The organism is Ancylobacter crimeensis, assembly GCF_023016805.1.
GTDB lineage: Bacteria > Pseudomonadota > Alphaproteobacteria > Rhizobiales > Xanthobacteraceae > Ancylobacter > Ancylobacter crimeensis.
This window is the reverse complement of the sequence record NZ_JALKCH010000010.1, coordinates 1-113,462: the sequence shown is the minus strand read 5'-3', so window position 1 is coordinate 113,462 and position 113,462 is coordinate 1. Positions and strand designations below refer to the sequence as shown.

Genomic DNA, 113,462 nt, shown 5'->3' with positions numbered 1-113,462 from the left:
GGCACCGACGCCTGCGCCGCAACGAGCTCCGGGTTCGACGGCGCGGCGCCGCCCGCGGGCACGTCGAGCGCCAGTTCGGCACGGGCCGGCTGGCAGATCTTCTCGCACACCGCGAAGTCCAGCGTCAGCTTCAGCGCCAGCTTCCGTGCCGGATCCTTCGGCGTGACGACGAGCGGCAGCACGAGGTCGCGCTTGTAGCCGATGGAATAGCTGCCCCCGCCATCGTCGAAGCGATGGGGCGCCGGCCATTTCACTGCGACGCTCGCGAGGTTTTCCGAGCCCGACCAGTCGAAGCGTGGCGGAACCCCGCTGTCGCCGGGATAGCGCCAATAGGTCTTCCAGCCCGGCTGCAACCGGATCTCGACCCCGGCATCGAGCGCGCCTCCAGCCGTGGCACCCGCCACCAGCCGCACCGCGCCGCCGCCGGAGGAGACCCAGTCCGATTCCGCCCCCGCAAGAGCCGCGGACGGCAGCAGAAGCAGCCCGACGAAGCCGGCAACGAGCCGCAGGGCCGGACCGGGCGAGCGGGTGCGCAAGAGGGAGGAACGCGAGCACATCATGCCAAGCCGCATAGCCTTTTCGACCCCCGCCGGAAAAGCGGCAAATCCGCACGTTCGTGTGAAGCCGAGGTCGCGTCGGGGCTCGCCAGCGCTCCCCGGCGCTTGAAAATGGGCGGCCACGCTTTACCCTTCTCAGGATGAAAATCGGTTCGATGACGGAAGACGACGGCGCCGACCAGTTCCTCGACGGGCAGATGCTGGTCGCGATGCCCGGCATGCGCGACGAGCGCTTCGCCCGCGCGGTGATCTATCTGTGCGCACACTCCTCGGAAGGCGCCATGGGCATCGTGGTCAACCAGCCGGCGAGCCACATCAATTTCTCGGATCTGCTGGTCCAGCTCGACGTCATCCCCGAAACCGAACTCATCCGCCTGCCCACGCAGGTCGGGCAAGTGAAGGTGCTCAAGGGCGGGCCGGTGGAAACCGGGCGCGGCTTCGTGCTGCACAGCGCGGATTATTTCGTCGAGAATTCGACCTTGCCGATCGACAGCGGCATCTGCCTCACCGCCACACTCGACATATTGAAGGCGATCGCGCGCGGGGATGGCCCGCATGACGCTGTGCTCGCGCTCGGCTATGCCGGCTGGGCGCCGGGGCAGCTGGAAAACGAGATCCAGCAGAATGGCTGGCTGCACTGCCCGGCCGATACCGGGCTGATCTTCGGTACCGATACCGGCACAAAATACGATCAGGCGCTGCGCAAGATCGGCATTCACCCTGGCATGCTGTCCAGCGAAGCCGGCCACGCCTGAAGGCAGCGTCCGCTCCTCGCCCGTTCCGCACCCGCTTCTCCTGTAGAACGTCAGCTCCGCGAACCGCCGCCCGGTGCGCTGCGGGCCGGGGTCTGCGCGTTCTCGCTGCCCGCGCCGGGCCCCGCACCGGATTGTGCGCCCGGTCCCGTCGTGGCCGGTGCGGCCGGACGGGGAGACGCGGCAGGCCGTGTCGGAACCGCGGGGCGGGCCGGGCTTGCCGGAGCGCCGGGCACGCTCGCCGAGGCCGGACGCGGCGCGACAGGCCGGGCCGGGGGTGAGCCAGGAGTTGCAGGAGCCGGCGGCGCAGACGATGCCGGCGCATGCGATGCCGGCGCATGCGATGCCGGCGCAGACGATGCCGGCACCTGCGGACGGGGCGCAACCGGGCGGGCCGCAAGGCCGGCACGCGATGCCGAAGCCGGACCGGCGCCAACCGGTGATGCCGATGCACGCTGGGGAATCGCCGTCGCGGCCTCACTCTGTGTCGCCGCCGCGCCCGCCAGCGCGGGCGCTGCTCCGGCATTCTTATCCGCCGAACCCGTCCGCGCCCGCACGCCGATTCGGCCGCGCTCCAGCAGCGAGGTGGGCGGCGCCTCTCCCTGGAACAGCCGGCGCGCATCGTCCGCCGACAGCGCGTCGCCGAACAGCGCACCTTCGGCATAGTCGCAGCCCAGCCGGGCCAGCGCGGTGGCGCCCGCCTCGCTGTCCGCGCCGTCGGCCAGAACCTCCATGCCGAGATCATGGGCCAGAGCGATCAGCGAGCGCAGGATCAGCGGACGCTGCGCCTTGCCGCCCGAGCGCCCGTCCAGGCCTGCGATCAGGCTGCGGTCCATGCGGATCATGTCGAAGGGCAGGCGCTGGAGATAAGCGAGCGAGGAATAGCCCGCGCCGAACGCGCCGAGCGAAAGCCCCGCACCCAGTTCGCGCAGCCGCGCCAGCATGCGGGCGGAATATTCCGGGTTCTCCATGACCAGCGATTCCGCCAGCTCCAGCTTCAACGAGCCGGGGGTGACGAGATTGCGGGCCAGCACCGCCTTGATGTCCTGGATCAGATCGTGGCGCAGGAGCTGGCGGGACGAGACATCGACGCAGACGAACACCTGCTCGCCCCGCGCGCTGCGCTGCCAGGAGCCGAGCTGCCGCGCCGCGGTGTCCAGCGTGAACAGGCCGATATCGACGATGATGCCGCTATCCTCGGCCAGGGCGCGGAAATCCTCCGGCGCCAGCATGCCGAGCCGCGGATGGTTCCAGCGCGGCACCGCTTCGAAGCCGGCGAGCTTGCGCCCCTCCAGCCGGAAGACCGGACGGAACAGCACGCTGATCTCGCCGCCCTGCACGGCATGCCGCAGGTCTTCCTCCAGCGCCACGCGGTCGATGGCATGGGCGCGCATGGTGGGGCGGAACACCTCGATCCGGTCGCCGCCCGCGCGCTTGGCGTGGAACATGGCGAGCTCGGCATCCTTCAGCATCTCGGCTGGGGTGCGGCGCTGGCCATCGGCCATCAGGAGGCCGATCGAGGCGGTGATGAAGATCTCGCGGTCACCGAAGCTCACCGGCGCGCGGAGCGTGCGGCGCAGCGTATCGGCAAAGGCGGTGATGCGCTCGGGATCGCGCTCGGAGGTCAGCACGAGGCCGAAATGGTCGCCGCCGAGCCGCGCCAGCGTGTCCTGCGGCTTCATCAGCCGCATCAGCCGACGGGCGACGGTGAGCAGCAGACTGTCGCCCGCCGCCATGCCGAGATTGGCGTTCACCAGCTTGAAGCGGTCGAGGTCGATCAGCAGAACGGTCGGCTTCGCCGCCTCGTCGCCGCGCGCGAAGCTGATGGCCGAGGCAAGACGGTCGAGGAACAGCTCGCGATTGGGCAGGCTGGTCAGATTGTCGTGCACCGCATCGTGCAGGATGCGCTCCTCGGCGGTGCGCAGCTTGGTGACGTCGGACAGCGTGCCGATGCAACGCACCACCTCGCCATCCGCGCCCACCACGGGCCGTGCCCGGAGATTGAACCAGAAATAATGGCCGTCGCGGGCGCGCAGGCGGAAATCCTGGTCCACCCGGCCGCGGCGCTGCTCCAGCACGCCGTCCAGCGTGGCGCGGAAGCGGTCGCGGTCGGAGGGATGGATGATGTCGAGCCACCCCGCCGCCTCGGTCTCCAGCGCGCCGCGCTTGAAGCCGAGCAGTTCCTCCGCTTCGTGGCTGACATGGATCCGGTCGGTGTCGACGTCCCAGTCCCACACCACGTCGCCGGAACCCGCCACCGCGAGCGCCCGCCGCTCCAGCTCCTGCGCACCGCCCGCCACCGCACCGAGGCCGGCAAAGGCGTGCTGCATTACCGTGAAGCCGATCAGCATGACGATGAGCACCAGCCCGCCCAGCAGTGCCGGCGCCACGAGGTCGTTGCCGATGCGCCCCGTTACCGCCAGGGCGGCGGTGACAACCCAGACCACCATGAGGAAGAGGGTGGGAATGATCAGCACCGCGCGGTCATAGCGATGCAGTGCCAGCCACACCACCACGCCGAACCCCATGAAGGCGACCGCCAGCAGCGAGATGCGCGCAATGCCCGCCGCCGCCGCCGGATCCAGCACCGCAAGCCCGACAAGGGCGACCAGGAACACCAGCCAGCCGGCCGCGATGTGGGCGTAGCGCACATGCCAGCGATTGAGGTTGAGATAGGCGAACAGGAATACGACCAGCGTGGCGGCGAGGATCGCCTCGCCGGCCGCGCGCCAGAACTGCTGGGCCAGCGGCGAGATGCCGAACACCTTGCTCCAGAAGCCGAAATCGAGCCCGATATAGCCGAGCACCGCCCAGGCCAGCGCCGCCGCCGCGGGGAACATCGCGCTGCCCTTCACCACGAAGAGAATGGTGAGGAAGAGCGCCAGCAGTCCGGCGATGCCGATGACGATGCCGTTATAGAGCGTGAAGCTGTTGACCTTGTCCTTGAACGCCTCCGGCTCCCACAGATAGAGCTGCGGCAGCTTGGGGCTGGTCAGTTCGGCCACCAGCGTCACGGTGGTGCCGGGGTCGAGCGTGATGAGGAACACGTCGGCGTCGGCCGCGCTCTGCCGCTCCGGACGGAAGCCCTGGCTGGCCGTGATGTTCACGATCCGCCGGTTGCCGAGGTCCGGCCAGAACACGCCGGAGCCGACCATGCGGTAATGCGGCGCGACGATCAGGCGGTCCACCTGCTCGTCGGTGTTGTTGGTCAGGGCGAACACGGCCCACTGGCTGCCGCTCGGGCTCGGCGCGACGGCGCGCACCTCGATGCGGCGGACGATTCCGTCCGAACCCGGCGAGGTCGAAACCTGGATGCGGTCGGTCTCGCTCGACTGCAGTTCGATGGCCGGAGCGAGGTCCACCACCAGCGCGTCGAGCCGGATCGCGATCGGATCGAAGGCGAGGGCCGGGACGGCATGGAGCGCCGCTGCGAAGAAGGCCACCATGACGGGCGCGAACAGCAGCCGCCGCGACCGCCCGGCGAAGCACAGCGCCAGATGCCGGACGAGACGGAGGATGAGCGGGTGGACGGCAGCCAAAAACGCGACCTCGGAGCTTGGAACGGAAGCGCCCCGCCGCGGCAGGGGCAACTCGCGGCGGATTGCCGGGCGGGAAGAAGCCCCCCACCGGCGCGGAGCGACACGATTGGTAGCCGCCAGCGAGGGCGGTAGCAAGGCGCGAGACCGTGCCATCGCGCGTTCGGGCGGCGGCGGCGCCAGCGTTTCCGCGACCTTCCCTTGCGGTCTTCCCGTTTGGCGTCGCCCGGGAAGACAGGCCTCTAGCCCCTGCCCTGCCACAGCCTGAGCTTCGCCTCGGCCATCGCGCGGTCGGCCGGCGTCATCTTGTCGATCATCTGGTCCAGCATGTCGTCCTTCAGGCCCTGCTGACGCGCCGCCATATGCCAGGCCGCCGCGCCGATCACATCCTGGGGAGCGCCGCGGCCGGCGGAGAGGATGCGGGCGAGCCGGTTCTGGGCGATCGGGTTGCCGGCCAGCGCGGCCTTGCGAAACAGCTTCGCCGCCTTGGCCTCGTCCTTCGGAACGCCAATGCCGTTGAAGGTCATGATGGCGTATTCCACGGTCGCGACCGTGTGGCCGAGGATCACCGCGCGGTCCAGCAGCTTGGCCGCGCGCGCCTGGTCCTGCGGCACGCCATTGCCCTCGCGATACATGATGGCGAGCGCATAGAGCGCATCCGGCTGGTCCTTGTCCGCGGCCTTCTGGAACCATTGCGCGGCGGCCTGCGGTTCGCGCGGCACCGCGCGGCCCTGCAGATAGAGCAGGCCGAGATTATACGCCGCCGCCGGATCGCCCTTCTGGGCCGATTTGACGAACAGGTCGGCGGCGCCGACCTCGTCCTTCGCGATGCCGGTGCCCTGCAGCTTCATCACGCCAAGGGCGAACTGGGCATCGGCATTGCCGAGTGCGGCCGCCTTTTCATACCAGTCCCGCGCCTTGGCCGAATCCTGCGGCACGCCATAGCCCTGATTGTAGAGCTCGGCGATCAGCGTCATCGCGACCGGATCATTCTGTCCGGCACGGGCAAGGCTCAGCTTGAGCGCGGTCACATATTGCCCGCGCTGATAGGCGGCATAGGCGGAATCGCCATGCGAGCCGGCAACCGGCACCGTTGGAGTCGCGGTGGCGGCGTTCGGCAGGACCTGGCGTACCGCCGGCTTCGGTGCGGGATCCTGCGCATGGCCGGCGCCGGGAAAGGCGAGCCCCGCCAGAAGCGCGAGCCCCGCCAGAGGCGCACGGCGCGCGGAACCACACAGCGATGTCGGAAACAGGGGGCGCATCATCCGATCTCCGCTGCGGCCAGAACGGCGGCAAGCGCGCTCACCCCCACAGCACCAACAAGACCGACCTCGACCGCGATGAAATCCGCGCCCGCCGCGACGAGGACCTTCGCCTCTTCGAGGCTGCGGGCGTAGCCGACGCAGGGCGGTTCGAAAAGCTGCGCCCACCACTCGACGCGCTCCAGCACCTGCTCGAAGGGCGTAAGGCGCCCGTCCTCGACATCGCCGAACATCACGTAATTTGCACCAAGCTCGCCCGCCGTCATCGCGTCGTGGCGCGAAGCGAGGCCCGCCGCGCCGGCGATGCGATCGGGATGCAGCTTCGGCAGCGCCGTCTGCAGCGCGGCGAGCCCGTCGAGCTGTGCGCCATCGGCCTCCAGCGCGGCAGCGAAGCCGGCGAGGCGGACGGGATTACCGTCGCCATCCTGCGCCACCAGGAAGGCCGTGCCGCCCTCCTGCACCGCGCGCACCAGCGGGCGGAAACGCGGCACGCCGGCCTCGCTCTCATCGGCCGCGAGGTGCAGCAGCACGCAGGCGAGATCGACATGGGCGGCGAGATCGCCCACCATCTGCGCGAGCGGACCCGGCCCCCCGGCCTCGATGACGGCCTGCGGGGGAAGCACGAGAAACAGCCGCGGCGCCGGCCGGGCGGTTTCCTTCGCGGCGCGGGAACTCTCGCGGGTGTGGGACGTGTCGGAGCGGGACTTATCGGAGCGGGACATGGAACCGAGACCTTCCGCAACATGTCGGCGAAAGCAGGGCACCACGCCGTGGCTTCGCGCTCAACCCCGGCCATTCCCGTGAATCGATGGGACGGAAAGGCCGGTCATTCCATAGACTTGGCACCGGCAGCAAGATCCGGCGGCGCCCTGCTGTACCTCGCATGCGCCACGCACGAAAGCCTTTTGCGCCGCGGGCATCCGCCGCGCGAAGCCCGGAATCGCCCCGCAGAACGAAAACGCCGCCCGAACGGGCGACGTTTCTACCGCCAACGAAGGGCTCAGGCCGCCTGCTTCTGCTCGATCGCCTCGCTCCATTGGCCAAGCGCGGCGAGGTGATTCATGCGGGCGCGATGGGTAAATGCGGCCTGCCCGGCAGCGACATTCTCGGCCTTCCCGCTCCACGCCTTCTGCGGGGCGGCCTGCAAGGCACGGCCATAGGAGAAGGTTAGGTTCCAGGGCAGCCCGCCATGGCGGATCATGGCGTCGAGATGGGCGGTCGCCTCCTCGTCCGACTGGCCGCCGGACAGGAACGCGATGCCCGGCACGGCGGACGGCACGCAGTTCTTCAGGAGGCGCACGGTCTTCTCGGCGACCTCGGCGACGGAGGCCTGCCTGGGGCACGTCATGCCGGACACGACCATGTTCGGCTTCAGCACCATGCCTTCCAGCCGGATGCGGGAATAATAAAGCTGCTGGAACACCTCCTTCAGCACCCATTCGGTGACGTGGTAGCAGGTGTCGATGTCATGGGCGCCATCCATCAGCACTTCGGGCTCGACGATCGGCACGATGTCATTGGCCTGGCAGAGCGCGGCATAGCGGGCCAGCGCCTGCGCATTGGCCAGGATGGAGCCGTAGCTCGGAATGCCCGCGCCGATGTCGATGACCGCCCGCCATTTGGCGAAGCGGGCGCCGAGCGCGTAATAGTCCTTCAGCCGCCCGTCGAGCCCGTCCAGGCCTTCGGTCACGGTCTCGCCGGGAAAGCCGGCCTGCGGCTTGGCGCCCTCGTCGACCTTGATGCCGGGAATGGAGCCGGCGGCCTCGATCAGCTTCACCAGCGGCGTGCCGTCCTGCGCGTTCTGCCGGATGGTTTCATCGAACAGGATGACGCCGGAAATATAGTCCTTCATCGCCTCGTCGGAGCGGAACAGCATCTCGCGGTAATCGCGACGATTCTCGAACGTCGATTCCACGCCGATCGCATCGAAGCGCTTCTTGATGGTGCTCGTGCTCTCATCCGCCGCGAGAAGCCCCTTTCCACCCGCACACATCCTGTAGGCAACAGCGTCCAGACCTTCCGTCATCCGTCTCTCCCGCGCGTAAACATGGAACAGCCGATCCGCCGCAGCCCGTTCTTCCGCAGCGGATCGGCTGCCTGCGAGTATAGCAGCGGCTGTGTGAAAGTCTGATCGGCGGGGGACAGCGCGTGTCTCACGCTGCCGGTGCGCGGGACGCCACATGGAAGAAGCGACCGGACGCACGAAAATGCCCGGGCCAAGACCCGGGCATCGTCACGGGACCCATGGGCCGATCCGTCGAAATCTCAGCGGCGCAGGGCCTCGACGCCCGGCAGCGCCTTGCCTTCCAACCATTCGAGGAAGGCGCCCCCCGCGGTGGAGACATAGCTGAACTCCTGCGCCGCGCCCGCATGGTTCAGAGCCGCCACCGTGTCGCCGCCGCCGGCAACCGACAGGATGTCGCCCTTCTGGGTCAGATCGGCCGCCGCCTTGGCCACCGCCACCGTGGCGATGTCGAAGGGCTCCAGCTCGAACGCGCCGAAGGGACCGTTCCAGACCACGGTCTTCACCCCCGCCAGCTTGGCGATGACGTGCTCGACAGAAGCGGGACCGGCGTCGAGGATCATCTCGTCCGCCGCGACACCGTCCACCGGCACCACGCGATGCTCGGCATGGGCCTTGAAGTCCTTTGCGACCACCGCATCGACCGGCAGCACGATCTCGCAGCCGGCGTCCTTCGCCTTCTGCACGATCTCGCGCGCCGTGCCGGTGAGGTCGTGCTCGCAGAGCGATTTGCCGACATCCTTGCCCTCGGCGGCGAGGAAGGTGTTGGCCATGCCGCCGCCGATGACGAGCAGGTCCACCTTCTTCACGAGATTGCCGAGCAGATCGAGCTTGGACGACACCTTTGCGCCGCCGACCACCGCCATGACCGGACGCTGGGGCGCTTCGAGCGCGCGGGCGAGCGCCTCGATCTCCTCCTGCATGCAGCGGCCCGCATAGGCCGGCAAATGGTGGGCGAGCCCCTCGGTGGAGGCATGGGCGCGGTGGGCGGTGGCGAAGGCGTCGTTCACATAGAGATCGCCGAGCTTCGCCAACGCCTCGACGAAGGCGGGGTCGTTCTTTTCCTCGCCGGCGTGAAAGCGGGTGTTCTCCAGGAGCACGATGTCGCCCGGCGCCATGGCGGCGACCGCCTCTTCCGCCACCGGACCGATGGTTGCAGGCACGAAGGTCACCGGGCGGCCCAGCCGGTCGGCGACCTCGCGCGCGATCGGAGCGAGCGTGAGCTTGGGATCCTCGCCCTTCGGCCGGCCGAAATGAGCGAGCAGGATGACCTTGCCGCCCTTCTCCGAAATCTCGCGAATGGTCGGCAGCACGGCGATGATGCGGGTGTCGTCGGTGACGCGGCCATTGTCCATCGGGACGTTGAGGTCGACGCGCACGAGCACGCGCTTGTCGGCCAGGTCGGCGTCGTCGAGGGTGCGGAAAGCGGATTGGGTCATCTCTGGTCCTATCGATTATTGTACGATGAGACCGCGTCATTCCATTCGCGAATTACACGCCTGTGCTCGTCGACCGCATCCGCCTGTTCGTTCTGGACGCACTCAACGTATTCTTTCATCCGGCGCGTATAGTGTTCGACGTCATCCTGGGCGCGCTCCATGCCGGAGCGATCCGTCGAGTAGGATGGAATGTAGGGTTTGCGAGGTCTATCGCAGAAAAAGCTCTGGGCCGGCGACGGAACCACCGTCGCGATCAGAATAAGACAACCGATCGCGACGGCGGGGAGGCTCATCTTCAGATCAGCTTCGCGAGGGCGACCGAGGTGTCGCACATGCGGTTCGAGAAGCCCCACTCATTGTCGTACCAGGTGAGGATCGACACGAACTTGCCTTCCATCACCTTGGTCTGGTCCATGTGGAAGGTCGAGGAGTGCGGGTCGTGGTTGAAGTCCACCGAGACGTTGGGCTGAGTGGTGTAGTTCAGCACGCCCTTCAGCGGGCCCTCGGCGGCCGCCTTGATGGCCTCGTTGATCTCTTCCTTGCTGGTCGCGCGCTTGGCGACGAACTTCAGGTCCACCACGGAGACGTTCGGGGTCGGCACGCGCAGGGCGAAGCCGTCCAGCTTGCCCTTCAGCTCCGGCAGCACGAGGCCGACGGCCTTGGCGGCGCCGGTCGAGGTCGGGATCATCGACAGCGCCGCGGCGCGGGCGCGGTAAAGATCCTTGTGCATCTGGTCAAGCGAGGGCTGGTCGTTGGTGTAGGAATGGATCGTCGTCATCATGCCGTGGTCGATGCCGATGACATCGTTCAGCACCTTGGCCACCGGCGCGAGGCAGTTGGTGGTGCAGGAGGCGTTGGAGATGACGAGGTGGTCCTTGGTCAGCTTGTCGTGGTTGACGCCATAGACCACGGTGAGGTCCGCGCCGTCGGAGGGGGCCGAAACCACGACGCGCTTGGCGCCTGCGGTGAGATGGGCGGCGGCCTTGTCGCGCGCGGTGAAGATGCCGGTGCATTCCAGCGCGATGTCGACGCCGAGTTCGCCATGCGGCAGCTCGGCCGGGTTGCGCACCGCGGTCACCTTGATCGGCTTGCCGCCATTGATGACGATGGCGTCACCCTGCACCTCGACAGTGGCGGGGAACTTGCCGTGCACCGAGTCGAAGCGCAGGAGATGGGCGTTGGTCTCGACCGGGCCGAGATCGTTGATGGCGACCACCTCGATGTCGGTGCGGCCGGATTCGACGATCGCGCGCAGCACGTTGCGGCCGATGCGCCCGAAGCCATTGATGGCGACTTTCACAGTCATGCGTCATTCCCCAGTAAACGAGACCAGTCCCGAGACCGTCGGTATGCCGCCTCATTAGCGTGGCGAGGCACGCGAGACCAGACGGCAACATATCCCTCGCGGCACAATTGCGCAGCTCTGGCGGCTATTCGTGCATTTTGTGCAGCGTATGCCAAGCCATTGACGCGCGTGGGAAAACCGGGATAGCGCAGTCCGGACGAAAATCGCGTGTCAGGTATCCGAAGACCGCTCCCTCCCGACGGTCGGAAAAGGTCTGGACATGCTTCCCGGACGCGGGCGGCACGGCATGTGTAAGTCGGATGTCCGGCGGCGCGGACGCCGCCGGAAAAAGCTGCCGGACCGGCGTCAGCCGACCTTGCCGAGCTTCGCCTCGGCGGCGGCAACCACCGCTTCCTTGGTGATGCCGAAATGGGCGAACACCTGCGGCGCCGGGCCGGAGGCGCCGAACCCGCTCATGCCGACGAAGCCGATATCCGAACCGATCAGCCCGTCCCAGCCCTGCCGGATGCCGGCCTCGATGGCGATCTTCACCGGCGCCGAGCCGATGACCTGCCGGCGGGTCTCCTCCGGCTGGTTCTCGAACAGCTCGAAGCACGGCACGGAGACGACGCGGGTGGGCACGCCCCTGGCTTCCAGCAGCTCGCGCGCCTCGGCCGCAAGGCTCACCTCGGAGCCGGAGGCGAACAGCGAGACCTTCGCCGTCCCCGAGGACGCGATGATCTCGTAGGCGCCACGGGCGGACAGGCACTTCTCGCTCGGCTCGGTGCGCAGCAGCGGCAGGTTCTGGCGGGTCAGGGCCAGCACGGTCGGGCTGGTCTTGTGCTCCAGCGCGATCTTCCAGGCCTCGGCCGTCTCCACCGTGTCGCAGGGCCGGAACACCAGCAGGTTCGGGATCGCACGCAGCGCGGCGAGATGCTCGACCGGCTGGTGCGTGGGCCCGTCCTCGCCGACGCCGATCGAATCATGGGTGAAGACATACACGACCCGGATGCCCATCAGCGCCGAGAGGCGGATCGAGGGGCGGCAATAATCGGAGAACACCAGAAAGGTGCCGCCATAGGGGATGAGGCCGCCATGCAGGGCCAGGCCGTTCATGCCCGCGGCCATGGCATGCTCGCGGATACCCCAGTTCACATAGCGGCCGGCATAGTCGCCGGCCTCGACTGCCTTGGAGACGGCCTTGGTCTTGGTGTTGTTGGAATGGGTGAGGTCGGCCGAGCCGCCCACCAGTTCCGGCACCGTCTGGGTGATGGTGTCGAGCACGATCTCCGAGGACTTGCGGGTAGCGACCGCACCGCCATCGGCGATCGCCTTGGCGATGACGCCGTTGATCGCCTCGGCGAACCTGGAGGGTAAGTCGCCGCGCAGCCGGCGCTCGAATTCGGAGCGCAGCTCGATCTCCGTGTCCGCCAGGCGCTGCGACCAGGCCTTGTGGGCCTGCCGGGAGCGCAGGCCGGCGAGACGCCAGGCGTCGAGCACGTCGGTCGGCACGACGAAGGGCTCAGCCTCCCAGTTGAGCGCCTGCCGGGTCGCGGCGATCTCGGCGGCGCCGAGCGGGGAACCGTGCACGCCATTGGAGCCGGCCTTGTTCGGCGAACCGAAGCCGATGGTGGTGCGGCAGGCGATCAGCGAGGGCTTGTCGGTGGTCTTGGCGCGCTCGAGCGCGGCGAGGATCGCCTCGGGATCGTGGCCGTCGATCCGGGTGGCGTCCCAGCCGGAGGCCTCGAAGCGGGCGAGCTGGTCGGTCGAGACCGACAGCGAGGTCGGGCCGTCGATGGTGATGTGGTTGTCGTCATAGAGGACGATCAGCTTGCCGAGCTTGAGGTGCCCGGCGAGCTCGATGGCCTCCTCGGAAATGCCTTCCATCAAACAGCCGTCGCCGACCAGCGCATAGGTATAGTGGTCGACGAGGTCGCCGCCGAACTGCGCGGCCATGATGCGCTCGCCCAGCGCGAAGCCGACCGAATTGGCGAGTCCCTGGCCGAGCGGGCCGGTGGTGGTCTCGACGCCGACGGTGTGGTGGTATTCGGGATGTCCCGGCGTCTTGGAACCGAGCTGGCGGAACTGCTTGATGTCCTCGATCGACACGCCCTCATAGCCCGTGAGGTAGAGAAGCGAATAGAGCAGCATCGAGCCGTGGCCGGCCGAGAGGATGAAACGGTCGCGGTCCGCCCAGTTCGGATCGGTGGCGTCGAACTTCAGCACCTTGGTGAACAGGACGGTCGCGATGTCCGCCGCGCCCATGGGCAGGCCCGGATGGCCGGAATTCGCAGCCTGGACGGCGTCCATGGCCAGGAACCGGATGGCATTGGCCATGCGGTCGTGCTTTTCGCGATTCGACATGAGGAACGCAATCTCCGATCGGCGGGAAGGACCGGGCGGACAGGCCGAAACTCGGCATGCGAGAACTCGACGGGCCGGTGCCGGGGCGAGGTTGGCGAGTGATAACATCGCGCGGCAACGTGTCAAATGGACCACGATGCCTGTGGGCGACCGTGAGGCCGGATCGTCGCCTTTGCCGCAGATCACCTTTGCCGCGGCCGCCCGGCCCCTGACGGTTGACGCTTCCCCCGCAGCTGGGCTCAATGACGCGGACGGGACCTGTTCTTCGACCGGGGAGTCGTTCGCACCATGTCTGAACCGGGTTCGCTCGACGCGGCCACGCGCCGCCTGAACGACGCCGTCGCGGCGTTGGAGGAGGCGCTCGCCCGCCGTCGCGAAATCGAGAGCGAGGAGGCGACCCTCGCCCAGCAGATCCATGTGCTCGGTCTCGACCGTTCCCGTCTCGCCGACGCACTCGACGGCGAGAAGGCGCGTGCCGAGCACCTTGCCACGGTGAACCAGGAGGTCTCGCGCCGCCTCGGCAGCGCCATGGAGACCATCCGTGCGGTGCTTACTGCGCATGAGCGCTGAAGGATCGCACGTGACAGCGGAAGGACCCGGACATATGGCGCATGTGACGGTGAGCATCGCCGGCCGCAATTACCGGATGGCCTGCGACGAGGGGCAGGAGGAACACCTCACCCGGCTCGCCGCCGAGGTCGACTCCCGCATCGACGGGCTGCGCCGCTCCTTCGGCGAGATCGGCGACCAGCGCCTCAGCGTCATGGCCGCCATCACCATCGCCGACGAACTGGCGGAAACCCGCCGCCGACTCGCCACGCTGGAACGTGACCTTGCCGACCAGCGCGCCGCCCGCGCCACCGCCCTCGCCCGACTGGAACAGACCGAGCGCAGCGTCGCCCAGGCCGTGAATGCCGCCGCCGCCCGTCTGGAGCAATTGTCGCTCGACCTCGGCCCCGCTCCGGAGCAGCGGATCGGCCTCGGCTGAACGACACGCCTCATCCTGTATGCACCGCAAGCCGTGACGCGGTTGCGTCCTGCGTGCTAGTCTCGACGGGAGACCAGTACGCGCCCGGCATGAGAGTGTCCGCGGCCATCCTCCGCAAGAGCCATGCCCAGCGCCAACCCCGCCCCGATCCCTGCGCCCTCCGCCCCGCCCGACCTCGGCTACAGCCCCGACTGTCCCATTCGCGGCATCCTCGACAGGCTGGGCGACAAATGGAGCTACCTGCTCGTCCTGCACCTCTCCACCGGACCCAAGCGTTTCGGTGCGTTGCGGCGCGGCATCGACGACATCTCCCAGCGCATGCTGACCGAAACGCTGCGCAACCTGCAGCGCGACGGCCTGATCGCGCGCACCGTGTTCCCCACCACGCCGCCGAGCGTGGAATACCGTCTGACGCTGCTTGGCATCTCGCTGCTGGAGCCGATGAACGGGCTGGTTGCCTGGGCGGCCCGCCACAGCCATGCCATCGCAGGCGCCCGTGCCACCTACGACGCCGCGGCGACGGGCTCGACGTCCGCGCGGGCCGTTCCGGTGCCGGCGCGGCGACGCGGCACGGCTGCCATGCGCTCCGGGGCGGGGTCCGGCCCTTGACGGCGGCCTGTCCCGCGGGGCACACGAGCCGGCAAAGCCTCGCCCGCGAAACCTCAGCGCCGGACCGGTGCCGTGCTATGCCGCGGCCCATCCTGCGCCATCACCGGAAAGTGCCATGATCCGCTCCCCGCTCATGACCGTCATGGTCCAGGCCGCGCGTAAGGCCGGCCGCTCGCTGGTTCGCGATTTCGGTGAGGTCGAGAACCTGCAGGTTTCGCTCAAGGGTCCGGCCAATTTCGTCTCCAATGCCGATCGCAAGGCCGAGCGCATCCTGAAGGAAGAGTTGCAGAAGGCCCGCCCGAATTTCGGCTTCCTGATGGAAGAGAGCGGCGAAGTCGCCGGCACCGACACCGCCAATCGCTGGATCATCGACCCGCTGGACGGCACCACGAACTTCCTTCACGGCATTCCGCTGTTTTCGATCTCGCTCGCCCTGGCGCGCGACGGCGTACCGGTGGCCGGCCTCATCTTCAATCCGGTCACCGACGAGATGTTCGTCGCCGAGAAGGGCGCCGGCGCCTTCATGAACGACCGGCGCATCCGCGTCGCAGCGCGGCGCAGCCTCGCCGACTGCGTCATCACCTGCGGCATGCCGCATATGGGCCGCGGCAATCTCGGCGCCTTCGCCAAGGAATATTTCGCCCTCGCCCCGAAGGTCGCTGGCCTGCGCCGCACCGGCTCGGCTGCGCTCGACCTCGCCTGGGTCGCCGCCGGCCGCTTCGACGGCTTCTGGGAGCGCAACCTCTCGGCCTGGGACATGGCGGCGGGCGTGATTCTCGTGCGCGAGGCCGGCGGCTACGTCTCGGACCTCGACGACGCCGACAAGATGCTCGACAAGGGCGACATCGTCGCCGGTAACGAGATCATCCGCCGCGATCTGCTGAGCGTTATCCGCAGCGCCTGAAGATCGCAGGCGATAAGGCCTCACGCCGCGTTCCATTTCAGCCCGCCTGTGGCATAGTCGCGGCGCCCGATTTGCGGCGGGCGCGCGGCGCGCATGGCGCCGCGCCGATGAGGAGACGGCGGCCCATGTCTGAAGCGGCAGATCCCTTCCAGAAGCTCTCCTCGCCGAGGATCTTCCTGGTCCGGATGCTGGTGTTCGTCCTGCTGTGCGGGGCGCTGGCCGCGGTGATGTACCGCCAGATCATAGCGGCGTTCCTCAACAATCCGGGACTCAACGGCGTCATCTTCGGCGTGCTGGCCATCGGCGTCATCTTCGCCTTCCGCCAGGTGTTCCGCCTGTTCCCCGAGGTCGAGTGGGTCAACAGCGTGCGCCTCGCCGATCCCGGCCTCGCGGTGCGCCATTCCCCGGTGCTGCTGGCGCCCATGGCGGTTCTGCTGCGCGACCGGATCGGACGCATGGCCATCTCGCAGACCACCATGCGCGGCGTGCTGGAATCCATCGGCACCCGGCTTGACGAGGCGCGCGACCTGTTGCGCTACCTTACCGGCCTGCTCATCTTCCTCGGCCTGCTCGGCACCTTCTGGGGCCTTCTGGAAACCGTCTCCTCCATCGCCAAGGTGATCGGCTCGCTGGATGTGGGTCCCGATTCCGGCTCGATCCTGGAGGCAATGAAGTCCGGCTTGGCCGCGCCGCTGGCGGGCATGGGCATCTCGTTCTCGTCTTCGCTCTTCGGCCTCGCCGGCTCGCTGGTCCTCGGCTTCCTCGATCTGCAGGCCGGTCAGGCGCAGAACCGGTTCTACACGGATCTCGAAGACTGGCTCTCCACCACGGTCGCCGACTATGGCCTTGAGCACCGCGTCGGCCCACCCGTTCCCGTCAGTGCCTATCCGTCCGCCACGCCGGCCCCCGTCGCCTCCGGCGGCGCGACGGTGGTGGTTCCGGCTCCTCTCGCGCTGCCCTCGCCCAGTCTTGCCCAGCTCACCCAGGCGGTGGAACGACTGGAACGCACGATGAACGAAGCCGGCTCCCAGCGCGTGACCGCCTCGATGGCGCATCTCGCCGAGAGCCTGCAGGGTCTCGTCCAGCACATGCGCAGCGAGCAGCAGATGGTGCGCGACTGGGTGGAAGCGCAGGCCGAGCAGCAGCAGGACATCAAGAAGCTGCTGGAACGCCTCGCCGAGCGCGAGCGCATCTGATGGCAGGCGCTGAAATGGCAGGACGCTGAAATGGCTCTTGGACGCTTCCGCGGCCGCGACCGGCAGATCGACTACTGGCCGGGCTTCGTCGACGCGTTGTCGACGCTGCTGCTCGTCTTCGTCTTCCTGCTCACCGTGTTCGTGCTGGCGCAGTTCTATCTGACGCAGGAAATGTCCGGCAAGGACACCGCGATGCAGCGCCTGCAGGCGCAGATACGCCAGCTCACCGAGCTGCTGGCGCTGGAGCGCAGCAACAACGACGATTCCGAGAGCGAGGTCGGCAAACTCCGGTCCTCCCTCGTCATGCTGGAGCAGGAGCGCGACAAGCTGCAGTCGCAGCTCGGGAGCGCTCCCGCCGACACCAGCGCCGAAGCCCAGCAGCGCAATGCCGACCTTGCCCGGCAGCTCGGCGACCAGAAGGACGCCGCCGCGCAGGCCCTCACCCAGATCGACCTGCTCAACCAGCAGATCGCCGCGCTGCGCCGCCAGATGGCGGCCCTTGAGGAGGCGCTGCAGGCCTCCGAGCAGAAGGACAAGGACAGCCAGGCCAAGCTCGCCGACATGGGGCGACGCCTCAATCTCGCCCTCGCCCAGCGGGTTCAGGAACTGACCCGATTCCGCTCCGAGTTCTTCGGCCGGCTGCGGCAGATCCTCGGCGACCGGCCGGATATCCGCGTGGTGGGCGACCGCTTCGTGTTCCAGTCGGAGATCTTCTTCGATCGCGGCGCCGCGTCGCTCCGCCCCGAATCGGATCCCGCCCTCGACAAACTGGCCGAGGCGATCAAAGCGCTGGAAACCGAGATCCCGTCCGACCTGTCCTGGGTGCTGCGGGTCGACGGCCACACCGACAACCGGCCGATTCAGACCCCGCAATTCCCGTCCAACTGGGAGCTTTCGGCCGCGCGCGCCATCGCGGTGGTGCAATATCTGATCAGCAAGGGCGTCAACCCGGTGCACCTCGTCGCCGCCGGGTTCGGCGAATACCAGCCTCTCGACACCGCCGACACCGAGGAAGCCCGCGCCCGCAACCGCCGCATCGAACTCAAGCTCACCGAACGCTAGATCGGTGCTTGAATCTGGAGCATTTCCTTTCCGATCAGATGTTCTACCGGATCGCAGAGGGCTTCAGGGCCCGGATGATCCGCGCCGGCACCACCGGCTTTGACGAACGGCGGAGAAGGTGCAGGTCTCCATGAACGCCCACCGCCCGGACCGCGCACCTTCACCCGCTGCGCTCCACCTCGCCTTCCGGGACGCGGGCCCGGACGATCGGCCGGCGATGCTGCCGCTCTGGGTCGCCGCGTGGCAGGCGACGCTTCCCGCCATCGACTTCGCCGCCCGGGTCGCATGGTTCGAAGGCCGGCTCGACGAACTGGCCGGCAGCGGTGCCATCACTCGCCTCGCTTTCGATCAACGGGAGACGGGAGCTCTGGCGGGCTTCGTCGTCGTCTCGCCCGCGACGCGCTATCTCGACCAGCTCGTCATCGGCCCGCGCTGGTTCGGCACCGGCATCGCCGACGCGCTGCTGGGCGAGGCCCGGCGGCTCTCCCCCGCGGGACTCGACCTGCACGTCAACCAGGACAATCCGCGAGCCGTGCGCTTCTATGAGCGGGAGGGGTTCGTGCGCCGCGAGGCCGGCATCAACCCACGCTCCGGCCTTGCCATCTGGCGCTATGAATGGCGCCCCGCATGAAGCGGCCTGGCAGCGTGCGCGCGCTGGAGGAATTGGGGCGGGTGCGGCTTTCGCGCTCCTTCTTCTTGCGCGATTTCCTCTATTCGGAGATCGCGAGCTTTAACGGCCTGCCCAATATCCCGGACGATCCGGACCTCGCCATCGCGGGCGGCAGAAAGCTTTGCGAAGATTTGCTGGAGCCGCTGCAGGCGCGATTCGGCCGCCTCTCGATCCGCTCCGCCTTCCGTGCCGCGGCGGTCAACCGGCTCGGCAATGAGCGGGGCTGGAACTGCGCTTCCAACGAAGCTAGTGCCGCCGGGCACATCTGGGACCGCCGCGATGGCGAGGGATTGATGGGCGCCACCGCCTGCGTGGTGGTGAACGCCTTCATCCCCTTCTACGAAGCCACCGGACGCTGGGAGGCGATGGCATGGTGGGTTCACGACCATCTCCCCTACAGCGAGATGGAGTTCTTCCCCCGCTATGCCGCCTTCAATCTGGCGTGGCACGAGAAGCCGAAGCGCCGGATTCTCTCCTACATACCGCCGCGGCGCGGCGTGCTCACCAAGCCCGGCATGGCGAACCACGAGGGTTCGCATGCAAGCGCCTATGCCGATGCCCTCGCCGCGCTCGGATGAGCGCCGTCAGGCCGCCCGTCCAAACTGGAGCGCCGCGAGGCGCGCATAAAGGCCGGCGCGGGCGACGAGGCTGGCATGGGTGCCCTCTTCCACGATGCGTCCATGATCCATCACCAGGATCCGGTCGGCCGAAAGCACGGTCGCAAGGCGATGGGCGATGACCAGCGTGGTGCGCCCCTGCATCGAACGATCGAGCGCCTGCTGCACCAGCGTCTCGCTCTCGGCATCGAGCGCCGAGGTCGCCTCGTCGAGCAGCAGGATCGGCGCGCGCCGCAGCACGGCGCGGGCGATCGCGATGCGCTGGCGCTGGCCGCCGGAGAGCGTCACGCCGCGCTCGCCGACACGGGTTTCCCAGCCGAGCGGCAGGCGGGCGACGAACTCGTCGGCAAGGGCAAGGCGGGCAGCTTCTTCCACATCCGCATCGCTTGCCTCGGGGCGACCGAGGCGGATGTTCTCGCGGATCGTGGTGGCGAAGATGGCGACATCCTGCGGCACCAGAGCGAGGCGGGAGCGCATGTCTTCCGGGTCGGCACGCACGGTGTCGACACCGTCCAACAGAACGCGGCCGCTCGCGGGGTCATAGAAGCGGAGCAGCAATTGAAACAGCGTGCTCTTGCCAGCTCCCGAGGGCCCGACGATGGCAACGCGCTCGCCCGGCCTCACCGTGAGCGACAAGCCGTCCAGCGCAAGAGTCTCGGGTCGGGTCGGGTAGGCGAAGGACACCTGCTCGAACCGCACCTCACCGCGGGGCGGAACGGGCAGCGGCACCGGGTTCGCCGGGGCGCGGACATCGGAGGTCGTCTCCAGCAATTCGGTGATCCGTTCGGTGGCGCCAGCGGCCTGCGAGATCTCGCCCCATACCTCGCCGAGCTGGCCGAGTCCGCTCGCCGCCAGCACCGCGTAGAGCACGAACTGGCCCAGCGTACCCGCGCTCATCGTGCCCGCCAGCACCGCATTGGCCCCGGCCCACAGGATGCCGACCACGCTGGCGAAGACGAGGAAGATGCCCACCGCGGTGAGCAGCGCCCGCGCCCGGATCGCCCGCTGCGCCGCCCCGTAGCTCTGCTCGATCTCGCCTGCGAACAGCCGGTCCGCGGCGCGCTCAGCGGTGTTGGCCTGCAGCGCGCGCACCGCGCCGATCGCCTCGGCGGCATAGGCGGAAGCCTCGGCCAGCGTATCCTGCGCCGCCCTCGAGCGCCGCCGCACTCCGCGGCCGGAACCGATCAGCACCACGACGATGGCGGGGATGAGCACCAGCAGCGCGCCCGACAGCCAGGCGCTGGTGACGACCATCATGATCGCCGCGCCGATGAAGAGCACGATGTTGCGCAGCGCCACCGAGGCGGAGGAGCCGACCGCGCTGCGGATCTGCGTCGTGTCGGCGGTGAGGCGCGAGATCAGCTCGCCCGAGCGCGCGGTGTCGTAGAAGCGCCCGTCCAGCGTCAGCAGGCGGGAGAACACCGCCGCGCGCAGGTCGGCGACGATCCGCTCGCCCAGCGTCATGACGAGGTAGTAGCGCAGGCCCGAGGCCGCAGCGAGCGCACCGACCACCAGCACCATCACCGCGAAATAGCGGTCGATGAAACCGGCATGGTTGGCGTCGAAGCCGAGGTCGATCATGCGGCGCACCGCGATCGGCACCGCCAGAGTCGCAACGGCCGCCACCACCAATGCGGCGAGCGCGGCCGCCGCCCGGCCGCGATACCGCATCAGGTGGGGCCGCAAGGCGGCAAGCGGGCGCAGGCTGCGCCGCACACGCGGACGGGACGCTTCGGAGGGCGCCTGATCGGCTCCGGGGGCGTTTGGCGACGACCTCAGGATGTCGGCTTGTGTCACGGCAAGCTCTCGGTTATAGACCCGCACGGATTTCCGGCAGGATCGTTTTGAAGATCGCCGCGCGGCTCCCTTTCGGGGCCCGGCCCCGCGGCGGCGAGGATGCAACCCATGAAGAGCAACATCCATCCCGACTACCACTTCGTGAAGGTGGTGATGACGGACGGCACCGAGTACACGACCCGCACGACCTGGGGCAAGGAGGGTGACACCCTTCAGCTCGACATCGATTCGACCTCTCACCCGGCCTGGACCGGTGGCTCGCAGCAGTTGCTGGACCGCGGCGGTCGCGTGTCGAAGTTCCAGAAGAAGTTCGCAGGCTTCCTCAAGGCCTGACGAATCCTTGGCGGCTGCGCCTCGCGCGCGGCTGCGGGATTCTTCGGAAGACGGCGTGAGCCTCCATGCGACGCATGGGGGCTTTTGTCGTTTGAGCCTTTCCCGCGACGCGACGCGTGTTGAGAGCCGAAGCGCCGCGCTGCCATGTCGCAAGATGTTGAAGACGTCGCACGCTGCTGAAGATGCCAGTGGCGTCAGCGGCGCTCGAAGGCCGCACGCAGCCGGCCGAGCTGGTCGTTCACAGGATTGGCCGGCTCGCGGGATGCCGTGTGAAGCGCGCCGTCAAGCCGCAGGATGCGCGTGCGCAGGTCGTGCGAGGTCTCGATCAGCGCCAGCAGCGTCTCCGGCAGAAGCGCCGCCTCGTCGTCCTCGATCGGGTGGGTCTTTTCGAGATCGATCTTGGCCTTCTGCCTCTCGGCCTCGGGCGGCGTCATTTCCCGCTCATTGACGGTGCGCTGCAGCAGCAGCCAGGACGCAATCTGCATCAGTCGCGTTGTGAGGCGCATGCTCTCGCGGGCATAGACCAGGGAGGCGGTGCGCCCCAGCATCCGGCTGTCGTCGCGGCCGGGTCCGTCAAGATAGGCCGCGCTCTGCTCGACCAGATCCATGCCCGCGGCGAAGAGCTGGTCGAAGCGCTGTGCGGCTAGCATGCGCGCGCGGAAATCGACGGGCCGGACCCGATCATCGTCATTCATGGAAGCAGTCTTGCCGCAACACACCGCGCCGGTCGAGGGCGGGCCTGCGCGAAGGCGCCCGCCGCGCACAAAAAAGAGCCGCCTCACACAGGCGGCCCCAGGGGTACTTTGACAGGGAGGCGTCAAGCAGAGTGGACAGGAGCCACTCGCGTCCGAAAGCGGACGCTCTCCTTTTACGCCCGGAAAGGTTACTCCGCCGTTAAGGATAACCGGCCGGGTCAGCGCTTGAAGAACAGGTCGGCCGCCGCACGCGAAGCCTTCTTGGCCGACAGCGCGGTCTTCAGCCGCTCGATCTCGGCGGCGAGCGCCGCGATGCGCTCCTCGATCTCGGTTTCCGAGAGCGTGGAGATGTCGGCGCCCACCTCGATGGCCGGGCGCACCCGGCGCGGCTCGTCTTCCATACTCATGGGGCAGCCTCCTTCAGACGTGGGCCGGACACGCTATTACCGGGCGGCGAAGGTTGCCAGCCCGGCAGGCATGACCTACCACATCCGCCCGACGAAACGTTGCCGCGCCGGCCGCCGGGCCGGCTGCCAGGAGGATCGCCGTGACCGCACTGCCGACCAGCATGACCGCCATCGCCATCCCAACCCCCGGTGGCCCCGAGGCCCTGGTCCCGGAGACGCGCCCGGTGCCCGCGCCCCGCGCGGGCGAAATCCTGGTGAAGGTGGCCGCCGCCGGCGTAAACCGGCCGGACGTGATGCAGCGCAAGGGCCTCTATCCGCCGCCGCCCGGCGCGCCGGACATTCCAGGCCTCGAAATCGCCGGCGAAGTGGTCGCTCTCGGCGAAGGCGTCACCCGTTGGAAGGTGGGCGATGCGGTCTGCGCTCTGGTTTCCGGCGGCGGTTATGCCGAATACTGCCTTGCCGAGGAGGGCTCCGCCCTACCGGTGCCGAAGCGGCTCTCCATGCGCGAGGCGGCGGCGCTGCCCGAGACCTTCTTCACCGTGTGGACCAATGTGTTCGACCTCGCCGGGCTGAAGGCGGGCGAGAGCTTCCTTGTCCACGGCGGCACCTCCGGTATCGGCACGACTGCAATCCAGCTCGCCAAGGCCTTCGGCGCCACCGTCTTCACGACGGCCGGGAGCGCCGAGAAATGCGAGGTCTGCCGTCAGCTCGGTGCCGATCTCGCCGTCGACTACAAGACGCAGGACTTCGTCGCCGAGCTGAAGCAGGCCACCGGCGGCAAGGGTGTGAACGTCATTCTCGACATGGTCGGCGGCTCCTACATCGCCCGCAATTACGAGGTCGCCGCCCCGCGCGGGCGGATCGTTCAGATCGCCTTCATGGAAGGCTCCAAGGTGCAGATCGACTATATGCGCCTGATGCTGAAGCGCCTGTCGCATATGGGCTCGACGCTGCGCTCACGCCCCGGAACGGAAAAGGCGGAGATCGCCGCCGCCCTCATCGCGAAGGCGTGGCCGCTGATCGAGGCCGGCAAGGTGAAGCCGGTGATGGACCAGTCCTTCCCGCTCAAGGACGCCGCACGCGCCCATGCCCGCATGGAAACCAGCGCCCATGTCGGCAAGATCGTGCTGGATATCGCCTGAGCGAAACAACGTGCCAGCGCGGCCCTGGCTGCGCTGGTCCTCCCCCTGTCACGAACAGGGGAGAAATATTCCAAAACTCTGGCATTCCGCCCCAGTGCATCCTAGATTTGTCATGCGGGGCTGCGGGGCGCGTCAGGAGAACATATTCCCCGGGGCCTTATCGATCTCAAAGGGAGCTGTCCCTGACCGGACCCGTGGGTCCGGACACACGGCGCCCACCTACGTTGTAGGTTCCCGGGATCGATTTCCAACGACCATCGCGGCTCCGCACTGACTGTTCCATTTCGTCCAACTGGCGCACGCTGTCGGCGGCGCCGGACGCTCCCGGAAGGCCCGGCCGCAGCGGCCCAGGGTCGAAACATCGCTTCCGAACGAACCAGCAGCCCTTTCGCTCCTTCATGCCGCACGCGAGCCAACTGACCACCGAGATCGAGCAGATCGCAGAAGCCAAGGCGGCGTTGCGGCGCGAAGCGCTGGAGCGGCGGGCTGCGCTTGCCGAGGTCGAGCGGGCCGCCCTCGCCGAGACGGCGGCGGACCACGCCATGCAGTGGCTCGGTGCCGTGGCGGGAGAGACCGTCTCGCTCTTCGTGCCGATCGGCCACGAGATTCCCACCGGCCCGCTCGCCCGGCGGCTGCGCGAAGCAGGCGCGATACTGGCGCTGCCCGTGGTGGTGGCGCCGCATCTGCCCCTCGTCTTCCGCCGTTGGGACCCCGGCTCCGTGCTGGAGCCGAGCGCCGGTCCCGGTCGCTTCTCCATTCCCGCACCGGCGGAAGGTGCGCCGGAGGTGGAGCCGGACATTCTCGTCGTCCCCCTCGCCGCCTTCGACCGTCACGGCAACCGGCTCGGCTATGGCGGCGGCTTTTATGACCGCACCCTGGCGCGGCTGCGCCGGGTAAAGCGAATCGAGGCGATCGGCTACGCCTTCGCGATTCAGCGCCTCGACGATCTTCCCGCCGCCGCGCATGACGAGCGGCTCGACGCCGTTATCACCGATACCGGCGTCATCCTCACCAACGAGGAGTAGACCCCTCATGCGCATCCTTTTTCTCGGCGACGTGGTTGGTCGTCCGGGCCGGCAGGTCGTGGTCGAGCACCTTCCGCGCCTGAGGCGGGACCATGCGCTGGATTTCGTGGTGGTGAATGGCGAGAACGCCGCCGGCGGCTTCGGCATCACCGAGGCGATCTATGACGACCTGCTCAACGCCGGTGCCGACGCCGTCACACTCGGCAACCATGCCTTCGACCAGCGCGAGGCGCTGGTGTTCATCGAGCGCGCGCCGCGTCTCGTGCGTCCGGCCAATTTTCCCGCCGGCACGCCGGGGCGTGGCGCGGCGCTGATCGAGGCGACGAACGGCGCGCAGGTGCTGGTGGTCAACATGATGGGCCGGTCCTTCATGGATCCGCTGGACGATCCCTTCGCGGCCATCGACCGCGAACTCGATGCCTGCCCGCTCGGGCTGGTGGCAGATGCCATCATCATTGATTTCCACGCCGAGGCGACCAGCGAGAAGCAGGCCTTCGGCCATTGGTGCGACGGGCGCGCCAGCCTCGTCGTCGGCACTCATACCCATGTGCCGACCGCCGATCATCGCATACTGCCCGGCGGCACCGCCTTCCAGACCGACACCGGCATGTGCGGCGCCTATGACGGCGTGATCGGCATGGACAAGGAAGAGCCCCTACGCCGCTTCACCCGCAAGATCGGCGCCTCCCGCTTCGAGCCCGCCGCAGGGCCCGGCACGCTGACCGGCCTCGCCATCGAGACGGACGGCTCCGGCAAAGCGGTGAAGGTGGCGCCGGTGCGGATCGGCGGCGACCTCTCGCCGGCGCTCCCCGATTTCTGGTAGAGCCGGCTGCAAGCTGTGCATTCCGACCGCTTCAAAATGTAGCCTGTAGCTACGGGCCTACTATTTGTAGTAGATTGCCGGGCGCAGAACGGGACGGGTGAGGCCCATGAGGCAATATCACGAACTGCTGGAACGTATCCTGCGCGAAGGCAGGCGCAAGGATGACCGCACCGGCACGGGCACGCTGTCGCTGTTCGGCCACCAGATGCGCTTCGACCTTGCCGAAGGCTTTCCGCTGGTCACCACCAAGCGGCTGCATCTGCGCTCCATCATCCATGAATTGCTGTGGTTTCTCGCGGGGGACACCAATGTCCGCTACCTGCGCGAGAACGGCGTCACCATCTGGGACGAGTGGGCGGATGACATGGGAGAGCTCGGCCCGGTCTATGGCCACCAGTGGCGGTCATGGCCGGACGGCAAGGGCGGCGAGATCGACCAGATCGCGCAGGTCATCGCCGAAATCCGCCGAAACCCCGATTCCCGTCGCCTGATCGTGAGCGCCTGGAATCCGGCGGACATATCGCAGATGGCGCTCCCGCCCTGCCACTGCCTGTTCCAGTTCTACGTGCTGGACGGCAAGCTCTCCTGCCAGCTCTACCAACGCTCGGCGGACGCATTCCTCGGCGTACCGTTCAACATCGCCAGCTATGCCCTGCTCACCCACATGGTGGCTCAGGTCACCGGGCTCGAGGTCGGCGACTTCGTGCACAGCTTCGGCGACCTGCACATCTATGCGAACCATCTCGAGCAGGTACACGAACAGCTCTCGCGCAGCCCGCGCGCCCTGCCCCGCCTCGTTCTCAACCCCGCGGTGACGGATCTTTTCGCTTTCCGCTTCGAGGACATCGCGGTCGAGGGCTACGACCCCCACCCCGCCATCAAGGCGTCCGTCGCCGTCTGAGATATCGCCCGATGAGCCTGACCATTCGTCCCGCGCACGCCGAGGACGCCGCGCTGATCCACGCCTTCGTCTGCGAACTGGCGGAATATGAGAACCTGCGCCACGAGGTGGAGGCGAGTGTGGATGATCTGAAGGCCGCGCTGTTCGGCGAAAACCCGCGCGCGTTCTGCGACATAGCGGAATGGGATGGCGAACCCGTCGGCTTCGCGCTGTGGTTCTACAATTTCTCCACCTTCGTCGGCCGGCACGGCATCTATCTGGAAGACCTGTTCGTGCGGCCCGCCTTTCGCGGGCGCGGCATTGCGCGCAACCTGATGCGCCATCTTGCCCGGCGCTGCGTGAGCGAGGGACTGGGACGCTTCGAATGGTGGGTGCTGAACTGGAACGAGCCTGCCATTCGCTTCTACCGTTCGATCGGCGCGGCGCCGATGTCGGCATGGACGGTGCAACGCGTCTCCGGCGAGGCGCTGAAGATACTGGCGGAGAGCTGAAATTGAGCAAAGAAACGCCGCCGGCCGAGGGTGGCGCGGCGGCGTGAGTTGTTTCGGGGGCCTTGCGGCACCCCGGGTCCAATTGAGAAATCAGTCTGCGAAGAGCTCCGGCGACCCGAGCCGCCGATTCTCATGGAGCGGGGAGCCCCATCGGCTGAACTTTGGCGGAACCAGCATTCATCCGCCGGCAGCTTGGCCTCCCCGCCCTTAACCACCTCCTAACGGATCGCGCTCGCCGGGTGTCGGCATGTGGACGACGATCCTCCGATGGTGGCGGGCTCCGGCTCAGGGGGTCGTGCCGGTCGCACCGTCATCCGAGCCCGCCTTGTCGCCCGCCTTGCGATCTCCCTTGCGGTGCTGCTCCGCACGCCGAAGAATACGCTCAAAGCTCTTTTTCTGGTCGTCATTGAACGTGGCGTAGAGCGGCTGCGCGGCGCTCGCGACCTGCTTCATCGCGGTGCCGGAAGTCACCATCGCCTCGCCGCGCATGTTGATGCGGGTGAGGATGTCGACATTCTTGTCTCCGCCCTGTCCTCGCATCTCCATGATGTGGGCACGGCGCTCGATGCGCTGCTTGATGAAGGCGTCCATGGCGCTCTCCACCGGCGGCCAGAGCTTTTCCTGGTCGGGCGTGAGCTTGAGGTCGGCTTTCAGCTTCGCGATCCGCGCCTCGCTACGCTCGAGCGCTTTGGCGGAATAGGCCGCCGGATCCGCCGCGGCCTTGGCATTGTCCGCAAAAGCGGTACCAAGGCCGGTGCCGAACAGAAGGGCGGCGGCTGTCAGGGCGACGATCGGGCGCTTCATGGCATGTCACTCCGTGAGAGGGTGGCATGATCCTGCGCCGCGGCCGCATTTCCTTCAAATGAAACTTCGGTAATGCGACCGCCACAAAGATGTCGTCTTTGTTAAAATCAAGTCTACATGCGTCAACCCGGAGAAATCATCTTCTCCGGTCGCACGATGGCATCGAACTCTTCATTTGTAACATACCCGCCGCCGACAGCTTCCTCACGCAACGTCGTTCCGTTCTTGTGAGCCGTCTTTGCGATCTTGGCGGCGTTGTCGTAGCCGATCTTCGGCGCGAGCGCCGTGACCAGCATCAGCGAGCGCTCCAGCGCGGCGGTGATGTTGTCCTCCCGGGCCTCGATGCCGACCACGCAATTGTCGGTGAAGCTGACCGAAGCATTAGCCATCAGGCGTACCGACTGCAGGAAATTGTAGGCCATCACCGGATTGTAGACATTCAGCTCGAAATGCCCCTGGCTGCCGGCAAAGGTAAGCGCGGCGTTGTTGCCGAAGATCTGCACGCAGACCTGGGTCAGCGCTTCGCACTGGGTGGGGTTGACCTTGCCCGGCATGATCGACGAGCCCGGCTCGTTCTCCGGCAGCGACAGCTCGCCGAGCCCGGAACGCGGGCCGGAGCCGAGCAGGCGGATGTCGTTGGCGATCTTGAAGAGCGAAGCCGCCACGGTGTTGATCGCGCCGTGGGAGAACACCATCGCGTCATGCGCGGCGAGCGCCTCGAATTTGTTCGGTGCCGAGGTGAAAGGCAGGCCCGTGATCCCGGCGATCTTCTCCGCGACCAGCTCGGCAAAGCCGATCGGCGCATTGAGGCCGGTGCCGACCGCGGTGCCGCCCTGGGCGAGCTGCATCAGCGCCGGCAGGGTCTGCTCGATCCGCGCGATGCCGTTGGCGATCTGCGTTGCGTAGCCGGAAAACTCCTGGCCGAGCGTCAGCGGGGTCGCGTCCTGCGTGTGGGTGCGGCCGATCTTGATGATACCGGACCATTGCACGACCTTGGCATCCAGCGCCGCCTGCAGATGACGCAGCGCGGGCAGCAGCCGGTTCACGATCTCTTCCGCGCAGGCGATGTGCATCGCCGTCGGATAGGTGTCGTTGGACGACTGGCTCATATTGACGTGATCGTTGGGGTGGACCGGCTTCTTCGAGCCGAGCACACCGCCGAGCATCTCGATGGCGCGGTTCGAGATGACCTCGTTGGCATTCATGTTGGACTGGGTGCCCGAGCCGGTCTGCCAGACCGCGAGCGGGAAATGGCTATCGAGCTTGCCTTCGATCACCTCGTCCGCAGCCCGGACGATCACGTCGGCCAGCGCGGGATCGAGACGACCGAGCTGCCTATTGGCTTCCGCCGCCGCCCTTTTCACGATCCCGAGAGCGCGCACGATCGGCAGCGGCTGCTTTTCCCAACCGATCTTGAAATTGCCGAGCGAACGCTGGGCCTGCGCGCCCCAATATTTGTTGTTGGCGACGTCGATGGGGCCGAAGGTGTCGGTCTCGATGCGGGTTCCGGTCATGCGTGCCTCGTGCGATATCGGGCGGGAAAGACAGCGGCGCGGTCCGAGCCGTCTGCTCGTGCGCGGATTTAGCATGCGCCGCAGGTCCGAGGAATGCGACCTAGGACGGCCCGCCGGCCCAGCCTCGCCTCACTGCTGCGCAACATCTTAAGGCAGGTCTGTTGCGCCGCACACAGTCGAGGCGCCACTGCAACGTCCTCCTTAACCGACAAAAAAGTCTTCATCCGCATCGAAACGAGCAACAATGGCGCATTTTCGGAACATTTTGACGGCATCGGAAGTCCTTCGCATGCAGGTCACTGCCGAATCCATAGTCGGATGTGGCAATTGACGCTGCGCGTGGAAGCAATGCATGACAACAGGGTTGAAAGGCACGTGCCCATGTCCGAGATCATCAACCTTCGTCGCCACCGTAAAAAAATCGAGAAGCAGGCGGCGGAACAAAGCGCGGCTGGCAACCGTTACCGTTTTGGCCGATCGAAGAAGGAACGCGAAGCCGAAGCGCTTCGGGAGGAGCAACGAATGCGTTTGCTCGAAGGACACAAGCGCATGCAAGGGGATGAAACATGAAGAGCCCGGTGGTGAAGCGATCAATCGTGATCGCAGGGCACAAGACCAGTGTCAGTCTGGAAGATCAGTTCTGGGACGCCCTGAAGGAAATCGCAAATAATCGCCGCAGCACATTGTCGGAGATTGTCGCGTCGATCGATTCCGGGCGCAATCAGGGCAATCTGTCTTCTGCGATACGCCTCTTCGTGCTCGCCCATTTTCGGAACGCGTCGAGCAGTCGCGATCAGGGCGATTATCAAGAAAAGGCGAGCCATACCCGGTCTACCGTTGCGTAATCTGGCCTGACGCCTCATATGTCCGCCCGCGGGGATGCGTTGTAAGCGGGTGTGTCGTCACCTATAAACGGACCCCGTCGCGCCTCATGCGAGGCACGGTTGCTTTGATTGCACCACACGGGCCGCCGTTGCGTTGCGCACCCGCGCGACAAGATTTTGGTTTCGGGTGCGTAAACGGGAGTTGCGACGGCATGTCGTGGAAGAACCAGAGCGGCGGTCCATGGGGTGGTGGGCCGCGCGGTCCCTGGGGTAACGGCCCGCAGTCCACGGGTCCCAATCCGCCGGATATTGAAGACCTCGTCCGCCGCGGTGTGGATCGGCTTCGGACCACGCTTCCCGGCGGCTTCGGCTCCGGCAAGGGAATCGTCCTCGTCATCGCGCTGGTTGTCGCCGCGTGGCTCCTCTCCGGCTTCTATCGTGTCCAGCCGGACGAGCAGGGGGTCGTGCTCCGGTTCGGCAAGTTCATCTCCACCACGAATCCCGGCCTGAACTACCATCTCCCCTATCCGGTCGAGACCGTTCTGACCCCCAAGGTCACACGCATCAACCGCATCGATATCGGCAGCCGCAGCGGCGACGATCCGCGCCGCGGCAATGCGATGCGCGACGTCCCGGAAGAGAGCCTGATGCTCACGGGCGACGAGAACATCGTCGATGTCGATTTCGCCGTGTTCTGGATGGTGAAGCCCGCCGCCGCCGGCAGCACCGAGGATGTCGGCGCCGCTAATTTCCTGTTCAACGTTCAGAACCCGGAAGGCACCATCAAGGCCGTCGCCGAAAGTGCGATGCGCGAGGTGGTGGGCCGCACCAACATCCAGCCGATCCTCACCGGCGCCCGCCAGGGCATAGAGCAGCAGGTGCAGGAACTGATGCAGCGCACACTGGACACCTATCGCTCCGGCATCCAGGTCACACAGGTTCAATTGCAGAAGGTCGACCCGCCGCAGCAGGTCATCGATGCGTTCCGTGACGTGCAGGCTGCCCGCGCGGATGCCGAGCGCCTCCAGAACGAGGCCCAGGCCTATGCCAACCGCGTGGTGCCGGAAGCGCGCGGCGAGGCCGCCCGTATCGGCCAGGGCGCACAGGCCTACAAGGAACGCACCATCATCGAGGCCCAGGGCCAGGCTGCACGCTTCCTCAGCGTGCTCACCGAATATGAGAAGGCTCCCGACGTGACGCGGCAGCGCATCTATCTCGAAACGCTGGAGCGCGTGTTCAGCGGCATCGACAAGATCATCATCGATCCTTCGGCGGAAGGCGGACAGGGCGTCATTCCCTATTTGCCCCTCGGCGCGCTCGAACGCCGACCGAACGCCGGCGCCAACGCGCAGGGAGCGGCCCGATGAAAGGCGCGCTCGGCATCCTCGGCGCGATCGTCGCCGCCCTCGTCCTCATCCTGATCTATTCCTCCCTGTTCGCCGTACATCAGACGCAACAGGCACTGGTGCTCCGCTTCGGCGAACCGGTCCGCGTCATCACGGATCCCGGCCTCAATGCCAAGGTCCCGCTGATTGACAGCGTGATCCTGATCGACAACCGCATCCTCGACCTCGAGAATCCCTCGCAGGAGGTGATCGCGGCCGACCAGAAGCGGCTCGTCGTCGACGCCTTCGCCCGTTACCGCATCGTAAATCCGCTGCGATTCTATCAGGCTGTCGGAACGGTGGATGCAGCCAATTCGCGGTTGGCTACGATCCTGAATTCGGCCCTGCGCCGCGTGCTCGGCGAATCCACCTTCATCCAGGTGGTCCGCGACGAGCGCGAGACGCTGATGACCCGCATCCAGGAGCAGGTGAACCGCGAGGCGCAGAGTTTCGGTATCAACGTGCTGGACGTGCGGATCCGCCGGGCCGATCTGCCGGAGGCGAACAGCCAGGCGGTGTTCGAGCGCATGCAGACCGAGCGCCAGCGTGAGGCGGCCGAGATCCGGGCCCAGGGTGGCCAAGCCTCCCAGACCATCCGTGCCAAGGCGGATCGCGAATCGACCGTCATCGTCGCCGAGGCCACCTCGGCCGCGGATCGTCTCCGGGGCGAGGGCGATGCGGAAAAGGCGCGCATCTTCGCGGATGCTTACAGCAAGGACAAAGCCTTCTTCGACTTCTACCGCAGCATGCAGGCTTACGAGACGGCGATGAAGCCGGAGGATACCCGCATGCTCCTGGCACCGAATTCGGAGTTCTTCCGGTTCTTCGGCACGCCGACCGCTGCCCAGCCCGGTGCGCCGGCACCTGGGGCAGCACCCGCGGCACCTGCCAACTGATCGCGGGCGGCGATGTCGGATCTCATCGTCGCGCTCGGTCTGGTGTTTGTCATGGAAGGCCTGATGCTTGCGGCATTTCCTGCCGCAACGCGTCAGGCCATGGCGACCCTGCACGCACTACCCGACCACACACTCCGTATCCTCGGCATCTGCGGGGGGATTGCGGGGCTCGTCGTCGTCTGGCTGGTGCGCGGCTGACCGGTTGCGCCAGCCGGTGCTGCCTCAGGGCCTCGCACGCTTTTGGCTTGCATCGCGTGACCGGCCGGTCCAGCGTTCCACCCTGCCCGGCCACCCTGGCGGCATGTGCTGGCGGCGCGCATTCCGCGGCGACACGAGCCGCAAGCCAGCCGAAGCTCGTCCCCGGCTCCAAGGAGGCATGATGTTCCTGACCCCGACCCAGAGGCCGCGCGGGCCGTTTTCTTCCTTGTCCCGCCGGCTCGCCACCCTCGCTCTCGGTGCAATGGTTCTCGCGGCTCCGCTCGCGGCCCATGCGGCAGCGACCAAGGGGCCGGACACGGTCGCCGACACCGCAGCGCAGGTGATGGACGCGGTCGTGAACATCTCGACCTCGCAGACCGTGGCCGCCCAGCGCAGCGTACCGACGCCGCAGTTGCCACCCGGCTCACCTTTCGAGGAATTCTTCGACGAGTTCTTCAAGCGCCGCCAGCAGCAGGACGAGAATGGTGGCGAACGGCCGCGCAAGGTGTCCTCGCTCGGCTCCGGCTTCGTCATCGACGCCTCCGGCCTGGTGGTTACCAACAACCACGTCATCGCCGACGCCGACGAGATCTATGTGAATTTCAATGACGGCTCAAAGCTCAAGGCTGAACTCGTCGGGCGCGACACCAAGGTCGACCTCGCGCTGCTTCGGGTAAAGCCAGATGCCAGTAAGCCGCTCAAGGCGGTGAAGTTCGGCAATTCCGACGCGCTGCGCGTCGGCGACTGGGTGATGGCGGTCGGCAATCCGTTCGGCCTCGGCGGCACGCTGACGGTGGGCGTCATCTCGGCGCGCAACCGCGACATCAATGCGGGCCCCTACGACAATTTCCTGCAGACCGACGCCGCCATCAACCGCGGCAATTCCGGCGGCCCGCTCTTCAACATGGATGGCGACGTCATCGGCATCAACACCGCGATCATCTCGCCCTCCGGCGGGTCGATCGGCATCGGCTTCGCGGTTCCCTCGAACACCGCGATCCCGGTGGTTCAGCAGTTGCGCGATTTCGGCGAGACGCGGCGGGGCTGGATCGGCGTGCGGATCCAACAGGTGACGGACGACATCGCCGAAAGCCTCTCGCTCGGCAAGGCCCGCGGCGCCCTCGTCGGCGGCCTCACCGATGACGGCCCCGCGGCAAAGGCGGGCATCAAGGCCGGCGACGTGATCGTGGCCTTCGACGGCAAGGAGGTGAAGGACATGCGCTCCCTGCCGATCGTCGTGGCCGACACGGCGGTGGACAAGGAGGTCGATGTCGTCGTCATCCGCAAGGGCAAGCAGGAGACGCTGCGCCTGAAGGTCGGCCGCCTTGAGGAAAGCGAGAAGGTCGAGCAGGCCGCGCTGGAAAAGAAGGCTCCCGAGGCCGCCAAGCCGGCCACCACCAAGCTGATGGGGCTGGATCTTTCCGAGATCACTGCCGACCTGCGCACCAAGTTCAAGCTGAAGGACGAGATCAAGGGCGTGATGATCACCGGCGTCGATTCCGGCTCGGCCGCGGCCGACAAGGGTATCAAGCCGGGCCTTGTCATCCTCGAGGTCAATCAGGAGGCGGTTTCAACCCCGCAGGACATCCAGAAGCGGCTCGAAGCCCTCAAGAAGGACGGCCGCAAGTCTGCCTTGCTGATGGTGTCCGATCCCAATGGACAGGTGCAGTTTACCGCCATGCCGATCGACTGACGGCCAGCGCCTTCCGCGCTTCAGAAAAAACGCCGCATCTGAATGCCGGATGCGGCGTTTTTTCTGTCTTATTTTAATATGTTAGCTCAGGGTCGCTCGGGTGCCTTGGGCGGGATCGGCACCTTGCCGGGCGTGGACGTGCCGGGCTGGCTCTGCTCGGTCAGCTGCACCGTCCAGCTGCGCTGCTCGTGGGTGTCGACCTCGAAGAAGCCTGTGCGGTCATAGCCGCGCGCCAGGCAGTCCTGGATGCCGCGAATGGTGAACTCTTTTTCCCGCGTGCACATATAGGCCTTGCCGGCCCATTCTCCGCCGAGATCGTAATCCACCGCATAGACGTAATAATACCGTGCCACGAGATCGCCGCGCAGCAGCGTCTCGCAGCTATTGGCGTTCACGTTCCACCAGCCTTCGGTCGCCCAGGCGTCACCGTCCTTGTAGCCGACGGCAATACCCACCCGGCTGTCGGTACGGTTGCACAGGCGAAAATCGGCCGCCGCGGGCGCGCAGGCGAGCAGGAGCAGCGTCCCCGCCCCGCCCAGCAAGGCGGCAAGGCGCGGGACGCCGCGGCGGCGCGGCAGCGGCAGCGTGTCAGACGTCGATGAATACGGCGCGGAAATCATTGACGTTGGTACAGGTGGGTCCCGGATTCAGCAGGTCGCCGATCCGCTCGAAGAAGGTGGTCGAATCGTTATTGGCCAGGAACGCGGCAGGGTCGAGGCCGGCCTCGCGTGCTCGCGCAAGCGTGTCCGGCAGCACGAAGGCGCCCGCAGGATCGGTCGCATCGCCGCCGCCCCCATCGGTGCCGTCCGTGTCGCCCGCGACCGCATAGATGTCGCTCGCTCCCCCCAGCGCCTCGGCCAGGGCGAGCGCGAATTCCTGATTCGGGCCACCACGGCCATTGCCGCGCATGGTTACCGTGAGTTCGCCGCCCGAAAGCAGGATGGCCCGCTTGCCGGCCGCCTTCAGCTCCAGCGCCTTAGCCGCCTGTGCCGCCGCAACGTCGCGAGCCTCGCCTTCGAGATTGTCGCCGAGCAGGATCGGCTCCACCCCGCGATCGCGCGCCAGTTTCTCGGTCGCGACGAAGGAATCCAGCGGGCGCGAGATGAGGTGATATTCGGCGTTGGCAAAGGCGGCGTCGCCGGGCTTCGGCGATTCGTTGGCCGGGTCGCGCAGGGCGACGGCGATCGAAGCCGGCGGGTCGATGCGATAGCGCGTCAGCACCTCGCGCGCCTCGGCCAGCGTCGAGGGATCGGGCACGGTCGGGCCGGAACCGATCACCGCCGGATCGTCGCCCGGCACGTCGGAAATGGCGAGGGTCACCACCTTCGCCGGCTGCGACAGCGCTGCCAGCCGCCCGCCCTTGATGCGCGAGAGATGTTTGCGCACCGTATTGATCTCGGTGATGTTTGCGCCGGAGCGTAGCAAGGCGCGCGTCAAGGCGCGCTTGTCGTCCAGTTCGACGCCGCTGGCCGGCGCGATCCAGTTCGCCGAGGCGCCGCCCGAGAGCAGCACCAGCACGAGGTCGTCCGCGGTTGCGCTCGCCGCGAGGTCGAGCGCCTTCTGCGCGCCGGCAAGGCCCGCGGCGTCCGGTACCGGATGACCGGCTTCCACCATTTCAAGCTGCCGGGTCGGCCGGCCATAGCCATGGCGGGCGACGCCGATACCCACGAGACGCGAGGGATCGACGCCGAGCGTATCGAGATAATGGTGCTCGGCGACTTCGAGCATGGAGCCGGCGGCCTTGCCCGCGGCGAGCAGGATCAGCCGGCCGCTGACGGGTGCCGGTGGCAGCACGGGCGGAAGACAGGTCGAGGGATGGGCCGCGGCCACGGCCGCATTGAACAGTTCATCCAGAAAGGCGCGCGGCGAATCCGTCATTCCTACTCCCCATACCCTGCTTGGCGCAGGCCCCTTATAGTGTGCGCCGCGTTCCAGGGGGTCTTGCCGCCCATCACGCCATGCGAAGCGGTGTATTCCTATGGCACCCCGCCGCGTTCGTCACTATGCCTCTGTCTATAGAGTGTTTTACGGAACGGATGATGCGTCGTCGCACCCCAGAGGATTCGAACGGAACTCCCCCGCAGAGCATGACCTCCGCCGCGCTGGACAGCGAGGCCGGATATGGTGCGTTCGAGCGCGTGGCCGGCGCTGCGGAAAGCGGGCTCCTGCTGCTCTGCGACCATGCGTCGAACGAGATGCCGGCGGAATACGGCACGCTCGGCCTGCCGCAGTCCGAGCTGGAGCGGCATATCGGCTATGATATCGGCGTTGCGGGCGTCACGCGCGGGCTGGCGCGCCGGCTCGGCTGCCCGGCCGTGCTCTCCCATTTTTCCCGCCTGCTGATCGACCCCAATCGCGGCGAGGACGACCCCACGCTCGTGATGCGCCTGTCGGATGGCGCGGTGGTGCCGGGCAACAGGCACGTCACACAGGAGGAAATCGCCCGGCGCATCGCCCGTTTCCATCGCCCCTATCACAGCGCCATAGAGGCCGAGATCGCGCGGATGCGCACGGCAGGTATAGTACCGGTGCTCCTCTCCATCCACAGCTTCACGCCGGTCTGGCGCGGCGTCCCGCGGCCTTGGCATGCGGCGATCCTGTGGGACCAGGACCCGCGCTTCAGCACGCTGCTGATCGACGGGCTGCGCGCCGAGGGCGATCTCGTGGTCGGAGACAACGAGCCCTATGACGGCGCGTTGCGCAACGACGTGATGTTCCGCCACGGCACGGCACGCGGCCTGCCCCATGCGCTCATCGAGATCCGGCAGGATCTGATCGGTGATGCCGCGGGCGAGGAAGCATGGGCGGAACGGCTCGCCCGCCTGTTGCCACCGATGTTGACAAGGCCCGAGATGCGTCAGGTGAGCGCCTTCGGCTCGCGAACCGGCCCGGTCGATCCCATCTTCGAGACCACGTGAACATCACAAGGAGGACGCCATGTCCGCCCCTGCCGCCCTCGACGAGACCACCCGCACCGAACTGGAGGCCGCCGCCTTCCGTCGCCTCGTGGCCCATCTGCGCGCGCGCACCGACGTGCAGAATATCGACCTGATGAATCTCGCCGGCTTCTGCCGCAACTGCCTGGCGAACTGGTATCTCGACGCAGCGCAGGAACGCGGGCTGCCGCTCTCGAAGGACCAGAGCCGCGAGGCGGTCTATGGCATGCCTTATGAGGAGTGGAAGGTGCGTCACCAGAGCGAGGCGAGCGACGCGCAAAAGCAGGCCTTCGACCGCGCCGCCGGCGAACCGCACTAACGGGCCGGCCGTCGTTTTCATCCGCATCATGGCACCGCAGCTTTCCACAGGCGGCGACATCGCCGGTGGATGTCGGCTCCGTCGCGCTTGACGCGGCGAGGCTGACGGGCGCTGATCCCCGACCTTATTTCATCGAAGGGCTGCCGGCCGCATCGCCTGTGCATCGGCCGGCCCGCCCCGCGGGAGACCTCATGTCCGACATTCCGAACGACCAGCCGCTGTCCGACGCCGCCGCCGGCTTTGCCAAGGAGCAGCTTAAATCCTTCATCGAACGTATCGAGCGGCTCGAAGAGGAAAAGAAGTCCATCGCCGACGACATCAAGGATGTCTTCGCCGAGGCGAAGGGCACCGGCTTTGACGTGAAGGCCCTGCGCGAGATCCTCAAGATCCGCAAGCAGGATGCCGACCAGCGCGCCGAGCACGAGGCCATTGTCGACCTCTATCTTCAGGCGCTCGGCATGGTCGGCTGACCGGGCCACGATCCATCAGGCAAAAGGACCGGCGCGGAAACATCCTCGCGCCGGTCCTTTTCTTTTTCCCTTGAGGGTGGAAGCCGCCTCAGTTCGCTGCCGTCCAGGTGCGGCGGGGCGGCAGCGGCGCCGCGCTGGCGAGGGTAACGACCCGGACCGCGACCACGGCGGCGCCGGAGAAGCGCTTCGTCTCAAGCCCGCTCGAGGCATCTCGACCGAAGCCGCCATCCACCACCTGCCGCGGGGCGGCCACGAAGGCGGCGAAGCGGCGAAGTTCCGGCGTACGCAGAGCGGTGTCGCGCGCCACGGTCGGGCTGGCGAAGAGCTTGCGAATTTCGGCCTGTGCCTCCGCGCTTGCCGGACGGGTGGCGGCGATGCGCGCGGGGCCGGGCACGGAAGACGGCACATGGCTCGGCGCGGCAGAAGCGACCTGCGTCGGCAGCATCGGAGCGCTGGCTGCGCGGCCGGGTTGCTGACGCGGCGGCACGAACGAGCCGGCCGAGGCGTAGGAGAGTTGATCTGCGCCGATATTCACCGTGCCGGCGTCGCCGCGAGTGAAGCCGTTGGTGATGAGCAAGGGCAACGGCGTGGCGGAGGCGAGTTGCGCGCCCGTGTCAGACGTCGTCACGTCAGGCGCGATCGTCGAAGGCTGTGCGGGAACGGATGCGGCGGCGAATTGCGGACGTGCCATCGGCACCGGCACATCCGTCGCAGGGGCGGCGGTCCCGACCTGCTCGTCCCCCGGAGCGGCAAGGCCCGGCCGGGCCATCGGCAGCGGCACGTCCGCACTCGCCATGGCGAGGGTGACCGGCGCGCTCGGCATCTCCGGCTTGCGTATCGGCAGCGGCACGTCGGCATTGGCGACCACGCTCGCCGCAGCCGCAACGCGGGACGGAGGCGGCACGGCAACGGAGGCAGGCGCCGCGGCGGTCGGGGCCGGGCTGTCGTCTTCGTCATCCGACGAAGCGCCCGCGCCATTGGCGGCCGCAACACGGGTCGGCGCCGCGGCACGGGCCGGAGCGGGAGCCGGCGCGGCGCCCTCCTCCTCGTCGTCATCCTTGCCGAACAGCGCAGCGAACAGGTTCTTCGACTTGCCGCCCGTCTTGCCGCCGGATTCGAAGGCGCCTGCGAAGGCCGCGCCCGCCCCGCCCGGACGGCTGCCACGTGCCTCGATCTCGGCAAGAGCCAGCGCGTAGCCGGGCATCGGCTTGCCGTCCACGGGAATGTGCACCGTCTTGCCGTTCGGGAAGACACGCGCGAGTTCCGGCCGGGTCATGCGCGGCCAGTGCCGCACGCCGCCGGTATCCATATGCACGAAGGGCGAGCCGGAGGTCGGATAGAAACCGACACCGCCGCGTTGCAGGCGGAGCCCCGCCTCACGCAGCTTGTAAAGCGGCACGCCGGGAATGAAGAAGTCCATCGCCTTGCCGAGCGTGTGCTGGCTCATCTGGGCGACGCCGCGCGAGCGGGCGCGGAGCATGGCATTGGTCGCCGGCGAACGATAACCGCCAATCACCTGCACCGGCTGGGTGGCGCCGCTTTCGCGGTAGACCTCCCAGATGATGTCGTACAGCGCCGGGTCCATCTTGGTCGGCTCTTTGCGGCGCCAATCCTGGAGGAACACGTTCAGCTTCTGCAGTGCGGCGGGGTCGTAGCGACCATCGCGCTTGAAGGTGATGTTGATGTCCTCGCCCGAATGGACGTGATGCATCGTCAGGCTGCGCGTATCGCCATTGGCGACGGCGTCCTGGAGCATGTCGGTGCCGCACACGAGGCCCAACGCCGCCAGGACGAAGGCGGAGGCGACGCGATGCTTGCGGAGCGTTTCGGTAATGCGCACGAACCTGAACCCGCGGCCAAACGTTTCCTGAGGCGGCACGGCCCGTTTTGGAGACACCCTCCACGGGTCGCGTCGGACATGGTCAACACAGTCTTGCCGGGTTTGGTTAAGGCCGCGTTAGCGAGCCAACCCCCACTTCCCATGACACTGGCTAAAAGTGGAGTGTGGCGAAATAGTGCCGATCCATAAAAAACAGGTGATCCACACATATCCCCAGCACTATGTCTTATCTTGTTGCACTGAAGCAACAAATACCATTCAGGATGTTCGCGCATCCCTCTCGGGAAGACGGCGCAAACGAAAAAGGCGAGCCATCGGCCCGCCTCCTTTTCGACTCAGATCTTGCCCGCGGCGATCTCTGCAGGCTTCGGTCGGCCATCACTGCTGGGCCGTCTTGCGCCCCCGATCGGCCACTCGCCGCGCGCCGTCGAGACCGAGCATCAGGCGGGTCTGAGCATCGATGCCGTAGAGATCCTCCCGCGAGACCAGAGTGCCGGAATCGTCGACGAAGACATTGAAATAGGCGAGGTGCACCGGGAAGCGCTGCTTCAGGTTCACGTATTTCTCCGAGCCGCCGATCAGCTTGCCGATGCGCTGCTGGCTCCAGCTATCGGCCGGCATACCCAGCCTGAAGATGACCTCGGCGAAGTCCATCGGCTCGAACACGCGCACGCAGCCATGGCTGAAGGCGCGGCGGTCCTGCGCGAACAGCGCACGGCTGGGGGTGTCGTGCAGGTAGACGGAGTGCTTGTTCGGGAAGATGAACTTGATGTGGCCGAGCGCGTTTCGCTCGCCCGGCGGCTGGCGGAACGAATAGCCCTGCGTACCGCGGCTCCAGTCCACGCTCGCCGGATCGACGACCCGGCCGTTGCGCACCACGTCGATGCCCTGCTTGGCGAGGAAATAGGGGTCGCCGGCCAGACGCGGCAGATATTCCTTGCGCGCGATGCCGGGCGGCACGTTCCAGGAAGGGTTGAAGACGAGATATTCCATATTGTGGCTGAGCAGCGGCGTCGGATTCTCCGGCTTGCCGACCACCACCTTGGTCTGGTGCGCGACCTCGCCTTCCTTGTAGATGCGCACCACGAATTCAGGAATGTTCACCAGCACATAGGCGGGCGCCACCTCATGGGGCAGCCAGCGCCAGCGCTCCATGTTCGACACGATCATGTCGATGCGCTTCTCGCCGGTGTCGTTCAGCGCGTCGATCAGCCCCTTGCCGACGATACCGTTCGCAGTCTGGCCATAGCGGCGCTGCGCGGCCTTCACCGCATCCACCAGATCAGCATCGTAGAGCGTATTGTCGGCCTCGCCGGGAACGCCGAACCGAGCCCGCAGCACCGGCACGCGCACGTCCTGCATGTTGGGCCGCAACACCTTGCCGCCGGGCACCTGGGGCGGAGGCGGGCCGTCGTTACGCACCTGCTTGCCGCGTAGCTCGGCCAGCTTGGCCTTGAGGCGGGCATATTGCGGATACTGCGGAGCATAAGCCGCCAGCACCGCCTTCACATCCGGGGCGGTTGCGACGCTGGCGAGCACGGCAGCCGGGTCGATGGGCGTCGGCGAGACGTCGACATCGTCAGAAATGCGCGCCGGGTTGAAACGCCCGGCCTGCAGGTGGCGGGCATAAAGCAGGGTCGCGGCGGCGAGCCGAAGCTCGGTTTCGGCAGCGGTCTGGGGGCTGGCGCCGGCCGTGGGAAGGGCGACGTCGTAATCGGCCGGGGACAGGCCGTCCTGCGCCGCGGTCGCTATCTGCGCGCGCACGTCCTTTCCGATCGAGGAGAGCCCATTCCCGTCCATGAGGAACGGGCGATCGGCACGGGCGGCGTAGAAGGCCACCAGCGCGTCCTGATCGATCTTGGCCGGCACGTAGCGCGACAGGTCCGGAGAAGCGAACAGCGCAGCAAGGGCCTGAGCAGCGGGATCGGCAGCCGGCTGGACAGCCTGCTGCACCGGCGCCTCGGGCACGGGCGCAGCCGCCGCGGGAGGCTGCGTCACCGGGGCCGGAACCGCGGCATTGTCGTGAGGCGCTTCGGGCGTCGATGGGGCCGGGCCGGTCGCGGCCGGCGGCGTCGGTTCGACGGGAGCCGTCGCGGCGGGCTCATCCGCAGGCGCGGCGATATCCGGGCTCTGCGAGGCACGGGCAGGATCGATCGGGGAAAGATCCTGCGTCAGCGGAGCCTCCAGCACATCCTCACTGGTGTCGGTGTGAGCGCCGATGCTGCCGGTCACCTCGTCAGCCGCCGGGGGAAGCGCCTCGCCAGTGCCCATCCCCGCCGGAAGGCTCGGGGTATCGGTCGAGACGGTGGCGACGCGCCCGGCCTGCGCCTCGGCGGGCACCACCGGCAGCACCATCAGCCCGACCGCCGGCAGCAGCAGGGCCACGCCCGCCATCAGCGCCGCACGACGGCGCGAGAAGCCGGCGCCGCTGCGCTCATCCTGGTGCCGTATCGTCATGGCCTCTCACGTCCCATTCCAGCGTCCGGGGTATGCCCGGCCTGCCCCACGCTTCCGTTTTGAACGAAGCTCCCGCAGGTGCAACTCAACACATGCAAGGTTCGTTCAAATTTCATCCCATGCGACGGCCGGGGCACAGCGCGCCCGATGCAAGGCAGGGGACAAATGGAGGAATGGGACGGCGAGCGATGCCACTGTTCCCGTGCACGCATTAATGCCCGATTAACGAAACGGCATTGTCGACGACATACATGACGCCAACCCGCTTGACGGTCATTCTCTCCCCTGCAAGATCTTCCGCGCGACCGCGCGCGAAATCATACTGCCACCATGCTTGGGCCCTTGCTCAACGTTAGGCGATTCCTATAATCCGCGCCTCTTTTTCGGATCGAAGGACGCGAGATGAACGCCTCGACGACCGCGAGCGGGCGGCCGGTCGCCATCATCATGGGCAGCCAGTCGGACTGGGACACCATGCGCCATGCCGCAGAGACGCTCGATGCACTCGGCGTCGGCCATGTGGTCCGCATCGTCTCGGCGCACCGCACCCCGGACCGGATGTATGCCTTCGCCAAAGGAGCGCGCGAGGAAGGGTTCAGGCTCATTATCGCGGGAGCCGGCGGGGCGGCCCACCTGCCGGGCATGGTCGCCGCGCTGACCCCGCTGCCGGTGTTCGGCGTGCCGGTGGAGAGCAAGGCGCTGTCGGGGCTCGACAGCCTCTATTCCATCGTCCAGATGCCCGCCGGCATCCCGGTCGGCACGCTCGCCATCGGCAAGGCCGGCGCGACCAACGCCGCGCTGCTCGCCGCCGCCGTCCTCGCCACCACGGACCCCGCCCTCGCCGAACGGCTCGACGCCTGGCGCGCCGAGCGTACCGCCGCCGTCACGGAGAGTCCCGTCTGATGTCCCATGCCGCCATGCTCCGCCCCGGTTCCACCATCGGCATTCTCGGCGGTGGCCAACTTGCACGGATGATCGCGCTCGCCGCCGCCCCGCTGGGGCTGAAGACCCATATCTACGCGCCCGAGGCCGGCAGCCCGGCCTTCGATGTCGCCACCGCCCACAGCCGGGCAGCCTATGACGACACGGACGCGCTGGACCGCTTCGCTGCCGCGGTCGATGTCGTGACCTACGAATTCGAGAACGTGCCGGTCGCGACCGCGGAGCATCTGGCGAAGACGATCGCCGTCCACCCCGGCACCCGCGCGCTCGGCATCACCCAGGAACGACTGCTGGAGAAGAGCTTCGTTGCCGGCCTCGGCATCGAGACGGCGCCTTTCGCCAAGGTCGATACGCTGGAGGAGCTGGAGGAGGCGTTGTCCGTCATCGGCCGCCCGGCGGTGCTGAAGACGCGCCGCTTCGGCTATGACGGCAAGGGCCAGACGATGATCCGCGAAGGCGACAGCGCGGCGAGCGCGTTCGACGCCATCGGCCGGCACCCGGCGATCCTTGAAGGGTTCGTTCCCTTCGTGCGCGAGGTCTCGGTGGTGGCCGCGCGCCGCGCCGACGGCGCCTTCGCCGCCTATGAGGTGACGGAGAACGAGCACCGCCACCACATTCTCCACCGTTCCACCGTGCCGGCCAACGTGACGTCCATGGGCGAGGCCGCTGCCGGGGAGATCGCCCGGCAGATTGCCGACGCGCTCGGCTATGTCGGCGTGTTCGCGGTGGAGCTGTTCGTGGTCGGCAGCGGTATCGACGAGCGGATCGTGGTCAACGAAATCGCCCCGCGGGTCCACAATTCCGGCCACTGGACGCTGGACGGCGCCGATACCAGCCAGTTCGAACAGCATGTGCGCGCCATTTCCGGCTGGCCGCTCGGCTCCACGGCACGCCGCGGGCCGCGGGTCGAAATGACCAACCTGATCGGCGACGAGGCCGGGGAATGGCACCACATCCTCGAAACGCCGGGGGCGCATCTGCATCTCTACGGCAAGGCCGAGGCGCGGGCCGGCCGCAAGATGGGGCACTGGACGCGGGTGCTGCCGGAATAAAGAGGGGGAATCGGCGGCGCGGCAGCTTTGTCACGCGAAGTTGCTCGCGCGCGACGTGACGACGTCCATCGCACAGCCAAGGATGCGCGCTATCAACCTGCCATCCCGGAGCCGTCATGCCCTTCCTGCGCGAACGATCCGGGCGCCTCAGCCCGGAGAAGGTCCTTGCCCTGCTGGTGGCGCTGCTGCCGGCCGCGCTGCTGGCGTGGCGCGCCTTCCACGGCGAATTTTCCGGCTTCAGCTTCGGCGGCGGGCTCGATGCGACATCGGGCGCGGCGCCGGGATTGGGTGGCCCCGGTTTGGGTGGGCCGGGATTGGGCGGATCCGCTCTCGGCGGTACGGGCCCGGATACGGGTCTCGGCAGTGGCGCGGCGGGGGGTGGACGGCCACTCGTCACCATTATCCGCTTCATCGGCGACTGGACCGTGCGGCTTCTGCTCATCACCCTCGCCATCACCCCGGCGCGACGGCTCTTCAACTGGCCGAAACTGCTGCTCGCCCGGCGCACGCTGGGCGTCGCTGCGCTGGCGTGGCTTCTTGTCCATTTCGGTTTCTACATCGCCGACATGGGCGGCAATCTCGGTATCGTCGCCCGAGAGATCGCCGTGCGCATCTATCTCACCATCGGCTTCGTCGCGCTGCTCGCATTCCTCGCGCTCGGCCTTACCTCGACCGATGCCGCCATTCGCCGGCTCGGTGCGGAGCGGTGGAACCGGCTGCACGCGCTCATCTATCCGGCGACCGCATTGGGCATCCTGCACTTCTTCATGCAGCAGAAGCTGGATGTCACCGAACCGACCCTGATGGCGGGGCTGTTCGTCTGGCTGATGGGGTGGCGGCTGCTGCAAGGACGCGACCTCGGCACCTCGACGGCGGCGCTGCTCGGGCTCGCGATTGCCGCCGGCCTCGCGACGGCGGGCCTGGAGGCAGCGTGGTACGGCCTCGCCACCGGCGTCGACCCGCACCGCGTGCTGGCTGCGAACCTCGCCTTCGAGGATTCGATCCGCCCGGCCTGGTGGGTGGCGAGCGCAGGCGTGGTTGCGGCTCTGGCAAGCGCCATTGCGCTCAGGCTGCGTCCGCTGCCCGCCCGTCGCACCGCGCGGGCATGACATGAGCGGCCGGGCACGCGCCCGGCCCTCGTCGTCACAGGAAGCTACTTCGGCTGCTTGGCGCGATAGGCCTCGAGCGCGGAGATCACTTCCTTGCCCGCCGCCTCGGCCGTGTCGTAACCCTTCACCTCGACCACCTTGCTCTTGGCCGGAAGCTGTTTGTAGACGCGGAAGAATGCCTCCAGCCGGTCGCGCTCGATCGCCGGCAGGTCGTCCATGCTGTGGATCTTCTCATAGGTCGGGTCGATTTTGCCGGCGGGCACCGCAACGATCTTGTCGTCGACCTCGCCGCCGTCGATCATCTTCAGGACGCCGATCGGGCGCACCTTGATGAAGGCACCGGGCACGATCGGTTCGCGCGTGTAGACCAGCACGTCCAGCGGATCGCCGTCGCCGCCAAGCGAGGACGGGATCGAGCCGTAGTTCGCCGGATAGGCTACCGGCATCGACATGTAGCGATCCACGAGAACGAAGCCGGTATCGGCGTCGATCTCGTATTTGGTCATGCTGCCGGCCGGGATTTCGATGAGCGCATAGAACTCCGACGTGTCCTTCGGCTGCGGAAAGGCGAAGGGCAGCGGGCGTTCCGCGGCAAGGAGGGGCGCGGCGAGAAGCGTGAGGGCCGCGGCGAGGCCGGTCATTCGGGAGATGCGCACGGGGCAATCCTTTGCGGGTTTCGGATAAGGTTCCGCTTAGGAAGCTTGCGTGACAGGCCGATTACACTGCACTTACGGATAGAGCGCGCGCAGCAATGCCTCGGCCTTCTCCACCGTCACCGCCTCGAAGCCGCCGAGCTGGTGGCGGAACCAGGTGTCCTGCCGCTTGGCATAATGCCGCGTGTCGAGAATGCCGCCCTCCGCCGCCTCCGCAAGCGATATCTCCCCGGCGAAGTGCCGGGCCAGCCACGGCACGCCATGGGCCTTGAGGATAGTGCGATCGGCAGGCAGGCCGCGCGCCAGCAGCGCCCGGACCTCGTCGGCGGCACCTGCCTCCAGCATGGCGAGGAAGCGCGTCGCGATGCGCGCGCGCAGCGCCGCCCGGTCCGTGGCGAGAAACAGCTTCACCGCCTCGACGCCCGCCAGAGGACCCGGCACGGCCGGCTCGCGCTGCCATTCGGCCAGTGGACGAGCCGTCGCCTCGAACACTTCGATCGCCCGCAGGATGCGCTGCGTGTCGGAAGGGCGCAGCCGTCCCGCGCTCTCCGGATCCATGGTCGCCAGCCGGGCATGAAGCGTGGCCGCATCGTCCGTCAGCCCGCGCACCCGCGCACGGATTTCGGCAGGGATGGCGGGAATCGCCGACAGCCCTTCGGTGAGCGCACGGAAATAGAGGCCGGTGCCCCCGATCACGATGGCAAGCCGGTCCTGCGCGCGCAGCTCCTGCAGCACCGTGGCGACATCCGCCAGCCACGCGGCGACGGAATAGTCCTGCGCACCGTCGACATGGCCATAGAGCCGGTGCGGCGCGCGGGCTTCCTCCTCCGCCGTCGGACGGGCGGTGATGAGGCGGAGGTCGCGATAGACCTGCATCGAATCGGCATTGACGACGACGCCACCCGAACGCTCGGCAAGAGCGAGCGCCAGTGCCGACTTGCCGCTCGCCGTCGGCCCTGCAATAAGCACCACGCGCGGGGCCAAGCGCCGTCTCCCTTGCGTTCCGGCGCCTGCGCGCCGGCTCTGCCACCTTTGTCTGCCGCCCTTCTTGCCTGCCACTGCATCGAGGGCAAGCCCTCTACGGCAGGCTGATCCTCCAACGGGCCCGGCCAGCCGGGTCGAAACACGATCCATGTCCGATATCGCGCCTGCTCACGTCGCCATCCTCATCAGCAATCCCTCACGCCCGGCGCTCGACGCCGCCCTCGTCGGCGGCATCGCCGCGCAACTGCCCGATGCAGGCCAACCCCGCTGGCTGGCCGAGGGCGTCGCGGCGGAAATTCCGTGCGGACCCGTGGCAGATGTCGCCGCCCTCAGGCGCACGATCGGCGAGGCGCCGGTCGATGTTGCCGTGCTGCCGGCGGCGGGGCGGCGCAAGCAGTTGTTCCTCGCCGACATGGATTCCACCATGATCGGGCAGGAGTGCATTGACGAGCTCGCCGATTTCGCCGGCATGAAGCCGATGGTGGCCACGATCACCGAGCGCGCCATGCGCGGCGAGATCGCCTTCGAGCCGGCCCTGCGCGAGCGCGTGGCCCTGCTGCGCGGCCTGCCGGTCGGGGTGGTGGACAGCGTGATCGCCGAACGCATCACCCTCACGCCCGGTGCGACGACGCTGGTGCGCACCATGCGGGCCAACGGCGCCCACACGATGCTGGTGTCGGGCGGCTTCACCGTCTTCACCAGCAAGGTTGCCGCAGCGATCGGCTTCCATGAGCAGCGCGCCAACGAACTCCTGATCGAGGACGAGCATTTCGCCGGCACCGTCGCCGAGCCCATTCTCGGTCGGGAGGCCAAGCTCGCCGCGCTGGAGCAACTCTGCGCCCGCCACGATCTGCCGGCAACGGCAACGATGGCGGTGGGCGACGGGGCGAATGACCTCGCCATGGTACAGGCCGCCGGCATCGGCGTCGCCTATCACGCCAAGCCGCAGGTTGCCGCCGCTGCGCAGGTGCGGATCGACCATGGTGACCTCACCGCGCTGCTTTACCTGCAGGGCTACAGCCGCGACGCTTTCATCGAGCGCTGACGCTCACGGCGACGGCGGCGCCACCGGAGCGGGCTGCATCAGGAAGGGCGGCACGTAAGGAGCGTCGCTCGAACCGGACGATGCGGCGGGCGGAGTCGGCGGGGGCAGAACCAGCGGCGGCGCAAGCTGGGGGGCCGGCACGGTACCCAGCGGGGCCGGCTGCATCACCTCCGGGCCCGGCGCCGGTGGTGCGGCCCCCCGTGGCGCGGCTGCCGGAGACGCGGGCGGAGCTTCCATCCCGGCCTGCGCGGCATTTGCGGGAACCGCACCTGTCGGCGCGGGCGGCCGCGGGTTGCGGCTGTATTCCTGTTCCAGCCGCTTGGTCTCGCGCTCCAGCGTGCGCATGTTGATCGCCGCGGTCAGCGGCATGATGTCCAACCGCCGCTCCGGGGCCGCAAGCGGGCCGCGCCAGCCCACCACCACACCGGGCGGCGCGGTGGCGGCGGGGTCGCTCGCATCGTCGATCTCCAGCGTGCCGTCGAAGCCCAGCCGGACGATGTCGAGGCTGGCATCGAGGGTGAGGCGCTGCCCGTTCTGGGTCAGCCGCGCCGTGCCGCTGCGCGCCAGTCCGTTCAGCACGGACACCGGCACGTCGAGTCGCCCGATCCTGAGCGTGCCCTTGCCGATCGCCTGCTGCAGGCTGGCAGCGATGGACGCGGCGTCGGAGGGCGGGAGCTTGTCATAGGCGAGCATGGTGGCCCGCACCGCCGAGGGGTCGATGCCCGCGATCTCGAAGCCGTCAATGCTGAGGCTCCCCTGCCCCGCCAGCGTCTGGGCCAGGGCGACCGGGGAACGGCCGCGGCCGGCAAGGTCGAGCCCGAGGCTGAGGCGGCCCTTCACCGCCGGTGTCGCGACCAGCGGGCCGAGGAGCTGGCCGAGATCGGCATTGGCGAGGTTCACATGACCCTCGACATCGACGAGGTCGCCACGCCGGCGCAGCTTGCCGCTCGCCGCCAACCGGCCACCCGCCAGCGCACCGGAGAGTTCCTCGACCGTCGCTTGCCCGTCCGCGAGCCGTGCCCGCACGCGTGCATCGCCAAGCGTGCGCCCGTCCGGCAGATCGAACGTCCCGATGGCGAGGGATACGGTGGCCGGCAACCCGACCAAGGCCGGCGCGCCGAAACGCGCCTCGGTCCAGGGCACGCCCGGCCCGGCGAGGGTGCGCCCCGCCACCAGCCCGAGCGCCCGGCCGAGGCTCCAGCGCTCCAGCCGGAGATCGGCTTCGACGCCGGGCCGATCCCCGCCATAGAGCGCGGAACCTTCCAGCCTTACCCCGGCGAGCAGCCCGGACAGCCGGGCGAGGCGGAAGGCCCCGCCGGCATCGCCGCTCCGGCTCACCGCGCCGGTCATGGCAAGCGCCACCGGCGCGGTGGAATCGGCGGCATCCGCGACCGCGGGGAACAGCCGGCCGAGATCGGACGCCTGCGCCTCGATCTGCAGGTTCGGCTGCACTGTGCCCTCGGCATCCAGCCCCGGATCGCCCCGCGCCGCCAGATGTGCGCCCGCCAGCATCAGTTCAGCATCGAGATCGGGCGTCAGGCGCACCAGAAGCCGCGCCGGGCCGAGGCCGGCCCTCAGCCCCGGTACTCCGAGCTGCTTCAGCACGGCGGAGCCATCGGCGATGTCGAGTTCCGTCGATCCGGTCGGCGAGGCGCCGCCGCCATATTGAAGCGCCGCCGTACCCGCGAGAGGCCCCGCGCTGCCGTGCAAGGTGAGGCTGGAGCGCGCCGGGCTGCTGTCGAGCGTCAGGGTCAGATCGAGCGGCGCCAGCGAGGGCGCGAGGCGCTGCACCCAGCTGTCGGCTCCCTCCGGCCGCAGCAGCCGCACCAGCGCCGCCACGCCCTCCGTGCCCCCGCCCGTGAGGCGTGCCTCGAAGTGCCCGTCGCTCGACGCGGAGGCGTCGGCGAGCCGGCCGGAGGCATTGATGTCGAGGCCGCCGAAGCCGTTCAGCACGAGGCGCTCGATGGTGAGTCCGTCGCGCGCGGTACCATCGCCCGGTCCGTGACGCAGCGCGACGTCGATGCGGTTCGCCGGCAGGCCGGAGAGGCGGACATCGCTGCCGGTCAGTGCCAGCACGACATCGGATGCCTGCCCGCCCATGGCGACGAGCCGGCGCATCGGCGCCAGCAGCGCATCGAGATCGGCGCCATCGGCGGAGAGGCGAGCGACAATGCGCGGCGACGCATCGGCCGGCGTGGTGAGGGAAAGGGCTCCGCCCAGAGCGAGCGGCGGTCCCGAGGTGGGTGTGAGGACGAGCTTCGCGCCCTCCAGCGCCAGCCGCTCGGACCCGGCGCTCACCGTGCCGGACAAGGTCGCCGCACCTGCCGGAAGGCTGGACACCAGCGCCACCGAACCCGGCAACGCCCAGCTTGCAAAGGCCGGCACATCTTCAGTCTCGAAGGCGAGCGTGCCGGAGAACACGTCCGGCGTTCCGCCCGGCGGGGTGCCGGATGCGTTGTTGACCGGCGCCGCCCCCATCCGCCCGGAGACCTTCATCGTGGAGCGGCCCGGCAGCTTGGCCTGCAACGCACGCACCTGCCAACTGCCGCCGCTCCAGCCGAGATCGGCGCGCAACTCCCGCATCTGCGCGCCCCCCAGCAGCACGGTGTCGCCGCTCAGCGCCACCGTGCCCGATGGCGCGAAATGGGCGAGAGGGTTCAGCGTGTTGCCCACCTCCAGCACAACGGCGAGGGGCGAACCGCCGGCGGCGACATTGTTGAGGTCGAGCTGGCGAGCGGCGAGTGCGAGATCCAGCCGAGCCGCACCACCCGGCCCGGCAAAGGCCAACCGGCCATTGCCGTTGAGTTCCACCGGCCGCTCGGCATTGCCGAGGGTCAGCGCAAGTTCGCTGGCCTCGACCCCGCTGCGCTGGGCGCGGATATTTGCAGCGAGATTCCACCCGGCACGCGCGAGCGGGGACGAGGCATCGGCGCCCGGCTTCATACCGAGCGTGGCACGTCCCTCGAAGGACGGCCTGCCGGCCGCCACCGCAAGCGCTCCTTCCGCACTCAGGGAAAGCGGGCTGGTGATGCCCTGAACCACCAGACGCGCCCTCGACACTCCACCGCTGAAGGCGCCGAGCGCGAGGCGCACGCTCTGCCGCTGGTTGCCGGTGGCAACCTCACCCTCGAACTTCATCGGTCCGGCGATGCTGGTGACTTCGCCATTGAGGTCGACATCGCCCAGCGACAGGACGACGCCGGCGGGCTCGACCACCACCAGCGTGCCATTTTCGACGCCGAGCTCGGAAATGCTGAACCCGGCCGGCTGCGCCGCCCCGCCGGGGCTCGTCACGGCGCCATCCGCGCCGAGCACCAGCCGCACACGCGGTTCGGCCAGCCGGATATGCTCGATATTGATCTCGCCCCGGATGAGCGCGCCGAGCGAGAGCGTGCCGCGCAGCTCGCCGATGGTCGCGGTGCTGCGGGCCGGGTCGCGGCCGATGACGACGTCGCGCAGCACCACCCGCGGGGTCGGCAGGATTTCCGCGTCGATGCGCCCGCGCAGCGCGACGGGAGCGCCCACCGCGCGGCTCATCTGCTCCTCGAAGCTGCTCCGCCACTGGCTCCAGTCGACATAGAGCGGCGCTGCGAAGGCTGCGGCGATCGCAAGGATGACGGCGGTGGCAAGGGTCAGCAGGAAGGTCTGCACGCATCCTCTCCGAAAGACGGAGCCTTGTCAGGCAAATGCCGGTCCAGCCTCGCGCCGGCCGGCCGAAGGGCGGGAGCCTCAGGGAAGGATCTTGCCCGGATTCATGATGTTCTGGGGGTCGAGCGCCGCCTTGATGGCGCGCATCGCGTCCAGCGTCTCCCGACCATGCTCGGCCTCCAGATATTTCTTCTTGCCCTGCCCGACACCATGCTCGCCGGTCGCGGTACCGCCCATGGCGAGCGAGCGATGCACCATCCGCTCGATGAAGATCTTCGCCTTGGCGACATCCTGCGGGTCGTCCATGTGGACGAGGGTGACGGTATGGAAGTTGCCGTCGCCGACATGGCCGACGATGGGAGCGACCATGCCCATCTCCTCGATGTCGCGCTTGGTCTCGTCCACGCAATCGGCGAGGCGCGAAAGCGGCACGCAGACATCCGTGGCGAGCGCCTTGGCCCCCGGCTTCATCGGCAGGCAGGCCCAATAGGCATCGTGCCGCGCCTGCCAGAGCTTGCTGCGCTCCTCCGGCCGCGCGGTCCAGGTGAAGGGGCCGCCGCCGAACTCGTCCGCGATCTCGGCGAAGCGTTCCGCCTGTTCGGCGACGCCGGCTTGCGTGCCGTGAAACTCCAGGAACAGCATGGGCTGCTCGGGCAGATCGAGCTTCGAATAGGCGTTGCAGGCCTTCACCTGCACCTCGTCCAGCAATTCGATGCGGGCCACCGGCAAGCCGGACTGGATGGTCATGATGACGGCATCGCAGGCGGCGCGGATGGTCGGGAACGGGCAGACGCCGCCGGAAATGGCTTCCGGCAGGCCGGAGAGCCGCAGCGTCAGGCTGGTGATGATGCCGAGCGTGCCCTCCGCGCCGACGAACAGCCGCGTCAGGTCGTAGCCGGCGGAGGATTTCTTTGCCCGCCGGGCCGTGGTGATGATCTCGCCATTGGCGAGCACGGCGGTCAGCGCGATGACGTTGTCCTTCATCGTGCCGTAGCGCACCGCATTGGTGCCCGAGGCGCGGGTGGAGGCCATGCCGCCCAGCGAGGCGTCGGCACCGGGATCGATCGGAAAGAACAGGCCGAGATCGCGCACATGTTCGTTGAGCTGCTTGCGGGTGACGCCCGGCTCCACCACCACGTCGAGATCTTCGGCATGGACCGCCAGCACCCGGTTCATCCGCGAGAGGTCGATGGAGATGCCGCCACGCGGAGCATTGATCTGCCCTTCCAGCGAAGAGCCGGTGCCGAAGGCGATGACCGGCACCCCATGAGCGGCACAGGCGCGCACCACGGCCTGAACCTCTTCGGCGCTCTCGACGAAGACCACGGCGTCCGGCGCCTCGTTCGGCAGCCAGGTCACGGTGTTGGCGTGCTGCTCGCGAATCGCCCGGCCGGTCGAGAGCCGATCCCCGAACTCCTTGGAAAGACGTGCGATAACGGCCGAAACAGCCTCCGGCGCCGGCGTTCCCACAGCCGCGTCGCGTTCGTCCAGATCCGTCATTTCGTCCTCCCCTGGCCAGCCCGCCGACATTTTCGCAGCCTGCCCCTGCGGCGCGGTATAGCCCATTCGGCGGCGCAGCGCTGCATCGGGCCTGCGGCGCGGTGGCGCAAATCTTTCAAGAATCTTAACTCCGTCAAGATTCAGCGCTTTTCTTTCTCGCCGGTTTGGGTGACGATTGCCTTGGAAATCGGCACGTTGCTGACCATTAAGGCAGCAGCGTTTCCATAAAATGAGAGCAGCGGGGTCGCGTCATGCTGGACGGGATCGATTTTGAACCCGTGTTCTTCGCACCCTTCGTCTCGTCCGCCATGACGGTCGAGCCGCATTGGGTCGATCATAACGGCGTGCTCAACGCCGCTTATCAGGGTCAGCTTTTCGACCGCGCGGTCGACGAGGCGGTGTTCCTCGTCGGCCTTACCAACAAGGCCGCCGAACAGCGCAGCGCCGGCTTCCAGCCCACGGAGACGCATCAGCGCTTTCTCCGCGAGCTGAGGACGGGCCATCAGGTGCGCATCACGGTGCGCCTCATCAATTACGACGAGCTCCGGGTCCATCTTTTCCAGGAGATGCATCACGCCCGCGAGGGCTGGACCGCCTCGACCCGGGAGCAGATGGCGCTTCATGTCGACGGCGCCAGCCGCCGCCCGGTACCTTTCCCCGACGACGTGCTGGAACGCCTCGCCCAAATGAGGGCGGTGCACAGCACGCTGCCCGTACCGGAGGGGCTCGGGAACAAGGTCGACCTGCCGCTGCATCTGTCCTGAGCGGCGGGCGCCGGGCGAAACGCTCGCCGTCCTCAGCGCCGGCGCACAGGCTTGCGTGCATCGGCGCGCGGCTTGCCGCTGTGCGGAGCCAGTTCCAGCGTGGTCCAGCCCTCGATGCTCCGCCGGCGCACGAGGTGGAGACCCTGCGCGCGATAGGCCGCGAGCGCGGCATTGGCATGCGAATCGAGCAATCCCGACAGCACCACCCGCCCGCCCGCCGCCAACAGCGGGCGCATCGGCTTCGCTATGCCCTTCAGCGGTGCCAGCAGGATATTGGCAAGGATCAGGTCGAAACGTCCGGCTGTGCGGAACGGCCGCGCGCCCAGCCCCGGCGCATGCAGGAAGGAGATGCCTTGGGCCCGGTTGGCCCGTGCATTGGCGCGCGCGGTGTTCACCGCCACCCGGTCGATGTCGCTGGCCAACACGGGCGTGTGGAACAGCCGAGCGGCTGCCATGGCGAGCACCCCGGTGCCGGTGCCGACATCCAGCGTGCGCCGCGGCCGGCCCCGCTTGCCATAGGCGGCGATCGCCTCGAGGCAGCCCTGCGTGGTGCCGTGATGGCCGGTGCCGAAGGCGAGAGCCGCCTCGATCTCGATGCCGATGCGGCTCGGCGGAACCCGTGCGCGGTCATGCGAGCCATGGACCACGAATGGCCCGATCGCGACCGGCGCCAGCCCTTCCAGCGAAGCCGCCACCCAGTCTTTTCGCTCAAGGAGCGAAAACACCGCCGCCGCAGCCGCTTCCGGCGAGACCAGCGCGATGAGTTCGCGCACATTCTCCTCGTCCGGCTCCTCGGCGAAATAGATCTCCACCGCCCAGCCCGAGCCTTCCGCGAGACGCTCGATCTCGAAAGCGGAGGTCGCGACCTCGGCGGGATCGAAGGTCTCGCCGATGAACTCGGCAATGGCGCGCGCTTCTTCCATCGGCGCATCGACGCGCATCACATGGGAGGCCCCGTTAGGCGGCAATCCTTCGAGCATGGCCGGCTTCCTACTGGACGGGCCGCCCCAAACGACCCCGCCAGCGCTTTAGAGGAGGGCGCGCGCGAATGCCAGCGCGGCGTAGCTCCGTTCCGCCTCAGGCCGGCTGCACGAAGCTGTCGACCACATGCTTTTCGCCGGCCTTGTCGAACTGCACGGTGAGCTTGTTGCCCTCCACGCCGACCACATCGCCATAGCCGAACTTCTGGTGGAACACCCGCTCGCCACGCTTGAAGGCGGACGCCGGGCCGGTGGATGTCGCGATGAGCTGGCCCTCGATCAGCCGCCCGCCGCTGCCCCGCCCCCCGCTGGCGCGGCCGGCCGCATGGCCGGACACGCCGCCGAAGCGGGACGCCGGCTCGGCAAAGCCGCCACTCCCGCCGGCGCCACCCGAACGGCCGCCGAAACTCCCGCCCTTCGCGGCCTGCGCACGCTGCCAGCCCGGTGTCGAATAGGTGGATCCGAAGGTCTCCGCCTGGTCGAACCGGCTCGGGCCATAGCCATAGCGGCGAGAGGCGCCATTTGCCTGACCGCCACCCCAGCCGGTGCCGCCCTTGGATTCGGTCACCTCGACATGGCCGTCCGGCAACTCGTCGAGGAAACGGCTCGGCACGCTGGACTGCCACAGCCCGTGGATGCGCCGGTTGGAGGCGAAATAGACCTTCGCCCGGTAGCGCGCGCGGGTGAGGCCGACATAAGCGAGGCGGCGCTCTTCCTCGAGACCGGCGCGGCCCTGCTCGTCCAGCGCGCGCTGGTTGGGGAACAATCCCTCCTCCCAGCCCGGCAGGAACACGGTGTCGAATTCCAGCCCCTTGGCGGAATGCAGCGTCATCAGGCTCACGGCGTCCTGCCCGGCTGCACCTTCCGTGTCCATCACCAGCGAGACGTGTTCGAGAAAGCCGGTGAGGTTCTCGAACGGCTCCATCGAGCGCACCAGCTCCTTGAGGTTGTCGAGCCGGCCGGCGGCATCGGCGGAACGGTCCTTCTGCCACATGCCGGTATAGCCGCTCTCGTCCAGCACGATCTCGGCGAGCTGGTTCTGAGGCATCTGCGCGGCCTGCTCGCGCCAGCGCTCGAAGGACTGCACGAGGTCCATGAGGCTGAGTCGGACCTTCGGCTTCAACGCGTCGCTGCCGACGAGCTGGCGCGCGGCTTCCTGCAGCGGCACCCCGGCGGCGCGGGCCTGTTCGTGGATCTGCCGCAGCGCCACGTCGCCGAGCCCGCGCTTGGGCACATTCACGATGCGTTCGAAGGCGAGGTCGTCCGCCGGCTGGGCGATGCAGCGCAGATAGGCCATGGCGTCGCGGATCTCGGCGCGCTCATAGAAGCGCGGGCCGCCGACCACCCGGTAATTGAGCCCGAGCGTGACGAAGCGCTCCTCGAATTCCCGCATCTGGAACGAGGCCCGCACGAGGATGGCGATGTCGGACAGGCTATGCCCCTGCCGCTGCAGGTCCTCGATCTCCTCGCCGATGGCACGGGCCTCCTCCTGGCTGTCCCAGGCGCCGGTCACCGTCACCTTCTCGCCATGAGCGCCCTCCGAGAACAGCGTCTTACCCAGCCGGCCTTCATTGTGGGCGATGAGGTGGCCGGCGGCACCGAGGATATGGCCCGTGGAGCGGTAGTTGCGCTCCAGCCGGATCACCTTGGCACCGGGAAAATCGCTCTCGAAGCGCAGGATGTTGTCGACCTCGGCGCCGCGCCAGCCATAGATCGACTGGTCGTCGTCGCCGACGCAGCAGACATTGCGCGAGCCCTGCGCCAGCAGCCGCAGCCAGAGATATTGCGCGACATTGGTGTCCTGATACTCGTCCACCAGAATGAACCGGAAGCGTCGGTGGTACTCCGCCAGCACGTCCGGATTCTCGCGCAGCAGGCGGATGCCTTCCAGCAGCAGATCGCCGAAATCGACCGCGTTCAGCGCCTTGAGCCGCGCCTGATAGGCGGCATAAAGCATCTTGCCGCGGCCATTGGCGAAGGTCGCGCCCTCCCCGGCCGGCACCTGCTCGGGCGTGAGGCCGCGATTCTTCCAGCCGTCGATGGTGCTCGCCAGCATCTTCGCCGGCCAGCGCTTGTCGTCGATGTCCTCGGCCTGGAGGATCTGTTTGAGCAGCCGGATCTGGTCGTCGGTATCGAGGATGGTGAAGCCGCTGCGCAGTCCCACCAGCTCGGCATGGCGGCGAAGCATCCTGACTCCGATGGAGTGGAAGGTGCCGAGCCATGGCATGCCCTCCACTTCCTCGCCGACGATACCGCCTATGCGCTCCTTCATCTCGCGCGCGGCCTTGTTCGTGAAGGTCACGGCGAGGATCTGCGAGGGCCAGGCGAGGCCAAGCGAGAGGATGTGGGCGATGCGCGTGGTCAGCACCCGGGTCTTGCCGGTGCCGGCGCCGGCCAGCACCAGAAGGGGGCCTTCCACCGTCTCGACCGCCTCCCGCTGCTCGGGATTGAGTCCGACGAGATAGGACGCACCCGCCGCCCGCCGCGGTGCCGCCATCGCCCGCGCGCGCTCGGCGATGCCGCCGGCCCGCGGCACATGCGCAGCGCCGGGCATATGAGGAACGGCACCTTCCTCGCCCGCCCCGTCAAAGGGAGCGGTGGGGTGCGACGGCTTCAGGGGTCCGGGCAACAGGGTCTCGCGTCTCAGGTGAAGATGGGTTTTCGTGATTCTGACAAGAACAAAATGGCACCGCCATGGTCGTTTGGCGAGGGTGAGGTTGGAGATGTGCTGGCCCGCTGCCGGTCCGCTCGGGCCGGGCCGGTCTTGTGCCGGCAGCGCATTCAGCCGCGCGAACGCACCTGCACGGTGGAAGAATGCCGGTCGGGCGCCATGCCGAACCATCGGGTGTGGATGCGGGCCATGGTGCCGTCCTGCTTCATCTGCGTGATGGCGTCATCGACCGGCACGGTCAAGGGCGCCCCTTTCGCAAACATCATGGCGTAGTGGTCGCCGGTGTCGATCCGTTCGATCACGGCGAGGTCGGAGCGGTGGAGCAATTCATGGAGCAGCGTCGGCAGGTCGCCGAAATAGGCAGAGACCTTGCCCGCGGTCAGAAGGTCGAGCACGGCGGAAACGCCCTGCGCCGGAACGAGCGGGCCGAGGCCGAGCCGCGGGCCGTTTTCCCGCAACCAAGCCTCGTTGCTGGTGCCCGGCGTGACCGCCACCGGGCGGGCGCCCAGGTCCTCGATGCGGCGGATCGGCCCCGCCTTCAGCACCACGACGCCCTGCGCGCTGTCGTAATAGGCTTGCGTGAAATCGAAGCGCTTCCGCCGCTCGGGGGTAATGGTGATGGAGCAGGCCACCAGATCGACCCTGCCCCTTTCGACCGCCTCAAACAGATCGGCGAAGGGCATCACCACCCATTCGATCCGGGCACCGAGCTCATGGCCGATCCGCTCCACCATGTCGGCTTCGAAACCGACGATCCGGTCGCCATCGCGATATTGCCAGGGGGCATTGTCGAGAAACGTGCCGACCCGAAGCACCCGGGTCTCGGCCCCGGCGCGCGTGCCAGGTGTGGCGGCAGCGAGCAACAGCAGACAGAAGCAGAGCGCCCTCAGCGCCTTACGCATAACGTTTCCTGCTCCGGCCACCCCGCCATGGCCCACCCGTTGACGAAAGGCACATGGCGACAGAAGGTGGGTCATTAAGGTCGCGCCGTCCAGCCATTCGCGGCCTGCTCCCGCGCTTTTCCCGGATCCTTCGATGACCAACGGCCTTTATCTGATGACTGCGCTCGCCGGAGCGCTCTATGTGCTCTCGCCGGGGCCGGCCTTCCTGGCGCTTTTCTCGCTCTCGGCCGCCCATGGCCGTCCTGCGGGAGCGCGCTTCGTCAGCGGGCATCTGGTGGGCGACCTGTTCTGGGGCACGCTGGCCTTCGCCGCCATCATCGGCGTCAACCAGCTCGGGCCGATGCTGTTCGATCTGCTCGGCCTGTTCTGCGGGCTTTACCTGGTGTGGCTGGGGGTGAAGGCGGTGCGCTCCAAGGGCGAGGTCACGGCCCCGGTCGGCGCCGGCCGCCCGCTTGCCACGGGCGTGCTGTTCGGCCTTACCAACCCGAAGGCCTATCCGGTTTCGGTCGCGATGTTCACCGCACTCACCGCCCATTATGCCTCGGGACTGTCCTGGGATTCGGCACCCTATCTGATGGCCGCCGCCTTCGCCGGCTTCGTCGCGGCCGACATCCTGCTGGTGTGGATGGCGGGCCTCGCCCCGGTGCGCCGCTTCTTCCTGAGGCACGGACGGATCGTCACACGCTGCGTCGGGCTGATGTTCATCGCCTTCGGCACCAAGTCGCTGTTCGACGCCACACGCGGCTTCGCCTCGCGGGCCTGAGCCGCCGGCATCAGTCCTGCTTCCGCCGCGCGGCATGTTCGCGCGAAGCGCTGCTCATCTGCGCCGAGAGTGCGCCAGGTTTCCCGCATGACCCAGAACCCGACCACACCATTCGAGGCGCATTACCAGTCCTTCGGTGATGCCGCCGCGCCGGAGGAAGGCACCCGCCACCTCGCGCTGCTGCGCGCGGAGCTGGCCCGCCGGCAGCTCGACGGCTTCCTCGTGCCGCGCGCCGATGCGCACCAGAACGAATACGTGCCGCCCTGCGACGAGCGCCTCGCCTGGCTCACCGGCTTCACCGGCTCGGCGGGCCTCGCCATCGTGCTCACGGACGAGGCGGCACTGCTGGTGGACGGACGCTACACGCTGCAGGCCGCGACCCAGGTCGACACCGCCTCCTTTACCGTGGTGCCCTCCTTCGAGGTCACCGCCGAGCAGTGGATCGAGGCTCATCTGCCGGCTGGCGCGCGTTTCGCCTATGACCCGTGGCTCACGACGATCGACGGCGTCGAGAAGCTGCGCCGCGCGGTGAGCGCGGTGGGCGGCACGTTGGTCGCGGTCGATTCCAACCCGCTCGACGCGGTGTGGATCGAGCGCCCCGCCGCCCCGACCGGCCGCATCAGCGTGCGCGACCCGGAGCTGGCCGGCGAAAGCGTGCCGGACAAGCTCGCCCGCATCCGCACCGCGCTCGCCGCCGACAAGCTCGACGCGCTGGTGCTCAGCGATCCGCATCAGGTGGCGTGGACGTTCAACATCCGCGGCGCCGACGTCGCCTTCACCCCGCTGCCGCTCTCCTGGGCCATCATCCCCGCCGAGGGACGGGCGAGCCTGCTGATCGACGGCCGCAAGCTGGAGCCCATGGTGCGGCGCGAGCTCGCCTTCCATGCGGAAATCCTCGAGCCGGTCTATTTCGACGACGCTCTTGCCCTTTTCGCCGGCTCGGGCGCCACGATACGGCTCGATCAGGCGACCTGCCCGGCCCATGTCGCGGCACGGATCGAGGCGTCTGGCGGCAAGGTCTCGAAGGGCGCCAGCCCCGTCGCGCTGATGCAGGCCGCGAAGAACGCCGCGGAGATCGCCGGCATGCAGGCCGCCCACCGGCGCGATGGCGCGGCCCTGACGCGCTTCCTCGCCTGGTTCGCCCGCGAGGCGCCCGCCGGCAACCTCACCGAGATCGACGCGGTCTGCGCGCTGGAAACCTTCCGCCGCGAGACCAATCTCATGCGCGACGTGTCCTTTCCCACCATCGCGGGGGCGGGGCCGAACGGGGCGATCGTGCATTACCGGGTGACCGGAGCCACCAACCGGCCGATCAACCCCGGCGAACTCTTCCTCATCGATTCCGGCGCGCAATATGAGGACGGCACCACCGACGTCACCCGCACCATGGCGGTCGGCGCGCCGACGGCCGAGATGCGCGACCGCTACACCCGCGTGCTGAAGGGCCATCTCGCCATCGCCCGCGCGGTGTTTCCGCGCGGCACCGCGGGCGCGCAGCTCGATCCTTTCGCCCGGCAATATCTCTGGGCCGCGGGGCTCGACTTCGAGCACGGCACCGGACACGGGGTCGGCGCCTATCTTTCGGTCCATGAAGGACCGGCCCGCATCTCCAAGCTGGGCGCGGTGCCGCTCGTGCCCGGCATGGTCCTCTCCAACGAACCGGGCTACTACAAGACCGGCGGCTTCGGCATCCGCATCGAGAACCTGCAGATCGTCGAGGAGAGGGAGATCGCCGGCGCGGAGAAGCCGACGCTCGCCTTCGGCACGCTCACCCTCGCGCCCTATGAGCGGGCGCTGATCGAACCGGCGCTGCTGTCGCCGGAGGAGCGCGCCCAGATCGACGCCTACCACGCCCGCGTGTTGGCCGAGATCGGCCCGCTGGTGGACGAGGCGACGCGCGCATGGCTGGAAAGCACGACCGCGCCGCTCTGAGCAGGCGAACGCCACACGCTGCAAAGTCGCAACGCACGGGAGGAACCATCCCGTGCGGTCCAACGTTACCACGCCGACACTACGGGTAATGGAGGGCTGCCGATGACCACAATTCTTCTCATCATCCTGATTCTGATCCTCGTCGGCGCCCTGCCGAGCTGGGGCTACAGTCGCAATTGGGGCTATGGCCCAAGCGGTATCGTGACCATTCTGCTGATCGTGCTGATTGTGATGATGCTGACCGGACGACTCTGACCGACCCCTGGTTTCCCCAACCGTCTTCACTCTGCCCGGGCTCCACGCCCGGGCTTTTCTTTTGGGGCTCGCCGAAGCCGGGAAGAAAATCCAGCCGCGGCTGGCGTCATTCCGCCGGGGCCTGCTTCACCCTTCGGACCGCGCGGATGCGGCGATCATATCTCCAGCGCAGCCCATCCACCGCCACGAAGCACAGCAGGCTGAGCCCCATCAGCGGCAGGGCAAGGCCGAAGGCGAGCGCGAGCCCGACAACCGCGATCCGCACCGGCCAGCCCAGATACAGGAAGGACTGCACCAGCGTGTGCGCCGGCGAGCCCGGCGCCGGGCGGCGGCGCCACCACATCGCGTAGCCATAAAGGATGGTGACCGAGAGGGCGCTGCCGATCGCGATCATGACGATCTGATTCGCCAGCCCGAACTTGATCCCCATGTGGATGTCGATGCCCCAGCGGATCAGCTTGGGAATAAGCCCGAAGGTCGCGAAATCCGCACGGCTGGTCACGCTCATGGTGCGCGGGTCGATGGCCAGCGTGTCCACCTGCGTCGGGGTCGAGCGGTCATATTCGCGCACCAGCCACGCCCTGTCGGCGCTTTTCGCCGGACGGATCTCGATCATCGGCGAATCGAGCCCGGCTTGCACTGCGGCGGCATGAACCGCATCGATCAGGCTCGCCGGGTCGGGCAGTGCCGGCATCGTCATGTCGGGCATCATCGCCATATGGTCGGCATGCTCGCCTTCCATGGCGGGCGCGGCCGCAGTGTCGAGCTTCAGCGAGACGGACGGCGTGGTCCAGCCCAGCGTTCCGCGCAGCAGGTCGATATTGTCGCCGGCATAGTGCGACCAGGTGAGGCCGGTGGCTGACAGGAACAGCACCCCTGCCGCGATCCACAGCCCGAGCGTGGTGTGCACCCGGCGCATCCGTGCCGTCGTCCCGCTTGCCGGCATCCCCCGCCGCCATGCCCACAGAAAGAGCCCGCCCAGCGCGGCGACCCAGAGCCAGGACGCGGCGAGCTCGCTGTAGTTCCGGCCGAGATCGCCCAGCAGCAGGTTGCGGTGGAACAGGTCGATGACGCGCTGGATCGGCAGAACGCCGCCGGTGCCGTAGACGACGAGGCTTCCCTTCACCTCCAGCGTCACCGGATCGACGAAGACGGCAAGGTTCTCCGACTCGCCCAGTGCCGGATCGGAGAACAGCACCCGGGTGGTCACGCCCGGCGCGATGGAGGGCCGCACCGCGAAAAGCGTTGCCTTGGTGCCGATCTGGTCAGTGCCGAGCCAGTCGCGGGCTGCATCGATCTGGTCCTTGAGGCTGCGGTTCTCCCCGGTCGGCGTGGCGCGAAGCTGCTCGCGGAAGACGAAGGCGTCGATCTGCGGGGTCAGCACATAGAGCGTGCCGGACAGCGCGGCGACGAGGATGAAGGGCCCCACGAAGAGCCCGACATAGAAGTGCAGCCGCGTGATGAAAGCCCTGAACGGGTTGTTCGCGGCGGGGACGGAAGCGCGGCTCATCGTCCCCTCCCCTGATATCCGGTGAGGGGACGAGAGAAGGTGTAGGCACGCGGGCACACGATGCCCGGCCCGCCAAGGCGGTCGTTGGTCATGAAGGATCTCCGGAAGGTGGGCGGCCCGTTCGCAGCGGGCGGCGGCTCAGCCGTTCAGGAGGGCTCGGGGAGGTCCGCGCGCGAGCGCGATGGTCGCCGCCCGGCCGGTCGCCGGGACGGGCGGCGCGAAGGCGAGCGTTGCGATGACGATGCGCCGCGGGACCAACGGAACGAGCCCGCCGTCGGGAGCTGGCGCCGTCGCGACCCCACCGGCCAGTCGGCACAGCGTGAGGCAGCATTTATGCGTGAGGTCGGAAGACGGAGCGTCCGGCTGGGGGCTGCCGCCATCGCCAAGGCCGGAGCAAAGAATGAGATGCGCCGGGTCGCCGACATCCGCCTTCAGAAGCGGGGCATCGACCAGAAGCTGGAACAGAAGCGCATAGGCCAGCACCACGGCGACGACATTGCCGCCGAGGGTACGCGTGAGAGCCCTGCGCAACCGGTTCATGGCGACAGGATGTGCCATAACGGAAGGAGCCCGTCATGCCGGAAAAACTGCGGCGAAACGCCCGGAAGACGTTTGCCGGTTTCCGTCAGACCGTAAGCACCACCGACCCCGTCGTCAGGCGCCCTTCCAGCCGCTCATGGGCCATGGCGGCATCCGTCAGGGCGTGGGTCTCGGGCGCACGCACCCTGATGGTGCCGTCCAGCAGACGGGCGAACAGGTCCTGCGCCCGCTCCACCAGCTCGGTACGCTCCTCTACATAATCGAACAGCACCGGCCGGTTGGCGGAAAGCGAGCCATGCGCGGCAAGGTCCGACAGGCGGAACTCGGCGATCATCCCGGAGGACTGGCCGAAATTCACGAACATGCCGCGGCGGCGCAAACATTTCAGCGAGCCCCGCCAGGTGTCCGCGCCGACGCTGTCATAAACCGCCGCGCAGCCCTGTCCGCCGGTCAGGGCGTCCACCGCCGCGACGAAATCCTCGTTGCGATAATCGACGACGTGGGCATAGCCATGGGCGCGGGCGACCGCGACCTTCTCGGGGCCGCCCGCCGTGCCGATGGCGGTGGCGCCCAGTGCGGCGAGCCACTGCCCGAGGATCAGCCCCACCCCACCGGCGGCGGCGTGCACCAGAACGGTGTCGCCGCGTTCGACCCTGTAGGACGAATTCACGAGATACTGGGCCGTCAGCCCCTTCAACAGCACGCTGGCCACGGTTTCGTCGGCGAGGCCGTCCGGCACCTTCACTAGCCGGCGGGCCGGCAGCACCCGCTCCTCGCAATAGGCGCCGAAACGAGTGACATAGGCCACGCGCTCGCCGACACGCAGCCCCTCGACGTCCGGCCCGAGCTCGGTTACCTCGCCCACCGCCTCGGCGCCGGGAATGAGGCTGGAGCCCGGCCAGGAATAGAGGCCGCTCCGGTAGTAGACGTCGATGAAATTGACGCCGACCGCCCGATGTCGGACCCGCACCTCGCCGGGGCCCGGCGCGACAGGGGCGACATCGATCCACTCCATCGCGGCCGGACCGCCCGGCGCGCGCACCACCATTGCTTTCACGGCACGGCTCCCACCTGTCAACGGACCTCGAATTCCGGGTCCGGCGGCACCTGCATCGCGATGGCGAGGTGATTGGTCTGGGCGGCGAGGCCGATGATGGAGAGCAGCTCGCCATGCTGCGCGTCGGTCATGCCCCGGGCACGCGCCGCCGCGGTGTGGGACTGGACACAGTACTGGCAGCTATTGGCGGTGGAAACGGCGATATAGATCATCTCGCGGGTGACGGGGTCGATCGAACCCTCGACCGCCATCACGGCCTTGAGCCCCTCCCACACCCGCTTCAGCGTCGCCGGGTCATTGGCCAGAGCGCGCCAGAAATTGTTGATGAAGTCGTTCTTGCGGGTGGCCCGGATGTCGTCGAACACCGCCTTCACGGCGGGAGAAGCTTCGGCCTCGGCATCGGTGAACAGCTTTACGGTCGCCATTGTTTCCTCCCTGACCTTTGCGTCAGCCCCGTGCCCAGTCGAGATAGAGGGCGCGCGCCTTCCGCGCCATCGGCCCGAATGGCAGGGCCTTGTCGTCGAAGCCGATCACCGGCACGACTTTCGAGATGTTGCCGGTCGAGAAGATCTCGTCGGCGCCGCGGAAATCCTCCACGGTGAGCGAAACCTCGTGCACGCCGACCCCGGCTTCCCGCAACAGCCCGATCACCCGCTGGCGGGTGATCCCGTTCAGGAAGGTACCGTTCGGCACGGGTGTGAAGACCTCGCCGCCGCGGGCCATGAACACATTGGCGGTGGCGAGCTCGGCAACATTGCCGAGCACGTCGGTCACCAGCGCGTTGTGGAAGCCCTTGGCCTTGGCCTCGCGCATCATCCGCGCATTGTTGGGATAGAGGCAGGCCGCCTTGGCATTGACCGGCATCACCTGCAGCGTCGGCCGGCAGAAGCGGGTGGTGGTGATGGTGAACCCGGTGGGCTCCACCATCGGCATCTCCTCGAGGCACAGGGCGAAGTCGGTGGAGGCGGCGAGCGGAGGCACCACGCCGGCATCGCTTTCCTCGGCCCAGTACATCGGGCGGATATAGACGTCGGTGCCGGGCGCGAATTTCGCCAGCCCGTCGCGGGTGATCGCCTCGATCTCGCCGCCGGTCAGCGTCGGCTCCAGCCCCAGTGCCCGCGCGGAGTCGTTCACCCGCGCGCAGTGCAAGGCGAGGTCGGGCGTGACGCCGGCGAAATGGCGGGCTCCGTCGAAGACGAGCGAACCGAGCCAGGTGGCGTGCGAGCTGGCGCCGAGGATGCGCACGTCGCCCTCGTGCCAAATGCCCTTGTAGTAGGTCCAGACGGCCTTGCTGTTCATGGTTGTGCTTTCCGCCGCGGCTCAGTGCACGGCCGCGTACATGATCTTTCCCTCGGTCGCCTCGGTGGGCGAGAACTCCTCGACGATCCGGCCCTGCCGGCAGACGAGGATGCGGTCCGAGAGATTGAGGATCTCAGGCAGGTAGGAGGAGATCACCACCACGGCGAGGCCTTCGTCGGCCAGCCGGTTGATGATCTGGTGAATCTCCGCGATGGCGCCGACATCGACACCGCGCGTCGGCTCGTCGAAGATGACGATGCGCGGCTTCTGCACCAGCCCCTTGCCGATCACGACCTTCTGCTGGTTGCCGCCCGAAAGCTCGACCACCCGCGCATTGTCGTTGATGGCGCGGATGTTCAGCTGCTTCGACCATTCGCGCGAGAGTTCGTGCATCTCGGCGTGGCTGATGATGCGGTGCTGCTCCCGGTCGGCAGCCAGGAGGCCGCCGAACAGGTTCTCGGCGATCGACATGGTCTCGAAGAAGCCCTCGGACTTGCGGTCCTCGGTCACATAGACGATGCCGTCCTTCACCGCCTCGCGCGGCACCACATAGCGCACCGGGCGGTCGTCGAGCTCGATGCTGCCGCCGCGCAGGAAGTCGCGCTTGTAGATGCCGGACACGATCTTGAAGGTCTCCGTCCGCCCCGAGCCGATCAGCCCGAACACGCCGGTGATCTGCCCCTCGAAGACCGAGAAGGAATTGTTGCGCACCGCCGCGCCCATCGAGATGTCCTGCACCGAGAGCACCTTGCGGCCGGCCTTGCGGATCTTCGCCTCGTCGCGCTGGCGGTAGAGTTCGGCCGACAGCGTGCGCCCCACCATCGCGGCGATGATCTTCTCGCGGTCGAAGCTCGCGGTCTCCCCGGTGGCGACCAGCTCGCCGTCGCGCAGGATGGTGATGCGGTCGGAGAGCAGCAACGCCTCTTCCAGCGCGTGGCTGATGAAGACGATGGAAACCCCGCGCGCCTTCAGCCGTCGCACCAGCGCGAAGAAATGGCGCTTTTCCTCCGGCGTCAGCGTCGCGGTCGGCTCGTCGAAGATGATGACCTCGGCATTGTGGTGGACCGCGCGGGCGATCTCGACCATCTGCTTCTTGGCCGCGCCCAGCGTCTCCACCATGGCGGTGGGATCGACCGAGAAATTGAGCGACTGCAGGAACTGCTGCGCCGAGATGTAGATGCCGCGCAGCCGGTTCAGGAACTTCTCCGAGCCGAGATAGAGATTTTGCGCCACCGTCATCGAGGGGACCAGCGAGGTCTCCTGGAACACCATGGCGATGCCGGCCTGCAGCGCCGCATTGGGGTTGGCATAGGCCGCCTCGACCCCGTTGTGGATCATCCGGCCCGAGGAGGCCTCCACCACCCCGGCAATGATCTTGGTGAGGGTCGACTTGCCGGCCCCGTTCTCGCCGAGCAGGGCGTGGATCTCGCCCCTGCGCAGCTCGAAGCTGACATTCTTCACCGCCGGCACGCCGCGATAGAGCTTCGAGACGTTCTCCAGGCGGATGACAGGCTCCGTCGCCCTCGCTTCTGCGGGTTCCATGTCCTGCTCCCGCTCAGGCGTCGAGGGCGAGGATTTCCCCGCCGCCCGCGCACGCCACATGAATGGCTCCACCGGCCGTCACCGCCGCGACGACGCCATGGCGACGCCCATCCGCCCGGCTGTGATAGCTCGCGACCGGCTGGAAGCCGCGATCAAGCCTGACCAGCAGGCCATAGGACCGGCTCGGCGACCACGGTTTGTGGATGCCCATGGTCTTGATGCCGCCGCACTGCAACGGTTCGAGGAAGGAATTTCCCGAGGCAAGGGCCGGGGCGATCCAGTAGTCCGGCGGGATCTCCGCCATCATCGCCCGCCGGTAATCGTCTTCCTGCAGCACGAATTCGATGAGCCGGTTGACCGGCGCGAAGACGGCGAGCAGCACCCCTTCTCCCGCCCGCGACATCCGGGCCGGATAGCCCGGCATGTTGGAGACCAGCACCTGCGACCGGCCGTCCGCGATGCGGACGAGACGCCGCTGCCACGCCTCGGCGACGACGACCCCCGCGCCATCGGCCAGCACGCCCGACGGCCACGCCAGCCCGTCGGCGAGACGGCGCGTCGTGCCATCCGGGTGGAGCGCCCAGACCGAGCCCGCCGCGTTCTTCTCCATCATGTCGCGCCGCCAGTCGGTGGGGCGGTGCAGGAATGAGCCGTTCGCGATCAGCAGGATGCCGTTGGCGGCATAGGACAGAGCGATCAGGCAGTTGATGCCGTCCGGCAGCTTCACCTCGGTGCCGTCCACGAACAGACGGCCGCTGTCGAGCGCCACGGCGAGCGCGCCCGTGGGCGAGACCGCGAGCGCGGTGACCGGAGCCGTGAAGCTCTCCACAACCTCCGTGCTGCCATCGGCCTTCAGCGCGTGGACCGCATTGCCGGAAGCGACGAGCGTGCGCCCGTCCTTCACCGCGAGGTCGGTCGGTTCGGAGATGCTCGTGAGCGCCGAAGCCTCGTCCAGCAGCCGGTTGGGGCGGAAGGCGCCGTCGAGCGGCGGCACGGTGACGGCCTTGCCGCGGAACAGGTCGAGCAGCGGATCGAGAATGGTCATGCCCGCTCCCCCCAATAGGAGGTCGGCCCGGTCCAGCGGGGATCGGCCCCGTCCAGCTTGAGCCGGCCGATGCGGTTGTTGAGGATGCCGCCGATGAACAGCCAGCCCTTGTGCTCACGCATCGAGGTTACCATCGGGTGCGAGCGGCCGGAGAGGTCGCCCAGCGTGCCGAGGACGCGCCCGCTCTCGTCGAACTTCACCACGCCGCCGGTATTGATGTTGGGGAACAGCCAGTCGTCCTGCGGCAGGCGGCGTGTCATGCGCTTGCGGAAGCCGGGATGGCGCAGCGACAGGTCGAAACTCGGCGTGCGCATGCCGAGCCACGCCATCCAGTAGGTGCCGTCGGAGGCGCGGTTGATGTTGTCGGGGTAGCCCGGCATGTCGCGGATCACGCATTCCGCGGTACCGGCCTTCGGGCCTTCCAGCCAGTAGCGGTGCACGCGGCAGGCCCAGCTCTCGGCGACGAACAGGCTGCGCCCGTCATGGGCCATGCAGACGCCGTTGAGGTAATGATAGCCGTCGAGCAAAGTGCGGGTGGCGCCGGTCTTCGGATCGTAGACCAGCAGGCGGCCGGTGGCGCGGTTCTCGATGGAATCGAGCGCCCAGTCATGGGCATCGAACCGCTTGGTGGAATCGGTGAAATAGACTTTTCCGTCGGGGGCGATGTCGAGGTCGTTCGGGTCGCGCAGCCGGGCGTCGTCCTGCACCGAGGTCAGCGAGCGGCGCGTTTCGGCGGAGAGCCGCGTTACCACCCGGTCGGGGGTGATCGAATAGAGCCCCATCGCCCCGACGCAGCTCAGGAGGTTCCCGTCGCGATCGAAGGCGAGGCCGAGCGGAAAGCCGCCGACATGGGCGAACACCTCCGAGCGGCGATAATCGGGCGCGAAGAAGCGCACGATCTCGCCGTGCCGCGTGCCGCAATAGAGATGGTCGTCGCGGTCGAGGATGACGTCCTCTGGACCTTCGAGCGCGCCGAGGCCGATATAGTCCGTCTGCGAGATCGCGTTGTTGAGTGCGAAAGGCGTGCCCGACCCCGGCAGGGCCGACTGCGCCGCGCCCATCTTCAGATAGATCGGCGCGACATAGACCTCGTTCAGCACCTTGTGCCGGTTCTTCAGCCAGCGGATGTCGATCGTCACCGCGATGGCCAGCATGATGCCGATGACCATCTGGTTGGTGCCGGTGCCGTAGCCGAGCCGGATCAGCCCGTTGTTCATCACCAGCACGATGACCGCGCCCATCAGCCCCTTGGCGACCGAGCCGCGCCCTCCGCCCAGCGAATTGCCGCCGACCACGGCCGCCGTGAGGGCGAGAATCTCCATGTTGAGCCCGGTGCCCGGCCCCGCGCCGGACAGCCGGCAGGCGATGAGGAAACCGGCGGTGGACGCGCAGAGCCCCGAGAACACATAGGTGAGGAAGATGGTGCGCTTCACCTTGATGCCGGCATTGTGGGCCGAGCGGCGCGAGCCGCCCACCGCGAGGATGTGCCAGCCGATGCGCGAGCGGGTCAGCGCGATGTGGGTGAAGATCGCGATCACCGCCGCGCCGATGACGGGGATGGAGAGCCCGCCCAGCGTGCCGTCGCCGATGAAGTCCCAGGTGTCGGAGGAGGCGGTCGAGGTCTGCACCGCCGCCCCGTAATTCACGATCAGGATGTCGAAGATCGCGCGGCCGATGATGAAGGTGACCAGCGTGGTCAGGAAGGCGCGCAGCCGCAGGAAGCCGACCAGATAGCCGTTGATCGCGCCGAACACGCAGCCCGTCGCCAGCGCGGCGAGAAAGGCCACCCAGACCGGCAGGTCGAAGATGAAGAAGGCCGCGACCGAGGAGAAGGTGGCGAGCGCGAAGATGGAGCCGACCGAGAGATCGATGCCGCCGCCGAGCATGACCACGGTGAGCCCGGTGACCACGATCGAGAACTCGCCGAGCTGGCGGGTGGAATCCTGCAGCGAGGCCGGCTTGAAGAAGCCCGGTATCACCGAGCCGAAGCCGGCGACCACCAGGATCAGCGCCAGGAAGGGAATGGCGTTGTCGGTCCAGCGCTTGGACAGGATCTCGCCGATCAGGTGATCGGGAACGAGATTGTAGCGCCAGGACTGCAGGCGTTCGCGAAAGCTCATCGGCGGGTTCGGGCTCGGCGGGTTCGGGCTCGGTGACAGCAGGCGCGCGAAACGCCCGGCCGTTCGGCCGGGTGTTCGCAGCAGCGGGGATGCAAGGGACGGCGGCGGACGGCGGCGGGACGCCGCCGCCGTCAGGCCGGAAGGCGCCAAGCTTACTTGATGCCGGCTTCCGCCTTCAGCGCATCGAGATCCCAGCAGCTATCGGCCCGCATGTTCTCCTTCGTCGTCGGCTTCATGAGCGTGTAGATGAAGGGCGAGGCGGTTCCGGGCGGCTGGCCGCTCTGCAGCAGGTATTTGATCATGGTCACCATGTTGTGGCTCTCCTGAGCCAGCTCGGTGGTGACCACGGCGCCATAGGTGCCGTCGGCGATCTTGTCGCAATCGGCCTTCTTCTCGCCGCCGCCGGTGGTGACGAGGAACACCTTGTCCTGGAGCCCGGCATCGCGGATCGCCGCCGCCGCGCCGCTGGCGTCGCCGTCCCAGAAGTCGATGATGCCGCAAATGTCCGGGTGCTGCTGCAGCATGGTCGCGGTCACGTTGCGCGAGGTGGTGGCGTCCCAGTTGGAATCCGGCTTGGCGACGACCTCGACGTCCTTCTCCTTGCCCAGCACCTCCATGATGCCGGCATACTGGTAAAGGCTGGTGGCGTTCACCTGATCGCCCTGCACGAGGCCGATCTTCTTCGGCGAAGCCGCCTTGCAGCCAGCGATCACCGCCTTGGCCTCGAGCCGGCCGAGCTCGGTCCAGTCGCTGCCGACATAGGCATCGGCCTTGAAGTTGGCGGGGTTGTCGATGAGGATCACATAGATCCCCTGCGACTGCGCCTTCTTCATCAGCTTGGCGTAGGAGTTGAGGTCCGGCGACATCACGATCAGCACGTCCGGCTTGTTGTCGGACGAGATCGCCTCGGTGATCGCCTGCGCGCCGGCTTCCACGCTCCAGTTCGGGTCGCGGGTCTCGAAGGTGCCCCCGAACGCGTCGATCTCGCGCTTGAGGATCGCCGCCCAGCCCTGGGCGAGGTCGAAGCCCATCGCCATCGGCACCAGCATCACCCGCTTGCCCTTGAGCGCGGAGGCATAGACCGCCGGGCTCGGATCGTCGGCCGCCAGCGCCGGCGCACTATAGGCGCCAGCCATGATCGCCGCCCCAGCGGCGAGGATGGACAGAAACTTCTTCATCGTTGCGATCCCCTAGCTAGCCCTGTCTCGTGTTTCGCGTGTCGTCCCGTCACCGTGGGCCCCTCCCCCGGAGCCCGGCGGCGTCAGATGTCGCCCTGCTGCGCCGTCTGCTCGTCGCGCGGGTTGATGAGCCCGTCGAAGATGATGGCGGCCAGCAGGATCGTCGACTTGATGAGATTCTGATAGATCAGCGGAATGTCGATGATGGTCATGGCATTCAGCAGCACGCCGGTCAGCGCCGCGCCGATCAGCACGTTGCGCACCCCGCCCTTGCCCCCCGACAGGCCGATGCCGCCGATCACCGCCACCAGCACGATGTCGTAGAGCAGCGTCGAGTTGACGACGCGGGTGTTCATCGAATGCAGGCTGGCCGCCGTCAGTATGCCGGCAATGAAGGCGAACATCGCCGAGATCACATAGCGCAACACCAGCATGGGCCGCGCCGGCATGCCGGCATTCCGGGCGGCAACCGGGTTGTCGCCGGCGTAATAGACGAAGCGCCCCCATTTGGTGAAGCGCAGGAACAGGAACATCGCCAGCGCGAGCGCGGCGAAGATGAAGACCTCGATGGGTATGTCGAGGAACTGCACCGAGCCCAGCGAGGCGACCCAATGGGCGCGCGGCACCGGCACCGCATCCGCCCCGATCACCTGCGAGCGCACATAGCCGAAGATGAAGGAGGCGGAGGCCAGCGTCACGAACAACGCCGGCACCTCGGCATAGGCGACGAGGAAGCCGTTCAGCAGGCCGATGCCGATGACGCCGGCGAGCACCAGCGCCAGTGCGGCGCCGTCGCTCATGCCGTTGGCCAGGAGTTGCAGATAGGCCGCTACCGACATCGCCATGATCGCGACCATCGACAGGTCGATGCCGCGACCGATGATCACCACCGCCATGCCGAGCGACAGGATGCCGAGCACCGAGACCGAACGCACGATGGTGACGATGTTTTCCGCCGTGAAGAAACCCGGCAGGGCGAAGGAGGCGACCGCGAAGATGGCGATCGCGGTGGCAAGCACGATCCGCTCCTGGTTGAACGCGCCGGGCCCGAACAACCTGCCTTTCGCCACCATCTGATCCCCAGTTCCCCCAATGCCATGCCGGCAACGACATGCCCGGAGGGCAGCTAAGGACAGCCGAAACGATACGTCCAATGAATTCTATTCGCCGCGACCCATGCGGGATCGGAATGGATCGTCACTCTGGACGGCGTGAAGGCCGCGCCGGAAGCTGGAGAGGGTCAGCACCTCCTGCTGCTCCTCGGCCGCGATATGGGCGGCGAGATCCTCGATGAAGCGCTGGGCATAGGCCGGCGGCGGCAGATGCGCGTTCCACATCGCGCAGATGTCGAAGGTGATGGTCTCGCCCTTGAGGGTGATCGGCCGCCGCACCAGCGCGCCCGCGGCGATCCGCACCGAGGAGGGCACCACCGCGATGCCGTTCCCGCCCTCTGCCAGGGCGAACAGGGTGTGGGGCGAATGGCTCTCGGCGATCACCTCCGGCCGGGCCCCGCTCACCCGCATCACTGCGTCGAACATTTCGCGCGAGGCGTGCTTGCCGTTGAGAAGCATCAGCGGCTTGTCCACGAGATCCGCCGCCTCGATCGGTCGCGGAGCGCCCAGAAACGCCGCTGTACCCACGGCGAGAAAGCCGAGACTGCCGATGCGGCGCATCTCGAACGCCTCGATGGGGTGCGAAGGCGCCGCGCTCACCGTGCAATGGACCTGTCCGCCTTTCAGCTTCTCGGCGAGTTCGGCTCCTCCGCCATCCTCCACACGGATGTCGACGCCGGGATTGGCCTCGCGCCAGCCGCGGAGGAAGGCGGGAAAATAGCGCTCGATCAGTTGCGAGCACGCGCCGATCCGCAGCAGCCCGGCCTCGCCGCGGCTCAGCCCGCTGGCGGTGCTGCGCAGATCGCGTTCGGCGGAGATGATGTGCTGAACCTTCCCCGCCAGCGTCTCGCCCTCGGCGGTGAGGCGGATGGTGCGGCCGGCCTTCTCGAACAGCTTGACCCCGAGGCTCGCCTCCAGCGTCATGAGCTGGCGCGAGAGCGCCGACTGGGTGAGGTTGAGCCGGCGCGCCGCCGCCGTGACGTTCAACATCTCGGCGGTGACGAGAAAGCTCGAATAGACCCGTATATCCACCCTCACCCCCTGACCGCCACCCGCGCACGCTAGGGCGGCGCAAAGCGCCGCGTCAATGCGCCTTGCTGTTGACGGGCGCCGGCATAATACTCCTTCTTCTGCGTCAGGTGATTTGGACGAGTGCCCGTTTCGCCGCTCCGTTCCGTCAATGCAGGTTCCCGAACCATGTCCGACACCGTCCGCCGCGACCAGCCCTTCCGGGCTGGCGAGACCGCGCTGCTGCTGGTCGATCTCCAGCGCATCTGGATCGAGCCGGGCCTCGATCCGCACCACCCGGAGCGTGGGCCGGACCATTATTTCCATCGCACCCTGCGCGAGACGACGATCCCGAACACCGAGCGCCTGCTGGCGGCGGCGCGGGCAAATGGGGTGGAGGTGCTGCACACCATCATCCAGTCGCTGACGAAGGACGGCCGCGACCGCTCGCTCGACCACAAGCTCACACCCATCCATGTGCCGCCCGACCTGCCGGAAGGGTTGCCGCCGGACAATCTCGGGCCGAAAGGGGACGAGATCCTGCTGCCGAAAACCTCCTCCGGGGTCTTCAACTCCACCAATCTCGATTATCTGCTGCGCAATCTCGGCGTCCGCTCGCTCATCGTGTGCGGGGTGCTGACCGACCAGTGCGTCGACATGGCGGTGCGCGACGGTGCCGATCGCGGCTTCCTCGTCACCTGCGTCACCGATGCCTGCGCGACCATCACGCCCGAGCGGCAGGACACCGCGTTCCGCGCGTTCGGCGGCTATTGCCACCTCGCCGACACCGCGAGCACCGTTGCCCGCATCGCAGCGATCGGCGACGCGCGATGAGCCACGCCCCGATCGAGCTCACCTCCATCGTCACCACCGATTTCGCCGCCATCACCCGCGGCCGCCCGGTACCGCACAAGCGGCTCGGCAGCTATGCCGCCGCCGGCGTCGGCTGGGTGCCGGCCAATGTGGCGCTGACGCCCTTCAACATCATCGCCGATCCCAACCCCTTCGGCTCGGCCGGCGATCTGCGCATCCGGCCCGATCTCGACGCCGTCTACCGCACCGCCGCGACCGGCGCGCCGACCCCGCTCGGCCTTGCGATGGGCACTCTCGTCGAACTCGACGGCGCGCCCTGGTGCTGCTGCTCGCGCACCATCCTCGCCGATGCGCTCGCCGCCCTCGAAGCCGCGACCGGCCTGCGGCTGCTCGCCACCTTCGAGCAGGAGTTCCAGATCGTCGGCGCCGGCCTGCCGCCCGCCCACGCCTTCTCGCCGGCCGCGCTGCGCCGGGCCGATCCGCTCGGCGGGCAGATCCTCGCGGCGCTGACCGAGGCGGGCGTCGAGCCGGAAATGGTCCTCGCCGAATATGGCGCCGATCAGTACGAGGTCACCCACGCGCCCACCCACGCGCTCGCCGCGGCCGACCGGGCGGTCGCGATCCGCGAGATCGTGCGCGAGATCATCGCCAATCGCGGCTGGCACGCCAGCTTCGCCCCCAAGACCAGCCCGACCGGGGTCGGCAACGGCGTGCACATCCATGTCTCGCTGGTGGACGATACCGGTGCGCCCGTCGGCTACGATCCCTCCGCGCCCGGCGGTCTTTCGGCGATCAATGCCTCCTTCCTCGCCGGAATCCTGCGGCACATGCGGGCGATCACCGTGCTCACCGCGGCAAGCCTGCCCTCCTATTACCGGCTGCAGCCCCATGGCTGGAGCGCCGCCTGGACCTGGCTCGGCGATCGCGACCGCGAGGCGAGCCTGCGCATCTGTCCGCTGGTGCGGCTCGCGGGCAAGGATCCTGCCCGGCAGTTCAATGTCGAATACCGGGCGGCCGATGCCACCGCCAACCCGTATCTCGCCCTCGCCGCACTGGTGCGCGCGGGACTGGAGGGGCTGAAGGCGAAGCTGCCGCCGCCGCCCATCTTCTCCGGCGATCCGGCGCTGCTGGAGGAGAGCGAGCGCGCCCGGCTCGGCCTCGCCCGCCTGCCCGGCTCTCTGGAGGAGGCGCTCGCCGTCTTCGAGGCGGATGAAACGGTTCGAAGCTGGTTCCACCCGCTCTTCGTCGAGACCTATGCGGCCGTGCGCCGGCAAGAGCTCGCCATCCTCGCCGGGAAAAGCCCGGAGGACGTCTGCGCGCTCTATCGGGACCTTTATTGATGGACCCGCACCCCTTCTCCGACGGACCGGACGCCGTGACCTGTCTCAATGCGGAAGGCGCCTCGCCCTTCGTGCTGACCTGCGAGCACGCCTCCCGCCACATCCCCGCCGCCTATGACAGCCTCGGCCTGCCGGAGAGCGAGCTTGGCCGCCACATCGCCTGGGACATCGGCGCCGCGAGCGTCACCCGGCATCTGAGCGCGCTCATCGACGCGCCGGCCTTCCTGTCCGGCTTCTCCCGCCTGCTGATCGACCTCAACCGCCCGCTCGAGGCACCGAGCAGCATTCCCATCCGCTCCGAAGACACCGACATTCCGGGCAATGTCGGCCTCGACCCGCAGGAGCGCGATCGCCGCGCGCGGGTGATGTTTGCGCCCTACCACGCCGCCATCGCGCGCCATCTCGACACGCGCCGCGCGGCCGACCGGCCGACCCGCATCCTCTCGGTGCATTCCTTCACGCCGGTGTTCCGCGGCGTCGCCCGCCCGTGGCACGCCGGAGTTCTCTATGCCCGCGACGCCGCCTATGGCGAGGCGCTGATCGCGGCGCTGGGCGGGGGGCCCTGGGTCGCCGCGAACGAACCCTACGTCATCGACCGGGCGGAGGACTACACGGTCCCCATCCACGGCGAGGACCGCGGCATTCCCGCAGTGCTGATCGCGCTGCGGCAGGACCTGATCGCACAGGAAACCGGCGCGCGGGCATGGGCGGAACGGCTGGCGGCAGCGATCGCGGCACTGCCGGCGGACACGTTCGACGCAAACGCCACCGCGACAGCCCGGACGGCGCGCGGCTGAAGGACACGGGACCGGCGCCGCCTCAGCCCGGCCTTCTCCCCATGGCCGTCGCCCCTTCCCCCCAACCCTCTTCCCGATGGGGAGAGGGAGCCGGTTGCATGGGAGGGATGGCTTCTTCCCTTCCTGCTCGTCCCTCTGCCCGAGGGGAAGAGGTAGCCCGCGCAGCGGGTCGAGGGAATGACGCCGGGCTTCGGCGCCGGCGATCACGTAGTCCATCTGCTTCGACACCTCCCCCCTTGGCGCCCAGCCCCTCGGCCGTCGCCTTGGCCCCGTCGCGCGTCAGTTCCTCCAGCGCTCCGCTGCGCTCCCACCCCCCAACCCTTTCCCCGACGGGAGAGGGAGCCGGTTGCGTAGGGTAGATGGCTTCTTTCCCTCCCTTCCTGCCCTTCCCTCCCCCCGAGGGGGAGAGGAGGCCCGCGCAGCGGGTCGGTGTGGGGGAATGACGCCGGGCATCGACGCGCGCGTGCGTGGAAACGGCACCGGCCCGCCGCCGGCACCCGCGCCGCTTCACCCGGTCTTGCCGGCCAGTTCCAGCCACTCATCCTCGGTGAGCACGCTCACCCCCAGCTCGCGCGCCTTGGCGAGCTTGGAGCCGGCATCGGCGCCGGCGACGACATAGTCGGTCTTCTTCGACACCGAACCGGCCACCTTGGCGCCGAGGCCCTCGGCCATGGCCTTGGCCTCGTCGCGCGTCAGCTTCTCCAGCGCGCCGGTGAAAACCACCGTCTTGCCGGCCAGGGCGGTGTTGGCCGCCGCCGGCGCCTCGGCCGCAATCACGCGCACCTCCTGCAGCAATTCGCCGAGCAGCGTGCGGTTGTGCGCCTCGGCGTAGAACTCGCAGAGCGAGGCCGCCGCCACCTCGCCGACCTCCGGCACCCCGACCAGCCTGAGGAAATCCGCCCCCGGCAGGGCCTCCCCAGCCGCCCGCAGCGCGGCGAGGATGGCCCCCTCCGCACCGGTTTCGTCTACGCCGGTTTCGTCCACGCCAGTCTCCTGCGCGCCGGCTTCCTGCGTCCCGTCTGCCGAAGCCGCCGCAGCCTGCCCGCCGAACGCCTCGCGCAGCGCCACGCGCTGGCGCGCATTCAGCGAGGCCCTGGCGAACACCTCACGCAGCGCAAGCGCGGGAGCTGCCTGTGCATCGCCCGCGCCGGCCGCCACCTCGCCGGCCGCCTTTGCCGCCGCCTCGGCCCGGCGCGCACCGACATGGGGGATCGCCAGCAACCGCAGCCACGCCTCGCCCGGCCGGCCGGGCGCCGCCGCCTCCAGCGCGGCGAGGAAAGCCTCGACCTCGTGGAAGGCTCGGGCCAGCGCCTTTGCCGTCACCTCGCCGATATGGCGGATGCCGAGCGCATAGATGAAGCGGGCGAGAGGCACCTCGCGGCGCTCGTCGATCGAATCGAACAGCTTGTCGACGCCGAGGAACTGCCGCTCCTCCTCCGCCAGCACCTTCTTGCGGGTCTGGCCCTTCTCCAGCTCGCGCTGGCGCGCACGTTCCTCGCGCGCTGCGAGGAAGGCCTGCCGCACCTTCTCGGCATGGGTGCGCAGGCGAAAAATGTCGCCCGGCGTGCGCAGCAGCCCGGCGTCGAACAGAAGCTGCACGTTCTCGTCGCCCAGCCCCTCGATGTCGAAGGCATCGCGGGCGACGAAGTGGCGGATGCGCTCCACCGCTTGCGCCGGGCAGATGAGCCCGCCGGTGCAGCGGCGTACCGATTCGCCCTCTTCGCGCACTGCGTGGGAGCCGCAGGCCGGGCAGAGATGGGGGAAGGCATAGGGCTTCGCCCCCGCCGGGCGGCGCTCGATCACCACATCCACCACCTGCGGGATCACGTCGCCGGCGCGCTGGATGGTGAGAACGTCGCCGATGCGGATGTCCGCCGCGCGGAAGCGCTCGCCCCGGCTGTCGAGGCCGGCGATGTAATCCTCATTGTGCAGCGAGGCATTGGAAACGACGACGCCGCCGACCGTGATCGGGGCGAGCTTCGCCACCGGCGTCAGCGCACCGGTGCGCCCCACCTGGATGTCGATGCCGACCAGTTCCGTCACCGCCTGCTCGGCCGGGAATTTGTGTGCGATCGCCCAGCGCGGCGAGCGCGAGACGAAGCCGAGCCGCCGCTGCAACGCGAGGCTGTCCACCTTGTAGACCACGCCGTCGATGTCGTAGCCGAGCCCGGCGCGCCGCTCGCCGATGGCGCGGTAATGGGCGAGAAGCTCCGCCGCCGAGCGGCACAGCACGGTGAGCGGGTTGGTCGGCAGCCCCCAGCGCGCGAAGGCCGCGATCACGCCGTGCTGGGTGTCGGCCGGCAAGCCGCCTTCGGAGACCTCGCCCCAAGCATAGGCGAAGAACCGCAGCGGACGGGCGGCGGTCATCGCCGGATCGAGCTGGCGCAGGCTCCCCGCCGCGGCATTGCGCGGATTCATGAAGAGCGCCTTGCCCGCCGCCTCCTGCCGCGCGTTCAGCGCCGCGAAATCGGCGTGGCTCATATAGACCTCGCCGCGCACCTCGAAGACCGGCGGCACGTCGTCGCCCTTCAGGCGCTCGGGAATCTCGGCGATGGTGCGCACATTGGCGGTCACGTCCTCGCCCTCGAAGCCGTCGCCCCGCGTAGCTGCGGTCACCAGGCGGCCATCCTCATAGCGGAGCGAGCAGGACAGGCCGTCGATCTTCGGCTCGGCGGTGAAGGCGATCTCAGCGTCCGGCGGCAGGTCGAGGAAGCGGCGCACACGGGCGACGAACTCCTCCACCTCATCCTCGGCAAAAGCGTTGCCGAGCGAGAGCATGGGAACCGCGTGGCGCACCTTGGCAAACTTGGAGGACGGCGCGGCGCCGACCTTCTCCGACAGGCTGTCGATGCCCTTCAGTTCCGGGAACTGCGCCTCGATCGCCTCATAGCGCCGGCGGAGCGCATCATAATCGCCATCGGAGATGCTGGGCGCGTCGTCCTGATAATAGCGTCGGTCATGGCCGGCGATCTCTTCCGTCAGCCGCGCATGCTCGCCCGCCGCCTCGTCGGCGGTGAGCGCGGCGACGTCTTTCGGCGATTCGGGCGGGGGCGATGAGGACGACATGGGCTCTCCCGGCGCGCAGCGGATGAGGATGCGCAGGCAATAGCGGGACATGGACGCAGGTTCCCGCCCGGCGCGCCCTGTGTCTACAAGCCCATCGCCGACGGCTCAAGGCGCAGCCTCAGGAGGCCGCGGCGCTCTTCAGCAGACGGTCCGCCGCGGCACGGGCCTCGCTCGTCACCTCGGCGCCGGAGAGCATGCGCGCGATTTCCTCGCGCCGGGTTTCCGGGGCCAGCGAGGCGACGCGGGTGGCCACCTGGTCGCGGTCGGCCACCGGCTCCTTGGCGATGCGGAAATGGTTCAGCGCCCGCGCCGCTACTTGCGGGGCATGGGTGACCGCCACTACCTGCACGTTCCGCCCCAGCCGGGCGAGCCGCGCCCCGATCGCATCCGCCACCGCCCCGCCGACTCCGGTGTCGATTTCGTCGAAGACGAGGGTCGGCGCCGAGCCCTTGTCGGCCAGCACCACCTTCAGGGCGAGCAGGAAGCGGGCGAGCTCGCCGCCGGAGGCGACCTTCATCATCGGGCCGGGGCGGGTGCCGGGGTTGGTGCGCACCCAGAACTCGATCCGATCATACCCATCGGACTGACCATCCACCTCATCGGACTGAATCTCCGTGATGAAACGGGCACGTTCCAGCTTCAGCGGACCAAGCTCGGCATTCACCGCCGCGTCCAGCGCCGTGGCCGCCTCGCGGCGGTGCTGCGAGAGCACGGCGGCCTCGGCGCGGAAGGCCCGCTCCGCTTCTCCCGCCTGCGCCTCCAGCACCTTCAGCCGCTCCGCACCATGGTCGAGCGCATCGAGCTGCTCGGCGAAGCGGGCGACGACATTGGGCAAGTAGTCGACGGAACAGGCATATTTCCGCCCGGCGGCACGCAGCGCGAACAGCCGCTCCTCGATCCGCTCCAGTTCGCGCGGGTCGTAATCGGCGTCGGCCAGCGCGGCATCGAGATGAATGCGCGCCTGCTCCAGCGCATTGAGCGCCTGGTCGATGGCCTCAACCGCCGGGCGTACCAGCGCTTCCGCCTCGCCCGCGCGCCGCTCCAGCCGGCGAACCGCCGCGGCAAGGCCGGGAATCGGCGAGGCGGAACCGCCGATCGCGTCCTGCGCCTCCGCCAGATCGGTGGCGATCTTCTCATAGCGCATCATCTCGGCCCGCCGGTCGGCGAGGCGTTCCTCCTCGCCCGGCTCGGGGCCGAGGGCGCGCAGTTCCTCGACCGCGTGACGGATGAAATCGGCTTCCTTGGCCGCCTCGTTCAGCCGCGCCTCCTCGCCCGCCGCCTCCCGGCGCAGCGAACGCCAGACGGAAAAGCGGGTCGCGACCTCGGCAGCGAGCGTCTGCAATCCGCCATAGGCATCGAGCAGGGCACGGTGGGAGGCGGGATCGACCAGGGCACGGTCGTCGTGCTGACCGTGGATCTCGACCAGCCTGCGGCCGAGCGTGCGCAGGATCTGCGCGCTCACCGCCTGGTCGTTGATGAAGGCACGCGTGCGCCCATCGGCATATTGCACGCGACGCAGCACCAACGGCCCATCGGCCTCGATGCCGGCATCTTCCAGCACCGCGAGCGCGGGATGGGCGGGTACGAGATCGAACTCGGCCGTTACCTGTCCCTGCGTCGTACCCTGCCGGACCAGCGAACCATCGCCGCGCCCGCCGAGCGCAAGGGTGAAGGCGTCGAGCAGGATCGACTTGCCCGCGCCGGTCTCACCGGTCAGCACGGTCAGGCCGGGCTGGAAGGTCAGGTCCAGCCGTTCGATGAGGACGATATCCCTGATCGACAGGGCCGCCAGCATGGGTGAAGCTCCAGAACGAATCCGCAACGGACCAGCGTCTGGCCTCTTCTATCAGCCCTGCCCGCCGAGGCCGAGGCCCTTGAAGGCCTTGCTGATCCACGATTCCTTATTCTCGACCGGCTCAAGCCCGCGCGACTGCACCAGCTTGTAGGCGTCCTTGTACCACTGGCTGTCCGGGAAGTTGTATCCAAGCACCGCAGCCGAGGTCTGCGCCTCATTGACCACGCCGAGCGACATATAGGCCTCGGTCAGGCGGTAGAGGGCCTCCTCGACATGCCGGGTGGTCTGGTACTTGGTGACGACGACCTTGAAGCGGTTGATGCCGCCGATGTAGTTGCGCTGGTCGAGATAATAGCGCCCGATCATCATTTCCTTGCCGGCAAGCTGGTCCTTGGCGACCTCGATCTTCTTCTTGGCCTCGACCGCATATTCCGTGTTCGGATATTTGCGGACCACGTCCTCCAGCGCTTCCATCGCGCGGTCGGTACGGGCTTGGTCGCGCGAGATGTCCGGGATCTGGTCGTAATACGACGCCGCGATCAGGTATTGCGCATAGGATGCATCCTCGCTGCCGGGATGCAGCGCCAGATAGCGCTTCGCCGCGCCGACGGCCTCGTCATATTTTCCCTGCGTGTAATTGGCGAAGGCGATCATGATCAGCGCCTTGCGCGACCACTCCGAATACGGGTGCTGCCGGTCGACATCCTCGAACCGCTTCACCGCCGCGGGATAGTCTTCCTTCGCCATGAGGGTGAGACCCTCATTATAGATCTTCTCGGCTGGCTCGTCGGTAATGACGAGGTCTTCATCCTTGTCCCTGAACAGGCCGGCGCAACCGGAAACGGTTACGCCGATCATGACCAGCGCCGCGAAGCGGAAGGCAAGGCGGCCGCGGCCGCCGGACGGCAAGGCGCTGCGCTGGAAGAGAAGACGCATCAGCAAATATCCCGATTCCCGTATCGCCAACCCCGGACCATCTTCGGATCGCATGGGGGCCGCTTTGCCGCAAGTCCCACACAGCAGCGGCTAAAGAGGCTTTCCGTCCGGAATATGGCGCCCGCACCTGCAGGCCACCCCAATCCGCAGCTTTCCTTCGCCGCCCGCGAAGAAGCCGGGCCGGCGTGGCAGGACGGCAACGCGTCGCCGCCTGCTGTGACAGGTTTCAGAGGTCGGGAGCGTAGGCGGGGGCGGCGACCGCGACGCCCGCGAGACCCTGCAGCGGGCGCCGGGCCGGCAGGCTGGCCTCGACGATCTCGTAGGCCGAGCGATCCGAGAGCAGCGCGTCGATCACAGCGAAGTTCAGCTTGTGACCACCGCGATAAGAGCGGTAGCGGGCCATCAGCGGCAGGCCGGCAATCGCAAGGTCGCCGAGCGCATCGAGCGCCTTGTGACGCACGAACTCGTCGCCATAGCGCAGGCCGGTGTCGTTCATCACGCCGTTGGCGTCGAGGCAGATGGTGTTCTCCAGCGAAGCGCCGAGCGCGTAACCCGCCTGCCACAGGCGCTCCACATCCGACACGAAGCCGAAGGTACGGGCCCGGGAGAGTTCACGACGGAACACGTCGGGGCTCACCGTCGCGGCATAGCGCTGGCGGCCGATCACGGCGTGCTGGAAGTCGATCTCGATCTCGATGCGCAGGCCGGCATCATAGGGCGTCAGCTCACCGAAGCTCTCGCCATTCTCGATACGGACGGGCTTCAGGATCTTGAGGTAGCGGCGGGCGCGGTCGGCCTCGACGATCCCGACGGAATCGAAGGCCTCGACGAAGAGATCGGCGCTGCCGTCGAGAATCGGCACTTCCGGGCCGTCGATCTCGACATGGGCATTGTCGATGCCGAGGCCGGCGAAGGTGGCCATCAGGTGCTCGACGGTGGAAACCGCGGGGCCGCTCGAATCGCGCAGAACGGTGGCGAGGTCGCTGCCGCGCACGGCATTGCGGCCGGCCCGGACGGTCTGGCGGGAATCGGTGCGGTGGAAGACGATGCCGGCGTCGGAATGAGCCGGGGAAACGGACACGGTGGCGGGCTTGCCGGAGTGAACGCCGACGCCCTCGAGCGCCACGCTATCAGCCAGAGTCCTCTGCCTTACAGCAATCATCCGATGTCCAAAGAGATGGCCACACAGGGAAAACGTGGAGCCGGTCTCTCCCCAATTCCGTAAAACACCAACAGGTTCGATCGACTTCGCCGGAAATACGCTCCGGAATCGCCTTCGATCCCTCTACTGCGGCGCAAACTAGCCACCTCTCCGTGGCATGCCAAATCACTCTTGCTTACGCTCTGTTACGTTTCGGCGGCTGGGGATACCCCGCGGAAAGGCGTTTATAATCAATTAACTAAACGAAGCGGCGCAGCACCTGGAATCAGGTGCTGCGCCGCGGAAGAAACGAACGTCACGCCGTGTTACGGCCCGGCGTGACGCAAAGCCCTCAGCCCTGACGGCGCAGGAAGGCCGGGATGTCGAGATGGTCCTCGTCCGAGGGACGGCTCGGCTGGCGACCATAGCCCTCGGCCTGGCGGGCACTGGGGCGCTTGGCGAACTCCGAGTCCATCTCCCGCATGTCGCGGCTTTCGCGCGGCTCGGGAGCCTGCTGCTGCGGGGCGCGACGCACGGCCGGGCGCATCTCGGCCGGCGGCTCGGCTGCTTCCTCGTCCTCGCGGCGGCCGAGGCCGACGCTGGCGAGGCGCTGCAGCAGGGTCATCCGCTTCTTCTCGGCATGGGCGTGCTCGACCGGCTCGCCGCGGGCCGCGCGGATCTGGTTCTGGCCCGGGAGCGGCAGATCTTCCACGCGCGGCATCCGCGGGGTGCGCACGTCGGGACGCTCCGCCGCCGGCGGGATGAAGGGCTCGTGATGGTCGTCCATCGCCTCTTCATAGACCGGCTGGTGCTGCTGAGGCTCGACATAGGCCGGCTTCGGCGCCACCTGGCGGATGGTCACGTCGTCCACCGAGGTCTGCGCCGGCGGCTGATAGGCCGGCGGAGCGGGCTGGTAGGCGGTCTCGGCGGTGTAGACGTGCTCGCCGCGGGCCGGGGCCACGAAGGTCGGCTCATAGCTGTCGGCCGGTACCGGGTCGAGCGCGGTGGCGACGGAGCGCAGCGCGGCGTCGCGCTTCGCCTCGACCGCGGCGCGGCCTTCATTGGAGCGCTTGCGCCCGCCGAGATCCGGCAGATTGGTGTAGCCGTGGCCGATCTGCTCGGGAATCACCGCCGGGTCGATGCCGGTGGCGACGACCGAGACGCGCACCAGGCCGTCCAGCGACTGGTCGAAGGTGGCGCCGAGGATGATGTTGGCGTCTGGGTCGACCTCCTCGCGGATGCGGGTCGCCGCCTCGTCCACCTCGAACAGGGTAAGGTCCTTGCCGCCGGTGATGGAGATGAGAAGACCGCGGGCGCCGCGCATCGACACCTCGTCGAGCAGCGGATTGGCGATCGCCGCCTCGGCCGCGTGCAGCGCGCGCTGCTCGCCGGAGGCCTCGCCGGTGCCCATCATCGCCTTGCCCATCTCGCGCATCACGGCGCGGACGTCGGCGAAGTCGAGGTTGATGAGGCCTTCCTTCACCATCAGGTCGGTGATGCAGGCAACGCCCGAATAGAGCACCTGGTCGGCCATCGCGAAGGCATCGGCGAAGGTGGTCTTCTCGTTCGCGACCCGGAACAGGTTCTGGTTCGGAATGACGATGAGGGTGTCGACGCCCTTCTGCAGCTCGTTGATGCCCATCTCCGCGATGCGCATCCGGCGCTGGCCCTCGAAGTGGAAGGGCTTGGTCACGACGCCGACGGTGAGGATGCCGAGCTCGCGGGCCGCGCGGGCGATGACCGGGGCGGCGCCGGTGCCGGTGCCGCCGCCCATGCCGGCGGTGATGAACACCATGTGAGCACCGGCGAGGTGGTCACGGATCTCGTCCAGCGCCTCTTCCGCCGCGGCGCGACCGACTTCCGGCTGCGAGCCGGCGCCGAGGCCCTCGGTCACCGCGACGCCCATCTGCACGATGCGCTCGGCCTTGGACAAGGTGAGCGCCTGCGCATCGGTATTGGCGACGACGAAGTCCACGCCGGTGAGGCCGGCCGTGATCATGTTGTTCACGGCGTTGCCGCCGGCGCCGCCGACACCGAACACCGTGATCCGGGGACGGAGTTCGCGGATATCTGGAACCTGAAGATTGATGCTGTTCATGCTGTTCGTCCCCTAAGCGCCGGCGGGCCTGAGCCCTGTCCCATTCCCTGCACTGCCGGTTCCGCCGGCGCGGATTGATGTGTCCACGTCAGAAAGCCTCCCTCAGCCAGTTTCCGACGCGGGAGAAATAACCGTCGGTGCCTCCGCGAGCCCCTCTGTGGCGGCGCGCTTCGAAATGCTCGAGCCCGGCGACCTGCGGATAGACGAGAAGGCCTGCCGCCACCGCGAAGGGCGCCCCGCGCGCCGCTTCCGGCAGGCGCGAGATGCCGAGCGGGCGGCCGACCCGAACCTGGGGGCCGAGGATCTTGCCGACGATCTCGGTCAGTCCGATGAGCTGGGCCGCGCCGCCGGTGAGCACGATGCGCCGGCCGGCGTCGCCCATGTGGCCGGAAGCGACCAGCCGGTCCCGGACCAGCTCGACCGTCTCCTCGATCCGCGGGCGGATGATCTTGAGAAGCTGCGATTTCGGCACCGCATGCGGCAGGTCGCGGTCGTCGTCGGAGATGGCGGGCACGGTCAGCAATTCGCGGTCGTCCGCACCCATCGCGGTTACCCCGCCATGCAGCGTCTTCAGCCGCTCGGCATCCACGAGGCGGGTGGAGAGGCCGCGGGCGACGTCGTTGGTGATGTGCTGGCCGCCGAGCGCCACGCCGTCGACATAGACGCAGTGGCCCTGGGTGACGACGGAGACCGTGGTGGTGCCGGCGCCGAAGTCGATCAGCGTGCAGCCGAGCTGGGATTCGTCGTCGGCCAGCGTCGAGAGCGCCGCCGCATAGGGGGCAGCGACCATCGCCTCGACGCCGAGATGGCAGCGCTCGATGCACAGGAGCAGGTTGCGCGCCGCGGGCACGTCGGCGGTGATGACGTGGAGATCGACGCCGAGCCGTCGGCCCAGCATGCCGCGCGGCTCGCTGATGCCGGTCACCGCGTCGAGCGCATAGCCCACGGGGAGCGCATGCAGCACACAGCGCCCGTCGCCCACCGCGAAGGTGGAGGCGGCATCGAGCACGCGGCGGATGTCGCCTTCCGCGACGGCCGGGTCGGGCAGGTCCACCTCGGCGACGTAGTGTTCGGAACCCAGCCGACCGCCGGACACCGCGCAGACGACCGAGGCGATCTGCACGCCGGCCATGCGCTCGGCGGCGTCCACTGCGCGGCGGATGGATTGCTCGGCGCGTTCCATGTCCACCACCGCGCCGCCCTTCATACCGTGCGAGCGGGTGTGGCCGATGCCGAGGATCTCGACCGCATGGCTGCGGCGGCGCAGCGCATCATTGGCGTGGCGCGGCTTCAGCCGGGCGATGAGGCAGACGATCTTGGAGGTGCCGACATCGAGCACGCCCACCACCGCGCTGCGGCGCGGCGGGATGGGGCGCATCTTGGGGGCGATCTCGAACGGGGCGCGGGACATCAGGTGTTGCTCCCCTTCTTTGCCTTCGCCCGGGCCTTCAGGTCGGCCTGTCGCGCCTCATAGGCAGCGTCCGAAAGGCGGACGGTAACGCGGTCGGCTAGGCGCAGATCCACCACGGTGATGTCCCGGGAAAGCAGTGATTTGTCACGATCGAAAACCGCGAGCGACGCCAATGCGCCGTCCAGCCCGGTTTCGGGCAGACGCACGTCGATGCCGTTGCGCAGCTTGAGGGTCCAGCGGCGATCCGCCACGCGAATCGCCGCCCGCACTTGGTCGCGCACGCCGGGCACGAGGTCAAGAGCCTCAACGATCTCAACGACATGCGCCTCGGCGCCTTCGCCGACCACGATCGGCAGCTTGACGTAGCGCGGATCGTCCGAATAGGGGGCGATGACGGTGCCGTCGCGGGCGATGACGTTGATTTTCCCGTCCTTCTGCCAGAGCGCGTAGCCCTGCCGCTCCACCACCTGGATGTCGAGCCGGTCGGGATAGAACTTCTGCACCGTGGCGCGCTTGATCCAGGCCATCTCCTCCAGTCGCATGCGCGCCGCCTCGGCATCGAGGAAGGGCAGCGAGGAGGTCGGCTTCACCCCCGCCGTCGCCAGGATCTCGCCGGGCGAGACATGGTTCTGGCCGGAAAGGTTCACGGTGCTGATCTTGAAGCCGGCGAAATTGGCGGCCGCGTCCCCGACGTCGCGGGTCGATTCGACGACCTCCGAGGAGCGGTCGCCCACATGGATGCCATAGGCCGCGGTGGCGCCGTAGAAGGCGGCCAGCATCCAGATGCCGCCGCCATTGGCCAGCCACGACCCGGACAGCGAAACCACCAGACGCTTGGCGCCGATGACCAGGCGATCCGCGAAGCGCGGGCCCTCATCCCGTTGCCGGGGCGCGATCCGTCCCGAACCCTCCGGCGTCTGCCGGGGGCTCAGCGATCGAGCGTTGCGTCCTCCACCATCCATCTCACAAGCTCGCCGAACGAATAACCCGCATGGGCCGCCAGTTCGGGCACGAGCGACGTCTCGGTCATACCGGGTTGAGTGTTGACTTCCAGACAGAACAGACCGGATTCGTCCCCGGTCCGGTCGTCATACCGGAAGTCCGACCTGCTGATCCCCCGACAGCCGAGCGCGCGGTGCGCCATGAGGGACAGCATCCGTACCTTTTGGTAAACATTCGGTAAAAGCGGCGCCGGAAGAATGTGGCGGGAACCGCCCTGAGCGTATTTTGCTTCGTAATCGTAGAACCTTAGGTCGGACCGGATTTCGATAACGCCGAGCGGTTCATCCCCCATTACGGCGCAGGTCAGCTCCAGTCCGGGGATGTAGGGCTCGGCCAGAATCAGGTCACCGAGCGGCCAATCCTCGCGATACAGCTCCTGCGGCGGGCGCTCCGAATCTTCCCGCACGATGAACACGCCGACCGACGACCCCTCGGCCACCGGCTTCAGCACATAGGGCCGGGGCAGCACATGCTCGCGCGCCGCCTCGAATCGCGACACCACCATGCCGCCGGGCACCGGCACTCCGGCCGCCGCCAGCACGACCTTTGAGCGCGCCTTGTTCATGGCCAGCGCCGAGGCCAGCACGCCGGAATGGGTGTAGGGGATCTGCAGGATCTCCAGCACGCTCTGGATCATGCCGTCCTCGCCGGGCCGGCCATGCAGCGCATTGAACGCCACGTCCGGCCTCAGGCGGGCCAGCACCTCCGCGATGTCCCGGCCCACATCGACCGGCGTGACCCGATAGCCGACGCTCTCCAGCGCCCGCGCGCACTGCCCGCCGGACCACAGCGACACCTCGCGCTCCGAGGACCAGCCCCCCATCAGGACGGCGACATGCTTCGACATGATCTCTCCTTCACCCGCGATGCATCGCGGGTCCTTCTTCGGCACGGCGGCCCGTCCACGGCGCAGGCGACGGCTCAGGCGGCCGGCAGCCCGATCCGCCTGATCTCCCACTGCAGCTCGACGCCCGAGGCCGCCTTCACGCGGCGACGGACCTCCTCGCCCAGTTCCTCGATATCGGCGGCGCTCGCATCGCCGGTGTTGATGAGGAAGTTGCAGTGCATCTGCGACACCTGCGCCCCGCCGAGCCTCAGGCCCCGGCAGCCGGCCGCGTCGATCAATTGCCAGGCCTTGTCGCCCGGAGGGTTCTTGAAGGTCGAGCCGCCGGTCTTCTCCCGGATCGGCTGCGCCGCCTCGCGGGCCGCGGTGATTCGGTCCATCTCCGCGAGGATGGCGCCCGTCTCGCCCGGCCGGCCCTGATACAGCGCCTGCGTGAAGATCAGCCCCGCCGGAGCCCCGGAATGGCGGTAGGAAAAGCCGAAATCGGCATTGGAGAGCACATGCACCCGCCCCTGCCGGTCCACGGCACGCGCTTCGATCAGCACGTCCTTGGTCTCGCCATGATGGGCGCCGGCATTCATGGTCAGCGCCCCGCCTATGCCGCCGGGAATGCCGCGATAAAAGGCGAGCCCGTCTATCCCGGCATCCGCCGCCGCCTTGGCGAGCCGCATGTCGGGCACCGCGGTTCCGACCCGGATGCGATGGCCCTCCTCCATCGCGATCGCGTTGAAGCCGCGTCCCAGCCTTATGACCACGCCGGGAACGCCGCCGTCGCGCAGGATGAGGTTGGAGCCGAGGCCGATCACCGTCACCGGAATCTCCTCCGGCAGCGCGGCGAGGAAGGCGGCGAGATCCGCCTCGTCGGCGGGCGAGAACAGCACCTGCGCCGGCCCGCCGACGCGGAACCAGGTGAGGGGCGCCAGCGGCTCGTTGGCGGCAAGCCGGCCGCGCAGTCCCGGCACGCGAGCGGCGAGTTCGGCGGTGATGTCGGGAAAGCTCACGCCGCAAGCTCCCCGGGCAGCGCATAGGCCCATTGGGTGATGTTGCCGGCCCCGAGCAGCACGACATAGTCGCCCGGCTTCGCCAGTCCCTTCACGATGCCCGCCAGCGCCTCCGGCCCCGGCAGCGGAATCACCGAGCGGTGCCCGCGCGCGCGCAACGCCTCGACCAGATGATCGCGGTCGATGCCGGGGATGGGCGCCTCGCCCGCCGGATAGACATCGGCGACGATGACGTGGTCGGCATCGTTGAAGCAGGTGGCGAACTGATCGAACAGCGATTGCAGGCGCGTGTAGCGGTGCGGCTGCACGATGGCGATGACCTGCCCCTCGGTGGAGGCGCGGGCGGCACGGAGGACGGCGGCGATCTCCACCGGGTGGTGACCGTAATCGTCGAACACCGTGACGTCGTTCCAGTCGCCGGTGCGGGTGAAGCGGCGCTTCACCCCGCCGAAGCCGGCCAGCGCCGCGCGGATCTGTTCGTCCGACACCCCGAGTTCGTGCGCGACCGCGATCGCGGCTACGGCATTGAGCGCGTTGTGATGGCCGGGCATGGGCAGCACCAGGTCGCGCAGCTCGCCCACCAGTGTGCCCTGCCGGTCGCGCCAGGCAACCGAGAAGCGGCTCTGCCCGCCGCGCAGGTCGATCTCGGTGATGCGGACATCCGCCTGCGGGTTCTCGCCATAGGTGATGACGCGGCGGTCCTCGATATGGCCGACCAGGGCCTGCACCACCGGGTGGTCGGTGCACATCACCGCAAAGCCGTAGAAGGGCAGGTTCTCGACGAAGCTGCGGAAGGCATCCTTCACCGCGTCGAAGGTCTTGAAGTGGTCGAGATGCTCGGGATCGACATTGGTGACGATGGCGACTTCCGCCGGCAGCTTCAGGAAGGTGCCGTCGCTCTCGTCCGCCTCCACCACCATCCAGGTGCCGCCGCCGAGCCGGGCATTGGTGCCATAGGCGTTGATGATGCCGCCATTGATGACGGTGGGGTCGAGGCCGCCGGCGTCCAGCAGGGTCGCGACCAGAGAGGTGGTCGTGGTCTTGCCATGGGTGCCGGCGATGGCGACGCAGCTCTTCAGCCGCATCAGTTCCGCCAGCATCTCCGCGCGCCGCACCACCGGCAGGCGCTTTGCCCGCGCCGCGACCAGCTCGGGATTGTCGCGCCGGATCGCCGAGGAGACGACGAGCACCTGCGCATCCTCGATATTGGCGGCGACATGGCCGATCAGGACCTTCACCCCCTTCTCGCGCAGCCGCTTGACGTTTGCGTTCTCCGCCACGTCAGAGCCCTGCACCTGATAGCCGAGATTGTGCAGCACCTCGGCGATGCCGCTCATGCCGATGCCGCCGATGCCGACGAAATGAATGAGACCGAGGGAGAGCGGAAGCTTCATCTGGGCATCGTCCTTGGCAGGCAGAAGGAGGATCAGGCGGGCCATGGAGGCCCCGGAAGGTTCGTCAGGTCAGGCGCGCGACGTCCCGGCGGCGCGCGGCGGAGCAATAGACGAGCGGGGCCGCTGCGTCATCCCTCACCGGGCGGACGGCAGCCCTGCAAGCTCCATCACCAGGTCGGCGAGGCACTCTGCGGCGTCCGGCCGGCCGAGACGGCGTGCGGTCTCCGCCATCGCCGCCAGTTCGCCGGGGGTCGACGAAAGGCGCGTCAGTTCGGCAGCGAGGCGTTCCGGCGTGAAGTCGCTCTGCTTCACCAGCAACGCGCCGCCGGCGCGGGAGAGCGCGCTGGCATTGGCGAGCTGGTCCTGGTCGAGCGCGTTGGGCAGCGGCACCAGCAGCGAGGGCCGGCCGATGGCGCAGAGTTCCGCGACCGTGGAAGCGCCCGAGCGCCCGATGACGAGATCGGCCCGCGCCATGCGCGCCGGCAGGTCGCCGAAGAAGGGCGCCAGCTCGGCCGAAACGCCCAGCCGGTCATAGGTCGCGCGTACGCCCTCGAGGTCTTCCTGCCGGCATTGCTGCACGATGGACAGGCGCGCGCGCTGCGCCGGGTCGAGCCGCTCCAGAGCCGGCGGCACGATCTCGCTCATGATCCGCGCGCCCTGGCTGCCGCCGAAGACCAGCAGGTTGAGACGCCCGCCCTCGGGCGGCAGGAAGGGGATGCCGGTAACCGCCAGCACCGCCGGGCGCACCGGATTGCCGGTGTGCCGGGCCTTCGCGGCAAGCGCCGGGCTGGCGGCAAGGATATCGGGATAGCCGGTGGCGATGGCGGTGACGCGCGGCGCGAGCATCACATTGGCACGCCCCATGACCGCGTTCGCCTCGTGGATCAGGGTCGGCCGCCGGGCCCAGACGCCGGCGAGGATCGGCGGCACGGTCGGATAGCCGCCGAAGCCGACCACCGCGGCGGGCCGCAAGCGCCGCATCAGCGCGACGCCCTTCAGGACGCCCGTGCCGAGGGAGGCCGCGGTGCGGGCGAGCGAAAGGGGCGAGCGCGAGCGCACCGTGTCGGCGGGAAGGATGTGGAGCTGGCGCGCCGGAAAATGCCCGGCATAGCGCGCGGCGCGCTCGTCGGTCGCCAGATCGACGAGGATGCCGCGGGCGCCCAGCGCCCCGGCCAGAGCCTCGGCGGGGAAGAGATGACCGCCGGTACCGCCGGCGGCGAGCAGAACGAGCGGCGCGGCCGCCTTTGCCGAAGGATCGAGACTCATGGCAGCGTCCTCAGGCCGGCTCCAGCACGGCGCGCGGGGGGCGGGCGCCCATGCGGGCGCCGTGGCGCTCCAGCTCGGCGAGGGTCGCGCTGCGCGGGCGGCGGCGGGTGAGCGCGATGAGCATGCCCATGCCATAGGCCAGCGAGATCAGCGAGGAGCCGCCATAGGAGACGAAGGGCAGCGTCATGCCCTTGGCCGGCATGAGGTGGAGGTTCACCATCATGTTGATGGCCGATTGCAGGCCGAACAGCATGGCAAGGCCTGCTACCGCGAAGCGCACGAAGGGGTCCTCGTCGTCGAGCGCGCGGGTGAGCGCGCGCAGCACGATGAAGGCGAACAGCGACAGCAGGATGAGGCACAGCACGGCGCCGAACTCCTCGCCGGCCACGGCGAAGATGAAGTCGGTGTGGCTGTCAGGAAGGATGCGCTTGAAGGTGCCCTCGCCCGGTCCCTGGCCGAGCCAGCCGCCATTGAGGAAGCCGTTCGTCGCCACCTCGACCTGGTAGGAGCCGCCGCCCGCATCCGGGTTCATGAACTTGTCGATGCGCTGCGCGACGTGCGGAACCGTGTGATAGGCAAGGAAGAGCCCCGCCGCGCCGATGCCGCCGAGGCCCACCACCCAGATGATGCGCAACCCGGCGAGAAAGAACAGGCCGCCCCACACCAGCGAAATCAGGATGGTCTGGCCAAAGTCCGGCTGCAGCACCAGCGGGGTTATCACGCTGCCCAGCAGTCCGAAGGCGATGAGCTGGCCCGGCATTTCCGGGCGGCGGATGCTCTCGGAGAACAGCCACGCCGCAATGATGACGAAGGTAGGCTTCAGGAACTCGGAGGGCTGCAGCGAGATCGGCCCGATGTTCAGCCAGCGATGCGCGCCCTTCACCTCGGCGCCGACCACCAGCGTCGCGCAGAGCAGGGCCCAGAACACGAAGAACAGCCCCAGCGCAAGCCGGCGGATCTGCCGCGGCGACAGGAAGGAGGTGCCGAGCATCACGATGAGCGCCGGCACCAGGAACATGAGCTGCCGGTTCACGAAGTGGAACGGATTGGCGATGCCGAGCCGCGCCGCCACCGCCGGGCTCGCGGCAAGGCATAGCACGATGCCGATGATCATCAGCGCCGCCAGAGCGCCAAGCAGCAGACGGTCCACCGTCCACCACCATTCGCCGACAACGGTCCGTTCGGCACGCGAGATCATGGACCCGATTCTCCACTCAACGCCGCCCCATCGCTCGGGGGCCGCCGGCCGGAAGTATCGGGTGGTTAAGGTTGACGGCGCCTTAATGTGCCCGACAAATCCGACACCGTCCGACAGACGGCCGACACCCGGCCGCATCCGGGCCGGGTGTCGAACAGGCGGGCAAGCCGGGCACGGATCAGTGGGTGCGATACTCCGAGGCGCCCTTGGAGAGGGCGAACTCCTCCTCTGGCGAAAGCACCAGCTTGTGGCGGCCGACGAGGGCGAAATAGACCGTCGCCACGCCGAACCAGACGAACACCCACACCACGCCCTTGAAGAAGTTCGGGTCCTTCACCTGGTAGCCGAGGGTCACCAGCGCGATAAGGATGGTGAGCACCGCGCCCGCCACGCCGAGCGGGCTGCGATAGGGCCGCGCGATGTGCGGCGCGTTCCGGCGCAGCAGGATGAAGGACACCGCCTGCGCGACATAGGAGAACATCGCCCCGCACACCGCCATGTTGAGCAGCACCGTGCCGATGATGTCGTCGCCGAGCTCGTCCGGCTCGCTGCCGCCGCCGCCATTGCCGAACCAGACGATCATCATGATGGCGAGGCCGACCGCCGAGCCGATGATCATGGCCACGTGCGGAGTCTTGTAGGTGCGGTGGGTGACCGAGAGCCGGCGCGGGAAATAGCCGGCGCGGGAGAGCGAATAGATCTGGCGGCCCTGCGCGTAGAGAATGGTGTGGAAGCTGGCGATCAGACCGGTGAGCGCGACGATGCCGAGCAGCACCACGCCGGAATCGCCGTACATGGCGCGCAGACCGTCCAGCAGCGGCTCCAGCGAGGTGCTGAGATGGAAGGTGCCGACCCCGGCGATGGAGGGGTTGAGCAGCACCACCATGAAGGCCGAGAGGATCAGCGTCGCGATGCCGAGATGGATCGCCTTCGGCATGTCGCGGGTAGGATCGACCGATTCCTCCGCCGCCAGCGGCAATTGCTCGATGGCGAGGAACAGCCAGACCGCGAAAGGCAGCGTCGCCAGAACGCCCTCGAAACCGAAGGGGAACCAGGGGCCGCCGCCTTCGGGCAATTCGACCGCCGCGCCGTCCGGCCCGATCCCCATGTTCAGCGCCCAGCGGCTGAAATCCATGTGGAACAGCGCGCTGATGTCGAAGAACACCAGCACCGCCAGCGAAAGCAGCGTCACGATCATGGTGACGCGGAACGACAATTCGAGGCCGAACACGTTGAGGCCGAGGAAGATGAGATAGAACAGCACCCAGAGCAGCGGCGAATAGGCCGTGTCGATGCCGAAGATCGAACTCACATAGGCCGCGGTGAAGGTGACCACCACCGCCGGCGTCACCACATATTCCACATTCTCGCACAGCCCGGTGAAGAAGCCGCCCCACGGCCCCATCGCGGTGCGGGCGAAGGAATAGGCCGCCCCGGTGTGCGGCAGCGCCGCCGACATCTCGGCGATCGAGAGCGTCAGTCCGAGATACATGACGGCGATGATCATGCCCGCCACCAGCATGCCGCCCCAGCCGCCGGTGCCGAAGCCGAAGTTCCAGCCGGAGAAATGGCCGGAAATGACCGCGCCCACGCCGAGCGCCCAGAGCGAGGCGACCCCGGCATAGCGCTTCAGCCCGCGCTCCTCGAAATAGGAGGCGTCGACCTTGGTGTAGGTGACGCCGCTGCCCGATGGCGGAGCCGCGCCCGATGTGTCCATGGCCATGATGTTCCCCAATGCCCCGGCGGACATCGCCCGACACCCGACCGGCGCCGACTGCCGCCTTCATGGGCATGCATGATTTCAGTGCAGTCCACGGCGGTCAACGTCGAAAAGCCTTATTCCTCCTGCGGCAGCCTTTTGCCCGAGGGCGGCGGCGCGCCGGCTTCCGCGGGATCGGCTTCCCGGTGCGCCTGCTCCTGTTCCACCCGGTTGCGGCCGGCGCGCTTGGCGACATAAAGCGCGGCATCGGCCCGTCGCATCAGGCAGGCCACCGCGTCGCCTTCCTTGCTTTCGGGCGGCGGGGGCGTGCCCATGCCCGGTCCATGGACCGCGAAGCCGATGCTTACGGTGGCCTGCAGAACGTGGCCGTCGATGAGCATGGGTGCCGCGGCGATGAAGCTGCGCAACCGTTCCGCGACCCGAAGCGCCTCGCTCGCCCCCGTGCCGGGAAGCAGGGCGACGAACTCCTCGCCGCCGAACCGGGCCAACAGATCCTGCCCGCGCAGGGCTCGTCGGCACTTGTCCGCGATCTCGCGCAGCATGAGATCCCCGACCGGGTGGCCGAAGCGGTCATTCACCGTCTTGAAGAAATCCAGGTCGATCATCAGCAGCGCGACAGAGGACGATGCCTCCCGCGCGCTCTTCACCATGGTCTGGGCCTCGGCGAGAAAGCGGCGGCGATTGGCGAGGCCGGTGAGTTCGTCGGTGTCCGCAAGCTGGCGCAGCTTGTTGAGCAGCCGGCGCTGGTCGGAGACATCCCAGTAGACAAGGATGATGCTGCCGCCGAGCGAGCGCACGCGGAAGTGGATCATCTTCTGGCTGCCGTCCTTGCAGGTCACCAGCCAGTCGACCATGTGCACATGGTCCAGGGTCGCGCGCGAATCGCGCACTCCGTTGATCCAGGCCTTGATCGCCAGCTCGCGGTAGGCCGGATCGGGATAGGCCTTCGGCCACCACTCCTCCAGCGTCAGCGCTTCGTCGGCGCCATAACCGAACAGCTCGGCGCCGTGGCTGTTCACGAACAGGTTGTTGCCGGCATCGTCGAAGATCTCCACCCCGACCGGGAGTGCCTCCATGATCTCGCGAATGTCGTTCTGGATGGCGGAAAGCTGGTCTGCGGCCTCGTGCTCCGTCAACTGGTCGATCAGGGTGAGCAGGTATTGGCCGCCCGGCAGCGTCGACAGGCCGAGGCCGAGCGTGCGGGTGCGACCGAGCACGCGGCACGCGGTAAAGACCGGGCGCTCGGGGGGAGCCACGCTCATCGCCGCCACCGCGGCGGCCGGCCCCTCGCCCACCAGCACCGCCAGCGGCACGCAGTCGCCCGCTCCCGCCAGGCCGAACAGGTGGTGCGCCTCGGCATTGAGAGCGAGCACGCTGTGGGCTGCCGAATCGAGGATGACGAGTGGAGAACGAACCCGATCGAACCAGTCCGGCACGGTATCAGGCATGGCATCCCTCCATGCCGCGTGTTCCCGCTCGGAACATCCGTACCCCTTCCGCCATGCCCGCCGCGACGACCCCTGTTGTCAGCTTGACCTATGGTAGCGCGTTCACGATCGCGCGGAAGCGGTCGCCACGCACCTCGAAGTTCGGAAATTGGTCGAAGCTGGCACAGGCCGGGGAGAGCAGGACCACCGCCGGTCCGCCCGCCGCCGCGGCATCCCGCGCCGCCGCCGCGACCGCCGCATCGAGCGTTCCGCTCATCTCGTGAGGCGCTTCGCCCAGCGTCGCGGCGAAGTCCGGCGCGGCGACGCCGATCAGGTAGCTCTTGCGGATGCGTGGGAAATAGGGAGCGAGCGCAGCGATCCCGCCGGCCTTGGGCTTGCCGCCGGCGATCCAGTAGATGTTCTCGAAGCTCGCCAGCGCCCGTTCGGCGGCATCCGCATTGGTGGCCTTCGAATCATTGACGAACACCACCTCGCCGATGCGGCGGACCTGCTCCATGCGGTGGGCGAGGCCGGGAAAGCCCTTCATCGCCACCGCGATCACCTCCGGCGCGAGGCCGAGCGCGCGGGCGCTCGCGAAGGCGGCGGCGGCGTTCTGGGCGTTATGGGTGCCGCGCAGCGATTGGATGCCGGCGAGCGGCAGGGTGAACACCCGCACCCCGCCTTCGCTTGCCACCAGCGCGCCGTCCTCCAGGAAAACGCCGTCGGCCAGCTTCTGCTTCACCGAGATGCGCACCACCTTCCGGCCCGTCGCCTCGACCCGGTCCGCAATGGCGGCGCTCCAGGCGTCATCCACGCCGATCACCGCCGTGCCGCCGGCATCGACGCCCGCCACCAGCCGCTCCTTCACCGCGGCGTAGTGGTCCATGTCGCCATGGCGGTCGAGATGGTCCGGCGACAGATTGAGGAGGACGCCGACGGAGGGATCCAGCGTCGGGGAGAGGTCGATCTGGTAGGATGAGCATTCGACGATATGCACCCGCCCCGCCTTCGGCGGATCCAGCGACAGGATGGCCGGCCCGAAATTGCCGCCGATCTGCACGTCGCGCCCCCCGACCTTCATCAGGTGTGCCAGCAATGCCGTCGTGGTCGACTTGCCGTTCGTGCCGGTGATCGCGGCGAACAGCGAAGGCCGCGGGGCCAGCCGGCGTTCGCGACAGAAAAGCTCGACATCGCCGATCACCTCCACCCCGGCGGCCGCCGCGAGCTTCACGCTCCAATGCGGCTCGGGGTTGGTCAGCGGCACGCCGGGCGCCAGCACCAGCGCGGCGAGGCCCGACCAGTCGAGATCGCGCAGGTCGCCGGTCGGTATGCCTTCGCCCGCCGCCCTCTCCACCGAGGCGGGCGAATCATCGAAGGCCGTGACCCCGGCGCCACCGGCGATCAACGCCCGCGCGGTGGCAAGACCGGAGCCGCCGAGCCCGAACAGGGCGACCGCGCAGTCCTTCATGGAGGTGACGGGAATCATGGCACGACGGATCCAGCGGAAGATGGCTCCCTCGCTAACCCATTTTCGCCCGGCGCGGAATGCGCGGCACGACGGGACGGTATTTGCGGGCCGGTATTTGCGGGCCGGTATTCCAGCCTCCGCCGCCGCCTGTATGCTCGCCCGAACGAGGAGACCGCAATGCCGCCGATCGCGATGGGTTCAACGATGCGGGTGCTGCGCCCGGACCCCGCCGTCTATGCCTTCTATGACGGGCGGATTCCCGGCATGCGGGCGTGGTCCGAAGCGCCGAACTGGCTCGACGACGGCGCCTACGGCCTCGGCTGCGCCTCCTACGCCATCGTGGATGGCGAGGACGCGCTCGTCTACGACACCCACATCTCGCTCGACCATGCCGGGATCATCCGCCGCACGCTGGAAGCGGCCGGCGTGCGGCGCTTCACGGTCGTGCTCAGCCACTGGCACGACGATCATGTCGCGGGGAACGAAGCCTTCGCCGATTGCGAGATCATCGCTCGCGACGTGACGGCGGAGTTGCTCGCCGCGCACCGGGCGGAGCTGGAGGCCGGGGACCCGCCGATCCGCCCGCTCATCCTGCCGACCCGCATCATCGAGGGCCCGGCGGAGCTGACGGTCGGCCGTCTGACGGTGCGCCTGGAGCCGGCTGAGATCCACAGCCGCGATGGGCTGGTGCTTCTGCTGCCGGATCGCGGCCTCCTGCTGGCGGGCGACACGCTGGAAGACCCGGTCACCTATGTCGCCGAGCCGGACCGCCTCGCCGTCCATGTGGCCGAGCTGGAGCGCATGAAGGGCTGGGATTACTGGCACATCCTGCCCAATCACGGCGCGCCGGAGATCATCGCCACCGGCGGCTACGGGCCGGAGCTGATCGACGCCACGCTGCGCTATGTGCGGAAGCTGCTGCGTCTCCACGCCGATCTGGCGCTCGCCGACCAGGACCTCGCCACCTTCATCGCCCGCGACCTGACCGACGGCACGCTGATCTATTGCGCGCCCTATGAGCAGGTCCACGCCGACAATGTGAAGAAGGTGCTGCGGACCGTGCCGGGGCGGTGAAGCTGCAGAGCGTGGCTCGCCGGTCCGCGCGCCTCAGCGCAGCTTCAGCGTCGAGAGCCCGATCAGAGCCAGCACCACCGCGATGATCCAGAAGCGGATCACGATCTGCGGTTCGGTCCAGCCGAGCTGTTCGAAATGGTGGTGGATCGGCGCCATCTTGAAGACGCGCTTGCCGGTGAGCTTGAAGGAGATCACCTGCACGATCACCGACACCGCCTCCAGCACGAAGAGGCCACCGATGATGGCCAGCACGATCTCGTGCTTGGTGGCCACCGCGATGGTGCCGAGCAGGCCGCCCAGCGCCAGCGAGCCGGTGTCGCCCATGAAGATCTGCGCCGGCGGGGCGTTGAACCACAGGAAGCCGATGCCCGCCCCGATCAGTGCCCCGCAGATCACCGCCAGTTCGCCCACGCCGGCGACGTAGTGGATCTGGAGGTAGTCCGCGAACAGCACGTTGCCCGACAGGTAGGAGATGACGCCGAAGCTGCCGGCGGCCACCATCACCGGCACGATGGCGAGGCCGTCGAGGCCGTCCGTCAGGTTCACCGCATTGCCGGCGGCGACCACGACGAAAGCTCCGAACACCACGAAGAACCAGCCGAGGTCGATGACGAGGTCCTTGAACAGCGGGAAGGTGAGCGAACTCGACAGCGGCATCCGCCCGGCATGCATGATGACCACCGCCGCCATGCCGCCGATCACCGCCTCGATCATGAGCCGGGTGCGGCCGGACAGGCCGTTATGGGTCTGCTTGGTGACCTTCAGATAGTCGTCATAGAAACCGATAAGCCCGAAGCCGAGGGTGACGAACAGCACCACCCAGACATAGATGTTGGACAGGTTCGCCCAGAGCAGCGTCGCCACCATCAGCCCGGAGAAGATCATCAGCCCGCCCATCGTGGGCGTGCCCTTCTTGGTGATGAGGTGCGACTGCGGCCCGTCGGTTCGGATCGGCTGTCCCTTGCCCTGTTTCAGCCGCAGCAGCGAGATGATCGCCGGGCCGAACATGAAGACGAAGAGCAGCGCCGTCATCATCGCCCCGCCGGTGCGGAAGGTGATGTAGCGAAACACGTTGAGCGCGGGCACGCTCCCCTGAAGCTCGGCAAGCCACTGCAACATCTCTTCTAACCTTCCGTCCGCGCGCCGTCGGCGCGATAGGCATCGATGAGCGAGCGGGCCAGCGGACCCATCCGGCTGCCGAGGGAGCCCTTCACCATGATCACATCGCTGCCGCGCAGCGCCCCCGCCACCAGCGGGGCCAGCGCGGTCGAGTCCGGTGCCCAGCCGCCGCGGCGATTGTCCGGCAGCGCCTCGTAGAGCCCGCGCATCAGCGGGCCTGCGCAGAAGACGAGGTCGCTCGCCTGACCCGCGTCGCCGGCGAGCCCGGCATGGAGCGCCGGGCCGGTCTCGCCCAGTTCCAGCATGTCGCCCAGCACCGCGATGCGCCGCCCGCGCGGGCCGACCGGCATGTTGCCGAGCACCGAGAGCGCCGCCCGCATCGAGGCCGGATTGGCGTTGTAGCTTTCGTCGATCAGCAGCGCCTGCCCGCCCTTCACCGCCAGCGCCGTGCGTACGCCGCGTCCGGGCGGTGGGCCGAGCGAGCCGAGCGCGATGGCGGCGAGCGCGAGGTCGGCGCCTGCGAGTTTCGCCGCCGCCAGCACGGCGAGCGCGTTCTGCACGATGTGCCGGCCCGGCAGGCCGACCTTGAAGCTCACGGTCTTGCCGAGGATCTCGGCGGTGGCGGTGGACGAATCCGGCTGCAGCGCGACATTGACCAGTCGTGCTTCAGCCGCCTCCGCCTCGCCGAAACCGATGATCCGTTCGATGCCGGCCGCCCGCGCCGCCGCCGCGAGCCGCGCGAAATGCGGGTTGTCGCGGTTCAGCACCGCCGCCCCGCCCGGCTCGACCCCGGTGAAGATCTCCGCCTTGGCGTCGGCGATCGCCTCGATCCCGGAGAAATGGCCGAGATGCACGGGCTCGATGGTGGTGACGATGGCGACATGCGGGCGCACCAGAGCGCTCAGCGGCGTGATCTCGCCCGGATGGTTCATGCCCAGTTCGAAGACGCCATAGCGTGAACCTGCCGGCATCCGCGCCAGCGAGAGCGGCACGCCCCAATGGTTGTTGTAGGAGGCGACCGAGGCATGGGTCGGCCCGTCCGCTCCCAGCGCCAGCAGCAGCGCCTCCTTGGTCGTGGTCTTGCCGACCGAGCCGGTCACCGCGACGATCCTTGCCGCCGTGCGGGCGCGGGCGGCACGACCGGCCGCTTCCAGCCCCGCCAGAACGTCCGGCACCACCAGCAGTGGCGCCCCGGCGGGCAGAGAAGCGACGATCTTCTCGAGCCCTTCCGCGCTCACCACGCAGAGCCCCGCCTTACGCCCGAGCGCGGCGGCGACATAATCATGGCCGTCCGAATTTTCGCCGCGAATGGCGAAGAACACATCGCCCCGCGCAAGCGTGCGGGTGTCGATCGACACACCGGACAGCGCCGGGGCGGGTGCACCGCGCAGCGTGCCGCCGGTGGCAGCCGCGAGTTCGGCCGGCGTCCAGAGCGGGGCCGGCGTCCCGGAGATGCTCGATGCCATGGTCAATGTCTCCCGAGGGCTTCGAGCGCGCAGTCGCGGTCGGAAAAGGGAAAGGTCTCGGCGCCGACGATCTGCCCCGTCTCGTGGCCCTTGCCGGCGATCAGCAGCACGTCGCCCGGCATCAGTAGGTCGATGGCGGTGCGGATGGCCTCTCCACGGTCGCCGATCTCCCGCGCGCCGGGTGCTGCGGCCAGGATCTCGGCGCGAATCGCGGCGGGCTCCTCGCTGCGCGGATTGTCGTCGGTGACGATGACGAGATCGGCCGCCTCCGCCGCGATACGTCCCATCAGCGGGCGCTTGCCGCGGTCGCGGTCGCCGCCGCAGCCGAACACCAGGACCAGCCGCCCCGTCGCATAGGGCCTGAGCGCCGCGAGCGCATTGGCCAACGCATCCGGCTTGTGGGCGTAGTCGACGAAGATCCCCGCCTCGCCCTCGCCGCTCGTCTTCCGACCCACCAGTTCCAGCCGACCGGGCACGCCGTCCAGCCGCTCCAGCGCAGGAAAGACCACATCGGTCGGCGTACCGGTGAGCAGCGCAAGCCCGGCAGCGACCAGCGCATTGGCGGTCTGGAACGCGCCGACGAGCGGCAGCAGCAGCACGCGCCGCACGCCGTCATGTTCGATCACGACGCGTTGGCCGAGCCCCTCGTCGGCTCGCTCGATCAGGGCAAGCCCGGCGGCCGTGGTGCCGATGCCGAGCACGTTCAGCTCCTGCGCGGCCGCGACATCGGCGACGTGCGCGCCCTCGGCCGTGTCCACCCAGATCGCCGCCCCGCCCCCGCGCGGCACCAGATCGCGGAACAGCCGCATCTTGGCGGCGAGATAGGCGTCCATGGTCGGATGGTAGTCGAGATGGTCGCGCGAGAGATTGGTGAAGGCGCCCGCCGCCAGCCGCACCCCGTCGAGCCGGTGCTGGTCGAGCCCGTGCGAGGAGGCCTCGACGCAGAGCCGTGTCACGCCCTCCCCGGCCAGCGCGTCGAGGGTGCGGTGCAGGGCGATGGGGTCGGGCGTCGTCAGCGAACCATAGACCGCGCCGGAGGGCGCCACCACGCCGAGCGTGCCGAGGCTCGCGCTGGCATGGCCGGCGGCCTGCCAGAGCTGTCGGGCGAAGGCGGCGACGGACGTCTTGCCCGACGTTCCCGTCACGGCCGCGATCACGCCCGGCTGGCGCGGAAAGGCGCGGGCGGCGGCCAGCGCGACCGCCCGCCGCGCATTGCCGACCCGCACATAGGCGACGCCGGACGGGATTCCCGCCGGCTTATCGCCTTCACCCACGATGGTGGAGGCCCCGCGCGCCAGCGCATCGGCGATGAAGGCAACGCCGTCCAGTTTTGCGCCCGCAAGGGCGAAGAACACGTCGCCGGGCGCGACCTTGCGGCTGTCGAGCACCGGAGCGCCGACGCGGGCGGCGCGGTCGGAGCCGCCATAATCGGCATCCTCCCCGATGAGCGCGCCGAGCGTCAGGCGGACGGCCTGCCCATCCGGCGGTGAGGTCTCAGCCATGGCGTGGCGCTCCCGAAAACGAAAAGGCAAGGACGGCGCGAGACGCCCCGCTCCGCCGCCGGACGCGAAGCGCCGCAGGCTTTAACCCGTATCCTCGTGAGGTGGATAGTCGTCCAGATGGCGAAAATGGGGTGACGGCATCTCCGGCACGGGGACGCCGCGGCGCGGAAGGTCCGCGTACCGGCAGATCCCCGATTCCCGTCGCCCCCCTCATGTCACGGCAACCTCATGTCACGGAACCTGCGCCACCTTGTTGTAGCTCGTCAGCAGGCTTTCGACGGGCGGCACGCTGGTGCGCGGCATCTCGCCGAGCATCGGCGCGATCCGGGCGATGACCTTGCCGGTGGTCGGGCCGGCATTCCAGCCGGCGGTCGCGAAGCCGTAGGTGCCGGGCACCGCCTGGGGCTCGTCGAGGATGACCAGCACGAGGTAGTGCGGGTCGTCCATCGGGAACACGCCGGTAAAGGTGGTCAGGAGCCGGGTCTTGGAATAGCGACCATTGATCACCTTCTCGGCGGTGCCGGTCTTGCCGCCAGGATAATAGCCGCCCGCCAGCTCGTTCATCTTGGTGGCCGAGCCCTTCTCCGCGTTCAGCCGCAGCAGGTAGCGCAGCTTGGCGCTGGTCTCCGGCTTGATGACGCGGGTGGCGAGCTTCTCGACCTCGTCCGGCGTGCGCTTCATGAAGGTCGGCGGAATCAGCCAGCCGCCATTGACGAGGGCGTTCACCGCCATCACCGCCTGCAGCGGGGCGACCGCCAGGCCGTGGCCGAAGGCGATGGTCGCGGTGTTCAGCTCGCCCCAGTTGCGCGGCACGATGGGCGCGGCGCTCTCCGGCAGCTCGGTACGCAGCCGGTCGAGTTGGCCCATCTTCCTCAGGAACGCCTTGTGCGCCTCGACCCCGCACATCAGCGCCATGCGGGCGGTGCCGATATTGGAGGACCAGGTGAACACCTCCGGCACGCTCAGCATGCGGTTCTGGGCGTGGTAATCGTGGATCTTGAAGCGGCCGAACTGCAGCGCGCCGCGGGCGTCCATCATCGAGTTGAGGGTCACCTTGCCGCTGTCCAGCGCCATGGCGAAGGTCAGCGCCTTGAAGGTCGAGCCCATCTCGAACACGCCGGTGGTCATGCGGTTGAGGTTCTTGGGGTCGAGCGCGTCGGCGGGCTTGTTGGCATCGAAATCGGGCAGCGAGACCATGGCGAGGATCTCGCCGGAGCGCACGTCGACCACGGTGCCGGTCGCGGCAATCGCCTTGAACTTCTCCTTGGCGGTGACCAGCTCGTCGCGCAGCACCTGCTGCACGCGCAGGTCCATCGCGAGTTGTACCGGCGCCTGCTGCCGGTCGGTGGCGAGGCCGGCGAGGTGCAGCTCGGCAAGACCGCTGCCGTCCACCCATTTCTCGATGCCGGCAATGCCCTGATTGTCGATATTGGTCGAGCCGAGCACATGGCCGGCAAGGCTGTTGCCGGGATAGACGCGGCGGTTCTCGGTCATGAAGCCGATGCCCGGCAGGCCGAGCCGGTGGATCTCGTGCTGCTGCTGCGGCGTGATCTCGCGCTTCAGCCAGACGAAGCCGCGCTTCGTGTCGAGCCGCTCGCGCATCTCGCGGGCATCGAGGTCCGGCATCACGGCGGTGAGCGCCTCGACGGCCTCGTCGACGTCGATGAGCCGCTTCGGCTCGGCATAGAGCGAGGCGGTCTTCACGTCGGTGGCCAGCACCAGGCCGTGGCGGTCGATGATGTCCGGACGGGCGGAGGCGACGGCATCGGAATTCACCACGCGCCGGGTGATCTGGCCGTCGGACGCGGAGGCGAAGAGGGCCAGCCGGCCGGCGATGGTCGCATAGACGAGGCCGAACACCAGCATGCACAGCACGATGCGGGCCCGTGCAACGGCATTGGGCTCCGGCCGGCCGCGATTGGAGGCGTTGCGCAGAGTGTCGCGCAGCCAGCGCCAGAGGCGCTGCGGCAGCGTCGCGAGGAAGGCGGCGAGAGAGCCGGGCAGCCGGCGCAGGCTGGCTCCGAGGGCGGCCAGACGGTTCGACAGAGAGCTGAACATCACGCGATCCCCTCGCTCAGTTGCCGATCATGCCGGGCGGAAGCAGCGGCACCGCGGAGGTCACGGGCGCGCTCACCAGCGGCGCGCGCCCGGCGGGCGCCGGAATCGGAAGGCCATTGCCGGCCGAGCCCATCACCCCGGCGGACGGCAGCGCGGACAGCGGCAGCGGCGCGCCGGGCACGGCACGGGCGGGGGTTGGACGCACCGCGAGCGGGGCGGTCGCGACCGGCTGCGCCATGATGGGGGCTGAGGGGCGGACGACATGCGCGCCGGAGGCCAGCGGCTTGTCCGCACCCTTGTCGGCCGCCAGCAGCTTGCCGATGGAACTGGTCGCCATAGGCCCGTCGGACAGCGCCTCGATCATGCCGCCGAGGGCATCGTCGCTGTGCTCGGTCTTGGCCGGCAGCTTGTCCAGCGTGTCGATGTGGTCGACATCGAGCGACTGCATGTCGAGGTGGTGCTCGGCCAGCGACTGGATGCGATCCGGCGCGGTGCGCCGGGCCCATTCGGCGTTGAGGATGGCGATGCGGTCCCGCTCGGCGCGGATGTCGTCGCGCAGCTTGGCGATCTTCTGCGCCTCGGAGGCCGAGGAATATTTCACCTGATAGACCGCGCCGGCCGCCGCGAGCAGCGCGAGGACGGAGACGAAGTTGAGGATGCGGAACATGGTTCGAACCTCAGCGCCGGGCGTCGGGATCGGGGAGTGGCGGCAGCAGTGCGGCGAGATCGGCGATGTCGCGCGCGGGAACGTCGAGCCGCTCGGCGGCGCGCAGCTTGGCGGAACGGGCCCGCGGATTGGCCGCGATCTCCGCCTCCGACGGCTCCACCGCCCCGCGCGCGACGAGGCGGAAGCTCGGCGGCTCCTGCTTCACCGCCGGCAGATGGCGCGAGCCCGCCGCGGGTTTCGCCCGGGCATTGAGGAAGTTCTTCACGATGCGGTCTTCCAGCGAATGGAAGGTCACGACCACCAGCCGCCCGCCGGGCTTCAGCACCCGCTCGGCGGCGCCCAGCGCCCGGGCGAGCTGGCCGAGCTCGTCATTCACCGCGATGCGCAGCGCCTGGAAGGTGCGGGTGGCGGGGTGCGGCTCGTGGGGCTTGGCCCACACCACGCCCGCCACGATCTCGGCGAGCCGGAGCGTCGTGGTGACCGGCGCGTCGGCCCGCGCCTTGACGATGGCGCGGGCGATGTTGCGCGACTGCCGCTCTTCGCCGAAGCGGTAGATGAGATTGGCGAGTTCCGCCTCGGGCAGGGCGTTCACCAGATCGGCGGCTGAAAGCCCGGACCGCGCCATGCGCATGTCGAGCGGGCCTTCGCGGCGGAAGGAGAAGCCGCGTTCACCCTGGTCGAGCTGCATGGAGGACACGCCGATGTCGAGCACCACGCCGTCGACCTGCGGCGCGCCCTGCATGGCGGCCACCTGGTCGAGATGGGCGAACTCGTCCTCCACCACCACCAGCCGCTCCGGCCAGGCCAGCACCAGCCCGCCCGCGCCCGCGATGGCGGTGGGGTCGCGGTCGATGCCGATGACCCGGCACCGCGCCGCCTCCAGGATGGCGCGCGAATAGCCTCCGGCGCCGAAGGTGCCGTCGACATAGGTCGCGTCATCCTTCGGCGCCAGATGGGCGACGACTTCCCGCAGCATCACCGGCAGATGTCGGGCCGGTCCGCCGGCGGTTTCCGTTTCCGGATCACCGCGACCCGCCATCCTGCCTCCTTTGCGCGGGCCTACCGCGTCGCCTGCTGGTCGCCTTGCGTCTGCCTCAGGGCACGTACCTTGGCGGTGGCCTCCGCCAGATAGGCCCGGAAGCGTTCCGGCTCCCAGATCCGAAAACTCCGCCCCAGCCCCACCAGCGCGATCTCGTCCCGGATCGCGGCATGGGCCCTGAGCCGCTCGCTGAGGATGACGCGCCCCTCGGGGTCCATCTTCAGCGTCTCGATGCCGCCATAGAGCGCCGAAGCGAGCTCCTCGCGGGCCTGCGAATAGGGAGGATAGCGTTCCACCAGCGCGTCGATTCCCGCCATCAGCGCCTGTCCGCCGGCCTCCAGCGCCGGAAGGTCCAGCGCCGGGTGGCAATACAGGTGCTCCAGCCCGTCGCGTGCGATCAGCGCGCGCCAGCCGGCCGGAACGGAGATGCGCCCCTTTGCATCCAGCCGTGCCTGATAGGTCGAGACGAAGCGATCCATCGCGCGGCCGGTTCTCCCCCCTCATGGACCCGGCATGATTCGCGCGCAGACCGGCCGCCGGGAGCGCCCTGCCCTGTCGTTCGAACTCATGAAACGGGATGAATTGGGATACCATGGGATATGATGGGCGTCAATGAAATCACGAGCGGAGATGCCGTTGCGCCATGCGCCCCGAATCCCTCGCCAACTGTCCGCATTAACGCTCTCTGAACCTTAAGATTCGGTTGAACCGGGCGCCGGCCGCCGCCGCATCGCGCCCGATGCCGCGCCGCCGCTGGGGCAGGTCCGCTTTATCCCCCGCCGTCGCCGGCCAGCCGCCCGTTGCGGCAGGGATTTCGCTATCCTGTCCGTTCCCAACGCACCCGTCCCTCCGGCAGTGAGCCACCCATGCCGTCGTCCGATCCCGCCGCCCCCGCTTCCGCCTTTCCGGCCGACAGCCGGATGGTGTCCGCTATCCTGCCTTCGCCCAATCACGGCGCGCGCCTCGGCGTGGAGGGGCCGGATATGCTGGTGCTGCACTACACCGGCATGGAATCGACCGACGAGGCCATCGCCTGGCTGCGCGATCCCGAACGGCAGGTCTCCGCGCATTACGTGGTACGGGAGGACGGCACCATTCTCCAGCTCGTGCCGGAAGCACGGCGGGCCTGGCATGCCGGGGCCTCCTGCTGGGCCGGCGCGCGGGACATCAATTCCCTGTCCATCGGCATCGAGATCGCCAATCCAGGCCATGATTTCGGCGCACCGCCTTTTCCCGACCGGCAGATCGAGGCGGTGACGGCGCTGGCCGTCGACATCGTGATCCGCCGGAGGATCGCGCCGGAGCGCGTGCTCGCCCATTCCGACGTCGCGCCGGGACGCAAGCAGGATCCCGGCGAGATCTTCCCGTGGGAAGTGCTGCACCGACACGGCGTCGGCCATCTGGTCGCGGAGGAACCGGCCAGCGACGGACGCTATTTCATGCGCGGCGAGCACGGCCAGCCGATCGAGGCGCTGCAGGCCATGCTCGCCTTCTATGGCTATGACGTGCCGGTGAACGGCTCCTTCTGCGCCCGGACCGAAGAGGTCGTCACCGCCTTCCAGCGCCATTTCCGCCGCGCGCGCGTCGACGGCATCGCCGACGTCTCCACCCTGGCGACGCTCTATCGCCTTTGCCGCAGCCGGGGTGCGGACGTTGGGGCGGAGGGCTGAAAACAGCCGGTGACAGGCCCGGCCGGAGTTGGCCCATGCGGAATCGCTGACGTCGCGGACAGGCCGTTCCGCCCTGCATGGTTAACCTTCTCCTAACCCTTCCGACGTGGCGTGCCATCGTATTTCCCGGATACGCACCAAATCGAGCCTCATTCGAGCCACGGTGAGACGATCAAAAGCCGGCCTATCGGACCAACAGCTCGAAGGCCTACCCCCGAATGACGTTAAAGATTTCCGGTTCTTCTTTCCTTGCGGCACTTTTCTTCATCCTGCTGGGAGGAAACATCGCTTTCGCGAAATCAGAAACGCCAAATACACGCATGCCCGTCAATCAGATCAGCGATGACGACAGCAAACAACCCGACACCTCGGCCAAAGCCGCGACCGGCTCCTCCGTCGAGGCGATCGTCGCACGCGAGGCGCGCGCCAATGGGGTGCCCGTCGCCCTCGCCCGCGCCGTGGTACGCATCGAAAGCGGCTGGAACCCGCGCATGACCGGTTCGGCCGGCGAGGTCGGCCTCATGCAGATCAAGGCGCCGACCGCGCGCGGCATGGGCTATCGCGGCACCCGCAAGGCGCTTTACGAACCCGCCACCAACATCCGCTGGGGCATGCGCTACCTCGCCGGGGCCTATCGCCTGGCCGGCGGTGACACCTGCGGCACCGTCATGCGCTACCAGGGCGGCCACGGCGCCACCCGCATGTCCGGCGCCGCCCGCGCCTATTGCGCCAAGGCACGCACCATCATGGCCGCGAACTGAGGCATCCCATCCCCGCCTTGCACAGGCGCGGGCCCGCCGGCGGCGTTCACGGGCTTGACGCCGCGGGCCATCTCGCCCATTGCTCGCCCGCCAGCCGGCCGGACGGCCGCGTCGCCCTACCGGGCGCCGAGGAAAGTCCGGGCTCCACGGAGACACGGTGCCGGATAACGTCCGGCGGGGGTAACCCTAGGGAAAGTGCCACAGAAATCAGACCGCCGCGGGTCCGCCCGCGGCAAGGGTGAAACGGTGCGGTAAGAGCGCACCGCGCGGCCGGCAACGGAAGCGGCACGGCAAACCCCACCGGGAGCAAAGTCGTATAGGGGTGGCGCGAAGCTTACGCTTCAGGTCCCGTCTTCGGACAGCCGCCCGGGTTGACTGCTCGAGGCGCCAAGCAATTGGCGTCCCAGAGGAATGGCCGTCACGCGGGAGCGATCCCGCCCTACAAAACCCGGCTTACAGGCCGGCTGGCACCTCTCCGCATCCCGGCCGGGCAAGCGCTTCCGCGCGACCGCCGTCCGGACGAACCCCATTCGGGGTCGACTCGATTGAGCGGTATCTTTGCCGACTAAGAACGTGGTCGGCGCCTCCGCCTCGCGCCATCCCCGGAGCCGGAATCGCCGGCACGTCGAAAAGATGTGGCTGCCCGGTCTCGGCCGTGCCTGACGGCCTGACGGATGTGCCGGGCCGATGATGCGCGCCCTGGCGACGCCCGGCACGTCCGTTGCAACGTGACCGGACCGCTGCAACGCGCAGATGCCGACGAGACGGCCCGCCACGAGGAACTCCCATGACCCTTCGCATCATTCTGTCCGGCGCCACCGGCTGGACCGGCGCCGCGCTCGCCCGCGCCATCCTCGCCGCGCCGGACCTCACCCTCGTCGCCGCCGTGGCCCGCACCGCCGCCGGGCGCGACATCGGCGAGGCGCTGGGCGGCGCGCCCGCCGGCCTCCTCATCTCCGGCAGCCTCGATGAGGCCCTGAAGGTCCCGGCCGACGTGCTGATCGACTACACCCGCGCCGATCTCGCGAAAGCCCACGTCCTCGCCGGCCTCGATGCCGGGCTCCATGTCGTGGTCGGCACCTCCGGTCTCGACGCAGCGGATTATGCCGAGATCGACGCCCGTGCCCGCGAAAAGGGCCTCGGCGTCCATGCCGCGGGCAATTACTCGATCACCGCCACGCTGATGAAGCGCTTCGCTCTTGAGGCGGCGAAATATGTCGATGACGTCGAGGTCATCGACTACGCCTTCGAGGGCAAGCCCGACGCGCCCTCCGGCTCCGCCCGCGAGCTGGCCGAGGCGCTGTCCGACATCCGCCGCCCGGCCACCAGCGTGCCGGTGGACGAGGTCGTCGGCCTGAAGGAATGCCGCGGCGGCGGGGTCGGCGAAGGCGCGCGCGAGGTGCGCGTGCATTCGGTGCGGATGCCGTCCTTCGTGTTCTCGATCGAGGCGATCCTCGGTGCGCCGGACGAGCGCCTCCTCATCCGCCACGATGCCGGTGCGTCGGCGACACCTTATGTCGCCGGCACTCTGCTCGCGGCACGCCGGGTCTCCGGCTGGGCCGGGGTGAAGCGGGGGCTCGACAGCGTGCTCGACTGAGCGGCGCTCAGTCCTCGCCCGCCACCGCGCTCGGCGGCTCGATCGGGGTGATGAAGCTCCACGGCTTGCGCGCCGGCCGCTCCGCCGGCGATTCCTGCGCATAGCTGCGCGTCCTGTTTGCGGCGACCGAGCCGGTCACCAGCGGATCGGTCGGCTGGCGGCGCACCATCGGAATGCCCGAGGGCGGCAGCGGCACGCCGTTCGGCATCGGGCGCACGGCGGGGGCAGGCGCCTGCTTCGGCGGCACATAGCCTCCCGCCGGCGGATAGGGGTTGCGTGCGGGATAGCCGGTTGCCGGAGCGTTGGGCGCGGGCGGATAGCCCTGCGCAGCCGGCGCGCTGTAGGTGGGCTGGGGCGGCGGCGGCGCGCCGTAGGAGGGCTGCGCTCCAATATCGGAATCGTCGCCATCGCCGGGCGGAATCTCGGCGGGGCCGCCGGGATAAGGCTGCGCCTGCTGCCGCACGGGCGCGCCCATGGTGGCGGCCGCCGGGAGCGGAACGGGCATCCCGGAACCCGCAGGCGGCGTCATCGGCGCCGCGATCATGGGCGGGCGCGGCATCACCGGCCCGGGCTTGCAGATGCTGCTGCCCTTGTGGCGCATCAGGTCCACATGGATGTGGTTGTAATGATAGATGTTCGAGCCCGGCGCCAGCACGGTGGTGAAGCGCTCGCAGGCGGTTGCCTGCACGGTGCGCAGGAAGCCCTGCTCGTCGACTGCGCCCTTCCAGCCGGTCTGGACGATGACCTGCCGCCCGTCGGCCAGCACGAAACCGCCGACATCGAGCGCATTGCCATAGGCATGTTCGGAGGTCTTGCCGGTCGCCGCGCCATTCATGTTGCGGCAGGAATAGGAGGACATCTGCTTGATCTGCACCACCGGCTGGCCGAACCACGCCATGGCGGCGGGCTGCACCGTGTCGGTTACCCAGCGGTCGACCGCGGCGGTGGCGGGGCAGGCGAGTGTCGCGGCGGGCGTCACCTGCACGCGGCCCTGGTCCACCCCCAGCACCTTGAAGGGGTGATCCATGCCGCAGGTGCCAGCCCCGTCGATCTCCCGCATCGGGACGGTGTAGGCGGAGGGCCTCACCAGACCCTCCGCCAGACACCGTTCCTCGGCCTCCGAGCGCCAGGCTTCCCGCTGTTCGAACAGCGAGAACCGGCAGGCGGAGAGCCCCAGAAGGACGAGCGGGGCTACGATAAACCAGGATACGCCGCGCGTCATGAAAGGGAGAATGGCGCGACTTGGTTGACACCGGGTTAAGCCGGTCGAGGAAAGAACGAAGGACGCGGCCCTGACAGCTATCCTGCCGGCCATGCAAGTGGAATGCGAGGCCGATCGCCACCGGTCGCGATGTCCACCCGCCCCGGCCACGCACCGAAATTCCAGGCGGAACGCGGGGCCGGGATCGAGCCGGGATCGGAGACATCCCGACCTTTTTGGGGGATATCCGGCCTTTTGGTGGCATCCCAGCTTCGGGAAGCATCCCAGCTTGGGGACCATGGTCGCCGATCACCCCATCGGGAGCAATCCCGCCCCTTCCATCGCCGCCCCCGATCGACGCATCGATCCCGGCTGCTGCTGCGGCTGCGGTCAGGATGACGGGCGATCCGAAGGTCCAACCCGGACGCACAATCTCCGGACGTCCCTTCCCAAACGCACTCCCCGATCACGGTCGTCCTCCCTCACCACCCGCCGTCATCCCGGCCGGCGCGCAGGGCCGAGCCGGGATCGCATGGACCTTCGGGAACCAGCACCGCGGCTCGTCCGGTTCTCCAGACAAGCCCCCCGGCCGTACCTGATCCCGCCTCGCGATTGCGGCTGCGGCCGGGAGAACGGATGAGCCGCGATCGCATCGGGCTGCGGGCGCAGGTCTGCCGCCTTTCCACAGTCGGGCATTGATGTGTGAGGAATATATTCCTTGACATATGCCCCCCCTCGCGCCATCCTTCCCTCACTCGTCCCGCCT

98 protein-coding genes and 2 other RNA genes (1 of these 100 running past the window's edge) are annotated in these 113,462 nt (G+C 68.3%); 41 read left to right on the top strand and 59 right to left on the bottom strand.

Features of this window, described 5'->3' with window-relative positions; genetic code table 11:
• A protein-coding gene (locus tag MWN34_RS15430; RefSeq protein ID WP_247030201.1) for a protein-disulfide reductase DsbD domain-containing protein crosses the window boundary here: on the bottom strand, positions 1-560 show its 5' portion. The gene continues 316 nt to the left of window position 1, outside the view; the window shows 560 of its 876 coding nt (coding positions 1-560); the start codon lies at positions 558-560; its stop codon lies beyond the left edge, outside the window.
• Between the two features lie 152 nt (positions 561-712).
• Here MWN34_RS15430 and MWN34_RS15425 point away from each other — a divergent pair, with 152 nt between their 5' ends.
• Positions 713-1,312, top strand: a complete 600-nt coding sequence (locus MWN34_RS15425; protein WP_247030200.1) for a YqgE/AlgH family protein — start codon at positions 713-715, stop codon at positions 1,310-1,312.
• Between the two features lie 50 nt (positions 1,313-1,362).
• On the opposite strand, the gene MWN34_RS15420 is transcribed toward MWN34_RS15425, so the two are convergent.
• The 8 genes from MWN34_RS15420 to tkt all read right to left on the bottom strand — a co-directional run bounded on the left by MWN34_RS15420 (position 1,363) and on the right by tkt (position 13,218).
• On the bottom strand, positions 1,363-4,755 hold the full coding sequence (locus tag MWN34_RS15420; protein ID WP_247030279.1) for an EAL domain-containing protein: 3,393 nt from the start codon (positions 4,753-4,755) through the stop codon (positions 1,363-1,365).
• A gap of 332 nt (positions 4,756-5,087) precedes the next feature.
• Entirely contained in the window at positions 5,088-6,110 is a 1,023-nt protein-coding gene (locus MWN34_RS15415; RefSeq protein ID WP_247030199.1) for a tetratricopeptide repeat protein, read from the bottom strand.
• On the bottom strand, positions 6,107-6,829 hold the full coding sequence (locus tag MWN34_RS15410; RefSeq protein ID WP_247030198.1) for a thiamine phosphate synthase: 723 nt from the start codon (positions 6,827-6,829) through the stop codon (positions 6,107-6,109). The genes MWN34_RS15415 and MWN34_RS15410 overlap by 4 nt, the downstream gene beginning before the upstream one ends.
• A 278-nt stretch (positions 6,830-7,107) precedes the next feature.
• Entirely contained in the window at positions 7,108-8,133 is a 1,026-nt protein-coding gene (locus MWN34_RS15405; protein ID WP_247030197.1) for a class I fructose-bisphosphate aldolase, read from the bottom strand.
• Positions 8,134-8,372: 239 nt separating this feature from the next.
• Positions 8,373-9,569: a phosphoglycerate kinase gene (locus tag MWN34_RS15400; RefSeq protein ID WP_247030196.1), complete on the bottom strand. Its 1,197-nt coding sequence runs from the start codon at positions 9,567-9,569 to the stop codon at positions 8,373-8,375.
• 8 nt (positions 9,570-9,577) lie between these two features.
• Positions 9,578-9,862 carry a hypothetical protein gene (locus MWN34_RS15395; protein ID WP_247030195.1) on the bottom strand — a complete coding sequence of 95 codons (285 nt, stop codon included), beginning with the start codon at positions 9,860-9,862 and terminating at the stop codon, positions 9,578-9,580.
• A 2-nt stretch (positions 9,863-9,864) separates the two neighbouring features.
• Positions 9,865-10,875: a type I glyceraldehyde-3-phosphate dehydrogenase gene (gene gap, locus MWN34_RS15390; RefSeq protein WP_247030194.1), complete on the bottom strand. Its 1,011-nt coding sequence runs from the start codon at positions 10,873-10,875 to the stop codon at positions 9,865-9,867.
• A gap of 345 nt (positions 10,876-11,220) precedes the next feature.
• Positions 11,221-13,218 (bottom strand): transketolase, encoded by a 1,998-nt coding sequence (tkt, locus tag MWN34_RS15385; RefSeq protein ID WP_247030193.1) that lies wholly within the window; start codon positions 13,216-13,218, stop codon positions 11,221-11,223.
• 288 nt (positions 13,219-13,506) lie between these two features.
• Here tkt and MWN34_RS15380 point away from each other — a divergent pair, with 288 nt between their 5' ends.
• From MWN34_RS15380 to MWN34_RS15345, 8 genes are all read left to right on the top strand, one after another.
• Positions 13,507-13,788 (top strand): DUF4164 family protein, encoded by a 282-nt coding sequence (locus tag MWN34_RS15380; RefSeq protein ID WP_247030192.1) that lies wholly within the window; start codon positions 13,507-13,509, stop codon positions 13,786-13,788.
• Between the two features lie 34 nt (positions 13,789-13,822).
• Entirely contained in the window at positions 13,823-14,206 is a 384-nt protein-coding gene (locus MWN34_RS15375; RefSeq protein ID WP_247030191.1) for a cell division protein ZapA, read from the top strand.
• A 123-nt stretch (positions 14,207-14,329) separates the two neighbouring features.
• Positions 14,330-14,815 (top strand): winged helix-turn-helix transcriptional regulator, encoded by a 486-nt coding sequence (locus tag MWN34_RS15370; RefSeq protein WP_247030190.1) that lies wholly within the window; start codon positions 14,330-14,332, stop codon positions 14,813-14,815.
• A 115-nt stretch (positions 14,816-14,930) separates the two neighbouring features.
• Positions 14,931-15,719, top strand: coding sequence for an inositol monophosphatase family protein (locus MWN34_RS15365; RefSeq protein ID WP_247030189.1), 789 nt, complete (start codon positions 14,931-14,933; stop codon positions 15,717-15,719).
• A gap of 125 nt (positions 15,720-15,844) precedes the next feature.
• Entirely contained in the window at positions 15,845-16,915 is a 1,071-nt protein-coding gene (locus tag MWN34_RS15360) for a flagellar motor protein MotA (protein ID WP_247030188.1), read from the top strand.
• A gap of 30 nt (positions 16,916-16,945) precedes the next feature.
• Entirely contained in the window at positions 16,946-17,977 is a 1,032-nt protein-coding gene (locus MWN34_RS15355; RefSeq protein ID WP_247030187.1) for a peptidoglycan -binding protein, read from the top strand.
• Between the two features lie 130 nt (positions 17,978-18,107).
• A complete protein-coding gene (locus MWN34_RS15350) occupies positions 18,108-18,608 on the top strand; it encodes a GNAT family N-acetyltransferase (RefSeq protein WP_247030186.1) in 501 nt (166 codons plus the stop codon).
• Positions 18,605-19,225 carry a hypothetical protein gene (locus MWN34_RS15345; RefSeq protein WP_247030185.1) on the top strand — a complete coding sequence of 207 codons (621 nt, stop codon included), beginning with the start codon at positions 18,605-18,607 and terminating at the stop codon, positions 19,223-19,225. The genes MWN34_RS15350 and MWN34_RS15345 overlap by 4 nt, the downstream gene beginning before the upstream one ends.
• Positions 19,226-19,231: 6 nt before the next feature.
• Here the strand turns inward: MWN34_RS15345 and MWN34_RS15340 are convergent, their stop codons facing one another.
• Positions 19,232-21,187, bottom strand: a complete 1,956-nt coding sequence (locus tag MWN34_RS15340; protein ID WP_425532124.1) for an ABC transporter transmembrane domain-containing protein — start codon at positions 21,185-21,187, stop codon at positions 19,232-19,234.
• Here MWN34_RS15340 and rpmE point away from each other — a divergent pair.
• Positions 21,170-21,394 (top strand): 50S ribosomal protein L31, encoded by a 225-nt coding sequence (gene rpmE / locus MWN34_RS15335; RefSeq protein WP_247030184.1) that lies wholly within the window; start codon positions 21,170-21,172, stop codon positions 21,392-21,394. The genes MWN34_RS15340 and rpmE overlap by 18 nt on opposite strands.
• 194 nt (positions 21,395-21,588) lie before the next feature.
• Here rpmE and rcdA read toward each other — a convergent pair whose 3' ends face one another.
• Both rcdA and MWN34_RS15325 read right to left on the bottom strand, forming a co-directional pair.
• The gene (gene rcdA, locus MWN34_RS15330; RefSeq protein ID WP_281503041.1) at positions 21,589-22,089 is read right to left on the bottom strand and encodes a protease adaptor protein RcdA; all 501 of its coding nucleotides are present in this window, start codon (positions 22,087-22,089) and stop codon (positions 21,589-21,591) included.
• Between the two features lie 218 nt (positions 22,090-22,307).
• Entirely contained in the window at positions 22,308-22,496 is a 189-nt protein-coding gene (locus tag MWN34_RS15325) for a DUF1192 domain-containing protein (protein ID WP_247030183.1), read from the bottom strand.
• Between the two features lie 140 nt (positions 22,497-22,636).
• Between MWN34_RS15325 and MWN34_RS15320 the strand changes: the two genes are divergently transcribed.
• The 6 genes from MWN34_RS15320 (at position 22,637) to MWN34_RS15295 (ending at position 26,878) form a co-directional block, all read left to right on the top strand.
• On the top strand, positions 22,637-23,638 hold the full coding sequence (locus MWN34_RS15320; protein ID WP_247030182.1) for an NAD(P)H-quinone oxidoreductase: 1,002 nt from the start codon (positions 22,637-22,639) through the stop codon (positions 23,636-23,638).
• Between the two features lie 114 nt (positions 23,639-23,752).
• Positions 23,753-23,908, top strand: a non-coding RNA gene (gene ssrS / locus MWN34_RS15315) — 6S RNA.
• A gap of 128 nt (positions 23,909-24,036) precedes the next feature.
• Positions 24,037-24,663 carry a 5-formyltetrahydrofolate cyclo-ligase gene (locus MWN34_RS15310; RefSeq protein ID WP_247030181.1) on the top strand — a complete coding sequence of 209 codons (627 nt, stop codon included), beginning with the start codon at positions 24,037-24,039 and terminating at the stop codon, positions 24,661-24,663.
• A gap of 7 nt (positions 24,664-24,670) precedes the next feature.
• Positions 24,671-25,486, top strand: a complete 816-nt coding sequence (locus MWN34_RS15305; RefSeq protein ID WP_247030180.1) for a TIGR00282 family metallophosphoesterase — start codon at positions 24,671-24,673, stop codon at positions 25,484-25,486.
• Positions 25,487-25,592: 106 nt separating this feature from the next.
• Positions 25,593-26,387, top strand: a complete 795-nt coding sequence (locus MWN34_RS15300; protein WP_247030179.1) for a thymidylate synthase — start codon at positions 25,593-25,595, stop codon at positions 26,385-26,387.
• A gap of 11 nt (positions 26,388-26,398) precedes the next feature.
• Positions 26,399-26,878 carry a GNAT family N-acetyltransferase gene (locus MWN34_RS15295; RefSeq protein WP_247030178.1) on the top strand — a complete coding sequence of 160 codons (480 nt, stop codon included), beginning with the start codon at positions 26,399-26,401 and terminating at the stop codon, positions 26,876-26,878.
• 285 nt (positions 26,879-27,163) lie between these two features.
• On the opposite strand, the gene MWN34_RS15290 is transcribed toward MWN34_RS15295, so the two are convergent.
• Positions 27,164-27,682 carry a Spy/CpxP family protein refolding chaperone gene (locus tag MWN34_RS15290; protein WP_247030177.1) on the bottom strand — a complete coding sequence of 173 codons (519 nt, stop codon included), beginning with the start codon at positions 27,680-27,682 and terminating at the stop codon, positions 27,164-27,166.
• A gap of 122 nt (positions 27,683-27,804) precedes the next feature.
• Complete coding sequence (gene fumC / locus MWN34_RS15285; RefSeq protein WP_247030176.1) at positions 27,805-29,196, bottom strand: class II fumarate hydratase; 1,392 nt, start codon at positions 29,194-29,196, stop codon at positions 27,805-27,807.
• Between the two features lie 381 nt (positions 29,197-29,577).
• Between fumC and MWN34_RS15280 the strand changes: the two genes are divergently transcribed.
• The 6 genes from MWN34_RS15280 to MWN34_RS15255 all read left to right on the top strand — a co-directional run bounded on the left by MWN34_RS15280 (position 29,578) and on the right by MWN34_RS15255 (position 34,192).
• Positions 29,578-29,766 carry a DUF4169 family protein gene (locus MWN34_RS15280; protein ID WP_247030175.1) on the top strand — a complete coding sequence of 63 codons (189 nt, stop codon included), beginning with the start codon at positions 29,578-29,580 and terminating at the stop codon, positions 29,764-29,766.
• Entirely contained in the window at positions 29,763-30,041 is a 279-nt protein-coding gene (locus tag MWN34_RS15275; protein ID WP_247030174.1) for a ribbon-helix-helix domain-containing protein, read from the top strand. The genes MWN34_RS15280 and MWN34_RS15275 overlap by 4 nt, the downstream gene beginning before the upstream one ends.
• A 191-nt stretch (positions 30,042-30,232) precedes the next feature.
• Positions 30,233-31,387, top strand: a complete 1,155-nt coding sequence (gene hflK / locus MWN34_RS15270) for an FtsH protease activity modulator HflK (RefSeq protein WP_247030173.1) — start codon at positions 30,233-30,235, stop codon at positions 31,385-31,387.
• Positions 31,384-32,301 carry a protease modulator HflC gene (gene hflC / locus MWN34_RS15265; protein WP_247030172.1) on the top strand — a complete coding sequence of 306 codons (918 nt, stop codon included), beginning with the start codon at positions 31,384-31,386 and terminating at the stop codon, positions 32,299-32,301. The genes hflK and hflC overlap by 4 nt, the downstream gene beginning before the upstream one ends.
• A 12-nt stretch (positions 32,302-32,313) precedes the next feature.
• Positions 32,314-32,499, top strand: coding sequence for a DUF2065 domain-containing protein (locus MWN34_RS15260; RefSeq protein ID WP_247030171.1), 186 nt, complete (start codon positions 32,314-32,316; stop codon positions 32,497-32,499).
• Positions 32,500-32,677: 178 nt separating this feature from the next.
• Complete coding sequence (locus tag MWN34_RS15255) at positions 32,678-34,192, top strand: DegQ family serine endoprotease (RefSeq protein WP_425532123.1); 1,515 nt, start codon at positions 32,678-32,680, stop codon at positions 34,190-34,192.
• A gap of 86 nt (positions 34,193-34,278) precedes the next feature.
• Here the strand turns inward: MWN34_RS15255 and MWN34_RS15250 are convergent, their stop codons facing one another.
• Together MWN34_RS15250 and MWN34_RS15245 are read right to left on the bottom strand one after the other, a co-directional pair.
• Complete coding sequence (locus MWN34_RS15250; RefSeq protein ID WP_247030169.1) at positions 34,279-34,812, bottom strand: DUF1036 domain-containing protein; 534 nt, start codon at positions 34,810-34,812, stop codon at positions 34,279-34,281.
• Positions 34,781-36,070, bottom strand: a complete 1,290-nt coding sequence (locus MWN34_RS15245; protein WP_247030168.1) for a glycerate kinase type-2 family protein — start codon at positions 36,068-36,070, stop codon at positions 34,781-34,783. Before MWN34_RS15245 ends, MWN34_RS15250 begins: the two co-directional genes overlap by 32 nt.
• 161 nt (positions 36,071-36,231) lie before the next feature.
• Here MWN34_RS15245 and MWN34_RS15240 point away from each other — a divergent pair, with 161 nt between their 5' ends.
• The 3 genes from MWN34_RS15240 to MWN34_RS15230 all read left to right on the top strand — a co-directional run bounded on the left by MWN34_RS15240 (position 36,232) and on the right by MWN34_RS15230 (position 37,917).
• Complete coding sequence (locus tag MWN34_RS15240; RefSeq protein WP_425532122.1) at positions 36,232-37,110, top strand: N-formylglutamate amidohydrolase; 879 nt, start codon at positions 36,232-36,234, stop codon at positions 37,108-37,110.
• A 19-nt stretch (positions 37,111-37,129) separates the two neighbouring features.
• Positions 37,130-37,447: a DUF1244 domain-containing protein gene (locus MWN34_RS15235; protein ID WP_247030167.1), complete on the top strand. Its 318-nt coding sequence runs from the start codon at positions 37,130-37,132 to the stop codon at positions 37,445-37,447.
• A 191-nt stretch (positions 37,448-37,638) separates the two neighbouring features.
• Positions 37,639-37,917, top strand: a complete 279-nt coding sequence (locus MWN34_RS15230) for a DUF2312 domain-containing protein (RefSeq protein WP_247030166.1) — start codon at positions 37,639-37,641, stop codon at positions 37,915-37,917.
• 88 nt (positions 37,918-38,005) lie between these two features.
• On the opposite strand, the gene MWN34_RS15225 is transcribed toward MWN34_RS15230, so the two are convergent.
• Both MWN34_RS15225 and MWN34_RS15220 read right to left on the bottom strand, forming a co-directional pair.
• Positions 38,006-39,673, bottom strand: coding sequence for a peptidoglycan L,D-endopeptidase MepK (locus tag MWN34_RS15225; RefSeq protein ID WP_425532129.1), 1,668 nt, complete (start codon positions 39,671-39,673; stop codon positions 38,006-38,008).
• Positions 39,674-40,135: 462 nt separating this feature from the next.
• Positions 40,136-42,214: a L,D-transpeptidase family protein gene (locus tag MWN34_RS15220; RefSeq protein WP_247030164.1), complete on the bottom strand. Its 2,079-nt coding sequence runs from the start codon at positions 42,212-42,214 to the stop codon at positions 40,136-40,138.
• A gap of 402 nt (positions 42,215-42,616) precedes the next feature.
• On the opposite strand from MWN34_RS15220, the gene purE reads away from it, so the two are divergent.
• The 3 genes from purE (at position 42,617) to MWN34_RS15205 (ending at position 45,317) form a co-directional block, all read left to right on the top strand.
• Positions 42,617-43,117, top strand: coding sequence for a 5-(carboxyamino)imidazole ribonucleotide mutase (gene purE / locus MWN34_RS15215; protein ID WP_247030163.1), 501 nt, complete (start codon positions 42,617-42,619; stop codon positions 43,115-43,117).
• Entirely contained in the window at positions 43,117-44,208 is a 1,092-nt protein-coding gene (locus tag MWN34_RS15210; RefSeq protein ID WP_247030162.1) for a 5-(carboxyamino)imidazole ribonucleotide synthase, read from the top strand. The genes purE and MWN34_RS15210 overlap by 1 nt, the downstream gene beginning before the upstream one ends.
• Positions 44,209-44,324: 116 nt before the next feature.
• The gene (locus tag MWN34_RS15205; RefSeq protein ID WP_247030161.1) at positions 44,325-45,317 is read left to right on the top strand and encodes a protein-methionine-sulfoxide reductase heme-binding subunit MsrQ; all 993 of its coding nucleotides are present in this window, start codon (positions 44,325-44,327) and stop codon (positions 45,315-45,317) included.
• 44 nt (positions 45,318-45,361) lie between these two features.
• Here MWN34_RS15205 and MWN34_RS15200 read toward each other — a convergent pair whose 3' ends face one another.
• On the bottom strand, positions 45,362-45,973 hold the full coding sequence (locus MWN34_RS15200; RefSeq protein ID WP_247030160.1) for an inorganic diphosphatase: 612 nt from the start codon (positions 45,971-45,973) through the stop codon (positions 45,362-45,364).
• 72 nt (positions 45,974-46,045) lie between these two features.
• Positions 46,046-46,954, bottom strand: a complete 909-nt coding sequence (gene miaA / locus MWN34_RS15195) for a tRNA (adenosine(37)-N6)-dimethylallyltransferase MiaA (protein ID WP_247030159.1) — start codon at positions 46,952-46,954, stop codon at positions 46,046-46,048.
• Positions 46,955-47,102: 148 nt separating this feature from the next.
• Between miaA and serB the strand changes: the two genes are divergently transcribed.
• Positions 47,103-47,999, top strand: coding sequence for a phosphoserine phosphatase SerB (gene serB, locus MWN34_RS15190; protein WP_247030158.1), 897 nt, complete (start codon positions 47,103-47,105; stop codon positions 47,997-47,999).
• 3 nt (positions 48,000-48,002) lie between these two features.
• Here the strand turns inward: serB and MWN34_RS15185 are convergent, their stop codons facing one another.
• Together MWN34_RS15185 and MWN34_RS15180 are read right to left on the bottom strand one after the other, a co-directional pair.
• The gene (locus MWN34_RS15185; protein WP_247030157.1) at positions 48,003-51,650 is read right to left on the bottom strand and encodes an AsmA family protein; all 3,648 of its coding nucleotides are present in this window, start codon (positions 51,648-51,650) and stop codon (positions 48,003-48,005) included.
• 78 nt (positions 51,651-51,728) lie between these two features.
• Entirely contained in the window at positions 51,729-53,147 is a 1,419-nt protein-coding gene (locus tag MWN34_RS15180; protein WP_247030156.1) for an FAD-binding oxidoreductase, read from the bottom strand.
• 251 nt (positions 53,148-53,398) lie between these two features.
• Here MWN34_RS15180 and MWN34_RS15175 point away from each other — a divergent pair, with 251 nt between their 5' ends.
• The gene (locus MWN34_RS15175; RefSeq protein ID WP_247030155.1) at positions 53,399-53,911 is read left to right on the top strand and encodes a thioesterase family protein; all 513 of its coding nucleotides are present in this window, start codon (positions 53,399-53,401) and stop codon (positions 53,909-53,911) included.
• A gap of 32 nt (positions 53,912-53,943) precedes the next feature.
• Here the strand turns inward: MWN34_RS15175 and MWN34_RS15170 are convergent, their stop codons facing one another.
• The 3 genes from MWN34_RS15170 to MWN34_RS15160 all read right to left on the bottom strand — a co-directional run bounded on the left by MWN34_RS15170 (position 53,944) and on the right by MWN34_RS15160 (position 58,464).
• Positions 53,944-54,891: a 50S ribosomal protein L11 methyltransferase gene (locus MWN34_RS15170; protein WP_247030154.1), complete on the bottom strand. Its 948-nt coding sequence runs from the start codon at positions 54,889-54,891 to the stop codon at positions 53,944-53,946.
• A gap of 97 nt (positions 54,892-54,988) precedes the next feature.
• A complete protein-coding gene (locus MWN34_RS15165) occupies positions 54,989-57,445 on the bottom strand; it encodes an ATP-dependent helicase (RefSeq protein ID WP_247030153.1) in 2,457 nt (818 codons plus the stop codon).
• A gap of 227 nt (positions 57,446-57,672) precedes the next feature.
• Entirely contained in the window at positions 57,673-58,464 is a 792-nt protein-coding gene (locus MWN34_RS15160) for a substrate-binding periplasmic protein (protein ID WP_247030152.1), read from the bottom strand.
• Between the two features lie 133 nt (positions 58,465-58,597).
• Here MWN34_RS15160 and MWN34_RS15155 point away from each other — a divergent pair, with 133 nt between their 5' ends.
• The 3 genes from MWN34_RS15155 (at position 58,598) to MWN34_RS15145 (ending at position 61,414) form a co-directional block, all read left to right on the top strand.
• A complete protein-coding gene (locus MWN34_RS15155) occupies positions 58,598-59,227 on the top strand; it encodes a LysE family translocator (protein ID WP_247030151.1) in 630 nt (209 codons plus the stop codon).
• 87 nt (positions 59,228-59,314) lie between these two features.
• Positions 59,315-61,159 (top strand): aminopeptidase P family protein, encoded by a 1,845-nt coding sequence (locus MWN34_RS15150; protein ID WP_247030150.1) that lies wholly within the window; start codon positions 59,315-59,317, stop codon positions 61,157-61,159.
• A gap of 102 nt (positions 61,160-61,261) precedes the next feature.
• Positions 61,262-61,414 carry a DUF3309 domain-containing protein gene (locus MWN34_RS15145; RefSeq protein WP_247030149.1) on the top strand — a complete coding sequence of 51 codons (153 nt, stop codon included), beginning with the start codon at positions 61,262-61,264 and terminating at the stop codon, positions 61,412-61,414.
• 106 nt (positions 61,415-61,520) lie between these two features.
• On the opposite strand, the gene MWN34_RS15140 is transcribed toward MWN34_RS15145, so the two are convergent.
• The 11 genes from MWN34_RS15140 to MWN34_RS15090 all read right to left on the bottom strand — a co-directional run bounded on the left by MWN34_RS15140 (position 61,521) and on the right by MWN34_RS15090 (position 73,849).
• Positions 61,521-62,924 carry a PepSY-associated TM helix domain-containing protein gene (locus MWN34_RS15140; protein ID WP_247030148.1) on the bottom strand — a complete coding sequence of 468 codons (1,404 nt, stop codon included), beginning with the start codon at positions 62,922-62,924 and terminating at the stop codon, positions 61,521-61,523.
• A 138-nt stretch (positions 62,925-63,062) separates the two neighbouring features.
• Entirely contained in the window at positions 63,063-63,482 is a 420-nt protein-coding gene (locus MWN34_RS15135; protein ID WP_247030147.1) for a hypothetical protein, read from the bottom strand.
• Between the two features lie 67 nt (positions 63,483-63,549).
• Positions 63,550-64,512 carry a quinone oxidoreductase family protein gene (locus MWN34_RS15130; RefSeq protein WP_247030275.1) on the bottom strand — a complete coding sequence of 321 codons (963 nt, stop codon included), beginning with the start codon at positions 64,510-64,512 and terminating at the stop codon, positions 63,550-63,552.
• Between the two features lie 26 nt (positions 64,513-64,538).
• The gene (locus MWN34_RS15125) at positions 64,539-64,946 is read right to left on the bottom strand and encodes a carboxymuconolactone decarboxylase family protein (protein WP_247030146.1); all 408 of its coding nucleotides are present in this window, start codon (positions 64,944-64,946) and stop codon (positions 64,539-64,541) included.
• Between the two features lie 22 nt (positions 64,947-64,968).
• On the bottom strand, positions 64,969-65,820 hold the full coding sequence (locus MWN34_RS15120; protein WP_247030145.1) for a branched-chain amino acid aminotransferase: 852 nt from the start codon (positions 65,818-65,820) through the stop codon (positions 64,969-64,971).
• 21 nt (positions 65,821-65,841) lie between these two features.
• Positions 65,842-67,362 (bottom strand): sugar ABC transporter ATP-binding protein, encoded by a 1,521-nt coding sequence (locus MWN34_RS15115; protein ID WP_247030144.1) that lies wholly within the window; start codon positions 67,360-67,362, stop codon positions 65,842-65,844.
• A 13-nt stretch (positions 67,363-67,375) separates the two neighbouring features.
• On the bottom strand, positions 67,376-68,407 hold the full coding sequence (locus MWN34_RS15110) for an SMP-30/gluconolactonase/LRE family protein (protein ID WP_247030143.1): 1,032 nt from the start codon (positions 68,405-68,407) through the stop codon (positions 67,376-67,378).
• A complete protein-coding gene (locus tag MWN34_RS15105) occupies positions 68,404-70,527 on the bottom strand; it encodes an ABC transporter permease (RefSeq protein ID WP_247030142.1) in 2,124 nt (707 codons plus the stop codon). Before MWN34_RS15105 ends, MWN34_RS15110 begins: the two co-directional genes overlap by 4 nt.
• Before the next feature lie 152 nt (positions 70,528-70,679).
• A complete protein-coding gene (locus MWN34_RS15100; protein WP_247030141.1) occupies positions 70,680-71,705 on the bottom strand; it encodes a sugar ABC transporter substrate-binding protein in 1,026 nt (341 codons plus the stop codon).
• Positions 71,706-71,788: 83 nt separating this feature from the next.
• Positions 71,789-72,778: an ABC transporter permease gene (locus MWN34_RS15095; protein ID WP_247030140.1), complete on the bottom strand. Its 990-nt coding sequence runs from the start codon at positions 72,776-72,778 to the stop codon at positions 71,789-71,791.
• A gap of 87 nt (positions 72,779-72,865) precedes the next feature.
• Complete coding sequence (locus tag MWN34_RS15090; RefSeq protein ID WP_247030139.1) at positions 72,866-73,849, bottom strand: LysR family transcriptional regulator; 984 nt, start codon at positions 73,847-73,849, stop codon at positions 72,866-72,868.
• A gap of 165 nt (positions 73,850-74,014) precedes the next feature.
• On the opposite strand from MWN34_RS15090, the gene MWN34_RS15085 reads away from it, so the two are divergent.
• From MWN34_RS15085 to MWN34_RS15075, 3 genes are read left to right on the top strand one after another with little or no spacing between them, the layout of a single operon-like run.
• A complete protein-coding gene (locus MWN34_RS15085; protein ID WP_247030138.1) occupies positions 74,015-74,659 on the top strand; it encodes a cysteine hydrolase family protein in 645 nt (214 codons plus the stop codon).
• The gene (locus MWN34_RS15080) at positions 74,656-75,978 is read left to right on the top strand and encodes a type I glutamate--ammonia ligase (protein ID WP_247030137.1); all 1,323 of its coding nucleotides are present in this window, start codon (positions 74,656-74,658) and stop codon (positions 75,976-75,978) included. Before MWN34_RS15085 ends, MWN34_RS15080 begins: the two co-directional genes overlap by 4 nt.
• Positions 75,978-76,775 carry an N-formylglutamate amidohydrolase gene (locus MWN34_RS15075; RefSeq protein WP_247030136.1) on the top strand — a complete coding sequence of 266 codons (798 nt, stop codon included), beginning with the start codon at positions 75,978-75,980 and terminating at the stop codon, positions 76,773-76,775. The genes MWN34_RS15080 and MWN34_RS15075 overlap by 1 nt, the downstream gene beginning before the upstream one ends.
• 507 nt (positions 76,776-77,282) lie before the next feature.
• On the opposite strand, the gene ligA is transcribed toward MWN34_RS15075, so the two are convergent.
• The 15 genes from ligA to murD form a co-directional block, all read right to left on the bottom strand.
• Positions 77,283-79,841, bottom strand: coding sequence for an NAD-dependent DNA ligase LigA (ligA, locus tag MWN34_RS15070; protein ID WP_247030274.1), 2,559 nt, complete (start codon positions 79,839-79,841; stop codon positions 77,283-77,285).
• 118 nt (positions 79,842-79,959) lie between these two features.
• Positions 79,960-81,636 carry a DNA repair protein RecN gene (recN, locus tag MWN34_RS15065; RefSeq protein WP_247030135.1) on the bottom strand — a complete coding sequence of 559 codons (1,677 nt, stop codon included), beginning with the start codon at positions 81,634-81,636 and terminating at the stop codon, positions 79,960-79,962.
• 51 nt (positions 81,637-81,687) lie between these two features.
• Positions 81,688-82,572 carry an outer membrane protein assembly factor BamD gene (locus tag MWN34_RS15060; protein WP_281503040.1) on the bottom strand — a complete coding sequence of 295 codons (885 nt, stop codon included), beginning with the start codon at positions 82,570-82,572 and terminating at the stop codon, positions 81,688-81,690.
• Positions 82,573-82,798: 226 nt separating this feature from the next.
• Complete coding sequence (gene lpxC / locus MWN34_RS15055; RefSeq protein ID WP_247030134.1) at positions 82,799-83,734, bottom strand: UDP-3-O-acyl-N-acetylglucosamine deacetylase; 936 nt, start codon at positions 83,732-83,734, stop codon at positions 82,799-82,801.
• Positions 83,735-84,065: 331 nt separating this feature from the next.
• Positions 84,066-85,811: a cell division protein FtsZ gene (ftsZ, locus tag MWN34_RS15050; protein WP_247030133.1), complete on the bottom strand. Its 1,746-nt coding sequence runs from the start codon at positions 85,809-85,811 to the stop codon at positions 84,066-84,068.
• 88 nt (positions 85,812-85,899) lie between these two features.
• Positions 85,900-87,222 (bottom strand): cell division protein FtsA, encoded by a 1,323-nt coding sequence (gene ftsA / locus MWN34_RS15045; RefSeq protein ID WP_247030132.1) that lies wholly within the window; start codon positions 87,220-87,222, stop codon positions 85,900-85,902.
• The gene (locus MWN34_RS15040) at positions 87,222-88,049 is read right to left on the bottom strand and encodes a cell division protein FtsQ/DivIB (protein WP_247030131.1); all 828 of its coding nucleotides are present in this window, start codon (positions 88,047-88,049) and stop codon (positions 87,222-87,224) included. Before MWN34_RS15040 ends, ftsA begins: the two co-directional genes overlap by 1 nt.
• Before the next feature lie 101 nt (positions 88,050-88,150).
• The gene (locus MWN34_RS15035; RefSeq protein ID WP_247030130.1) at positions 88,151-89,071 is read right to left on the bottom strand and encodes a D-alanine--D-alanine ligase; all 921 of its coding nucleotides are present in this window, start codon (positions 89,069-89,071) and stop codon (positions 88,151-88,153) included.
• Between the two features lie 74 nt (positions 89,072-89,145).
• Complete coding sequence (murB, locus tag MWN34_RS15030) at positions 89,146-90,069, bottom strand: UDP-N-acetylmuramate dehydrogenase (RefSeq protein WP_247030129.1); 924 nt, start codon at positions 90,067-90,069, stop codon at positions 89,146-89,148.
• On the bottom strand, positions 90,066-91,463 hold the full coding sequence (gene murC / locus MWN34_RS15025) for a UDP-N-acetylmuramate--L-alanine ligase (protein ID WP_247030272.1): 1,398 nt from the start codon (positions 91,461-91,463) through the stop codon (positions 90,066-90,068). Before murC ends, murB begins: the two co-directional genes overlap by 4 nt.
• Before the next feature lie 135 nt (positions 91,464-91,598).
• On the bottom strand, positions 91,599-92,729 hold the full coding sequence (gene murG, locus MWN34_RS15020) for an undecaprenyldiphospho-muramoylpentapeptide beta-N-acetylglucosaminyltransferase (RefSeq protein ID WP_247030128.1): 1,131 nt from the start codon (positions 92,727-92,729) through the stop codon (positions 91,599-91,601).
• 10 nt (positions 92,730-92,739) lie between these two features.
• Complete coding sequence (ftsW, locus tag MWN34_RS15015) at positions 92,740-93,927, bottom strand: putative lipid II flippase FtsW (protein WP_247030127.1); 1,188 nt, start codon at positions 93,925-93,927, stop codon at positions 92,740-92,742.
• Between the two features lie 178 nt (positions 93,928-94,105).
• Complete coding sequence (locus MWN34_RS15010; RefSeq protein WP_247030126.1) at positions 94,106-95,650, bottom strand: amino acid permease; 1,545 nt, start codon at positions 95,648-95,650, stop codon at positions 94,106-94,108.
• Between the two features lie 113 nt (positions 95,651-95,763).
• On the bottom strand, positions 95,764-97,095 hold the full coding sequence (locus MWN34_RS15005; protein WP_247030125.1) for a sensor domain-containing diguanylate cyclase: 1,332 nt from the start codon (positions 97,093-97,095) through the stop codon (positions 95,764-95,766).
• 88 nt (positions 97,096-97,183) lie between these two features.
• A complete protein-coding gene (gene murD, locus MWN34_RS15000) occupies positions 97,184-98,560 on the bottom strand; it encodes a UDP-N-acetylmuramoyl-L-alanine--D-glutamate ligase (protein WP_247030124.1) in 1,377 nt (458 codons plus the stop codon).
• A gap of 159 nt (positions 98,561-98,719) precedes the next feature.
• On the opposite strand from murD, the gene MWN34_RS14995 reads away from it, so the two are divergent.
• Positions 98,720-99,616: an MBL fold metallo-hydrolase gene (locus MWN34_RS14995; RefSeq protein ID WP_247030123.1), complete on the top strand. Its 897-nt coding sequence runs from the start codon at positions 98,720-98,722 to the stop codon at positions 99,614-99,616.
• A 33-nt stretch (positions 99,617-99,649) separates the two neighbouring features.
• Here MWN34_RS14995 and mraY read toward each other — a convergent pair whose 3' ends face one another.
• The 7 genes from mraY to MWN34_RS14960 form a co-directional block, all read right to left on the bottom strand.
• Entirely contained in the window at positions 99,650-100,735 is a 1,086-nt protein-coding gene (mraY, locus tag MWN34_RS14990) for a phospho-N-acetylmuramoyl-pentapeptide-transferase (RefSeq protein WP_247030122.1), read from the bottom strand.
• Between the two features lie 5 nt (positions 100,736-100,740).
• Complete coding sequence (locus MWN34_RS14985; RefSeq protein ID WP_247030121.1) at positions 100,741-102,201, bottom strand: UDP-N-acetylmuramoylalanyl-D-glutamyl-2,6-diaminopimelate--D-alanyl-D-alanine ligase; 1,461 nt, start codon at positions 102,199-102,201, stop codon at positions 100,741-100,743.
• Between the two features lie 2 nt (positions 102,202-102,203).
• Positions 102,204-103,703: a UDP-N-acetylmuramoyl-L-alanyl-D-glutamate--2,6-diaminopimelate ligase gene (locus MWN34_RS14980; RefSeq protein ID WP_247030120.1), complete on the bottom strand. Its 1,500-nt coding sequence runs from the start codon at positions 103,701-103,703 to the stop codon at positions 102,204-102,206.
• 231 nt (positions 103,704-103,934) lie between these two features.
• Positions 103,935-105,761 (bottom strand): peptidoglycan D,D-transpeptidase FtsI family protein, encoded by a 1,827-nt coding sequence (locus tag MWN34_RS14975; RefSeq protein ID WP_247030119.1) that lies wholly within the window; start codon positions 105,759-105,761, stop codon positions 103,935-103,937.
• Between the two features lie 16 nt (positions 105,762-105,777).
• On the bottom strand, positions 105,778-106,428 hold the full coding sequence (ftsL, locus tag MWN34_RS14970; RefSeq protein ID WP_247030118.1) for a cell division protein FtsL: 651 nt from the start codon (positions 106,426-106,428) through the stop codon (positions 105,778-105,780).
• A 10-nt stretch (positions 106,429-106,438) separates the two neighbouring features.
• On the bottom strand, positions 106,439-107,467 hold the full coding sequence (rsmH, locus tag MWN34_RS14965; RefSeq protein WP_247030117.1) for a 16S rRNA (cytosine(1402)-N(4))-methyltransferase RsmH: 1,029 nt from the start codon (positions 107,465-107,467) through the stop codon (positions 106,439-106,441).
• Positions 107,468-107,487: 20 nt separating this feature from the next.
• Positions 107,488-107,946: a division/cell wall cluster transcriptional repressor MraZ gene (locus MWN34_RS14960; RefSeq protein ID WP_247030116.1), complete on the bottom strand. Its 459-nt coding sequence runs from the start codon at positions 107,944-107,946 to the stop codon at positions 107,488-107,490.
• A gap of 387 nt (positions 107,947-108,333) precedes the next feature.
• On the opposite strand from MWN34_RS14960, the gene MWN34_RS14955 reads away from it, so the two are divergent.
• The 4 genes from MWN34_RS14955 to dapB all read left to right on the top strand — a co-directional run bounded on the left by MWN34_RS14955 (position 108,334) and on the right by dapB (position 111,495).
• On the top strand, positions 108,334-109,137 hold the full coding sequence (locus MWN34_RS14955) for an N-acetylmuramoyl-L-alanine amidase (protein ID WP_247030115.1): 804 nt from the start codon (positions 108,334-108,336) through the stop codon (positions 109,135-109,137).
• A 320-nt stretch (positions 109,138-109,457) separates the two neighbouring features.
• The gene (locus tag MWN34_RS14950) at positions 109,458-109,898 is read left to right on the top strand and encodes a lytic transglycosylase domain-containing protein (RefSeq protein WP_247030114.1); all 441 of its coding nucleotides are present in this window, start codon (positions 109,458-109,460) and stop codon (positions 109,896-109,898) included.
• 90 nt (positions 109,899-109,988) lie between these two features.
• Positions 109,989-110,370: RNase P RNA component class A (rnpB, locus tag MWN34_RS14945), an RNA gene on the top strand.
• 315 nt (positions 110,371-110,685) lie between these two features.
• Complete coding sequence (dapB, locus tag MWN34_RS14940; RefSeq protein WP_247030113.1) at positions 110,686-111,495, top strand: 4-hydroxy-tetrahydrodipicolinate reductase; 810 nt, start codon at positions 110,686-110,688, stop codon at positions 111,493-111,495.
• A 7-nt stretch (positions 111,496-111,502) separates the two neighbouring features.
• On the opposite strand, the gene MWN34_RS14935 is transcribed toward dapB, so the two are convergent.
• Complete coding sequence (locus MWN34_RS14935; protein ID WP_281503038.1) at positions 111,503-112,717, bottom strand: extensin-like domain-containing protein; 1,215 nt, start codon at positions 112,715-112,717, stop codon at positions 111,503-111,505.
• Positions 112,718-113,462: the final 745 nt, after the last annotated feature.

Excerpts from the sequence above, each read along its gene's own strand:
- rcdA (WP_281503041.1), bottom strand. The coding sequence starts at position 22,089 with ATGAATGACGATGATCGGGTCCGGCCCGTCGATTTCCGCGCGCGCATG.
- hflK (WP_247030173.1), top strand. The coding sequence starts at position 30,233 with ATGTCGTGGAAGAACCAGAGCGGCGGTCCATGGGGTGGTGGGCCGCGC.
- MWN34_RS14995 (WP_247030123.1), top strand. The coding sequence starts at position 98,720 with ATGCCGCCGATCGCGATGGGTTCAACGATGCGGGTGCTGCGCCCGGAC.
- MWN34_RS15210 (WP_247030162.1), top strand. The coding sequence starts at position 43,117 with ATGTCCCATGCCGCCATGCTCCGCCCCGGTTCCACCATCGGCATTCTC.
- ftsW (WP_247030127.1), bottom strand. The coding sequence starts at position 93,927 with ATGATCTCGCGTGCCGAACGGACCGTTGTCGGCGAATGGTGGTGGACG.
- ftsL (WP_247030118.1), bottom strand. The coding sequence starts at position 106,428 with ATGTTCCGCATCCTCAACTTCGTCTCCGTCCTCGCGCTGCTCGCGGCG.
- MWN34_RS15120 (WP_247030145.1), bottom strand. The coding sequence starts at position 65,820 with ATGAACAGCAAGGCCGTCTGGACCTACTACAAGGGCATTTGGCACGAG.
- serB (WP_247030158.1), top strand. The coding sequence starts at position 47,103 with ATGTCCGATATCGCGCCTGCTCACGTCGCCATCCTCATCAGCAATCCC.
- mraY (WP_247030122.1), bottom strand. The coding sequence starts at position 100,735 with ATGTTGCAGTGGCTTGCCGAGCTTCAGGGGAGCGTGCCCGCGCTCAAC.
- murC (WP_247030272.1), bottom strand. The coding sequence starts at position 91,463 with ATGAAGCTTCCGCTCTCCCTCGGTCTCATTCATTTCGTCGGCATCGGC.
- MWN34_RS15130 (WP_247030275.1), bottom strand. The coding sequence starts at position 64,512 with ATGGTGGTGCGCGCGCCGGGCGGTCCGGCCGCGATGGAGTGGATCGAT.
- MWN34_RS15290 (WP_247030177.1), bottom strand. The coding sequence starts at position 27,682 with ATGAAGCGCCCGATCGTCGCCCTGACAGCCGCCGCCCTTCTGTTCGGC.
- MWN34_RS15140 (WP_247030148.1), bottom strand. The coding sequence starts at position 62,924 with ATGAGCCGCGCTTCCGTCCCCGCCGCGAACAACCCGTTCAGGGCTTTC.
- MWN34_RS15395 (WP_247030195.1), bottom strand. The coding sequence starts at position 9,862 with ATGAGCCTCCCCGCCGTCGCGATCGGTTGTCTTATTCTGATCGCGACG.
- MWN34_RS15085 (WP_247030138.1), top strand. The coding sequence starts at position 74,015 with ATGTCCGACACCGTCCGCCGCGACCAGCCCTTCCGGGCTGGCGAGACC.
- MWN34_RS15410 (WP_247030198.1), bottom strand. The coding sequence starts at position 6,829 with ATGTCCCGCTCCGATAAGTCCCGCTCCGACACGTCCCACACCCGCGAG.
- MWN34_RS15405 (WP_247030197.1), bottom strand. The coding sequence starts at position 8,133 with ATGACGGAAGGTCTGGACGCTGTTGCCTACAGGATGTGTGCGGGTGGA.
- MWN34_RS15325 (WP_247030183.1), bottom strand. The coding sequence starts at position 22,496 with ATGAGTATGGAAGACGAGCCGCGCCGGGTGCGCCCGGCCATCGAGGTG.
- MWN34_RS14985 (WP_247030121.1), bottom strand. The coding sequence starts at position 102,201 with ATGGCATCGAGCATCTCCGGGACGCCGGCCCCGCTCTGGACGCCGGCC.
- MWN34_RS14955 (WP_247030115.1), top strand. The coding sequence starts at position 108,334 with ATGCCGTCGTCCGATCCCGCCGCCCCCGCTTCCGCCTTTCCGGCCGAC.
- MWN34_RS15035 (WP_247030130.1), bottom strand. The coding sequence starts at position 89,071 with ATGTCGAAGCATGTCGCCGTCCTGATGGGGGGCTGGTCCTCGGAGCGC.
- MWN34_RS15225 (WP_425532129.1), bottom strand. The coding sequence starts at position 39,673 with ATGCTCCAGGACGCCGTCGCCAATGGCGATACGCGCAGCCTGACGATG.
- MWN34_RS15180 (WP_247030156.1), bottom strand. The coding sequence starts at position 53,147 with ATGACGGATCTGGACGAACGCGACGCGGCTGTGGGAACGCCGGCGCCG.
- MWN34_RS15170 (WP_247030154.1), bottom strand. The coding sequence starts at position 54,891 with ATGCTCGAAGGATTGCCGCCTAACGGGGCCTCCCATGTGATGCGCGTC.
- dapB (WP_247030113.1), top strand. The coding sequence starts at position 110,686 with ATGACCCTTCGCATCATTCTGTCCGGCGCCACCGGCTGGACCGGCGCC.
- MWN34_RS14975 (WP_247030119.1), bottom strand. The coding sequence starts at position 105,761 with ATGTTCAGCTCTCTGTCGAACCGTCTGGCCGCCCTCGGAGCCAGCCTG.
- MWN34_RS15250 (WP_247030169.1), bottom strand. The coding sequence starts at position 34,812 with ATGATTTCCGCGCCGTATTCATCGACGTCTGACACGCTGCCGCTGCCG.
- gap (WP_247030194.1), bottom strand. The coding sequence starts at position 10,875 with ATGACTGTGAAAGTCGCCATCAATGGCTTCGGGCGCATCGGCCGCAAC.
- ligA (WP_247030274.1), bottom strand. The coding sequence starts at position 79,841 with ATGTCGTCCTCATCGCCCCCGCCCGAATCGCCGAAAGACGTCGCCGCG.
- MWN34_RS15255 (WP_425532123.1), top strand. The coding sequence starts at position 32,678 with ATGATGTTCCTGACCCCGACCCAGAGGCCGCGCGGGCCGTTTTCTTCC.
- MWN34_RS14980 (WP_247030120.1), bottom strand. The coding sequence starts at position 103,703 with ATGGCTGAGACCTCACCGCCGGATGGGCAGGCCGTCCGCCTGACGCTC.
- MWN34_RS14935 (WP_281503038.1), bottom strand. The coding sequence starts at position 112,717 with ATGACGCGCGGCGTATCCTGGTTTATCGTAGCCCCGCTCGTCCTTCTG.
- MWN34_RS15100 (WP_247030141.1), bottom strand. The coding sequence starts at position 71,705 with ATGAAGAAGTTTCTGTCCATCCTCGCCGCTGGGGCGGCGATCATGGCT.
- MWN34_RS15010 (WP_247030126.1), bottom strand. The coding sequence starts at position 95,650 with ATGGCCATGGACACATCGGGCGCGGCTCCGCCATCGGGCAGCGGCGTC.
- MWN34_RS15095 (WP_247030140.1), bottom strand. The coding sequence starts at position 72,778 with ATGGTGGCGAAAGGCAGGTTGTTCGGGCCCGGCGCGTTCAACCAGGAG.
- MWN34_RS15160 (WP_247030152.1), bottom strand. The coding sequence starts at position 58,464 with ATGCGTAAGGCGCTGAGGGCGCTCTGCTTCTGTCTGCTGTTGCTCGCT.
- ftsA (WP_247030132.1), bottom strand. The coding sequence starts at position 87,222 with ATGTCCCGCGCCCCGTTCGAGATCGCCCCCAAGATGCGCCCCATCCCG.
- MWN34_RS15355 (WP_247030187.1), top strand. The coding sequence starts at position 16,946 with ATGGCTCTTGGACGCTTCCGCGGCCGCGACCGGCAGATCGACTACTGG.
- MWN34_RS15375 (WP_247030191.1), top strand. The coding sequence starts at position 13,823 with ATGGCGCATGTGACGGTGAGCATCGCCGGCCGCAATTACCGGATGGCC.
- MWN34_RS15360 (WP_247030188.1), top strand. The coding sequence starts at position 15,845 with ATGTCTGAAGCGGCAGATCCCTTCCAGAAGCTCTCCTCGCCGAGGATC.
- MWN34_RS15075 (WP_247030136.1), top strand. The coding sequence starts at position 75,978 with ATGGACCCGCACCCCTTCTCCGACGGACCGGACGCCGTGACCTGTCTC.
- MWN34_RS15425 (WP_247030200.1), top strand. The coding sequence starts at position 713 with ATGACGGAAGACGACGGCGCCGACCAGTTCCTCGACGGGCAGATGCTG.
- MWN34_RS15245 (WP_247030168.1), bottom strand. The coding sequence starts at position 36,070 with ATGACGGATTCGCCGCGCGCCTTTCTGGATGAACTGTTCAATGCGGCC.
- MWN34_RS15150 (WP_247030150.1), top strand. The coding sequence starts at position 59,315 with ATGACCCAGAACCCGACCACACCATTCGAGGCGCATTACCAGTCCTTC.
- recN (WP_247030135.1), bottom strand. The coding sequence starts at position 81,636 with ATGCTGGCGGCCCTGTCGATCAGGGATATCGTCCTCATCGAACGGCTG.
- MWN34_RS15220 (WP_247030164.1), bottom strand. The coding sequence starts at position 42,214 with ATGACGATACGGCACCAGGATGAGCGCAGCGGCGCCGGCTTCTCGCGC.
- rsmH (WP_247030117.1), bottom strand. The coding sequence starts at position 107,467 with ATGGCGGGTCGCGGTGATCCGGAAACGGAAACCGCCGGCGGACCGGCC.
- MWN34_RS15105 (WP_247030142.1), bottom strand. The coding sequence starts at position 70,527 with ATGAGCTTTCGCGAACGCCTGCAGTCCTGGCGCTACAATCTCGTTCCC.
- rpmE (WP_247030184.1), top strand. The coding sequence starts at position 21,170 with ATGAAGAGCAACATCCATCCCGACTACCACTTCGTGAAGGTGGTGATG.
- MWN34_RS15165 (WP_247030153.1), bottom strand. The coding sequence starts at position 57,445 with ATGCCCGGCGCTGCGCATGTGCCGCGGGCCGGCGGCATCGCCGAGCGC.
- MWN34_RS15280 (WP_247030175.1), top strand. The coding sequence starts at position 29,578 with ATGTCCGAGATCATCAACCTTCGTCGCCACCGTAAAAAAATCGAGAAG.
- MWN34_RS14960 (WP_247030116.1), bottom strand. The coding sequence starts at position 107,946 with ATGGATCGCTTCGTCTCGACCTATCAGGCACGGCTGGATGCAAAGGGG.
- MWN34_RS15275 (WP_247030174.1), top strand. The coding sequence starts at position 29,763 with ATGAAGAGCCCGGTGGTGAAGCGATCAATCGTGATCGCAGGGCACAAG.
- fumC (WP_247030176.1), bottom strand. The coding sequence starts at position 29,196 with ATGACCGGAACCCGCATCGAGACCGACACCTTCGGCCCCATCGACGTC.
- MWN34_RS15125 (WP_247030146.1), bottom strand. The coding sequence starts at position 64,946 with ATGGCGACCGTAAAGCTGTTCACCGATGCCGAGGCCGAAGCTTCTCCC.
- MWN34_RS15060 (WP_281503040.1), bottom strand. The coding sequence starts at position 82,572 with ATGCGTCTTCTCTTCCAGCGCAGCGCCTTGCCGTCCGGCGGCCGCGGC.
- MWN34_RS15115 (WP_247030144.1), bottom strand. The coding sequence starts at position 67,362 with ATGGAACCCGCAGAAGCGAGGGCGACGGAGCCTGTCATCCGCCTGGAG.
- MWN34_RS15135 (WP_247030147.1), bottom strand. The coding sequence starts at position 63,482 with ATGGCACATCCTGTCGCCATGAACCGGTTGCGCAGGGCTCTCACGCGT.
- purE (WP_247030163.1), top strand. The coding sequence starts at position 42,617 with ATGAACGCCTCGACGACCGCGAGCGGGCGGCCGGTCGCCATCATCATG.
- MWN34_RS15400 (WP_247030196.1), bottom strand. The coding sequence starts at position 9,569 with ATGACCCAATCCGCTTTCCGCACCCTCGACGACGCCGACCTGGCCGAC.
- MWN34_RS15235 (WP_247030167.1), top strand. The coding sequence starts at position 37,130 with ATGTCCGCCCCTGCCGCCCTCGACGAGACCACCCGCACCGAACTGGAG.
- murD (WP_247030124.1), bottom strand. The coding sequence starts at position 98,560 with ATGATTCCCGTCACCTCCATGAAGGACTGCGCGGTCGCCCTGTTCGGG.
- murG (WP_247030128.1), bottom strand. The coding sequence starts at position 92,729 with ATGAGTCTCGATCCTTCGGCAAAGGCGGCCGCGCCGCTCGTTCTGCTC.
- ftsZ (WP_247030133.1), bottom strand. The coding sequence starts at position 85,811 with ATGAACAGCATCAATCTTCAGGTTCCAGATATCCGCGAACTCCGTCCC.
- MWN34_RS15260 (WP_247030171.1), top strand. The coding sequence starts at position 32,314 with ATGTCGGATCTCATCGTCGCGCTCGGTCTGGTGTTTGTCATGGAAGGC.
- MWN34_RS15005 (WP_247030125.1), bottom strand. The coding sequence starts at position 97,095 with ATGCCTGATACCGTGCCGGACTGGTTCGATCGGGTTCGTTCTCCACTC.
- lpxC (WP_247030134.1), bottom strand. The coding sequence starts at position 83,734 with ATGATTGCTGTAAGGCAGAGGACTCTGGCTGATAGCGTGGCGCTCGAG.
- MWN34_RS15305 (WP_247030180.1), top strand. The coding sequence starts at position 24,671 with ATGCGCATCCTTTTTCTCGGCGACGTGGTTGGTCGTCCGGGCCGGCAG.
- MWN34_RS15300 (WP_247030179.1), top strand. The coding sequence starts at position 25,593 with ATGAGGCAATATCACGAACTGCTGGAACGTATCCTGCGCGAAGGCAGG.
- MWN34_RS15230 (WP_247030166.1), top strand. The coding sequence starts at position 37,639 with ATGTCCGACATTCCGAACGACCAGCCGCTGTCCGACGCCGCCGCCGGC.
- tkt (WP_247030193.1), bottom strand. The coding sequence starts at position 13,218 with ATGTCGAATCGCGAAAAGCACGACCGCATGGCCAATGCCATCCGGTTC.
- MWN34_RS15365 (WP_247030189.1), top strand. The coding sequence starts at position 14,931 with ATGATCCGCTCCCCGCTCATGACCGTCATGGTCCAGGCCGCGCGTAAG.
- MWN34_RS15420 (WP_247030279.1), bottom strand. The coding sequence starts at position 4,755 with ATGGTGGCCTTCTTCGCAGCGGCGCTCCATGCCGTCCCGGCCCTCGCC.
- MWN34_RS15175 (WP_247030155.1), top strand. The coding sequence starts at position 53,399 with ATGCTGGACGGGATCGATTTTGAACCCGTGTTCTTCGCACCCTTCGTC.
- MWN34_RS15080 (WP_247030137.1), top strand. The coding sequence starts at position 74,656 with ATGAGCCACGCCCCGATCGAGCTCACCTCCATCGTCACCACCGATTTC.
- MWN34_RS15345 (WP_247030185.1), top strand. The coding sequence starts at position 18,605 with ATGAAGCGGCCTGGCAGCGTGCGCGCGCTGGAGGAATTGGGGCGGGTG.
- hflC (WP_247030172.1), top strand. The coding sequence starts at position 31,384 with ATGAAAGGCGCGCTCGGCATCCTCGGCGCGATCGTCGCCGCCCTCGTC.
- MWN34_RS15350 (WP_247030186.1), top strand. The coding sequence starts at position 18,108 with ATGAACGCCCACCGCCCGGACCGCGCACCTTCACCCGCTGCGCTCCAC.
- MWN34_RS14950 (WP_247030114.1), top strand. The coding sequence starts at position 109,458 with ATGCCCGTCAATCAGATCAGCGATGACGACAGCAAACAACCCGACACC.
- MWN34_RS15370 (WP_247030190.1), top strand. The coding sequence starts at position 14,330 with ATGCCCAGCGCCAACCCCGCCCCGATCCCTGCGCCCTCCGCCCCGCCC.
- MWN34_RS15240 (WP_425532122.1), top strand. The coding sequence starts at position 36,232 with ATGCGTCGTCGCACCCCAGAGGATTCGAACGGAACTCCCCCGCAGAGC.
- MWN34_RS15295 (WP_247030178.1), top strand. The coding sequence starts at position 26,399 with ATGAGCCTGACCATTCGTCCCGCGCACGCCGAGGACGCCGCGCTGATC.
- MWN34_RS15340 (WP_425532124.1), bottom strand. The coding sequence starts at position 21,187 with ATGGATGTTGCTCTTCATGGGTTGCATCCTCGCCGCCGCGGGGCCGGG.
- MWN34_RS15310 (WP_247030181.1), top strand. The coding sequence starts at position 24,037 with ATGCCGCACGCGAGCCAACTGACCACCGAGATCGAGCAGATCGCAGAA.
- MWN34_RS15155 (WP_247030151.1), top strand. The coding sequence starts at position 58,598 with ATGACCAACGGCCTTTATCTGATGACTGCGCTCGCCGGAGCGCTCTAT.
- MWN34_RS15205 (WP_247030161.1), top strand. The coding sequence starts at position 44,325 with ATGCCCTTCCTGCGCGAACGATCCGGGCGCCTCAGCCCGGAGAAGGTC.
- MWN34_RS15415 (WP_247030199.1), bottom strand. The coding sequence starts at position 6,110 with ATGATGCGCCCCCTGTTTCCGACATCGCTGTGTGGTTCCGCGCGCCGT.
- MWN34_RS15380 (WP_247030192.1), top strand. The coding sequence starts at position 13,507 with ATGTCTGAACCGGGTTCGCTCGACGCGGCCACGCGCCGCCTGAACGAC.
- MWN34_RS15145 (WP_247030149.1), top strand. The coding sequence starts at position 61,262 with ATGACCACAATTCTTCTCATCATCCTGATTCTGATCCTCGTCGGCGCC.
- MWN34_RS15110 (WP_247030143.1), bottom strand. The coding sequence starts at position 68,407 with ATGACCATTCTCGATCCGCTGCTCGACCTGTTCCGCGGCAAGGCCGTC.